89 protein-coding genes and 6 pseudogenes (1 of these 95 only partly in view) are annotated in these 115,343 nt (G+C 43.0%); 51 read left to right on the top strand and 44 right to left on the bottom strand.

The window, feature by feature from the left end:
• Positions 1-1,961, bottom strand: partial view of a glycoside hydrolase family 3 protein gene (locus QF117_RS05150; protein ID WP_282385133.1) — the 5' portion only. The gene continues 640 nt to the left of window position 1, outside the view; 1,961 of the gene's 2,601 nt are visible here — the first part of the coding sequence; its start codon is at positions 1,959-1,961; its stop codon lies off the left edge, out of view.
• Between the two features lie 207 nt (positions 1,962-2,168).
• Here QF117_RS05150 and QF117_RS05155 point away from each other — a divergent pair, with 207 nt between their 5' ends.
• The 6 genes from QF117_RS05155 to QF117_RS05180 all read left to right on the top strand — a co-directional run bounded on the left by QF117_RS05155 (position 2,169) and on the right by QF117_RS05180 (position 8,083).
• The gene (locus QF117_RS05155) at positions 2,169-3,050 is read left to right on the top strand and encodes a helix-turn-helix domain-containing protein (RefSeq protein WP_282385135.1); all 882 of its coding nucleotides are present in this window, start codon (positions 2,169-2,171) and stop codon (positions 3,048-3,050) included.
• Between the two features lie 181 nt (positions 3,051-3,231).
• A complete protein-coding gene (locus QF117_RS05160; RefSeq protein WP_282385137.1) occupies positions 3,232-3,591 on the top strand; it encodes a glutathione S-transferase N-terminal domain-containing protein in 360 nt (119 codons plus the stop codon).
• Positions 3,592-4,092: 501 nt separating this feature from the next.
• A complete protein-coding gene (locus tag QF117_RS05165) occupies positions 4,093-5,520 on the top strand; it encodes a methyl-accepting chemotaxis protein (protein WP_282385138.1) in 1,428 nt (475 codons plus the stop codon).
• 453 nt (positions 5,521-5,973) lie between these two features.
• Positions 5,974-6,624 (top strand): Qnr family pentapeptide repeat protein, encoded by a 651-nt coding sequence (locus tag QF117_RS05170; RefSeq protein WP_282385140.1) that lies wholly within the window; start codon positions 5,974-5,976, stop codon positions 6,622-6,624.
• Positions 6,625-6,766: 142 nt separating this feature from the next.
• Positions 6,767-7,099 carry a PBPRA1643 family SWIM/SEC-C metal-binding motif protein gene (locus tag QF117_RS05175; RefSeq protein ID WP_282385141.1) on the top strand — a complete coding sequence of 111 codons (333 nt, stop codon included), beginning with the start codon at positions 6,767-6,769 and terminating at the stop codon, positions 7,097-7,099.
• 90 nt (positions 7,100-7,189) lie between these two features.
• On the top strand, positions 7,190-8,083 hold the full coding sequence (locus tag QF117_RS05180) for a homocysteine S-methyltransferase family protein (RefSeq protein ID WP_282385143.1): 894 nt from the start codon (positions 7,190-7,192) through the stop codon (positions 8,081-8,083).
• Between the two features lie 13 nt (positions 8,084-8,096).
• On the opposite strand, the gene QF117_RS05185 is transcribed toward QF117_RS05180, so the two are convergent.
• A complete protein-coding gene (locus tag QF117_RS05185; RefSeq protein ID WP_282385145.1) occupies positions 8,097-10,691 on the bottom strand; it encodes a DUF294 nucleotidyltransferase-like domain-containing protein in 2,595 nt (864 codons plus the stop codon).
• A gap of 371 nt (positions 10,692-11,062) precedes the next feature.
• Here QF117_RS05185 and QF117_RS05190 point away from each other — a divergent pair, with 371 nt between their 5' ends.
• The 6 genes from QF117_RS05190 (at position 11,063) to QF117_RS05215 (ending at position 18,678) form a co-directional block, all read left to right on the top strand.
• Positions 11,063-12,523, top strand: coding sequence for a DUF3360 family protein (locus tag QF117_RS05190; protein ID WP_282385147.1), 1,461 nt, complete (start codon positions 11,063-11,065; stop codon positions 12,521-12,523).
• 208 nt (positions 12,524-12,731) lie between these two features.
• Positions 12,732-13,493 carry a hypothetical protein gene (locus QF117_RS05195; protein ID WP_282385148.1) on the top strand — a complete coding sequence of 254 codons (762 nt, stop codon included), beginning with the start codon at positions 12,732-12,734 and terminating at the stop codon, positions 13,491-13,493.
• A gap of 304 nt (positions 13,494-13,797) precedes the next feature.
• On the top strand, positions 13,798-14,478 hold the full coding sequence (locus tag QF117_RS05200) for a cupin domain-containing protein (protein ID WP_282385149.1): 681 nt from the start codon (positions 13,798-13,800) through the stop codon (positions 14,476-14,478).
• Positions 14,479-14,754: 276 nt separating this feature from the next.
• The gene (locus tag QF117_RS05205; RefSeq protein WP_282385150.1) at positions 14,755-15,498 is read left to right on the top strand and encodes an ABC transporter substrate-binding protein; all 744 of its coding nucleotides are present in this window, start codon (positions 14,755-14,757) and stop codon (positions 15,496-15,498) included.
• Between the two features lie 171 nt (positions 15,499-15,669).
• Complete coding sequence (locus tag QF117_RS05210) at positions 15,670-17,577, top strand: methyl-accepting chemotaxis protein (RefSeq protein ID WP_282385151.1); 1,908 nt, start codon at positions 15,670-15,672, stop codon at positions 17,575-17,577.
• A 789-nt stretch (positions 17,578-18,366) separates the two neighbouring features.
• Complete coding sequence (locus QF117_RS05215) at positions 18,367-18,678, top strand: hypothetical protein (RefSeq protein ID WP_282385152.1); 312 nt, start codon at positions 18,367-18,369, stop codon at positions 18,676-18,678.
• 170 nt (positions 18,679-18,848) lie between these two features.
• On the opposite strand, the gene QF117_RS05220 is transcribed toward QF117_RS05215, so the two are convergent.
• The 10 genes from QF117_RS05220 to QF117_RS05265 form a co-directional block, all read right to left on the bottom strand.
• Complete coding sequence (locus QF117_RS05220; protein ID WP_282385154.1) at positions 18,849-19,382, bottom strand: Dabb family protein; 534 nt, start codon at positions 19,380-19,382, stop codon at positions 18,849-18,851.
• A 225-nt stretch (positions 19,383-19,607) separates the two neighbouring features.
• A complete protein-coding gene (locus tag QF117_RS05225) occupies positions 19,608-19,967 on the bottom strand; it encodes a hypothetical protein (RefSeq protein WP_282385155.1) in 360 nt (119 codons plus the stop codon).
• A 322-nt stretch (positions 19,968-20,289) separates the two neighbouring features.
• Entirely contained in the window at positions 20,290-20,721 is a 432-nt protein-coding gene (locus tag QF117_RS05230) for a GNAT family N-acetyltransferase (RefSeq protein WP_282385156.1), read from the bottom strand.
• Positions 20,722-20,785: 64 nt separating this feature from the next.
• On the bottom strand, positions 20,786-21,712 hold the full coding sequence (locus QF117_RS05235) for a LysR family transcriptional regulator (RefSeq protein WP_282385157.1): 927 nt from the start codon (positions 21,710-21,712) through the stop codon (positions 20,786-20,788).
• Positions 21,713-22,206: 494 nt separating this feature from the next.
• Positions 22,207-23,037, bottom strand: a complete 831-nt coding sequence (locus QF117_RS05240) for a transposase (RefSeq protein WP_282385159.1) — start codon at positions 23,035-23,037, stop codon at positions 22,207-22,209.
• A gap of 58 nt (positions 23,038-23,095) precedes the next feature.
• A complete protein-coding gene (locus QF117_RS05245) occupies positions 23,096-23,428 on the bottom strand; it encodes a transposase (RefSeq protein WP_282385161.1) in 333 nt (110 codons plus the stop codon).
• Positions 23,429-23,486: 58 nt separating this feature from the next.
• Positions 23,487-23,783: a transposase gene (locus tag QF117_RS05250; RefSeq protein ID WP_282385163.1), complete on the bottom strand. Its 297-nt coding sequence runs from the start codon at positions 23,781-23,783 to the stop codon at positions 23,487-23,489.
• A gap of 91 nt (positions 23,784-23,874) precedes the next feature.
• Entirely contained in the window at positions 23,875-24,180 is a 306-nt protein-coding gene (locus tag QF117_RS05255) for a transposase (RefSeq protein ID WP_282385165.1), read from the bottom strand.
• A gap of 249 nt (positions 24,181-24,429) precedes the next feature.
• Positions 24,430-26,616, bottom strand: coding sequence for a thrombospondin type 3 repeat-containing protein (locus tag QF117_RS05260; RefSeq protein ID WP_282385166.1), 2,187 nt, complete (start codon positions 26,614-26,616; stop codon positions 24,430-24,432).
• A 12-nt stretch (positions 26,617-26,628) separates the two neighbouring features.
• Complete coding sequence (locus QF117_RS05265) at positions 26,629-27,780, bottom strand: outer membrane beta-barrel protein (protein WP_282385167.1); 1,152 nt, start codon at positions 27,778-27,780, stop codon at positions 26,629-26,631.
• Positions 27,781-28,460: 680 nt separating this feature from the next.
• On the opposite strand from QF117_RS05265, the gene katG reads away from it, so the two are divergent.
• Positions 28,461-30,875 (top strand): catalase/peroxidase HPI, encoded by a 2,415-nt coding sequence (gene katG / locus QF117_RS05270; protein ID WP_282385168.1) that lies wholly within the window; start codon positions 28,461-28,463, stop codon positions 30,873-30,875.
• Between the two features lie 217 nt (positions 30,876-31,092).
• Here the strand turns inward: katG and QF117_RS05275 are convergent, their stop codons facing one another.
• The 4 genes from QF117_RS05275 to QF117_RS05290 form a co-directional block, all read right to left on the bottom strand.
• A complete protein-coding gene (locus QF117_RS05275) occupies positions 31,093-32,004 on the bottom strand; it encodes a LysR family transcriptional regulator (RefSeq protein ID WP_282385169.1) in 912 nt (303 codons plus the stop codon).
• A 169-nt stretch (positions 32,005-32,173) separates the two neighbouring features.
• Positions 32,174-35,692, bottom strand: coding sequence for a hypothetical protein (locus tag QF117_RS05280; RefSeq protein WP_282385170.1), 3,519 nt, complete (start codon positions 35,690-35,692; stop codon positions 32,174-32,176).
• Positions 35,693-35,932: 240 nt separating this feature from the next.
• The gene (locus QF117_RS05285; RefSeq protein WP_282385171.1) at positions 35,933-37,153 is read right to left on the bottom strand and encodes a DUF1552 domain-containing protein; all 1,221 of its coding nucleotides are present in this window, start codon (positions 37,151-37,153) and stop codon (positions 35,933-35,935) included.
• Between the two features lie 4 nt (positions 37,154-37,157).
• Positions 37,158-42,518: a PKD domain-containing protein gene (locus tag QF117_RS05290; protein WP_282385172.1), complete on the bottom strand. Its 5,361-nt coding sequence runs from the start codon at positions 42,516-42,518 to the stop codon at positions 37,158-37,160.
• A gap of 329 nt (positions 42,519-42,847) precedes the next feature.
• Here QF117_RS05290 and QF117_RS05295 point away from each other — a divergent pair, with 329 nt between their 5' ends.
• Complete coding sequence (locus QF117_RS05295) at positions 42,848-44,833, top strand: immunoglobulin-like domain-containing protein (RefSeq protein WP_282385173.1); 1,986 nt, start codon at positions 42,848-42,850, stop codon at positions 44,831-44,833.
• A gap of 162 nt (positions 44,834-44,995) precedes the next feature.
• Here QF117_RS05295 and QF117_RS05300 read toward each other — a convergent pair whose 3' ends face one another.
• The 6 genes from QF117_RS05300 to QF117_RS05325 form a co-directional block, all read right to left on the bottom strand.
• Positions 44,996-45,784, bottom strand: a complete 789-nt coding sequence (locus QF117_RS05300; protein WP_282385175.1) for an NPP1 family protein — start codon at positions 45,782-45,784, stop codon at positions 44,996-44,998.
• A gap of 204 nt (positions 45,785-45,988) precedes the next feature.
• Positions 45,989-47,530, bottom strand: coding sequence for an RHS repeat-associated core domain-containing protein (locus QF117_RS05305; RefSeq protein ID WP_282385176.1), 1,542 nt, complete (start codon positions 47,528-47,530; stop codon positions 45,989-45,991).
• Positions 47,531-47,552: 22 nt separating this feature from the next.
• Positions 47,553-51,344, bottom strand: a complete 3,792-nt coding sequence (locus QF117_RS05310; protein WP_282385177.1) for an RHS repeat protein — start codon at positions 51,342-51,344, stop codon at positions 47,553-47,555.
• Between the two features lie 199 nt (positions 51,345-51,543).
• A complete protein-coding gene (locus QF117_RS05315; RefSeq protein ID WP_282385178.1) occupies positions 51,544-52,713 on the bottom strand; it encodes a hypothetical protein in 1,170 nt (389 codons plus the stop codon).
• 76 nt (positions 52,714-52,789) lie between these two features.
• Positions 52,790-53,239 (bottom strand): hypothetical protein, encoded by a 450-nt coding sequence (locus QF117_RS05320; RefSeq protein ID WP_282385179.1) that lies wholly within the window; start codon positions 53,237-53,239, stop codon positions 52,790-52,792.
• A 464-nt stretch (positions 53,240-53,703) separates the two neighbouring features.
• On the bottom strand, positions 53,704-55,467 hold the full coding sequence (locus tag QF117_RS05325) for a transporter (protein WP_282385180.1): 1,764 nt from the start codon (positions 55,465-55,467) through the stop codon (positions 53,704-53,706).
• Positions 55,468-55,990: 523 nt separating this feature from the next.
• Here QF117_RS05325 and QF117_RS05330 point away from each other — a divergent pair.
• Positions 55,991-56,683: an oligogalacturonate-specific porin KdgM family protein gene (locus tag QF117_RS05330; protein ID WP_282385181.1), complete on the top strand. Its 693-nt coding sequence runs from the start codon at positions 55,991-55,993 to the stop codon at positions 56,681-56,683.
• 121 nt (positions 56,684-56,804) lie between these two features.
• On the opposite strand, the gene QF117_RS05335 is transcribed toward QF117_RS05330, so the two are convergent.
• The 7 genes from QF117_RS05335 to QF117_RS05365 all read right to left on the bottom strand — a co-directional run bounded on the left by QF117_RS05335 (position 56,805) and on the right by QF117_RS05365 (position 68,733).
• A complete protein-coding gene (locus QF117_RS05335) occupies positions 56,805-58,091 on the bottom strand; it encodes an RHS repeat-associated core domain-containing protein (RefSeq protein ID WP_282385182.1) in 1,287 nt (428 codons plus the stop codon).
• 3 nt (positions 58,092-58,094) lie between these two features.
• Positions 58,095-61,886 (bottom strand): RHS repeat protein, encoded by a 3,792-nt coding sequence (locus tag QF117_RS05340; RefSeq protein WP_282385184.1) that lies wholly within the window; start codon positions 61,884-61,886, stop codon positions 58,095-58,097.
• Between the two features lie 147 nt (positions 61,887-62,033).
• Positions 62,034-63,068 (bottom strand): hypothetical protein, encoded by a 1,035-nt coding sequence (locus QF117_RS05345; protein WP_282385185.1) that lies wholly within the window; start codon positions 63,066-63,068, stop codon positions 62,034-62,036.
• A 692-nt stretch (positions 63,069-63,760) separates the two neighbouring features.
• Entirely contained in the window at positions 63,761-64,642 is an 882-nt protein-coding gene (locus QF117_RS05350; protein ID WP_282385186.1) for an NAD(P)-dependent oxidoreductase, read from the bottom strand.
• Between the two features lie 510 nt (positions 64,643-65,152).
• Positions 65,153-65,884: a 3'-5' exonuclease gene (locus QF117_RS05355; RefSeq protein ID WP_282385187.1), complete on the bottom strand. Its 732-nt coding sequence runs from the start codon at positions 65,882-65,884 to the stop codon at positions 65,153-65,155.
• Positions 65,884-67,749: a DUF294 nucleotidyltransferase-like domain-containing protein gene (locus tag QF117_RS05360; RefSeq protein ID WP_282385188.1), complete on the bottom strand. Its 1,866-nt coding sequence runs from the start codon at positions 67,747-67,749 to the stop codon at positions 65,884-65,886. Before QF117_RS05360 ends, QF117_RS05355 begins: the two co-directional genes overlap by 1 nt.
• Positions 67,750-68,013: 264 nt before the next feature.
• The gene (locus tag QF117_RS05365) at positions 68,014-68,733 is read right to left on the bottom strand and encodes a FadR/GntR family transcriptional regulator (protein WP_282385189.1); all 720 of its coding nucleotides are present in this window, start codon (positions 68,731-68,733) and stop codon (positions 68,014-68,016) included.
• A gap of 389 nt (positions 68,734-69,122) precedes the next feature.
• Between QF117_RS05365 and QF117_RS05370 the strand changes: the two genes are divergently transcribed.
• Both QF117_RS05370 and QF117_RS05375 read left to right on the top strand, forming a co-directional pair.
• A complete protein-coding gene (locus tag QF117_RS05370) occupies positions 69,123-69,839 on the top strand; it encodes a FadR/GntR family transcriptional regulator (protein WP_282385191.1) in 717 nt (238 codons plus the stop codon).
• Positions 69,840-69,979: 140 nt separating this feature from the next.
• The gene (locus QF117_RS05375; RefSeq protein ID WP_282385193.1) at positions 69,980-71,269 is read left to right on the top strand and encodes an MATE family efflux transporter; all 1,290 of its coding nucleotides are present in this window, start codon (positions 69,980-69,982) and stop codon (positions 71,267-71,269) included.
• Positions 71,270-71,404: 135 nt separating this feature from the next.
• On the opposite strand, the gene QF117_RS05380 is transcribed toward QF117_RS05375, so the two are convergent.
• Complete coding sequence (locus QF117_RS05380; RefSeq protein WP_282385195.1) at positions 71,405-71,956, bottom strand: TetR/AcrR family transcriptional regulator; 552 nt, start codon at positions 71,954-71,956, stop codon at positions 71,405-71,407.
• A 214-nt stretch (positions 71,957-72,170) separates the two neighbouring features.
• Here QF117_RS05380 and QF117_RS05385 point away from each other — a divergent pair, with 214 nt between their 5' ends.
• From QF117_RS05385 to QF117_RS05410, 6 genes are all read left to right on the top strand, one after another.
• Positions 72,171-72,824, top strand: coding sequence for a hypothetical protein (locus QF117_RS05385; protein ID WP_282385196.1), 654 nt, complete (start codon positions 72,171-72,173; stop codon positions 72,822-72,824).
• 31 nt (positions 72,825-72,855) lie between these two features.
• Positions 72,856-73,722, top strand: a complete 867-nt coding sequence (locus QF117_RS05390) for an SDR family oxidoreductase (protein ID WP_282385197.1) — start codon at positions 72,856-72,858, stop codon at positions 73,720-73,722.
• Between the two features lie 377 nt (positions 73,723-74,099).
• A complete protein-coding gene (locus QF117_RS05395) occupies positions 74,100-74,810 on the top strand; it encodes a hypothetical protein (protein WP_282385199.1) in 711 nt (236 codons plus the stop codon).
• Positions 74,803-75,525, top strand: coding sequence for an SDR family NAD(P)-dependent oxidoreductase (locus QF117_RS05400; protein ID WP_348984829.1), 723 nt, complete (start codon positions 74,803-74,805; stop codon positions 75,523-75,525). Before QF117_RS05395 ends, QF117_RS05400 begins: the two co-directional genes overlap by 8 nt.
• 10 nt (positions 75,526-75,535) lie before the next feature.
• Positions 75,536-76,120 (top strand): hypothetical protein, encoded by a 585-nt coding sequence (locus tag QF117_RS05405; protein ID WP_282385202.1) that lies wholly within the window; start codon positions 75,536-75,538, stop codon positions 76,118-76,120.
• A gap of 1 nt (position 76,121) precedes the next feature.
• Positions 76,122-77,165, top strand: a complete 1,044-nt coding sequence (locus tag QF117_RS05410) for a helix-turn-helix transcriptional regulator (RefSeq protein ID WP_282385203.1) — start codon at positions 76,122-76,124, stop codon at positions 77,163-77,165.
• 216 nt (positions 77,166-77,381) lie between these two features.
• Here QF117_RS05410 and QF117_RS05415 read toward each other — a convergent pair whose 3' ends face one another.
• The 3 genes from QF117_RS05415 to QF117_RS05425 all read right to left on the bottom strand — a co-directional run bounded on the left by QF117_RS05415 (position 77,382) and on the right by QF117_RS05425 (position 80,075).
• On the bottom strand, positions 77,382-78,074 hold the full coding sequence (locus tag QF117_RS05415) for a hypothetical protein (protein ID WP_282385204.1): 693 nt from the start codon (positions 78,072-78,074) through the stop codon (positions 77,382-77,384).
• Between the two features lie 129 nt (positions 78,075-78,203).
• Complete coding sequence (locus QF117_RS05420) at positions 78,204-78,875, bottom strand: PilZ domain-containing protein (protein WP_282385205.1); 672 nt, start codon at positions 78,873-78,875, stop codon at positions 78,204-78,206.
• Complete coding sequence (locus QF117_RS05425) at positions 78,876-80,075, bottom strand: HDOD domain-containing protein (protein WP_282385207.1); 1,200 nt, start codon at positions 80,073-80,075, stop codon at positions 78,876-78,878.
• A 198-nt stretch (positions 80,076-80,273) separates the two neighbouring features.
• Between QF117_RS05425 and QF117_RS05430 the strand changes: the two genes are divergently transcribed.
• From QF117_RS05430 to QF117_RS05460, 7 genes are all read left to right on the top strand, one after another.
• Positions 80,274-81,236, top strand: coding sequence for a helix-turn-helix domain-containing protein (locus QF117_RS05430; protein WP_282385208.1), 963 nt, complete (start codon positions 80,274-80,276; stop codon positions 81,234-81,236).
• Between the two features lie 268 nt (positions 81,237-81,504).
• Positions 81,505-82,614 carry an ABC transporter substrate-binding protein gene (locus QF117_RS05435; protein WP_282385209.1) on the top strand — a complete coding sequence of 370 codons (1,110 nt, stop codon included), beginning with the start codon at positions 81,505-81,507 and terminating at the stop codon, positions 82,612-82,614.
• Entirely contained in the window at positions 82,614-83,678 is a 1,065-nt protein-coding gene (locus QF117_RS05440; RefSeq protein ID WP_282385210.1) for an iron ABC transporter permease, read from the top strand. Before QF117_RS05435 ends, QF117_RS05440 begins: the two co-directional genes overlap by 1 nt.
• Entirely contained in the window at positions 83,678-84,463 is a 786-nt protein-coding gene (locus QF117_RS05445; protein ID WP_282385211.1) for an ABC transporter ATP-binding protein, read from the top strand. The genes QF117_RS05440 and QF117_RS05445 overlap by 1 nt, the downstream gene beginning before the upstream one ends.
• Positions 84,464-84,557: 94 nt before the next feature.
• Positions 84,558-85,436 (top strand): DMT family transporter, encoded by an 879-nt coding sequence (locus tag QF117_RS05450; RefSeq protein WP_282385213.1) that lies wholly within the window; start codon positions 84,558-84,560, stop codon positions 85,434-85,436.
• 175 nt (positions 85,437-85,611) lie between these two features.
• Entirely contained in the window at positions 85,612-86,160 is a 549-nt protein-coding gene (locus QF117_RS05455; protein ID WP_282386160.1) for an MSHA biogenesis protein MshA, read from the top strand.
• A gap of 260 nt (positions 86,161-86,420) precedes the next feature.
• Positions 86,421-87,965: a PAS domain-containing methyl-accepting chemotaxis protein gene (locus tag QF117_RS05460; RefSeq protein WP_282385215.1), complete on the top strand. Its 1,545-nt coding sequence runs from the start codon at positions 86,421-86,423 to the stop codon at positions 87,963-87,965.
• Between the two features lie 499 nt (positions 87,966-88,464).
• Here QF117_RS05460 and QF117_RS05465 read toward each other — a convergent pair whose 3' ends face one another.
• The 3 genes and pseudogenes from QF117_RS05465 to QF117_RS05475 form a co-directional block, all read right to left on the bottom strand.
• The gene (locus tag QF117_RS05465; protein ID WP_348984832.1) at positions 88,465-88,881 is read right to left on the bottom strand and encodes a CZB domain-containing protein; all 417 of its coding nucleotides are present in this window, start codon (positions 88,879-88,881) and stop codon (positions 88,465-88,467) included.
• Between the two features lie 39 nt (positions 88,882-88,920).
• A pseudogene (locus QF117_RS05470) lies at positions 88,921-89,178 on the bottom strand (methyl-accepting chemotaxis protein); the annotation flags it as partial.
• Positions 89,179-90,170: 992 nt separating this feature from the next.
• Complete coding sequence (locus QF117_RS05475) at positions 90,171-91,094, bottom strand: LysR family transcriptional regulator (protein ID WP_282385217.1); 924 nt, start codon at positions 91,092-91,094, stop codon at positions 90,171-90,173.
• Positions 91,095-91,215: 121 nt separating this feature from the next.
• Here QF117_RS05475 and QF117_RS05480 point away from each other — a divergent pair, with 121 nt between their 5' ends.
• Positions 91,216-92,772, top strand: coding sequence for a carboxylesterase family protein (locus QF117_RS05480; RefSeq protein WP_282385219.1), 1,557 nt, complete (start codon positions 91,216-91,218; stop codon positions 92,770-92,772).
• A 308-nt stretch (positions 92,773-93,080) separates the two neighbouring features.
• On the opposite strand, the gene QF117_RS05485 is transcribed toward QF117_RS05480, so the two are convergent.
• The 3 genes from QF117_RS05485 to QF117_RS05495 form a co-directional block, all read right to left on the bottom strand.
• A complete protein-coding gene (locus tag QF117_RS05485) occupies positions 93,081-93,359 on the bottom strand; it encodes a type II toxin-antitoxin system RelE/ParE family toxin (RefSeq protein WP_282385220.1) in 279 nt (92 codons plus the stop codon).
• Positions 93,356-93,640, bottom strand: coding sequence for a type II toxin-antitoxin system RelB/DinJ family antitoxin (locus tag QF117_RS05490; protein WP_248007030.1), 285 nt, complete (start codon positions 93,638-93,640; stop codon positions 93,356-93,358). The genes QF117_RS05485 and QF117_RS05490 overlap by 4 nt, the downstream gene beginning before the upstream one ends.
• Before the next feature lie 299 nt (positions 93,641-93,939).
• Entirely contained in the window at positions 93,940-94,821 is an 882-nt protein-coding gene (locus QF117_RS05495; RefSeq protein WP_282385223.1) for a LysR family transcriptional regulator, read from the bottom strand.
• Positions 94,822-95,012: 191 nt separating this feature from the next.
• Between QF117_RS05495 and QF117_RS05500 the strand changes: the two genes are divergently transcribed.
• Positions 95,013-96,218, top strand: a complete 1,206-nt coding sequence (locus QF117_RS05500; RefSeq protein WP_282385224.1) for an MFS transporter — start codon at positions 95,013-95,015, stop codon at positions 96,216-96,218.
• Positions 96,219-96,292: 74 nt separating this feature from the next.
• Positions 96,293-96,985, top strand: coding sequence for an SDR family oxidoreductase (locus QF117_RS05505; RefSeq protein ID WP_282385225.1), 693 nt, complete (start codon positions 96,293-96,295; stop codon positions 96,983-96,985).
• 348 nt (positions 96,986-97,333) lie between these two features.
• Here QF117_RS05505 and QF117_RS05510 read toward each other — a convergent pair whose 3' ends face one another.
• On the bottom strand, positions 97,334-98,527 hold the full coding sequence (locus tag QF117_RS05510) for an acetate/propionate family kinase (protein WP_282385226.1): 1,194 nt from the start codon (positions 98,525-98,527) through the stop codon (positions 97,334-97,336).
• Positions 98,528-98,992: 465 nt separating this feature from the next.
• Between QF117_RS05510 and cueR the strand changes: the two genes are divergently transcribed.
• The 8 genes and pseudogenes from cueR (at position 98,993) to QF117_RS05550 (ending at position 102,667) form a co-directional block, all read left to right on the top strand.
• The gene (cueR, locus tag QF117_RS05515) at positions 98,993-99,379 is read left to right on the top strand and encodes a Cu(I)-responsive transcriptional regulator (RefSeq protein WP_282385228.1); all 387 of its coding nucleotides are present in this window, start codon (positions 98,993-98,995) and stop codon (positions 99,377-99,379) included.
• A gap of 53 nt (positions 99,380-99,432) precedes the next feature.
• Positions 99,433-99,561: pseudogene (gene miaE, locus QF117_RS05520) on the top strand (tRNA isopentenyl-2-thiomethyl-A-37 hydroxylase MiaE); the annotation flags it as partial.
• A gap of 143 nt (positions 99,562-99,704) precedes the next feature.
• A pseudogene (locus tag QF117_RS05525) lies at positions 99,705-100,235 on the top strand (recombinase family protein); the annotation flags it as partial.
• On the top strand, positions 100,232-100,573 hold the full coding sequence (mobC, locus tag QF117_RS05530) for a plasmid mobilization relaxosome protein MobC (RefSeq protein ID WP_282385230.1): 342 nt from the start codon (positions 100,232-100,234) through the stop codon (positions 100,571-100,573). The pseudogene QF117_RS05525 and the gene mobC, both read left to right, overlap by 4 nt.
• 16 nt (positions 100,574-100,589) lie before the next feature.
• A complete protein-coding gene (locus QF117_RS05535) occupies positions 100,590-100,862 on the top strand; it encodes a hypothetical protein (protein WP_282385232.1) in 273 nt (90 codons plus the stop codon).
• Positions 100,859-101,458: a hypothetical protein gene (locus tag QF117_RS05540; RefSeq protein ID WP_282385234.1), complete on the top strand. Its 600-nt coding sequence runs from the start codon at positions 100,859-100,861 to the stop codon at positions 101,456-101,458. The genes QF117_RS05535 and QF117_RS05540 overlap by 4 nt, the downstream gene beginning before the upstream one ends.
• A gap of 66 nt (positions 101,459-101,524) precedes the next feature.
• A complete protein-coding gene (locus QF117_RS05545) occupies positions 101,525-102,052 on the top strand; it encodes a hypothetical protein (RefSeq protein ID WP_282385236.1) in 528 nt (175 codons plus the stop codon).
• A gap of 342 nt (positions 102,053-102,394) precedes the next feature.
• Entirely contained in the window at positions 102,395-102,667 is a 273-nt protein-coding gene (locus QF117_RS05550; RefSeq protein WP_282385238.1) for a hypothetical protein, read from the top strand.
• Between the two features lie 325 nt (positions 102,668-102,992).
• Here QF117_RS05550 and QF117_RS05555 read toward each other — a convergent pair whose 3' ends face one another.
• The 3 genes from QF117_RS05555 to QF117_RS05565 form a co-directional block, all read right to left on the bottom strand.
• The gene (locus QF117_RS05555) at positions 102,993-103,217 is read right to left on the bottom strand and encodes a hypothetical protein (protein WP_282385239.1); all 225 of its coding nucleotides are present in this window, start codon (positions 103,215-103,217) and stop codon (positions 102,993-102,995) included.
• Between the two features lie 306 nt (positions 103,218-103,523).
• The gene (locus tag QF117_RS05560; protein ID WP_282385240.1) at positions 103,524-103,949 is read right to left on the bottom strand and encodes a divergent PAP2 family protein; all 426 of its coding nucleotides are present in this window, start codon (positions 103,947-103,949) and stop codon (positions 103,524-103,526) included.
• Positions 103,950-103,962: 13 nt separating this feature from the next.
• On the bottom strand, positions 103,963-104,805 hold the full coding sequence (locus QF117_RS05565) for a decaprenyl-phosphate phosphoribosyltransferase (RefSeq protein ID WP_282385241.1): 843 nt from the start codon (positions 104,803-104,805) through the stop codon (positions 103,963-103,965).
• A gap of 397 nt (positions 104,806-105,202) precedes the next feature.
• On the opposite strand from QF117_RS05565, the gene QF117_RS05570 reads away from it, so the two are divergent.
• From QF117_RS05570 to QF117_RS05605, 8 genes and pseudogenes are all read left to right on the top strand, one after another.
• Positions 105,203-105,481 (top strand): hypothetical protein, encoded by a 279-nt coding sequence (locus QF117_RS05570; protein ID WP_282385243.1) that lies wholly within the window; start codon positions 105,203-105,205, stop codon positions 105,479-105,481.
• 1,223 nt (positions 105,482-106,704) lie between these two features.
• Positions 106,705-106,857: pseudogene (locus QF117_RS05575) on the top strand (transposase); the annotation flags it as partial.
• Between the two features lie 207 nt (positions 106,858-107,064).
• On the top strand, positions 107,065-108,519 hold the full coding sequence (istA, locus tag QF117_RS05580; protein WP_282385245.1) for an IS21 family transposase: 1,455 nt from the start codon (positions 107,065-107,067) through the stop codon (positions 108,517-108,519).
• A gap of 10 nt (positions 108,520-108,529) precedes the next feature.
• Positions 108,530-109,270 (top strand): annotated as a pseudogene (gene istB / locus QF117_RS05585) (IS21-like element ISVch3 family helper ATPase IstB).
• Between the two features lie 57 nt (positions 109,271-109,327).
• Positions 109,328-110,264 (top strand): annotated as a pseudogene (locus QF117_RS05590) (IS3 family transposase).
• Between the two features lie 223 nt (positions 110,265-110,487).
• Entirely contained in the window at positions 110,488-111,252 is a 765-nt protein-coding gene (gene miaE / locus QF117_RS05595; protein WP_282385247.1) for a tRNA isopentenyl-2-thiomethyl-A-37 hydroxylase MiaE, read from the top strand.
• A gap of 51 nt (positions 111,253-111,303) precedes the next feature.
• Complete coding sequence (locus QF117_RS05600; RefSeq protein WP_017035625.1) at positions 111,304-111,555, top strand: DUF2999 family protein; 252 nt, start codon at positions 111,304-111,306, stop codon at positions 111,553-111,555.
• 252 nt (positions 111,556-111,807) lie between these two features.
• On the top strand, positions 111,808-113,040 hold the full coding sequence (locus tag QF117_RS05605) for an HD-GYP domain-containing protein (RefSeq protein WP_282385254.1): 1,233 nt from the start codon (positions 111,808-111,810) through the stop codon (positions 113,038-113,040).
• A gap of 177 nt (positions 113,041-113,217) precedes the next feature.
• Here QF117_RS05605 and QF117_RS05610 read toward each other — a convergent pair whose 3' ends face one another.
• Positions 113,218-113,772, bottom strand: a complete 555-nt coding sequence (locus QF117_RS05610) for a carboxymuconolactone decarboxylase family protein (RefSeq protein WP_282385256.1) — start codon at positions 113,770-113,772, stop codon at positions 113,218-113,220.
• A 297-nt stretch (positions 113,773-114,069) separates the two neighbouring features.
• Here QF117_RS05610 and QF117_RS05615 point away from each other — a divergent pair, with 297 nt between their 5' ends.
• Both QF117_RS05615 and QF117_RS05620 read left to right on the top strand, forming a co-directional pair.
• Positions 114,070-114,654: a TetR/AcrR family transcriptional regulator gene (locus tag QF117_RS05615; RefSeq protein ID WP_282385258.1), complete on the top strand. Its 585-nt coding sequence runs from the start codon at positions 114,070-114,072 to the stop codon at positions 114,652-114,654.
• Positions 114,655-114,911: 257 nt separating this feature from the next.
• A complete protein-coding gene (locus tag QF117_RS05620; protein WP_282385260.1) occupies positions 114,912-115,145 on the top strand; it encodes a hypothetical protein in 234 nt (77 codons plus the stop codon).
• Positions 115,146-115,343 lie beyond the last annotated feature (198 nt).

Consider the following 115,343-nt stretch of genomic DNA (forward strand, 5'->3'; position numbering starts at 1 on the left):
TGCTCACCTTGAGGATCTTGTTCGTTTTCCGGTAACTCGTACTGGCCAATGTGCGGTGGAATTCGATTCACTGTGTAGCTTGACTTTTTATTTGGCCAACTAAAGGAAAGCACACCATGAAAATCAAACTTGGGCTGATGGTTATCATCCGCCACCAACAAATCGATGATGCCTTTACCTTCGCTTCCTGGTAAAAATGCCGCCACAAACGCATCCGAACGAGCGATTTCTTTATTCACATAAAGAGGCCGCCCGCTGAAAAATATCGAGACTACCTTGACCCCTGCCGAATGCAACTTTGCTATTTTGGCGCAATCTGAGGCGTAACTGCGTTTCAACTTAGCAAATTCTAGGCTTTGCCACGCTTTAATATCGCCCATCATTTCGGCATAGGGATCTTCCCCAAAAACGACGATAGCCGTATCCCCCGAAACCAATGTACCGGTCAGATCCGGATCATAAATAACGTTCTCTTTGCCAAGCTCAGCTTCTAGCCCCATTTTCACCGTTGTTGCGCCAGGAAAATCGCCCAGGGCATTTTCATCACCTTGCCAAGTCAGGTTCCATCCACCAGATTGTTTTTGTAAATCATTGGCTGCGCTGCCGGTTAAAATAACGCACTGTTTTGATTTAAGCGGCAATATTTCATTTTTGTTCTTCAATAGAACCAGTGATTTACGAACCGCTTCTCTTGCTACGCTGCGATGTTCAGGTGCGCCTAGAATCGTTTGGTCACCGGCCAGAGCACGCATTGAAGGCTTCGGTTTATTCCACAAACCCGCTCGCATCTTAACCCGAAGAATTCGTGTTACGGCATCGTCAATCCGGCTCATTGGGATGCTACCCCGTTGAATATCAGCAACGGTGTTGTGGTAGACCGCTTGCCAATGTTGGCGAACAGGAATCATTAATACATCGTTACCCGCGTTAATTGCGTACCGTGCGTCTTCATTTGAACACTTACTGATCTCGGCGTGACCATTCCAGTCGGTGACAACCAGCCCGTCAAAGCCCATTTGCTCTTTAAGTACGTCGGTTAACAGATATTGACTGCCATGAATTTTCTTGTTGTATGGCTCATTGATGCTCAGATCATGGTCATAATTGCTTTCGTTGTCCCAACTGTTGAACGAAGACATCACGACTTGCGCCCCCGCTTCTAAACCACTGAAATAACCCATAGCGTGAATATTACGCAGTAGGTCTTCACTGTAACGGTTAATTCCACGATCAATACCGATCATTGTTCCGCCATCGCCGACCCAGTGTTTTACATTTGAAATGACATGATGGTCATCTTTCAGCTCTGCCATATTGCCTTGCAAACCCTTTACCATTTCGCCTGCATACGCATACGTGATCTCAGGATCTTCTGAATAGCCTTCATACACACGGCCCCAACGCAAATCGCGAGGCGTAGCAACCGTCGGTGCAAATGTCCAATCCAACCCGGTTGCAGCGACTTCTAGGGCGGTAATTCGGCCGATTTTTCGGATCATTTCAGGGTCACGAGCGCAACCTAAACCAATATTGTGTGGAAAAACCGTCGATGAAAACACGTTGTTATGACCATGGACTGCGTCCGTCGCCCACATAAATGGAATACGGAAAGGGCGATGAGAAAAGGCTTGCTCAGTCGCCGCCCAGTACATATCCGCTTTCTTTGTCCATTCCGCCGCACTGGCTCGTTTATTACCGTCAGGCCAGGAACCGCCTCCGTTGAGAATGGACCCTATTTTGTATTCAATCATCTCTTCCGCAGTTATTTCTCGAAGCTCAGGTTGGATCATTTGCCCTACTTTTTCTTCGACCGTCATTTCTTCAATAATCGAAGCAATGTCCGCTTCCAACCCACTGTCAGGTTTAAATTCTGACTGAATCTTGGGCCAGTTTGAAAAGTAAGGAGTAGAGAAAGAAGTCGTCATAATTTGCATTCCAGACACTAAGGCATTAAAAACCATGAAACCATCTATAGCTCATGCATCTATAGCTCATACATCGATAAACCAATGTTGTCGATAAATCTATGTTATCGATAAACCAATGTATCTATAAACCAATGTATCTATAAACCACTACATCTATAAATGGCGCTTGATGAATTCATACTAGAGCTCTAGAATCTTACTTTCTACCAATATTCCGACAAGTATGGGTAATATAGCGACATGACGACAACATATCAGCTTAAGTCACATCTGAAACACAACCATGTTAGGTTTGCCTATGTCGATGGCTACCATAGCCATGACTTTGCCACCCATAAACACGACTATTCTGAGCTGTTCATTGTTATTGCTGGGACAGGGAAGCACCAAGTTGCGGGGCACAGTTACCCTCTCAGTATTGGGGATGTGTTTGTTATCAATGGCGACGTTGAGCATGGATTCAACGATGTGAATGATCTCCGAATCATTAATTTAATGTTCGATTCCAATCTTCCTTTTTTCGATTCCCCACAGGTTAGGCTACTGCCTGGCTATCAAGCGTTATTTACCGTCGAACCCATCGCAAGGCAAAATAACGAATACCCTGCGAAGCTTACGTTAAACCCAGAACAACTGACTCGCCTCAGTAACCTGTTGGTGTTGATTGAAACTGAGTACAATGATGCGCCCATCGGCTTTGAAAGTATGCTCGCTTCATTAATGCAGCAGTTGGTTATCACGCTTTCTAGAGCCTACCAAGGCGATTCAACAGAAAGTAACCAACCCACTTTGGCGTTAAGTCGCGCGCTGGTTTACATCGAAAGACACTATGCTAGCGCCCAGTTAAACAGTAATGAAATCGCCAAAGCCTCCTTCGTAAGCCAACGACAAATGGAACGTTTGTTTCGCCAGTTTTTACAGACATCCCCTAATCAATACATCAGAAACATCCAGCAAAACCAAGCCGCTTTGCTACTCAAAGAGCAACACGAACTTTCGATTCAATCTATATCGGAATCCTGTGGGTTCTCAGACAGCAACTACTTTTCCAAGTGCTTTAAAAAACACTTCGGGGTCAGCCCAAGGCAGTATCGAAAGGAATCACTGCTTCAAAGAGAATGATTGCAGTCAGTTTAGCCGCCATAAACGAGAAAGAGAGAAAGAGAAAGGCACAGAACAAAGTTATAAAACAAGTTACCTATAAAAAATCACCTTTAAAAATGCGGTCATTCAGGTCTATTTCCACGCTGCCATCGCTGTTACACTATTGTGAAATTTATGCCGTAGATAAAGAAGAGAAGTTATGAAGTTAATTCGTTGGTTTTTAGGGAAAGTCATTTTGACATTGAATTTTGTTTTTGCCCCAAAAGGCATTAAACGTACCCCTGAGATGCAGGCCGATGTTGATAATAAGGCCAGTGCGTTAGCATTGTATCAATTCGAAGCGTGTCCTTTTTGTGTTAAGGTTCGCCGAGCAATGAAACGTCAATCGGTTAGCTTTGAGCTCCGAGATGCGAAAAATGATCCAACCCACAGAGACACCTTACTCACTCAAGGTGGCGCACTTAAAGTTCCATGCCTGCGTATCGAAAAAGACGGCCAAACGACCTGGATGTACGAATCATCAGATATCGTCACCTATCTAGAAAAAGAATTCGCGTAACCGATTGAACGCTTTAAGTGATTCCGTAACCCCAACTTAACTAAACAACGGTTTTCATCGTTGTTAACTCAGTTGTCATGTCTATTTAGCGATTGTTTTTACTCGATATAAATTGTTTTTACACGCTATTAATAGAAAGACTGAAAGTTGGGTTTACTTATTGCTTATTTCTCGGTCCCTGCCGCCAGCAGCAATAGTAATAGCAACAGCAACAGCAACAGCAACACAGATTGGCACACCATTGACCATATAATCCCCTGCTAATGACTTTCCTTAATACAAACGACTTGAGATCAGCGTTTACCCCCTTTCTCCCAGTTGCACTATGATTAGCGAGTGACTGAATACTTAAATAACAAGTGAATCATCAATAAAACCACTTGGCATCACTAAAGCGATGTAACAGAAGTAACAGATAGCTTTCAATTTGCGACACGTAACTCAATAATAATGAAATTTAAGTAGTAAAATACGCGATTACTACGATGGATGGAGCCATTTATGAAAGAAGTAGATTTTCGAACGATTGATCGTTTGTTTATTAAAATGTCAATCAACGACAAAATGTGGGTGATTTTTTTCCTGTTTCTCACAACATTAACTTGCATCAGTGGCGCTCGCTATTTTGGTACTATTGAACAATTTGAACAGCAATCGATCATGGCCGCAGAATACAAACTTTCAGGCCTTCTCTCTTCTGAAAAAGTAGACGTTCAAGCGATACAAGGGCTTTCTAATGCTTCTTCATTACGAGACCCTGTTTATAAAGAAGGCCTTGTTACTGTCAGCAAACAGCATCAATCTGGATCCCTTTACCAGCTCACTGAAAACTTTTCGACCCGATACAATGCAATGCTAAGTGACGCAAAAACAACGTTCGCACTCAGTTACCTTTGGGCACTGCCCTTTGCTATTTTTGTCTACTGGGTTGCCACCTTTATCGGCGGGGCGTTGTGGGTTCTCTATTCGACGACGGAAAAAATATCAAAAGGTGATCTGACTTCTCGTTTAGGCTTTCACGCTGGGCGTGATGAATTTGGCACCATCGGCTGCGCACTTGATAATGCAATGGATACATTATCGACACTGGTTAACACCGTGAAAGATAACTCGACCAAGCTTGGCGAAACATCCAGTTCATTCGAGCGTGAAATGAAAGAGAGTGAAGCACAAATTAATAACCAGTATTCCTCCCTCGATTCTGTCGCAACCGCCATGGAACAAATGACCGCATCAGCACAAGAAGTTGCCTCAATTGCTAACCAGGCCACCACTCAAACCGAGCAAGACCGCGCTCAGGTGAATGAAAGCCGTGCTCGCGTAGAAAAAGCCATTCAACAAATCGTTCAGCTGTCGGATTCTATCTCCCAAGCTTCAAACTCAGCCGCAACGTTAAACGACAACACGGCTAAAATCAGTGACGTGGTGACAACCATTAACGGTATTTCAGAGCAGACCAATTTACTTGCGCTTAATGCGGCTATCGAAGCAGCTCGTGCGGGTGAGCAAGGCCGTGGATTTGCCGTTGTTGCCGATGAAGTAAGAACACTTGCGAGCCGAACTCAAGCTGCAACGGTTGAAATTCAAACCATGATTGAACAACTTCAAAATGAAAGTCAAAGCATTGCTGGCATCACGGAGCAAACGGTAGGGCAAGCACAACATAGCCAAGAAGTGATCACCAGCATCGGGGAAGACATCAATTTTATCGCCGATTCAGCCAACCACATCAATGACATGAGTGTGCAAATCTCGACGTCTGCACAAGAGCAAAGCGCGGTTGCAAATGACATAGCAAGTGAACTGTCAGATATTCGAACTCAGTCGAATACACTGAAAAGCGTCTCAGAGAAGTCTCTTGCAGGCGTGGCTAGCCTCACTGAATCTTCACGTGAACTGGGTGAAGTGTTAAAACGCTACGAAACTTAATCACTAGTACCCCTGAAGACTAGTGCCCCGGAAAACTAGCACCCCAGAAGACTAGTCCCCAGCAAATTATCTGCCAAAAATAAGAGGAGAAACGACTCGGGTCGCATCTCCTCTTATACTTCTAGTCCAACTTCAACTTCAACTTCAACTTCAACTTCAACTTCAACTTCAATTTTGACTGCAATTCAGAAATGGAAACATCGCTTTTATACTCTTTGCTAATTCCTATCGACCTAATACCTCAACGCCTCCTAGTCGTGCGAAACTATTTTCTCCATTGTGGCAACCATTTGAATAGAATCAAGACCATCAGAGGCTCTGTTTTACCCCTTAAATCTGACATTTTTGGGGTTCGTAATGTGTTGATATTGTTGAGTTTATTTTCCTAAGTTTTTATTCATAACGGTGTTAGGCTTAACACAGATTTCCTCTTATACAATGAAAGAAGACAACATGACCAACTCTGATCTGACCTATCAGCACCACGATTTTTCTCGCCAGGACTTGCAAGGACACGTTTATCACAGGTGTACCTTTTTTAATTGCAACTTTGACCGCGCGGATCTCAGTGACGCGAAATTTACCGACTGTCGATTTATTGAACCTAAAGCGCTTGAGGGGTGTACTTTCCGCTACACCAACCTAAAAGATTCGAGCTTTACCCATTGCATGTTGACCATGTGCCAGTTTAATGGGGCTGATTGCTTCGGTATCGAACTGCGCAAATGTGATTTAAAAGGCGCTAATTTCCAACAGGCCAATTTTTCCAACCGAATCAGTAATGCGGTGTTTTTCTCATCGGCCTACATTACCGGATGCAACTTAACCTACAGCAACTTCGAGCGAGCCTTGCTTGAAAAATGCGAGCTATTTGAAAACCGTTGGAATGGCGCTAACTTGTCTGGCGCAAGTTTAAAAGGGTCCGATTTATCACGCGGAGAATTTAGCCCAGAACAATGGGGAACATTTGGCATGGAACAGTGCGACCTCACTCATGTGGAACTCGAAGGGCTGGATATCCGTCGGGTCTCCATGTTTGGTGTTAAAGTCTGCGACTGGCAACAAGCGCAACTTCTAGAGCCCTTTGGCCTTATCGTTCTTTAGTTCTCTTATGGCTGGGGTGCTTGGCAGACGTTAGCGGATCGCCTTGCGCCGTTTGGCTTTTACGATTTTGCCTTTCACAATCGGCATAACTGCGTATAATCCCCCGCTTCATCACGTCATACCCATTGTCAGCGAGATACCCATGTCAAAAATGTTTTTTAAGGGCCGAATCGAAACGCGCCAGAACCACGTTAAATCCGGCTATAACGTAGATCGCGATGTAAAATTAGGCACACCAGAAGCCCCGGTTTCCGTACTAGTCAACAGTGAAGCGAGAAAAGCAGAAATAGAAGCCTTAATCATAGAGCAAGGCGTTGTTGCCGATATTGTTGTTGATGCTGCTCAAGAAGAAAATACATTAGAGCTTGAAACCTTGCTCAATAAGCCAAAACCAACCACATTTGAAAAAACACCCAACCGCAACGATCCTTGTTCTTGTGGAAGCGGTAAAAAATACAAAAAGTGCTGCGGTTAATGACTCACACACATCGCGATTGATCATCGCACGATGTATCTTGGCAGTAACAAAACTTGGTCAGAGACAAAATAAGTGAGGGAGATATCAATGTTTACTCTTTTTGATGGTGGCATGGGACGCGAGCTAAAACGCATGGGCGCGCCTTTTTCTCAACCACTATGGAGTGCTCAAGCACTGATAGAATCTCCACAGCATGTGCAACAGGCCCACCAGCGCTTTATCGATGCGGGCTGCGATGCCATTACTGTTAATAGTTACGCTTGTGTCCCCTTTCACCTTGGGGTAGAACTGTATCACTCGCAGGGGCGTGAATTGGCAAGAAGCGCAGCTCAATTAGCCAGAAACGTTGCTGACCAGAACCAAAATATCACCGTGGCAGGTGCGTTACCGCCTGCACTTGGCTCCTACCGCCCAGATCTTTTTAACGTTGAGCAAGCTAAGCCCATATTAGAAACGCTCATAGAGGCTCAAGCGCCTTTTGTTGATATCTGGATGGTCGAAACGATCAGTTCACTGGCTGAGTTTCTACTTGTCAGTGATCTGTTAGCGCAATCGGATAAACCAGTTTATTACGCCTTTACCCTAAAAGATGACCTAGACCATTCTTCAAAATTGCGCTCAGGGGAAAATGTTGAACAAGTCATGAAATCCGTCTCTCAATCTAACGCTCAGGCCGTGCTATTTAACTGCTCGCGTCCGGAAGTGATGAATGAAGCGATACGGGTCAGCAAACGAGTACTTAACGAGAATGGAAAAAAAGCGCAATTGGGGGCTTACGCGAATGGCTTTACCCCTATTCAGGATGATCACCTTGCCAATGACGGTTTATCGGCCATTCGTGATGACCTTTCACCCGTACAATATTTGGAATTTGCACAACAGTGGCTTGGTTCAGGTGCTTCTATCATTGGCGGCTGTTGCGGTATCCACCCAGAGCATATACAAGCCCTTGATCACTTCAGACAGACTAAGTTGCGTTGAAGGTCTTCTTGACTCATAGATAATCACGCGTCACTTTATCGTGAAACAAAGAGATCCGGCTCAGTACATTCTTCAAATTATCTTTTTCGAGGGCCGTCAGGTCATTGATCGCTAGCACATCGTTCACTTTGCGTAAGTCGGTGTATTCGACCAACTGATTCATAAACCTCAATTGCCAAATATGATCGAAAATATAAATCATTTCGCGGCAGGTTTCAGCGTCCAGTTCCTTGTAAAACAGCATGCTTTTAAGTCGCGTCATGGTATTCACGGCCCGAATATCATGCTTTAACGCGTAGATTCGACAAAAGATCTCCATCGGACGTAGACAATCTTTCAAGTTCAATGACTCTTTACCGTCGTAGGATTCTGTCTCGATTTCCTGAGCAGCATTTAGCGGGCGTTCATAAGACAAACAGTGTTTCGCATAAATAGGGAAGAACTCTGGATGCTTGTTGAGCACATGCTGAATATGAGATTGAATACCATCCACTAGCCCTTCACTGCCGTACGTTGAGCGGATATCAAAAAATACGTTCAGTTCAAGAATGGATTCTGGAGAGGCTTGTGTAATCCATCGACTAAAATTATCGTTCCACTCTTTTTGACTCAAGCACCATTGATGATTCGAGGCCATGATGAATCCATCGCAATAGCTGTAACCTGCCTGGTTGAGCATGCCACAGACCTTTTCTGCTAGATGGAGAAAATAACGCCGGATAGATTTCAGATCCGCATCGTCTGGGGTTTCAAAAACAATTGCGTTGTCTTGATCGGAAAACAGCGTCATATCATGTCGAGCGTTACTGCCAAACGAAATGAACGAAAACGGCACCGGAGGCGGGCCAATATCGTCTATGGTTAGATCAATAAAACGGCATATTGCGGCATCATAAGTGCTGCCAATGAGGCGACGAAGATAATCAGGCCGCGAGCCCACCTCTATCATCTCTCGAATAAGGTCGGGCAGTTGATTGAGCGACTCAACCACTTGTCCATGACTGATCCCCTGTTCGATTTCCGACACGATGTTACTGCTCACTTTTTGGTAATCGGTAATTTGGTTTACCGGACCAAAACTGGTGCCATAGATTTTACGGACAATCGGTCTAAATGAGATCACGTGACCCAATTTTTCAGACAGAAATATCTTAGACGTACTCAGCAAAATATCGATAGGCTTACCACTTTTGGTCAATATCTGCGCTTCGTATTCCCCGGGCTCGGCGACGTCATTAAAAAGCAGCAGTAAATGTTGCAAGACTTCGGTGTTTTGAGGGCTAGCGGAAAAGAGTTTTTTCCAGATAGAATGCGCTCTGAGCTCGGTATCCGTATAGCCAAGCAGTTGATGAAGACGAGTGTTTGAAAAGACGATATGCCCATCAGCTTCCAGAATGTAGCCTTCGTTTGACGATTCAACCAGCGCACGATAACGATCTTTGGCTTCATACAACGCCAATTCCGCTCTCCTTTTTCTGATATCCATGGCTTTAGACTGAGAAATGACGTACCCCATGATACCGATAAGCCCTAAGGTAATGACTAAGAACACCCGATACAGGGTACTTTCCAGCTTTTGAATGTCCTGTTGAACGTCTTCCAGGTAAACACCCGTTCCTATTACCCACTGCCACTGCTCTACCCCTTCAACATAAGTCATCTTAGGCGCTGTGATATCCGGATCATCATGCCACTGCCACTGGTATTCGATGAAGCCCTGCTGAGAAGCGTTAACCAACTTGGTGATCTCGACAAACACCGATGTAATACCTGCGCTTTCTTGCTCTGACAACGTCGATTTATCGTTGGCTGTGGCGTTGTCTGAATAATGCGTTAAATCTTGCCCTTTTAGGTCACTGCGATAGGGGTGCATGATCATTCTAGGATGCATATCGGTGATGAAGAAATAGTCTTTGTTATCGGTGCCATAGCGCATGGTTTTGATGTCAGCCGCGGCCCGATTTTGCGCCTCCTCAAGCGTGAGTACCCCTTGTTGTTCAAGGGCAACATAACTATCGACAATACTGACCGCCGATGACGTAAGCTCTTGCAACATCTGGCGTTTTTGATTCATCAACGAATGTTCGACTAAAGGAAGAATCACGTAAAAAATAGACGTCACAAACAAAACAATCGCGGCAACGGTGGGCAGAACAATGCGAAAGTTAAACTTACTAAGCGGTTGGGAATGATCGTCTTTTGATGCGCGTAGCCCCTCAAAGTACTCGGCAAACTCGGTGGTATCCAACACCTCGTTCAACGCGCCTGAATGTGTCGCTTCATGGTATTTTGCGGTAAAGGTGCCATTTTGAAAATCCGCTCTTGAAGGCAAATACCCTTCGTAGTCATCTCGGATATGGGTTTCAAACACATTTTTAATTTGGGTATGAGTGTATCTGTCACCAAACTCCAAGCACGCCTCTGCCAATGCTTCTTTACAGTGGCGGAATCGGCGATGATCGTACGGGTCAAAATCAACATTTTTCGCCATTCGGTGCGAGTGTTCAACACCGTTGTGGTCAAAAAAACCGTCGATCCACTGGTGGATATCTTCACCACGAATACCAAAAAGTTGCTCAGTACGAGCTGCATGATCCGCTGTTTTCATCTATTTACCACCAACTGCTAGTCTAAAAATGCGTACATTCAAGAATAAAACTGTGCACTAGTTAACATGCCCGCCTAAAAGTTCCACTTTAAACCAATCTTCGTTTCTTAAACTAATCCAAATCAATTTGTGGAATGAAACATCAACCTAGTATTGCCTTGACGAATAAATGGTATTCATTCGAGAAGGCTTTGGCCCTCTCATTTTCACCACAGAGTAAAGCCAACCACTGTTCGTCCTCTTAATTTATACCATTAAGGAGCAAGGTAGCGTCTGGGATGTCGCCTCGTACTAACCGAAGGTTGGTATACCTGCATAAGTGACGTGCGGTCGGAATTGGCAAGCCTCAATTCCCAATAAGGATATACATTATGTCTAAGAAAAATAAGACATTTTATAGAGATATGCGTCGTAAGGCGAAAGAATTTAAAAGCCGTGAAGATTTTCTAAATCACGACTTAAGTATCATGAGTTTCAAGCGCTGGGGGATACACCTACCCTCTCGTGATTACAGTATCGAGATTGAAGATTGGGTGCCAGCACTCGCGGCCACCATAGGTAAGGTCGTGATGGTCACGGCCATGGTCGCTGCTTTTGCGGCGCAATTTGGCCTATCACCTGAATTTGTTGCAGAAAACGTACGTTATGAGTTGCTCATTGCCGGTGGCCTATTCGTTATTCTTTTTTCGGCTGTATTGAACCCAAATGCCAACCTAGCTGGAACGCACGGGCCAATGATCCCGCTCATCCCCTTAATTGCCGCCGCGGGTGGGCACCCCTTAGCCTTGGGGTTGATGGTGTGTGTCTTCGGTCTAATTTTGGCGTACACCAAAGGGGGATCCAAATTAATGACCTTAACCGGCGTCGGCGTTCGGGGCGGGTTACTTATCTATTTGGGTGCTGTCGGGTTAATCGGTCAAATCAATCGAACCGAAGCGTGGGCCAGTAGTACTGACCAAGGGTATATCTCGTTTGCGGTCATTGGTGTGACAGTATTGGTGTATGCCTACCTAGCGAAAATCAACAAACGTTGGTTAGCCATTCCATTGTGCTCTGCACTGGCGGGGATCGTTGCTTACGCTTTGGGCGCTGATTTTGCGTTTACCACTGAACCGGGCCTGCCAAACTTTAGTCCGTTTTACTGGTGGGGTGAAGACACTGGCTGGAAAATGGGCTGGCCGAATTTGCAGCACTTTATTGCGGTTATTCCTTTCGCGCTGTTAGCCGTTGCTATGTGGTCACCTGATTACCTTGGTCACCGAGTATTCCAAGAGCTCAACTACCCGAAAGAAGCAAAAGGTGTATTGATGGATGTTGATGACACCATGGTTGTTGCGTCTGTTCGACAAGGTGTGGGTGCGATTTTAGGTGGTGGTAACCTAGCGTCGTCTTGGGGGACGTACATGATCCCAGCGGCCATCGCAAAACGCCCTATCCCTGGTGGCGCTGTGCTTACCGGTATCATGTGTGTGCTTGCTTCTGTTATCGGTTACCCGATGGATCTCGCCATGTGGGAACCAGTTTTGCGTGTTGCACTGATTGTGGGGGTTTTCCTTCCTCTATTAGAGGCGGGTATGCAAATGGTTCATAAACATAAAGATTCTTTAAGTGCGGGGATATGTATCTTTGCCTGTGCTTTTGTAAATCCAGTGTTTGGTTGGGCAACCACCATGCTGCTCGATAACATGGGTCTTATTGGCGATCATGAACGTGCAAAAACGCTATCAAAGAAAGACAAGTACATCATTCCTGGAGTGGCCTTTGTTATTTGTGTTGGTTCACTCGCGGCCGTTGGGCAACTGCCGGGTATTCCAGCACTGATCGGTAACTAGTTTTTTACTCCTCTTTTTTAAACTTTCTTTTTTAACAATCTCAGCGACAACGGAATGGCTATTCGGTTGTCGTTAGGATTGCCTGTTTAGATAAAAGAGTAATGATAAAAACATCAGAAACTTACTGATTCTATTTTCAGGGCAAAGCGCTTTATTCAATGCGTTAAACACGTTCTTATCGAGTGCTTTGCCCAATATGAATTACGAAATGCTAGAGGACGAATCTATCTTATTTCCGACACTTTCATTCATCGCGGCTTCTGTTTTAGTCATTATCGGTGCTCAGGTTGTTAGTTTCAGTGGCAACCAACTGTCGATACTGGCTTTAATCATTCCCGCATTGTGGGTACTTCCTCAGCGAGGCATTGCTGGCGTTCTTCTACTCACCGCTTTAACCCTTTACGGGCTCACTTTACCTTACCAATCGATTGCACTATCGATCTCCTCTTGGGTGATATTTCCACTCATGATGGTGGCATTTTCAAGACGTTCAGGAACCATCTCGAAAGTCACAAGCTTACTCATACTTGTGTCGCTACAAACAGGGCTCATGATCACTCAAATAAGTGGTGCTCTCGATGGCAACGCAGCCATGACCGTCATTCAAACATTCGCGGTTATGCTAGCGTGGTTTGCAACCAAACACAGTAAGATGTCACAGCAATTTCCCTGGTGGAGCCTCGGTATCTTCGCTCCTTTATGGGTTGCTCAACTGCCTTACGCGATAGCACTCACATTTTGCTTTTCTATCGCAATAGCGGTCATTGGACACCTGTTTGGGATTAAGAAGTATCAGTGGGGTACGCTCCTCGGCTGGGCACTTCCCACCGTTGCATTTTGCGCCTTAATGCTCACCCCAACAGCAAACGTGCCCCATTCGGTTTTTGTCGTTTGGCTCTGTTTGTTAGGAACGGCGTGGAGTACCGATTACATATTAAGAGTGATCGAGAGCAAGAAACAAAGGCAATGAACGGATAACCGGGCAGGAATAGCTAGAAAATGGATAAATAGAGACCAGACAAGTAGAAGTAGACAAGTAAAAGCAGGTAAGAAAAAAGCGGATAAGTTCTTAGGGCGTGTTACTCATTAACTGACGACTTATTGTGATACTAGTGATCTCTTATAGTGATTCCTTGTAATGATGGTGATGTGATGGGTAGACTCACTGTTACTGAACTATCATTACTAGCAATCTATCATTACTAGCGATCTGTCATTGCCACTGATCTATGATTATTATAAAGCCGTCGCTTTACCCAATGCATGAGGCATACATGACCACTTACCTGAACGCCGATTTCCAGCAACGAATCATTATTCGACCTGAAGACTACCAATGGGTCGATTCACCTATGCCCGGTGTTGAGCGAATGATGTTAGATAGAATTGGGGACGAAGTTGCAAGAGCCACTTCCATTGTACGTTATGCGCCTTTTAGTGAGTTTTCACCCCACCTACATTCTGGTGGTGAAGAGTTTTTAGTATTAGACGGTGTCTTTTCCGATGAGCATCAGGACTACGGGCAAGGTTGCTATGTACGCAATCCCATCGGTACTTCCCACCAACCGCGCATTGGCAAAGAGGGGGCAACGATTTTCGTCAAACTTCACCAATTTGACCAAGCAGACGCAGAGCAAAAAGTGATAGATACGCATGCTCAGCCGTGGCGGCAAGGCCTTGTTGATGGGCTCACTGTGATGCCATTGCATGAGTTTGAAGGAGAGCACGTTGCCCTTGTAAAATGGGCACCGAATACACAATTTAACGGCCACAAGCATTGGGGAGGCGAAGAAATATTCGTCCTCGAAGGTACATTCTACGATGAACATGGCACTTACCCCAAAGGCACTTGGCTACGCAGCCCCCACCTAAGTCAGCACCAGCCTTTTACACAAAAAGATGGTGCATTGATCTACGTTAAAACCGGCCATTTATTCAATATAAGTGCTCCATAAGTATCGATATTCTGACTGTTTCTGAGGTGAGAGCAGATGACAAACATCGTATTTACTGTTCGTTTTATCATCAAAACTGTGTCATTGTTAATGATAAGTTACATTTTAATTATTGCTGTCCCATCATTATTTGCGGGTGATTGTTTGCGAGTGATTGGCTGCGAGTGATTGTTGGCAATTGATTATTTGCGAGTAATGGATGGCGAGTAATGTCTAGTGAATGAGCGTTTATTGATAAACAGCAGATATGGATAAACAGCAGACTGGATCGATAGGATGAATACCATCAGAACCTATTTCGTGTTTTTTTTATGCGTATGGATAGCCCCTTTCGCGGTTGCAGGGGAAGAAAAAGTGGTGCGTTTAGCCTCTGGCGATTGGTTCCCGTACACCTCTAGCCAATATCAAGGCGGCCTTCTTGAGAAAGTCGTCCAACACGCATTTCACTCTCAAGGTTACGACGTTAAAATCGATTACATGCCCTGGATTCGTAGTGCCAAACTGGTCGAGTACGCAAAGTACGATGGCACTTTCCCCTGGTATTCAAACAACGAGCGTCGAGCTAAGTTTATCTACCCAACCATCCCCCTCATGCACGCAGATACCGTGATGTTCTACCACAAAGATGTCGACTTTCATTGGGACACGATTTCTGATCTGTCTCAATACAAGATTGGTGGTGTTGCTGGGTTTGCTGCCACAGAATTACTCGTCAAGAATGGCGTAGAGACCATCAATTCAGTTGATCTTGATGAGAACATCCTAAAACTACTCAGACACAGAGTAGACGTTGTACCGATCGAGCGACAAGTTGGATTAACGATGGTGTCGTCTGTAGCCAAGGCTGACCAGGTGCTGATTCAAATCGACGAGAAACCGTTGATCAGCAATCCTATGTACATGATGTTCTCTAAAAATGAACGAGGACAAAAGCTGAGCCATATTTTTGATCGAGGGCTAACCCAGATCAAAGACAATGGCTGTTACGATCAACTTATGTTGGGGAATCCTTGCGAGTAGACATTCAAACTAGCCGCCCTGCCACACTTTTTTCTTTCTCTCACAAGTGCGTGTTCCTCACAAATGCTTGCTTAAAACAGTTATTTTCAAAAATAGTCCTCATAAAATCTACCTAACGAACAATTACCTTCTATTATTTACAAAAGAATCAATAAATAGGCAGATGCAACCATGAAACAACTTGGTTTTAAAAACTTACTCCTTATTTCAATCATTGCATTAGTTGCCGTGTCTGTTTCAACATCCAGCTACGTCTCTTATGTAAAGCAAGAAAAAACACTCATCGAGATCATTACTGCCGCTAATGAAGACTATGTTGCAAAGCAAGCCCAGTTAATTGAGAACCAGTTAGGTGAAAAAGTCTCTGGTTTGAATAAAATCGCTAAAAAATATCAATCAGAACAAATGACGGGTACGGCTGAGAGTTTTATCGAATTTACCAAAATAATGGCCGGAGCGATGAACCTGAACAGTTCAGTGGTTGGCTTTGAAAACGGCGATGGCTATTGGAATCAAACCGCAGACACCTGGCCTAATCACAAGTTGGATGGCGACATTACCGAGCGATCTTGGTATCAACTCGCTCGAACGAGCAGCGGAACCGCCATCACCGATCCGTACCTAGGGAGTGGCTCTGATATTTACTGGGTAAGTATCGTGGAGAAGATCAAAGAAGGGATGATATCCGTCGATATGCAGCTTGGATTTCTCAATGAAATGGTCAAAGGTGCAACAGAAATTCCAGGGGCCATTGCCATCATCATGAATCAGGACTCGACCATTTTGGCCTCATCTACCGACTTATTAAAAGCCAGTGACAAAGCCACCAACTACCCATGGTTCAAAGGCGTCGTCAATAATGCCGTGACCAATGTCAGTAGTGTTCAACATTACGAACATAATGGCAGCGACAAGCTTCTCTTTTCACACAAAATTAATATCGCCGATAAGAGCTGGTATTTTGCGATAGGTGTAGACAAAGAGGTCGCATTCGCCAGCTTAGCCGCCGCAAAATACTCGGCAATCATCAGCACGTTGATCGCCACGATCGTTAGTATCATCATTGCAGTCTTAGTCTTGCAGGTGCTGTATCGCCCTATTTTAGCGCTAAGACAAACCATTGATGGGTTGTCTCAAGGTAATGGCGATTTAACCCAACGTCTCGACGTCAAAACCAAAGATGATCTCGGTGAAATCGCGAATGGGGTCAATAAATTTATCGAAAATCTGCAAAACATGATGCTTGAGATTAAAGGCGCAACGGGTGACTTAAATGAGAACATCGATAAACTCAAAGATCAGTCTCAACGTAACTCTGTGATTCTTCAAAATCACGTTTCTGAAACAGAGCAGGTTGTCACTGCCATTGAGGAAATGAATTCAACCGCCGAGTCGATGGCGACAGATGCCGCCAATACGGCACAACTTACCCATAATGCCAACGAAGCGGGCAACAACTCAAAACAAACCGCCATGAACGCGCAATCTAATGTCTCTGAATTGGTGTCCGATGTTGAAAATTCCGCCGAACAAGTGCAGAAAATGAGTAACGAAACCGACAGCATCACGACGATATTGGGGGTGATTGGGGCCATTGCCGAGCAAACCAACTTACTGGCCTTGAATGCAGCCATAGAAGCGGCGCGTGCAGGTGAACAAGGGCGCGGCTTTGCGGTTGTTGCCGATGAAGTACGCAACCTAGCCAGTCGAACCAAAACAAGCACCGAAGAAATAGAAACCGCATTAGGCAGTTTGTTGAAAGGCAGCCAGAGTGTGGTTGAATCGATGGATGTCACTAAAAACCGATGCGAGCACACGGCAGAAGGGGCTGGCGAAGTGGTGCACAGCCTAGAAACCATGAGCCAATTTGTTAACGACATTAATGATCTCAGCACTCAGATAGCCACCGCAGCCGAAGAACAAAGCAGCGTCACCCGTGAACTCAGCCGAAATATGTCTGCAATCAACGACATTGTTGTTGAACTAGACAGCAACGGTAAACAGGCATTAAATGAAGCAAGCGACATTGATAACGTCAACCGACAATTAATTGAAATCGTTGGACGCTTCAAGTTGTGAGAATCGATTTAACGGTGAAGAATCAAAAATGAATCGCAATGGATTCGCTGTAGAGCGTCGCAGTAACCCCCAAAAGGCACTCTACAGAACTCTGCCCCTATCTATTCATGCGGCTTAGTGCTCTTGACAACAGTATTTTGATCGTCGATAAACTGGGGGATACATCGATTAATCACAACTCTTTTAGAAAATAATAACTACCTTAGAAAATATCACCGCAACATCGGCACTCTCATATTCTGTCGCACTACAGTCGCGCAACAAGAACTTAAAACTTTAAGTGTCAAATATCGATTCACACTACCTGTGCGATAAAACCACCTGTGCGATAAAACAGCCTGTGCAATAAATATGTGACTTAAACAGAGTGTCTGATCGTCTTCTATATGGGTAAATGATAGGTTGAATATTACAGAGTGAGAGGTTGTTGCAATGGATCTGTAACGTACTCTGTTTTATACCTGCGCTACTCACGCAAGTGTATTGTGTCCTGTATTTTCGCCCGCATACCGTACCCCTTGCGGGCTTTTTTTTTCTACTTTTCCTTTATATTCAAAGCACTTGAGATTTGGTATTCGCATTAAATCACTCTCCAGCGTCAATGACACTCTATAACAACCGCCTAGTAAACACGCTGTTTCATTTCCATCAAAACCAAGCTTTGCCAATATTGCACTACCTTCTGAGCACAATGAATAGCAAAACGGTTTGCTCCTACTCATTAAGGTGAACGTTCGTTGAGGCGAACGACTATCAAGCAATTTACTAAACGTTTTGTTGGAGAAAACAATGCCAATCCCAAGAGATACCAAAGCACAATTTATCGCAAAATCCCGCCGCCTATGGGGTGACCGTTTTGGTTATAATGACGTTCATTACGTGAACAGCCGCACGCCAGTTTCACTGTGGTGCAAAGAGCACAATGCGTCTTTTTCGCAAACTCCAAAAGCACATTTTTCCGCTAAACATGCTTGTTGTCCACTGTGCTACAAAGAGCTAGCGGGTACGTTTCAGAATGCTTGGCGTCAACAGCGCCAAGAAACACCCTCTGGGCAGAACATGAGATTCTACTCACTCATGAATCAAGTATTTAAACAGTAATCACAGCCAGTTTTTGGTGTCTTCTGTCTGCTTCAAAATTTACACGCACAACACAGTGGGCTATTAACACATAATGCCCACTGTGTTGAAAAAACAGAGCGGGCATGTCTAAAACGAATCATTCAATCGAGACCACTCGTTACAATGTATATTGTAAGCCAACTGTATAATCAAAAACCAACAGTGTAATCAAAAACCAATACCCCTACCTTGTCTTTACCTCCTGGATTTTTTTCGACCTTCAAGTAAGGTCCTACGAATTCTTTAAATTTTTGATGATTTTTGTCATAGAATTGAGCAGAGCTGATCGCAGGTGTTCCAACGTAGTAATTGAGATCGCTTTGAGACAAAAAGCTAACCATAAAAGCGAGATCATAACCCTTGCCTTGCCCTTCTCGACTGCTATTCTGACTACCCGCTTCAATATTGTGTATGTATTGCTTGCCATCACGAGTAGATTTTCTCAACGCGAGAAACCTGTTTACAATCTCTTGTTTCTCAACATCGGTAACATCATCTTTTAAGTCGAAGAGAACAATATGACGAATCAGACCTTTTTCAAAATTGGGCGTTGTGACTTTCGCATAATCTTTTACAGGGATAGGCTTTGCGGTGCTCGAATACTCATTCTCGTTGCCATTTAAATGTGCAACGGCTGGCATCGATAAAGTGGCAGTTAAAGCTATCGCTCGTACCATTTTCATTTAATCTACCTTTCTTATTAGCTAAATAATTACATAACAATAATTACATAACAATAATTAGGTAATAAAAAACGAACAATTAAACACAGTGTTTATTAATAGGGAAGCACTCGAAAGTCACTGCCATTGATGTCGAGTTGAACATTGGTTTAAATATCTGTTTGGGATAAGTAACCACATTGGCATTGATACTATTCACTTACTCACTTACTGCACCATAATATTTTATTCAAACTTAGCATCAATTCGATACTTCCCCCCATCAAAAGAGAATTCACTCCCCAAAGCGATAGTTTGATCAATCGCTACCGTATTGACACCATTCAATTTAAAGCGACTTGACATATGATAGTGTTCGTTATCCGCTTCTATTTTAGACACTGTCGTTATAATTTCTATCACCTTGTCTTCAATAGCACCGTGCTCAAAAATCGCCTCCTCTTCTAATTGGACGATAAGTTTAGGGGAGACGAGTAATTTGTTATCTTCAAAAACCTGGTAAGAAACCCTATGATTCTGTGTGGCATACGAATAGGCCACACCCGAAATCGATAGTAACATGGTTAAAATAATTTTCTTTTTCATAGTGTTAACAACCTAAAATACTGGATATTATATTGGGCATTAATTAATGATATGGAACAGTTCTAAAGTACGATTTAAACTATTTACACCGAACTAAATAAAATCTGTATGTCCTCCACTCCAACCTCTAGAGTATTTATTTACAACATTCATTAATTTTTCTTATTTATAACGCGTATAAAATCATCAAAACAAACTAACGTGAATCAAAAAACAGTACAATTAAACACTTTGTTTAGCTAAAGATACCTCATCTCGTGAATAAGAGGTGAGTTCAAGGTAAGATTACGAAGCCCCTTTTCTTGAAAGGACTTGCGAAAGGTTAACTATTTACCTTTCGCCAAACACTCATAAACAGCACCTCTTCTGATTGAAGTTTGAAATCGAACTTTTCATAAAACGGAGCAACGTCTTTACCACTCATTAAACCAATAAACGCACCTGATCGTTCTTTTGCCAGCTTATTGACATTAGACATAATATGTTCAATTATCTTTCGTCCTACACCTTGATTCTGGTATTTTGGGTTGACAATGATATCTTGAATATAAAAGTATAAAGCACCATCGCCAACGACTCTGCCTATACCAATAAGCTCATCTTCATATAGGGCACAAATGGAAAATAGTGAGTTTTTAAGCGCTAAATTAGCTCTATATTTCTCTATCGATTCCCACCCGACAGATTGTCTCAATAAATTGTACTGATTAACGGTGGGGTCTCTCAGTACGATTCTAAATTGATTTTCATTCATAATTCTTTCCGGTTATAGAATACAGCCAATGCTCACCTAAGTTAATGTATGCAAATTATTCTCATTAAACAGATAAGCACTTTAGGTCAAAATCTTCTTCTTTCAACAGGTTCTGGTATGTTTCAGACACCATATTAATTAATTTCTTTTTGGGGTTCATTTTATGGTAGGAAATATAAACTGGGAGTTCTAACGTACCTATTTTATTCATCTTTTTTAAATCAACACCCGAATTAACAAACCTTCTAATCGACGCTTTGTTTAAAAGGACAATGAGCGGTAATTCTTTTGCTACTTTCAGTAGGCTATCAATATCGGGAAGAATTAACCTGGGCAGAGATTTCACTATACATTCACTATCACAGCACTGGTCAATAAAATCGGCAATGAAATTATCATTACTCGTATTTCCTAGATCAAGCATGGCCAAGTATTCTATTTTGTTATTGTCATTGTTGATTTGATAAAACGAATATTCATCAATATACAGTTGCTTATTTTCTACAGCAATAGAGTCAAATTTGTAATACGACAACACAATGTCTAGATCACACGCTCGAAGTTGACTGTACATTTCCCGTTCATTAAAATACTCACTCGTTATCGTTACCGACAGGACTTTCCCTGAATCTTTTCTGTAGTGATAATAATTCGAGATGATTTCGCCACTTAAATTCATTTTTATTTGAGGTAATACACAGGCTTTGATGCTTTCATAGTTCATATATTCATTCAATTGATGAGATAAATTAATGAGCATCGAATTCGTGTCAACCTCATGATATAGTCGTCCGCCTTCTCTAGTCGGTTTAAATTCGTTCTTATCAGAATAAAACAGTTTCTTTTTAACAATGGCCTCAAGATCATTCAATGAGCGAGACAGTCTGCACAATGGTATTCCCGTCTTAAGTGCAGCGGCTCGCAGGCCATCGTAACGGTAGATCGCTTCAAAGTGGATTAATAATTCCGATAAACTCGAGATATTCTTCATAAGGTTGCCATCCTAATTTGACACGATATATTTACACTAATTTGACATTGCTTCCAAAATAGTTTTTATTTGTATTAGTATTCGTTCCCTCAGGTATATTGACCAAAAAAACAATAGCCACAAGTAAACATGATGTTTCATCATCAAACCTTTCTAATTTGGCATTTTCTATATTATTTAATAATTAAGTGTTTATAATTTAATAATTTTACCTAATTTATCAGGTCATACTTTTCTATTCACTTGTGTTATAAGTTATAATCATTCTCTCGATTAAGATGGCGATATTTCTTTCAGACAGTGATTTATAAAGCATGTGTCTGGCGTTCTTTTGTCGTGTACTCACTGCCATGGGGAATGAGGAAGAACACAGGGCAAAAGAGCTTGTGCTGGGCATCAAGCCGGTGTGTGAATGGGATGTGAGGTAAGGATAGATCGGAAAGATAAAGGGGCGGGATATTCGGAGTCAGATTCTGATTTTTGCCACTATGCGACTAATTCGAGACTATGCGGCTAATTCGAGAATAGTGCAGCCCAAAGTACTCACCAATCTGCTTTTGTGTATAACCACCGCTCGAAAATGCCGCAACAATAGCATTGTTCCTGCTGGTTTCATTCGCTTCATATTCCTTCAAAGAGAGTGGTTTGGCTTTGCGCTGTTTCGCCGGAATTTCATTCATATCCCCTTCCTCAAAATCTGCATTGGGAAGGTGTTTATTCACAAACTCATCGCTGCCTAGGTAAACTTGCTGCTTTAAATCTGCCCATAGTGGCTTTCCAATCCCTGCGAAAACGAATTGCTTGTATTTCTCTACGGCCCTATTTCGCTGCCTCCCAAATTGCAACAACGTTTGATCTACCGCTAACCATTCCGGCGCTTGTTGTTGATTCGTAATAAAAGGCCAACTGCTCCATTCATATTCATGAGGGGCATCAACCATATGAGCACGAACCGGGTTGAGGAGAATATAGCGCCCAACCTCAAGTAGATAAGACTCTTTATCAACCAATATCGCCTTGTATCTACCTTGGTATAAATGACCGACACGGTGGTGCTTTCGATTGAATCTTTGCGTATACACACCGTTTAGCTGCCTCATCCCTTTGCTCAAATTTCCTTCGGGGGTTTCAATCAACAAGTGGTAATGATTGGTCATTAGGCAATAGTTGTGTATTACCCAATTAAACCGCTCACAAGTCTCAGCAAGCACCTCCAGAAACAACGTGAAGTCGGCTTCATCAAGGTAAATGGGCTGGCGAGCATTACCTCGTGAGGTGACATGGTACAGCGCCCCTGCATATTCAATCCGTAGTGGTCTACTCATCTTCTTCCCTCATCTTCTAAACAAAAAAATGGCCTAGTTAAAAACTAGACCATTCTCATCATAAAGGCAAAAGGCAAGACCTGACCCCTACATTACCTTTTAAATGACCGACACGGTGGTGCTTTCGATTGAATCTTTGCGTATACACACCGTTTAGCTGCCTCATCCCTTTGCTCAAATTTCCTTCGGGGGTTTCAATCAACAAGTGGTAATGATTGGTCATTAGGCAATAGTTGTGTATTACCCAATTAAACCGCTCACAAGTCTCAGCAAGCACCTCCAGAAACAACGTGAAGTCGGCTTCATCAAGGTAAATGGGCTGGCGAGCATTACCTCGTGAGGTGACATGGTACAGCGCCCCTGCATATTCAATCCGTAGTGGTCTACTCATCTTCTTCCCTCATCTTCTAAACAAAAAAATGGCCTAGTTAAAAACTAGACCATTCTCATCATAAAGGCAAAAGGCAAGACCTGACCCCTACATTACCTTTTTGCGTATACACACCGTTTAGCTGCCTCATCCCTTTGCTCAAATTTCCTTCGGGGGTTTCAATCAACAAGTGGTAATGATTGGTCATCAGGCAATAGCTGTGTATTACCCAATTGAACCGCTCACAAGTCTCAGCAAGCACCTCCAGAAACAACGTGAAGTCGGCTTCATCAAGGTAAATGGGCTGGCGAGCATTACCTCGTGAGGTGACATGGTACAGCGCCCCTGCATATTCAATCCGTAGTGGTCTACTCATCTTCTTCCCTCATCTTCTAAACAAAAAAATGGCCTAGTTAAAAACTAGACCATTCTCATCATAAAGGCAAAAGGCAAGACCTGACCCCTTGTTATCTACCTTGGTATAAATGACCGACACGGTGGTGCTTTCGATTGAATCTTTGCGTATACACGCCGTTTAGCTGCCTCATCCCTTTGCTCAAATTTCCTTCGGGGGTTTCAATCAACAAGTGGTAATGATTGGTCATCAGGCAATAGCTGTGTATTACCCAATTGAACCGCTCACAAGTTTCAGCAAGCACCTCCAGAAACAACGTGAAGTCGGCTTCATCAAGGTAAATGGGCTGGCGTGCATTGCCTCGTGAGGTAACATGGTACAGCGCCCCTGCATATTCAATCCGTAGTGGTCTACTCATCTTCTTCCCTCATCTTTTCCCCCTAAACAAAAAAATGGCCTAGTTAAAAACTAGACCATTCTCATCATAAAGGCAAAAGGCAAGACCTGACCCTACATTACCCTCACAAGACCTGACCCCTACATTACCTTTCTTCCCTCATCTTTTCCCCCTAAACAAAAAAATGGCCTAGTTAAAAACTAGACCATTCTCATCATAAAGGCAAAAGGCAAGACCTGACCCCTACATTACCCCTACGACCCGCGTGAATCACATGGTGCAAACGAACGGATACCAAAACCTGGTGGTCAAAGTTCCAGCTCCCCACTCCCTACTGCGGCTCACACTGTGTATTTCTGTTGGGCTGCTTAGTCCTACCATCACATATTGGTATATCGTATTCTCGACATTGTCATAATCGACATTGTACGTGCCGTATACTTTGCCCTGGTATTGCTCTCGGAAACCGTCGTTTAACCATGCTCCGAACGCGTCCCTTTCAACCCCGTCCATCATTCCGCCGCCTATATTTTGACAATACGTGGCCGCTGTCTCCCCATTTGTGTATACGTATCCATTGATCATTTTCACGTTCCCGCTGCCGTCACCGCCTCCTTCTATGTACATAGCCTCAGTGACTATAGGTCCTACCGACAGACTATCATTTATGAATGCTATTCCCTCATCAGCATTCAAAGTAACTCTCAAATCGTCCTCTCCACCGGCTAAACTTCCGACACCTGTCCAACTCAATGTGATACTCACACCCTCTTCACCCAGCGCATTGTTATCCACCCCACTGGTATCCAGCTCCCCCGTCACCGGATCTATCGTCACCCCTAGGTCGGTGGCTGCCTGGTCGACACTCCACGTTCCCAGGGACGCATCCGCTGGCACCACAATACTGCTGCCATCGGCCAATTGCACCGTCGTTTGGCCTGTGATAGTGTCGCCAACATTAATCTCGCTACCCTCTAATGGCGCTCCGTCTTTTAACAGCGCCACCTTGCTGCTCGACACATCTGCCAAGGTCACCGTGAACGTCTGCTCCTGCGACGGCTGACCATCAAACCAACCTCCCTCAACAAAAATCGCCTGCATCGTCAGTGGCTCATCCGCGAACGGCAGCGCCGTTTTCGAGTCAGGAATCGTGACATGACCTTCGCTGGTCGGCGTTAAACCCGCCACAGGGCTGTCGTTGCCATCCAACACCTGCCACGTCACATGGTTGGCGTCCGGCGCCTCTAGGGTCGAGAACGTGCCTGACTCACCTTGTACCGTAAACTCAATACGCGCCTGCAAACCCATGCCCGGCGTCACCGTGGTGTTGTCCAACGTCAGCGTCGGATTTTGTACATTGTCGGCCGCTATCGGGTTGTTCGGGTCATTATCATTCCAACCTTCTAGCCACTCTTTACCCGCTTTGAAACCATCCGCATCGTTATCCGCGTCACCGTTCTCAACTGGGCTGTTCGGGTCGTTCGGGCCCCAACCTTCATGCCACTCTCTCGCGTTCGTAATGCCATCGCCGTCATCGTCGCCGCTGCCATTCTCAACCGGATTGTCCGGGTCATTATCATCCCAACCTTCTACGGTTTCCAGACCATTAGGAAGACCATCGCCGTCCTTATCCTCTGCACCATTCGGCACTGGGTCGTTCGCGTTGTTCGGATTGGTGCCATCCACCACTTCTTTACCGTTCTTAATGCCATCGCCGTCGTCGTCGCCGCCGCCATTCGGCACCGGATTATTCGGGTCGTTGTCGTCCCAACCTTCTACGGTTTCCAGGCCATTAGGGATACCATCTTTATCCTTATCCTCGGCACCATTGGGCACCGGGTCATTCGGGTTGTTCGGGGCGGTACCATCCACCACTTCTTTACCGTTCTTAATGCCATCGCCGTCATCGTCTTTGTCACCATTTTCTACCGGGTCGTTCGGGTTGTTTTTGTCCCAACCTTCGACTTCTTCCTTACCATTTTTGATGCCATCGCCATCATCGTCTTTGTCACCATTTTCTACCGGGTCGTTCGGGTCGTTCGGATTGCTACCATCCACCACTTCTTTACCGTTCTTAATGCCATCGCCGTCATCGTCTTTGTCACCATTTTCTACCGGGTCGTCGGGGTCGTTCGGATTGCTACCATCCACCACTTCTTTACCGTTCTTAATGCCATCGCCGTCATCGTCTTTGTCACCGTTTTCTACCGGGTCGTTCGGGTCGTTCGGGTTTGTGCCCGCAGCCCTTTCGTCGTCGTCCGATATGCCATCTTTATCGCTGTCGCATCGCGCTGAAACACCGCCAATGCTTTCACACACTTGCCCCTGAGCATCTGAAGACAAGTTACCTTGTGAGGGCAGCCCTTTTGTATCGTCGCCCCCACAGGCGCTCAGTAGTAGCGCAGCCATTAACGGGGCCACCAGTTTCATTCGTTGTTTATTGGTTATTCTCATCATTATAATGTTCCTTTATTGTTCTTGTTTTTCAATGGTCGTGCTTTGCGTTGTCACTGCTGGCGACACGATTTCGACCCGGCGGTTGTGCGCTCGACCACTCGCGGTTTCATTCGACGCGATCGGGTTTAACTCACCCACGCCTTTCACCGTCATGCGATCACGAGATACCCCCTGAGACGCTAGGTAATCCGCCACTTTTTGTGCGCGCACTTCTGAGAGCGACAGGTTGTAATTGGCGTCGCCCAGGCTGTCGGTGTGACCAATGAGCTGCACCGTTGTTTCTGGGTAGTGTTGTAAACGCTCGAGTACAGGCTGTAGTTGTACTTTCAGCGCTGCGGACATCTCGGTACTGTTGCTTTCAAACAAGGCTTCCTTGTTTGACCCACTCAGCAACTGTGTAAACGTTTCAATCACTACGGGGGTCACTAGGACTGCTGCGACTTTTTCTTGCATCACGTCTTTGGGCTTTTCTTCCATATCCGTCTTTTCATCCATATCCGTCATTGGCTCGCTCGCTCGGGCTTCAACAGGGGATGGCGACGTTGAATGGTTCGACGCGCCTCCAAAACGGTAATCCAGCCCCAAGCTAACAACATGCACATCAGATGAGCCGGTTGAATCATCCCCCACGCTTTCGATGTATTGGTATTCCAAGCGGGTGCTCAAACTGGGTGACAAACGGTATTCCAACCCGGTGCCCAGCATCAGCGATGCTCCAGAGCCGCTCTCACTGATTGACCCCTTTATCGGCTCGTTAGCGTCGTTGTCTACCTGCCACAGCATTGTTCCGCCTTTACCAAATAAGGCGAGTCGCTCTGTTAGGGCGTAATCCGCTTTTAGGCCCAATTCAAACCCCTGCACGGTGCTTTCATAATCAACCTGGCTGTTAGGCTGGTCTATCGCTGGGTAGGTTGCGGTTGGCCCACCGAGGTAGTCATAACCGCCTTCTAACGCCAGCCATTTGTTGATCTGGTAACCGCCATACAAACCCAGGGCTTCAGTGGCGTCTTCACAATCGACACTGTTGCCGTCGCATGGCTCACCAAAAATAGAGCCCCCTGCTTTACCGCCCAGGTAAAACTCGCCCTCTTCATGAATGCCCCCTGCTGAGGCCCCTGTAGACAGCAGTAAACTGATGATTACTGCGATTTTTTGTATCTTCATCGTTAAAAACTCCTAGTCATGAACCATGACATTCCGTTTGGTATTCCGTTTAGTTAGTGGTTACGTTTTCAATGGTTACTTTTTTATAGATGGCCAAGTTAATCTTTTATAGATGACCAAGGGAGCGCACCAAGGCCGTTCGTGTTTCTCGTTCATTTGAACTTTGAACAGTGAGCGCTGACTTCAAGAGAGGCTGTTTTTGTCGTGTTGACACTAGACCTTGAAACTAGACCTTTAAATCATGCCTTGAAATCACGCCCGCTCTCACTGAGTTGGAGCGATTCTTACAGCCGAGGCACAGCGAGACAATGAAACGGCTCGTTTCATGACTAAAAAGGGAACTTGGGGATGGATTTGTATCTAATTGAGCGAAAAAATGGATGGGAAATATCGCAAAAATGACAATTAAACACTTATAAAACAACAAATTAAAATAATAACAGGTTAATGTCAGAAATATCACCAACCTAATTTACAAAAACAACATTAGCGGTGTTTCAGCACACATCACTGTCAATAAAGTGCCTATCTTTTATGAATCATAGTGATTAGGTTATAGGTAGAAAAATTGGGGTACAGTTCCGAATATGCAGTCTGATGACCACGCACTGTAGATAACTCAATAACACGTTTTACACGTTCATAGTCCATAACCTCTGATATCCAGGAGAAAGTGCTTCATGATTACTTCAAAAAAGTTTACCCGTTCCAGTTTCCCCGTACTTAGCCCTTTAACCATTTTGATCAATTTGGTCGCTGTTTTTTTATGGCCGACGGTACTGTTTGCCGCGCCTCAAGTAGTGTTTGACGAAACTCAACAAGAAACAAGTGATTCTGATTCCGCAAGCTATCACCATGAAGATAAAGCAGGTATGTATCCGCAAGGCAGCCACGCGAACAGAAATCACGCAAAACCCAACCAATTTTGGTGGCCAGATCAGCTTGATCTATCGTCACTTCGTGACCATGATTCACGTTCCAACCCGTTAGGAGAAGATTTCAATTATAGGCAAGCCTTTAGCGACATTGATTTGGTTGCTTTGAAAAAGGATATCAATGCAACGCTGACCGATTCTCAGCAATGGTGGCCCGCAGACTGGGGGAACTATGGCCCGTTTTTTATCCGCATGGCCTGGCATTCCGCAGGCACGTACCGCACGCTTGACGGACGAGGCGGCGCAAGTGGCGCACAGCAACGGTTTGCGCCCCTGAACAGTTGGCCTGACAATGCCAGCCTAGATAAAGCAAGGCGCTTGTTGTGGCCAGTGAAGAAAAAGTACGGTGAAAGTATTTCGTGGGGGGATTTGATTGTACTTGCAGGCAATGTCTCACTTGAAAATATGGGCTTTACCCCATACGGTTTTGCCGCAGGGCGTGCCGATGATTGGGAGCCCGATACTGTTTACTGGGGGCCTGAATTAGAAATGCTCGCAAACAATAGGCGCGATGAAAAAGGCGAGTTAATAAAACCGTTAGCCGCCGCCCATATGGGGTTGATTTATGTGAATCCTGAGGGCCCTAATGGGGTTCCCGATCCTCTCGCTTCCGCTAAAAGCATACGTGAGGCTTTTGGACGTATGTCGATGAATGATGAGGAAACCATGGCGCTTGTGGCGGGCGGACATACTTTTGGTAAGATGCACGGCGCTCACAAAGCATCGGAGTGTTTGGGCGCGGAACCCGAAGCCGCCCCCATAGAACAGCAAGGGCTAGGTTGGCAAAATAAATGCGGTAAAGGCCACTCGGAAGACACGATCACCAGTGGTTTAGAAGGCGCTTGGACTCAAGCCCCAACACGCTGGACATCACTGTACCTTCAAAATCTGCTTAACTTTGAGTGGAAGCAGGTGCATAGCCCAGCAGGGGCAATTCAGTGGGTGCCGACTGAAGAATCTTTGCATCAATCGGTTCCTGATGCGCACATTAAGGGGAAGTTTAATCCCCCAGTTATGACGACGGCTGATTTGGCGTTTAAGTTCGACCCTGAGTACAAAAAGATTGCAGAGCACTTTTTAGCCGACCCAGATGCGTATCGCCTTTCATTCGCTAAAGCCTGGTACAAACTGACCCACCGAGACATGGGGCCACGCAGCTACTATTTGGGTGATGATTTTCCAGATGAAGCCTTTGTTTGGCAAGACCCTATTACTGCACCCGATCACCCGCAGATAAGCGACAACGATATTGCGCTTTTAAAGCGTAAAGTACTCGATTCTGGGTTGGCGATTTCTGAATTGGTGAGTGTTGCCTGGGGAGCGGCTTCGTCTTACCGCGATTCCGATAAACGAGGCGGTGCTAACGGTGCTCGTATTGCGCTTGAGCCGCAACGGAATTGGCCGGTGAACAATCCAGACCAACTTAAACGCGTGCTGAACCAACTGAAAAAGATTCAGTCAACGTTTAATGATTCAGCTATGGGCAATAAACAGGTGTCACTTGCCGATTTAATTGTTTTAAGTGGCGCTGCCGCTATCGAGAAAGCCGCCGAAGAGGCTGGCGTGAAGATCACAGTGCCTTTTACCCCAGGGCGAGGCGATGCGACACAACAAGACACGGATGTGGCTTCTTTTGCCGTGCTTGAACCCCACGCTGATGGCTTCCGCAATTTTTATCAGGAAGATTTTTATCAGGAAAGCTTTTACAAACAAAATGATAACCAGAGTGGCTATTCCCTGTCTCCGGTTGAGGCATTAATCGACAAAGCGGATCAGCTGACGTTAACTGTCCCAGAAATGACGGTGCTTATCGGAGGAATGCGTGCACTGAGTACCAATACAGATCGTAGCGCTCATGGTGTGTTTACCGACCAGCCGGGCACGCTCAATAATGATTATTTTGTGCATTTGTTAGATATGTCCATTCAGTGGAGGAAAGCGAAATCAGAAGGCATATATGAGGGGGTGGTGCGAAAAACAGGTGAGGTTAAATACACCGCAACACCTGTTGATTTGATCTTTGGGTCAAATGCTGAGCTTAGAGCCGTTGCGGAAGTGTATGCATTCGATAATGCAAAAGCCCGTTTTGTTGAAGACTTTACCAACGCGTGGGTGAAAGTGATGCAGCTCGATCGCCCTGAGATTAAATCATTTAAATAACTTGAATGGAATGTACAGTAGACCGTTCAAGTTATATGAATTAAGCGATAAAGACTAAGACTATTGTATTGTATTGTATTGTATAAAATTATCGAATAGACGGGGGAGCGCTACCTCGTTTATTCTATCAAGGGTCACCTAAATTCTAGCCTTGGTGTTTGCTCCATAACTTCTAGCCTTATCTCATGCCTCTTATCTTCTCTCTTCTTCTAACTTCTTAGCTTAGAGCGTCTTGTGTATCGGATAAGTGTCGGCTTGGCGTAATTCTATTGGATCGCTTGAAGTTCTCGTGAAACCATTTCACCACGGGCTTGTTGTACAAGGCCGCTTTTGTGGTAATGAAGTACATATTGACGGTCATGAACGAATCGTCGTCGTAAACAAAATACTCTTCTACGCTAGGCAGAACATCCGCAGAGCAGATGCCGATAAATCGTGTTTCTTTGATCACGCGAAAGTAATTCGATACGTTTTGTGTGACAAATCCAACCTGCTTGTCCGGCGCGACCCCAAAGTGCTGGTGAAAATAGGGGCCTGTTTGGCCTAACCAGGTGTATTTAGCGAACTGGGTGTTTTCATTTATGTCAGCCATTGCAATAGAGTCGTAGTATTTTTTTGACGCAATAAGTGACACGTTGTACTGGCCGATTTTTTCTGACACAAAACTATTGGCGTTGTTGGGTTTATCATCCAGCATAAAATCGATTTCGCCATTCACCAATGCAGAATAGGCATCATCTTGATGGTTGAATGTGAACCCTTCATTCATCACCAGTTCTACATCAAACTCTTGATTAAAATCGACCAATTTGTCAACCAGGTTATGCGAGGAGAAGTGCGGAGGGATCAAGACGTTCACGAAACGACTGTTGGATTTGAACTGGTTATAGGTATTCACCAGTTTACCGTTGGTGACCTCGAGTCGGTCGTAAAGAGAATGGGCATAAACGGTGGGTCGAAACTCACCTTTAACATTGATAAACAATTGAACGGCGCTGTCTTCTTCGAGATCTTTAATGGCCCGAGAAATCGTGGCGATCGACATACCCAGGTTGGCCGATGCGTCACGATAGTTCCCCTGCGAGTATACTTCACTAAATATTATGATATTTTTTAACTGCTTACTCATGTCGCCCTACCTAATTGTTAAATAGATCAACAAGAGTATAGCGTAGAAAAATAAAAAGGGATTATTCGGTAAGTCAATATTTTATATTGTTCATACTATAGTTTAGGGATTCCCTTCCCAGAATAACCAGCCTATAGCAACGTATGACTCAGTAACGAAAACAACGTCATTACGGGGCCGATTCGTTCTCGACCTTAATGTTCCCTGCCAACGTTGGGCCTGTTATATTGGCATTGTTTGATGGCGTAACCAACAGAGTGTAGGTGCCAATGTTGTTCAAAACATGACTTGGAATCCCCCCTCCGCTCGTCTCTCCTTCTAGCAATATTGTCCCTTTTGGGGTTTGCCATTGGTACAACACTTTTTCACCTGGAGCACCCTGGTTTTGCGCCCAGGTATAGGTTGCCCCGACGCTATCGCCTGGCTTAATTGTTGCTTTTGATACATCAAATTGCGTTAGTAACGGTACGTTTTGAACCAATGGGTCACTGCCTTGGTTATGTTCATCAAGGTTAGATACGCCATCGCCATCGGCATCGCCATTTGGATTCAAATCTGCATCAGCACCATTGGGAATACTGTCACCATCGTAATCTTGGTCGCCTTGGTTAATTGGGCTGTTGGGGTTCGCAGGGTCGCTGCCTTGGTGGTACTCGGCCCCATTTTGAATGCCATCGCCATCAAAGTCGTCTGAGCCGTTGTAGTCAGGATCAATGCCATTAACGCTTCCGTCGCCATCAACATCTAAATCACCACCGATAGTAGGGTCGTTGGGATCTAAAGGATCACTACCCGTTTGGTATTCGATTTGGTTCCCTAAACCATCACCGTCGGCATCACCGCCGGGTTTGTAATCGCTGTCGATGCCGTTAGGCACGCCGTCGTTATCCAAATCTTCGTTGCCGGCGAATATTGGGTTGTTGGCGTCTGTAGGGTCGGAGCCTGCGCCGTATTCCTCGCCATTGCTAAACCCATCGCCGTCGTGGTCGTCGTCAGGGAGGTAGTCTTCATCGACGCCATTGACAAGACCGTCTGCATCAAGATCATCATCCCCAGCATAGACGGGATCGTTCGGGTTGGTTGGGTCACTGCCTTCGATGTATTCCTGCTCATTCGTGAGGCCATCACCATCTTGATCGGCATTCGGATCGTAATGTTCATCAACACCGTTGGGGATTCTATTGCCGTCTACATCGCTATTACCCGCGTAAATCGGGGAGTTGCCGTCCAGTGGATCACTGCCCGCGGTGGTTTCCTCGCCATTGGTTAAACCGTCGCCATCTGCGTCGGCACTGGCACTGTAATCTGGGTCAACCCCATTTGGAATGCCGTCATTGTCGTTATCTTCACTTCCGCCTACCACTGGGTCATTACCATTTAATGGATCCGTTCCATCGGTGTATTCGGCTTCGTTGGTTAGGCCATCCCCATCGCCATCGTGTGATGGTCTGTAGTCTGGATCAACGCCATTAGGCTCTCCATCATTGTCTAAATCTTGTGCCCCACCTGTCACTGGTTCGTTGGGATCGGCAGGGTTGCTGCCTGACTGATATTCCTCTTCGTTCGTTAGGCCATCACCATCGAAATCACCACTGGCTTGGTAATCTTCATCAATACCATTGACGGTGCCATCGCCGTCGAGATCTCGGTCACCCGCATAGAGGGGGTCGTTTGCGTCTGAAGGATCTGAGCCCGATATATATTCGTCTTCGTTATTTAGACCATCGCCATCACTGTCGTTGCCCGGTGCGTAATCTGGGTCGGTTCCGTTAACAGCCCCATCACCATCTAGGTCTTGATCGCCAAAGGGGACCGGATCGTTCGGGTCTGTTGGGTTGGTACCCTGGCCGTATTCTTGTTCATTGCTGAGTCCATCGTCATCGTTATCACCTTTGGCGTTGTAGTCAGGATCTACGCCATTAACAGTGCCATCGCCATCAAGATCTTGGTCTCCACCCACTAACGGGTTATTCGGGTTGCTTGGGTTGTTGCCTGCACCGTATTCTGTTTCGTTACTGTGTCCATCGCTATCTTCGTCAGCATTGGCGCTATAGTCAGGATCGACACCATTAGCGATCCCATCTCCATCGATATCATGAGCACCACCCATAACGGGATCATTTGGGTTAGCAGGATCCGTGCCCGATACGTTTTCCGCGCCATTGGTTTGCCCGTCACCATCACTGTCGGCAGCGGGGTTGTAATCTGGGTCGGCGCCATTTGGGGTACCATCGTTGTCGTCATCTTGTGCGCCACCCGCGACAGGGCTGTTTGGATCGGTAGGATCAGATCCGTTGCGATATTCGGTTTCGTTGGAATAGCCATCACCGTCAAAATCGTGATCGCCGTGATAATCGGCATCGGTGCCATTTACGGCACCGTCGCTGTCAATATCTTGATCGCCTGCAAATACGGGATGGTTGGGGTTAACGGGGTCCAATCCATCTCGGTATTCGACCCAATTACTAAGACCATCACCATCGTGATCGGCATTGGCGTCGTAATCGACATCTACGCCATTAACGACACCATTACCATCTAAGTCTTGATCACCGGCCAGAACGGGGACATTGGGGTTTAGTGGATTATTCGCCTCAATATATTCCAGCTCGTTGCTATGCCCGTCGCCATCAGCATCCCCCGCGGGTTCATAATCACTGTCGGCACCATTTGGAGTACCATCACCGTCGAGATCGCTGTCGCCTCCTGCCACAGGGTCGTTAGCGTCGTTCGGATCTGTATTGTTTTGATATTCAGAGCCATTGGTAAGGCCATCTCTATCGGCATCTCCCAGCTCAGAATACTCAGGATCTCTACCGTTTTTAATACCATCTCCATCTAAATCTCCATGTCCACCCATCACTGGGTTATGTGAATCGTTGGCATCAAATCCATTTTCTACTTCTTCGTTGTTTGTCCAGCCATCCCCATCAGTATCGACCTGTAAGTTGTAATCGGGATCAGCGCCATTCGGTGTGCCATCGTTATCATGGTCCATATTGCCACCCGCGATAGGGCTGTTCTCATCAAGAGGGTCACTTCCCTGAGCATATTCTGTTTCGTTGGTGAGGCCGTCGCCATCTGCATCACCGTGCGGATTGTAATCTGAGTCGTTGCCATTAGTGATTTCGTCACCGTCTAAGTCGTGCCCACCGCCAACAAGGGGGTCGTTAGGGTTAAGTGGGTCGGTGCCATGTTCATATTCATGGCCATTAGATACCCCATCGTTATCTTCATCGTTACCTGGCAAGTAGTCGGCGTCACTGCCATTGGGTATGTCATCGCCATCATGATCTTCTCCGCCGCCTGGTAACGGATCGTTGGAATCGAGCGGGTTAGACCCGTTTTCGTATTCACTGCCGTCAGTCACACCATCGTTATCACTGTCGAGTTCTGGTGAGTAGTCTGGATCAACGCCATTCTGGTCTCCGTCTCCATCATGATCAGAGTCTCCGCCTTGAATAGGGTCATTGGCGTCGTTTGGGTTTGTTCCGTTTGAAACTTCATTTGAATTACTTTCGCCATCACCATCGCTGTCTGAATAAGCGTCATTTTCTGAATATGCATCATTGTCTGAATATGCATCAAAGGCACTTTGTTGCTGGGTCGGTAGCCCTTTAGTGCTTTCTGTGCCACAGGCGGTTAGTAGCAACAATGCCATCAGTGGAGAAAGTAATCGTGGTCGCATTCTTTGTGTTTCCTTCATTTTTATTCGGTGGGATTTTCGCAGGCGGATCACGCTAACGCCATGAAACAACGCGTTACTTTGAATAGCTGTGATCCGAATGTGAGGTAAAAAAGTGGGCATGTCGTTATGACATGCCCACTTTATTACTGGTTATTTGGAGCTAGGTTTTTCAGAGATAGCCTTTAAATTGTAGCTTTTTAAGTTCTACGCTTTAGTCCTCCCTTATTCACCTTATTCATTTCAAACAAACAAATCATTGATCACAGGACTTCGATAAGGAGTAGACACCCCATAGGCAGAAGCCATTGATGATAATATCTGCCCTATCGGGCCAACGTTACGGATAATCCGCCCGCCGTTTTGGGTGGCTAGTTTGGAGTTTTTTCCACCAATCAACATGCAAGGTAAGTCGTTAGAGCTATGCGCTTGTCCATCATCCATTTCGGAGGTGACATAGATAATGCAATCATCATAAACACCCATAAGTTTTAAATGTTCAATCAACCGAGTCACTTTACTTACATACCACTGCCTATGAGCAATGTAGGTTTGCTTCAAGCTAGCGGAACCATAATGGGATGCGGAATGTGGTGGCGTAGTACTGACGGTTTCCACCACTTTAGAATCATTCGATGTCCCCAACTGCAACGACACGATATTGGTTTTACCACACGATAAGGCCATAGCTGCGTTGGCAACCTGTAAATCTGCGGTTTTATCTCGGCCATAACTGTCACTCATGTACAAACTGGTCGAGCACTGCCCAGTGTCCATTAGGGCATTTTCTAACTCTTGTTTAGTTTGTGTTGTCGCTTGACTGTAGGTGTCTAGCTTACGTTGCTCAAGCCCCCCTAGGTTGTCGCTTAAATGAGCCACGTCTTCTAAATAACTGCTCAATAAAGCAAGCTTACGTTGTTCGACTGGGTCTTGATTTCCTTCCTGTGAGCCATAAAGCTCTGAAAATATGGCATTAGGATCATCGTTATGCACTAAGCCACTGCCATTAACGGAACGGCTGGTCACTAACCCACCATGCCCCCAGTATTTGGTGTCGACACCCAGGCGCAGTGCTCGTTTAGGCATTCCTTGTGCGTAAACCGATTCAAAATGCACATCAATCGAACCTTGGCCGCTTTCTTCTTGCCATACGCCATTGTAACCACTGTGCCCTGTGCCACCTTCGCTTCGGCAACCGGCTAGAAACACAATATCGTTTTTATACGCTTCCAATCCTTCTGTACAAGCGTTCATCGTGAGAGCACCGGAATCGCCAGTCGGATGCCAGGTGCCCTTTGGGTAGCCATCGGAAAAATTGACAAAGATGAACTTACTTGCGCTGCCATTCGTTCGGGCCTCTGACGCAACGGATTGAGTGGAGAATTTCGCTAACCCCACCCCCATTCCAGCAAAAACGGAAGCTTTGAGGAATGAACGTCTTGATACCGTTGTTAATTTAGTCATTTTATTACTCCTCACGTTCAATAACGGTGGTCGACATTAGTAAATCCTTCATTAGCTGTTTAAATTGTTCAAACGAAGCATATTCAGGGTATAGGGGGGAGAATCTTGCGGATACTTCACCCAATGTGTAAGACAAGTAGTTTTTAACAAAGGCTTGCTTAGCCTGTTCGCTGTTTGCCAAATAGAGTGAGATATCTTCTAGATCGTCGAACTGCGTGTCGGTTCCATCTACATCGATCAGTGTTCCTTGTGTTTCGAGCGCAACATTGTTGAACACTTCCCCATGTAGAGACGTATAATCTTCGTAGGCACGGTAACGACCTGTTTTATCCAGTACGTCGTAGGCAAAACCCACGTCATTCATTTTCTCGTGACACACCCAACATTCCGTAGATGGCCCTGTCGCTTGTGTCCAGAAATCTTTGGTAGAGGTGTCATTCACTATGTCGTCTGGGGCTGCGCCAGAAGGTATGGCTTGCTCCCAACCTAGCAACGAATGCTGGACCATTTTTCCACGTGGAATGAGGCGTGTTTGTTCATCGGTACTGTATGCCACAGCAATCGCCCCTAAGCTCAGTAGGCCAGTACCACGCTCGGCGGGTATTGCGGCTTGTTTGAATCCGGAATTGAAGCTACCGTTGAATCCGTAGTGGTTAGCCAGTACCTGATTGACGTAGGTATTCTCGTAAGCCATCAGGTCTGAGAAACGCCCCATTTCTTCGCCAAATACGGTTTCGCGAATGTACGTTGTAAACTCATCCAGCATGGCTTCACCCACATCCGAAGACATCCCATCTCGATCAACGACAACGCGTTCTTCGTCAAACTCTAGAGTCTGCATCATAAAGTTGGCAAACTGCTCATAAGCTTGTGGGGTTGATAGCAAGCGATCAATTTGCTGCGCCATGACGTCTGAACGGATCAAGCTATCGTCTTTTGCGGCTGACCACAATTCTTCATCAGGCACAGATCCGACTACGGTATAAGAAATAACGTTCGCTAACTCATACGCATTGAGGTGATAATTACCCTCATCATTAAGATTCCCACCTTCTCTTCGGTAAAGGAAGTGCGGTGACACAAGGATCTTAGCTAAACTCAGCTCAATATCGCTGGCTGGATACAAAGCTTTATCTGTGTCAGTAAGCGGACGCTTGAACATTCTCTCAGCGGTTTCCCAGTACCAGTTTTCCAAGCAGTCAGGGTCGCCAGCCTCATAATCTTCGACATAGGTCCACGGTTGGCCATAAGGCGCTGAGTTTTCTTTCGGCGGATTACCTTGTGTCCACCAGTTTGCTCGATACACTTCGCCTCCATCAACCACCTTGTCGTCGGCTACGTATACTTGGCTTGCTTGCCATTCAGGCACGCTACCACCGCCGCTTTTACACTGACTTAGTGCATAGATGTCCATATTGTCTTGTATATACACTGCCGCGTTTAAGTAGCTGTTCATTTTGTCGCTCGATAGATACCCCAACTGGCCTGCGTTGCCATAGAGCGACCCCTCTTTTTCTTTGTCATCTAACGGCAATAAGGACTTTTCTACCTCGACGTTAAACAGGTCGTTTACCGTATTGATGTATTCAGATTGACCAAGCAAGCGTAAGTGACGACTGCCGTAGACTTCTGCACTATCAACAATATTAGGTAGCGCATCCCCCCAAAGGTCATCTTCAAGATAACGAGTCAATGTTTCTTGACAAGTGGAATCACAGGTGACGCCTGGCATGTCTGTCATTTCTGCAATTTTATCGGCAATAATATTCGGGTTGTCGTAATAGTTTTCAATCAGACCTGTTGACGGACCTTCAGATAGGTCAGGTGCGAAGTTACCTCCGTTGTGACACCCTGAACATTCTCCTTCCATGACGGCATTAAAATAGTCTTCATCATTGTCATATTCGGTGTACGTCCAGTTCAACGTAGCACCTGACGCCGACAAATTGACGTCTTGTTGTTTTGGTGAAGGAATCGCCGTTCCGGTGTATGGGAAATCAACGGTGTATTGACCAATGTTCATCTCTGCTGTGGTCGTTTCTCCCCATTCTGAATCGATGTATACCGTGCCCCCTTCTGCTGCTTCCATTTCTAACAAAATGGTCGGTGCTGAATTACTTGGCGCACCAGGTGCATTGACAGTCACTGTGCCTAGCGGTTTTTCGTCACCGGAATCATCTTCATAGCTCCAGCTTACTTCACCGAGTGGTTGCTGTTCATTCACGGTAATCTGGTAAACAGATTCGGTGGGTTCTAGCCCTTCATGAGTTGGAATAACTAGGGTGTAGTCGCCGTATTCCAGGTGATCAATCGTGTAACCACCTGACGATAACGACATGAATAAACGTCTTGATACGCCATCACTGTCGGTCAATGTGGCTTCAACCAAAGTATCGGTGTCGGTAATCTCACCTTTTGTCGGTGAAAGCTCAATTCGGCCTTCTGACGTTGGATTATATTGAAGGCGGTAGAGCGTATTGCCTGCATCGTCAGACACGAGCAAGCTGTTGTCTGGCATTACTAGCATTTCTACTGGCTTACCTGAAATGCCCTCAGGTTGTTTCCACCCGGTGATCAATGAGCGATCGAAAATGGGTTTCCCTTCAGAATCCAATGTCATAATACGCAGTTCATAACCGGCTCTTTTTCCATCGCCTGGCCCATGTGTCGCGTACACGAAAGAACTTTGTCCGTTGGTTGGCGTGATTCCATCTGGCTGCCAGAACGTCAACCCTAATGGTGCCGAGCCTGCTTCCAGTTCAAACTCTGGCGCTTGGTAATGAGCAGGATCGATGTCCTCGATTAGGATGTCTGAGTAAATCGCCCCTGGTGGTAGATAATCATAACCACCGGTATAGACGGACGTTCCATTTTCTTGCTCTTCGGTAATGGATAGAGTGTCGACACCAGAGACATAAGGGAAGCCAAAGTGTGGCATCTCTTTATCTGCTAACTGTGATGCGGATATTTTGTTGATTTCACCTGGGAAATAGGTGTTATGCCCATCGGTGTTCTGGGGGTTATTGTCGGTGAACCATAAGTCGCCCAATCTAGGATCCCAGTCAAATCCGACGGTATTTCGAATACCATCTGCAATTTGTTTTACATCGAGGGTCTGTAAATCGATCGCGAGTATTGATCCGTATTTGACCTCTTCTTCGATCACACAGATGTTGCACGGAGAGCCAATAGAAACGTATAGGTTCTCATCATTATTATCAAAAGTGTTAAACTTGAGCGTATGCTTCTGGTGCCAATATAATCCCACTGGCTCTAGCGGGAAGTTGTCGTCACCCGCGGGTAAATCCATCAGCTTTTCAGGCTCTGACGGTTGACCTAGATTAGACGCGACGTTTTTGATGCGAAACAGTTCGGCTGACGTAGCAAAATAGAGGTCGCCGTTTTTGAACGCAACACCATGAGGTTCAACTAAGCCACTGGCGACAATGACCGGATCCCCAGCTAAACCGGTACGATAGTCGTAAGGAATAGCGTAAATTTTGTTACCTCTTGCGCCATTCTCTTCGGATATAGCCGATGACCCAACGTACAAATAGCCGTCACCCCAGGTCATTTGACGCGCTTGAAATACGCCATCAATGATAGTGCTAACTTCGACGCCATCAATAGTCGAGAGTTTTTCTAAGTCAACACTTGGTTTAACGCGAAATGCCAGTGTCATTGGGCCTTCGTCTGTCACCGCTATCACTCGCGGTACGTTTATTGGTTGGTAGTCATCTTCAAATTCTACCCAAACTTGGTACTCATCTGGCGCCAAATCTATAATTTGTTGGTCACCCTGAGCTGTCATCTCAAAGCGTTGACTCTCTCCAGTTGTTAGAGAGGTTAGTACAACCTCGTAGGTAGAGGTACTCGGAATACCGAGGCCACCTTGATCCATCTCGATGACGATAGAACCTGGTTCTTGTTGCTCTAACTCTGCAAGTGCATAAACTTGAACGGTATCCTTTGATGTTGTTTCGCCGTCGCTCACGGCTAATTCAAATGAATAATGGGATTCTTGTGATAAACCCGGGATAGAGAAGGTGGCCACCGCTGAATCTGCATTGTTCAATGATACTTCATCACCGGATAGCTGACGCCATTGGTAAGTGAGTTCGTCACCCTCTGCATCTTGTGAACCCGCGCCATCAAGACGCACGGTAGAAGCTGGGGATTGAACTTCTTGGTCGGTTCCTGCATCCGCAGTTGGTGGGGTATTTTCTACCACCGCAGCTAAGCCTGTTACTGTTATTTGATCTTGAGACGATGCCTCACCATCATCAACAGTCAGTTGGAAGGCATAGTCGGTATCCTCCGTCAGTTCAGGTAACGCAAAGGTCGCTTTTGGTTGTTTCGGGTTTTGCAACGTCACCGAAGGGCCCGACACTTGCTGCCAGTGGTAACTCAGAACATCACCGTCCTCATCTTGCGAACCCGCGCCATCAAGACTTACCGAAGAATGTGGAGACTGAACTTTTAGGTCAGCGCCTGCGTTCGCAGTGGGTGGCGTATTCTCAACCACTACGGCTAACCCTTTGACCGTTACCTGATCTTTGGACGATGCCTCACCATCGTCTACGGTCAGTTGGAAGGTATAGTCGGTATCCTTAGCTAGTTCAGGCATCACGAATGTTGCTTGGGCTTGCTGTGAATTTTTTAGCGACACCGTTGGGCCAGACACTTGCTGCCAGCGATAAACGAGTGGGTCGCCATCTGCATCTTGTGAACCAGAGCCATCAAGACTGACCGAGGAACGCGGAGACTGAATATTTAGATCAGCGCCTGCGTTCGCAGTAGGTGGCGTATTCTCAACCACTACGGCTAACCCTTTGACCGTTACCTGATCTTTGGACGATGCCTCACCATCGTCTACGGTCAGTTGGAAGGTATAATCGGTATCCTTGGCTAGTTCAGGCATAACGAATGTTGCTTGGGCTTGCTGTGAATTTTTTAGCGACACCGTTGGGCCAGACACTTGCTGCCAGCGATAAATGAGTGGGTCGCCATCTGCATCCTGTGAACCAGAGCCATCAAGACTGACCGAGGAACGCGGAGACTGAATATTTAGATCAGCGCCTGCATTTGCAATCGGAGCCTGGTTGTCTTGTTCCGCCCCACACTCACTAGAATCCGGAATGGGCAACCAGGGGTCATTTCCCCATCCCGCCTGACTTGAATTCAACGCTCCTAATGGATTGGGCTCGTTGTACGACCCAGCCCACCATTTTGATTTAAATAACATTTGCTCATGACACACCTGAACGCCACCTGAGTAACTTTTCTTTTCCCACTCAGGTGCGGCGGTGGCCAATGTGGAATACGTACCTGCTATCAGTACACATATTGGAACAATTCGCTTCACTTAGACTACTCCATTGCTTGGTTGCCGTTGTTTGACTCACTAATTAATGAATGGATTATGAGAGAGAGTGACTTACTTCTGAATGAAACGACTCGTTTCATTGGTTGTTGGCTTTTCTTAACTCAACATAACTTGGCTTTTGAAATCACCTTGTTTGTTGTCCATCAACACAGACCTTAGCGTTAAGGCCACACAACGAACGGTTACCATTCAGATTTCAGGCGAAAATTCCGTTACACAAACCTTATCTAATGAGTTTTATTACCTTGAAAGATAAGCCGTGAGCAGAAATGTACAGCTGCTTATTTGGTTAAATCAGGAGAATTTATATGTTCAATATCAAGTCATTACCTATGGCAATTTGTCTGGGTTTAGCGGCGCTATCGGGTTCAGCCGCGTCTGCTTCAGCCATGGCCGGTGAAATGGTCAACCCAGACGGTAACGTTGTTGTAGGGTACTGGCACAACTGGTGCGATGGTGCCGGGTATAAAGGAGGCAATTCACCATGCATGTCACTGGATGACATTAACCCTATGTATAATGTCGTCGACATTTCTTTTATGAAGGTGTACGACACCGCGGAAGGACGAATTCCCACGTTTAAATTGGACCCAACGGTTGGGTTGTCTGAGCAAGAATTTATTAACCAGATTGAGCAACTCAATCAGCAAGGCCGTTCTGTGTTACTTGCGTTAGGCGGCGCTGATGCCCACGTCGAGCTACAAAAAGGCGATGAACAAGCGTTTGCAGAAGAAATCATTCGTCTTACAGAGCAATACGGCTTTGATGGACTGGACATTGACCTTGAACAAGCCGCGGTGACCGCCGCAGACAACCAAATCGTTATTCCTGCTGCGCTTAAAATGGTCAAGGATCACTATGCTGCCGAGGGTAAGAACTTTTTAATTACGATGGCACCGGAGTTCCCTTACCTGACACAAGGCGGGAAATACGTCCCTTATATTGATAATCTGGCGGGCTATTACGACTGGATCAACCCGCAATTTTACAATCAGGGCGGTGATGGAATCTGGGTAGATAGTGTAGGTTGGATTGCTCAGAACAATGACGCACTCAAGCAAGAGTTTATTTACTACATTGCCGATTCGTTATCGAACGGAACGCGTGGATTTCATCAGATCCCGCACAACAAATTGGTGTTTGGGATTCCTGCCAACAATGATGCGGCAGCAACAGGTTATGTACAAAACCCACAGGATCTTTATGATGCGTTTGAACAGCTCAATCAACAAGGTCAGCCACTGCGTGGCGTAATGACCTGGTCTGTCAACTGGGACATGGGTACCGATGCTGGCGGTCGCGCTTACAATGAGCAATTTATTCGTGACTATGGCCCTTATATTCATGGTCAAACGCCACCACCAGTCACTAGCAATGACCCTGTTCTAAAAGGCATTGATGATGCTCGTGTCGCGCATCAATCGTATTTTGACCCGATGTCTGGTGTGACCGCAATGGACGATGAAGATGGTGACCTAACCCACCACATCACCGTTGAAGGCCAAGTTAATACTTCAAGTGTGGGTACCTATGCGTTGACTTATCTGGTTGGAGACAGTGATGGCAACCAAACATCGAAAGTGCGTTCGGTTGAAGTGTACAGCTCGAAGCCTATCTTCAAGGGCGTGACCGATACTAATTTGAAGTTAGGTAGTGAGTTTGACTCGTTAGCTGGGGTGAGCGCCTCTGATGAAGAAGATGGTGATCTCTCTGATGTTATTGAAATTTATGGAGACGTAGAGGCAAACCGTTTGGGTTCGCAGACGCTGGTATACAGTGTTACAGACAGCGCAAATCAAACCACTACAGTAGAGCGTACGATACGCGTAGTCGATGAAAGCAGTTGCGCCGCTCCGTGGCAAACCAATAATGTTTATGAAGGCGGAGACCGTGTTTTACACGATGGCACAGTGTATGAGGCGGCATGGTGGACACGCGGTGAACAACCGGGAAGCACAGGACAATGGGGCGTTTGGCGCGAAGTGACTGACGCAGGATGTGATGGCACCAATAATGGTGACAATGGCGCCGGTGATGACAATAGCAGTGGTGATGACAATAACAGTGGTGACACGGATAACGGCAGCGATACGGGTAATGAAAATGGTGACAGTAACGGTGGCAACGGCAATACAGACAACGTCACCGAATGGATTCCTGGTCAAACACAAGCAAGCAATGGCGATATGGTTAGTTACCAAGGCTCTTGTTTTGTCGCGAAAAACAACCCAGGAGTTTGGGAAACGCCAACTCAAAGTGCAACCTGGTTTTGGGATGAAGTGTCTTGCCCATAATCTAACGTGTCTTAGTACCTAACAAACGTTATTAGCTAACAAACGTTAATTTCAAATTGCGCATTTGTTAGGTAACACACAAAAGACAGCACACTAGAGGCAACAGCATTACGTTGCCTCTTGATTCCTTCCTTTTATTACGCTTTGTCCGTTTTATTGAGTTTATCTTGAAGCTTCAATACTGGCCTGAGTAAACGCAGGATAACCAGAAGGCCGAGCTTTGTTCAAATTGACTCGGAAATTGCTGTCTTTCAGCGGAATGGTCGCAGAGCCATAGTTAAAGCTGTTGAGCCTTTTCCTCATTGATTGATTAGATATTCCCTCTCCTGTTAATTGATACCAACTGGTGATCGTCGGCGTTACCCAATAGCGGTAATAGTTTTCAGCAAGTTCTGTAGATTTGGCGAACCGAAAGGCGTGTGTTAGGAGCCCTTCTTTATGGTAAACAAACTTGATGTGATCACCTTGCATTGGCAACTGCCCAAGCGGTTTGGTCGTTAAGTTGCCGTGAGCGCTATAACTGCCGTGAGTAATAGCGCCATTTTTAGTCCACACAGCAACATACTCCCAATCATGGCGATGGCCAATACCATCCAACCAACGAAGTGCTTGATCTTTTTCAAAGTACAGAGAATAAAAATGCCCACAATACGAGTCCCCCTGACTTTCTATGCAAGCATAGCGATGCAATGTATTAGAAGTATCGAGGAAGCCTACATCTCGGCAGTTTTTATCCAATGGCCCAGAATTATCTAGCCCTGAGTTTTGTTCTCCGCTGCGGCTTACACCAGCTGCCGGATAACAGCCATCCTCGTCAAAATCAAATACGGGCTCTTGGCCCAGAATCGTTATATCTGACGGTAAAGCTTCAGCCAATCTGCTAAAACCTTCTGCATTCACGTCAAAAGCCACTGAAATTATGGCTAAAGTACATAGAATCTCATTTTTCATTGGTTCACCAATATTTTAAATAGTGATTTTCAAAATAAAATAAAGATCTATGTGGTACAAGAAATCAGAGTGTTTAATAAGTATATGATTCATTACCAGTCGTATTTTAATTAGTAAAAATCATTTAATATGAACAGTAAAAAACTCTATCGGCTTATTTATTCGGTACTAAGTGTCATAAACGATACAAAGTGGATATATTTTTTATTCTTCTCTTCCGTAGAATGCTTCTTCATGTAAGGGAAGATGTGCATTAAGCGCCCAACTGCCCTTATAACCTATACGAACAGTTCTCAACCCCTCTTTTAAAAACTCTAGTTTTGTTCCTTTATTCGCCAATTGCTTACGATTCAGGCTGGCCATGGTGCCATGATTAAATACGGTCATCGTCATCGACGCTTTATTCATTGTCGAATCTTGGCCGTAGTAACCGGCTACGGCCAAGTTAGTTGCTGTGCTTTCTAAGGCATTAACGCCTATCGAACTTAACCGCTCGACGGTATTAGATAAACTTTGCTTTTTATTACTGTTTGTTTTGAGCTTAACCCTATATGTGTAGCTCGTTTTCATCGATTCAAGATTATATTTCCCTCTTGATTTCGCAACTTTTAAACTGGCTAATGGAGAACTTGCGAGAACAAGGGTATCTGCTATAGCCCCTAGCCAAAGAGCTGCTTGGGTTAGCTTAGATGCCGTTAAACTGTTGGATGAACCGATCCCACCGCCGGTTGCCGATACGATTTGTGAAGTCACCCCTAAAGACCCCGCAGCACGACCAAGCTGCCCAGCAACCTTAACAGCGGTTGTTGCGGTCGATGAAATTGGAAGCAGAGCGGCGGTGAAAAAAAATGCCGCGGCAAAAATGTTGTACGTAATGTTTTCAGCCAGTTGAGCGGTTTCATCACTGGCGCCTGAAGCCAGTGCTATCGCGCCAGCACTGGCCCTAAAACCCTCGGTTAAGCCTGAAGCCACCCCAGTATAAATGATTGCCTTGGTCGCAATGGCTGTAAACGAACCCACACTGGCCGCAGTGGCACCTGTCGCACCCGCTAAGTAACTAGCAGACGCTGCATAAGCACCCGCAATGCTGCCTGCATAAGACACTGCGCCTGTTACCGCCCCTGCTGCCGTAGAAATCGCCGAACTCACCGATGCTATTACTGAAGAAATGAACGCGATGATAGCGGCGATAATGCCGTGCCCCGATGGATCCGTGATTCCGATGGGATTATTCATCGCAAAAGCATAGCCATTCCCCCCACCGACTCCGAACGGCGAAGCATTACGATCGTATTGGCAAAATCGCCGTAATACGGGATTGTACCAGCGATACCCTTGGCCTAATGGATATAACCCCGTAGATGGATCCATACGTTCCCCATGAAAACCCAGCATATTCCTTTGCAAAATATTGGATTCGAATAACATCGATTGTTCGCTCGCTAGAGCGCTATTACCAGGTATAGGAAGCAGAGAACCACACATCAAAAGAATGCTATTGTGCAAGAAATCCCGTCGTGATATTTCTGAAGGTCGGCTGCCCAAATTCTTAATGTCGGTAACAACCCATTTATCCTGTTCAGAACGAGTGATGATCGCATCCTTCTGTTGTTGACACTTTTTTAGTGGTTGACCATGCCGATCAACCAGACCATGGTCATTATTCGACATCCTGACTCCATTCTTATCCACTACTTTAGGCTTGAGAATATGTCGAACAAGAGTATTTAGGTTATCTTCCATCATGTTATTACCCTCTATATAAAAACTAATTGATCGTTTTATAGCCAAATGGCAAGTAAATATAGTTTTTGTCTTCATATTCCCCGAAACTAATTTCTGAGAGTACGCTACCATTTTTATCAAGTGCGAAAAATTGATGAAGCATAGAATTGTTACCATTGTACAAACGAAGTATGGGTTTATTTAAATAGCGAAGGTAGCTAGTACTTCCTTCTTGGCTGACTTCATTAATAAGTTGATCGCCTCGATATAGGTATGAGATTACACTCCCGTCACCTTCTTTACTGATTAGTTGCCCTTCTGCATTATAAGAATAGTTTGATATTACTTCATCTAATTCATCTTTCACTGATACTAGATGATCATCGTCATCATAAATATAAGATCGATTTTTTTCATCTACTATAATGTTTCCTCGTTCATCATATTCAACACTGATTGTATTCATCTCTGGGTGGCTGTGTTCTATACTGGTTAATTGTGTAGGATCAGATAAATTATCGTAATGGTAGACTTCTATATCTTCACTTTCATCATTAAAAATAGAGACAACAGTACTGATATTGTCAAAGCCGTCATAGGTGAAAGTTTGACTCTCAACTTCAAACCCATTAATGTTATTAGGGCGTTCCGACCCCGATATACTATAGCGTAAGAGGCGACTTTTTTCGTCGTAGCTGAATTCTTCTTTCTGTAAAACCACACCTTCTTTTGATTTTTCTTTTGAGATTATTCTATCCGCTAGATCAAATTCTGTTTTTAGGGAAAATAGGATATTTCCTGATTTTGTTATTATTCTATTTGTTTCTCTAGTGAAACAATCCCAATAGATATGGTGATCCACTCGGTTAGTTACTCTTTCATCTAAGTCATGGCAAGACTGAGTGATTAACCTATTATATTTATCGTATTCAAAGTTAGTGACATGAATTTTATTTTTACTATTTTTTTCTATTTCAATCAGGTTTTTTTTACTATCATAAGTGTAGCGTTCGATATTACCTAGGTAATCGGTATACGACAGTAAAACACCTAAAATAGAATAAGTATATATTGATTCATAATGCGCACCATTTACTGTTCTTATTTCTTTAATAAGCCTTCCTTGCGAGTCATATTCATAGCTGTTTCTGCTATTTTCATTCTCACTAGAAATGAGTTTACCTGTCACAGAGTCATACTCAAATTTGAGATGACTCAAGTTTGTGGATGCACTGGTATTTTTTTTCAGTAATGGATCATAATCAAATGACCATATTTTTTGTTGCGCTGTAATGAGTTCGCTTGGATTGGTCTGACTGCCTGAGTATGAATAATGCGTTGTATTTCCTCCCTGTGTCTCAGAGGTGATCCTTTGTAACCCATCATAAACTCGCTCACCGACTACGGTATTGGACACACATATTTCAGTAATCAATGAATCTGTCGAATGCAAAGCGTATTTTAATGTTTTGACCGAGTTAGTTGGATCTTTAACCGAAAGGCTTCGCCCCAAATAATCGTAAGAATAATAGGAAGAATGCCCAAAAGGATCGGTTGCTTTGACGGTTTGGCCGTGACTATCGTAGAATCGTTGGCTAATCGAATCGAATTGACCGTCAGAGGTAAACCTCGATTCATTAACCGGTTTACCGTTGATATCATATTGAATAATATCGTAAGACAGACCCTCTATTCCCGTTTTTGTCGTTAGTTGTACAGGATCGAACTTACTGAGTAATACGTTTCCATTAGGCATTACCGTGTGATCCAGTTCCCCAAATATATTGTAATAATATCGCGTGGTATATTCTATTGGCTCACTGTCATGCCAATCACGTTCAATTGAATATAAGACTCGACTTTCTACATCATAATGAGTTTCGCCAATGGTTCTGAAATTACCTGATTCATCCTCAGACAAATGGTAAACTTCTCGGCCCATGCCGTCATAAATAAATTTCTGTTGGTGCCCTTTGGAACCGGTGATCAAGAGACTGTTATTACCTTGCGTATAATCGTAATCAAACTTTTTAATGGCGCAGCGATCGGTCTCGGGTGCAACCTCTATCATCGTATATTGACCATTTTCGTTGTAAGTATAACGAGTGGCCAAACCTTCGTGATCAACCTTGCTTATTAGGTTTCCAGAATAAATGTCTTGCGTTTCCATCCGTGTTGCTGACTTTCCATCGAACCCTTTCATGGTAATGTAAGAAATGCGCTCATGATTTATAAATTGGTAATCAAAAGAGATAGAACCACAAGCGTTACCTTGCAGTGACACCAGTATGTTTGACACAAGCCCACATGAACCAGGAATAGATAAATCTTGAAAATATGAACTTGCCGTTGTTTCACCATAAGAGGTACGAACTTCAGTTTCAACGATACATTCTTTGTCATTTAGGCTTGTGATCAATGCATATCGATACCTTTTCCAGACACTCTCTTCACCATATTCGGTACTGGCCGGTTGTGTTTCTGTTTTTTCTAAATAACAAATAAAACCATAAGGGTGTGGTGGGCAGTCACCACTTTTCCCTTCAACCGGGTAATAGTCTAATACGGTTTCGGTCCCATCTTTATCGCGCTCAAAAATACAGTTCCCGTAATCGTCGAATTTGTATTCCAAAACTTCAGAGCGTTGCTCTCCGTTATTGTAATACGTTGTTTTTTCCTTCTGTATATAAGAATAGTTATCAGGTTGTTCCTCTATACTTTTGTTGAGGTCGGCGAAATACTCGAGGTCAACTTCTTTATAAAGTGCGCTATCTCTAGTGTATGTTTCCGATTCAAGTAAATGATATTTATTATATGTCCTTTCAATGAGTAATGAACCATCGACGGTTTCCTTACTAGAATACCTGTAATCTGATTCCGTTTTAAAAAGCATATCGACACCATCTTCCCATTTAAGATTACTTCCTCGACCAAGATAGTTCGTTAAAGAATATTCGTACTGACTCACTATATGAGGCTGATTCAAACCTGGTACAAGTGTATGAATTTTAACGAATGGAACTGATTTTATGCCTTTACTTCCCTTCGGAAGAAGGTGCCCTTTATAAGAGTAATCTACCCGCTCAATAAGTCCTGAGTGGTGTTCAACTTTTTTAATTAAATAATTGTTTAATTCATCAATATATTGATATTCAATCTTTGTGTTTAACTGACTGTTATTAACCATAGACATACTACTGAGTAATACACCATGGCCATGTGATCTCTTACTCAGTAAATAAGTTCGAGAATATCCTCCACTCACATTTTCACTATTTATGACTGAATAATATTTATGACTCCAATGATCGATTGAAATTGAATGACCATATGAATCACTCACTTTGCTTAAAGAGTAGTTACCATTAAAATATTGATAAGAATAATGTATTTCATGCCCTAGATTTGAAACAGTCTTAATCAATTTACCAGAGTCATAATCTATATAATCTATACTACTATTTTTATAGACTACTTTTATCGTAGTATTCTTATTTACCAAGTATGCTCTAACATCTTTTGTTTTACGATGTGGCATAAAAAACTCGTTGGAATTATTGCTAAGTATAGTTTCAAAGCTTTTACCAGAGCCTAACGTTAGCCTTCGATTAATCTTGTTGTAACCAGGCATACTTAATGACCAACCTAAACCAAAACCTTCATCATTGTGATTAAGGCAATTATGGCTAATAGATAGTTGAAAATTTGGCCCAGAAAGTCGATTTGAAAGCAATTCTCCCAGAGTAAAACTTATAGAATAACTTCCTGTGCGAGGGTCTACACCAGAATTAACAAATTCTGAAAAATTAAATGCATTACTGACTATATCACTCATGGTAGAACCACCCATTACATTTTATTATTGAAAGTTATAATAACATCGACATTATCACTGTTATTGTATATTAAAGTCACTATCAGATAGATAGCCTTTTATTATTATATATCCTTGACGTTTTCATATTGGTGATCTCTATTGGTTTTAATACTGTATTACTTTACAGGCTAGATATTTTTAAGACTGCATTATTTTTTCAAATTATTCTTCCAACAGAAATTCGATGTTCCGTTCCCCACCTGTCGACTATGACTAATTCTGGATGCCGGTTTTTAATTTCTTCAAGTAATTTCTCAGATATTTTTTTTGAACAAGAGTCTGAATTGGCACTTATGTAGACCCTTTCTGGGGGTAAGTAGCACCCATTATAAGAAGATTTGTATACACCTCCGTTTTCAACCCATATCGTGTCGTAGGTTGGCCCTTGCTTGTTATACGGGATAGATAAAACATTCAGAATGTGAGTTGAACCATTCACTAGCGCATTTAATTCTTCAGTTACAGATTTAATATTAATCTCCAGAAGTCGACCCAAAGTTAAATAATTAAAATATTGCGATTCAGGCATAGAGAAATGATATGTTTTATTATCCGACCAATAGACCGAAGTATCCAATCCGGCAAATTTTACTTGAGCACTGTTGTAAATTAATACTTGACGATTTTCCGGCGAGCTATCGATATAAATTGAATGGATTGTTCCTTCTAATCGAGCGGGTCCCACTAACGCTTTTAGGTTAGTGAAGTGCCGCAGATCATTTTTTTCTTCTAAGTCCTCCTCGTCTATAACCTGGGTGGATGAAAATTGGTTGCTAGGGATAGTATTAGGTGCAATTGCTTCCACCGTAATAGTTGGCTCACTGTATTCGCAACTTGTCTCGATGTATCCGCTTTTCAGCGTAACTTCAGCACATATATCAATCGTTTGAATCACTTCTGACGATAAATAAATAGTTTGTGTATGTTTATGAGTGGAAGTGACATTAATATTCGACATAATCCGATGTGATTGGTATGTATAACTCGAACCAAAGGGATTCCCTTGCGTTGTTTTTAAAAATTCATTGGACTGAACGTACTTTCCCTGACTGATATAATACTCGTCTGTTTCTCCCAAGGGGGATCGGTATAGCCAGCCTAGATCCTGAATATCAGTTTCATCTTGTTCACGGATTAATTTAATCCAATCAACTTCCTCTCCTTCTTCAAGCTCAACCGATATAAATATTTCTATCTGATTTTTTCCATTGGAAAATATTTGACCCTGGTCAGAACCAGATAGACTGATGGCAATTTCTTTCACTGAATAATCTGTGGAAAAAGCCTGTGGAGACAAAAATATGACTAATAAAATTAAAGATTTCATATAAGAGCCTTGTGGTTAAAGGTGCCTATAATTAATATCATCTATAGACACTGGTAAAGAAACTTATCGATAGGGACTAGTCCACTTCTGGGACCACTATTCGGACCGAAGACACTTTTCCATTTAACCCGTTGTCTTCATAATAAGTGACGCTCACTGATTCATCTGAGTAACTCTGTTCAAAACTCCCTATGATATAGTCGGTAAAAATATCTTCCTTCACCTTAATAACTATGTAGTCATCATTTGTTGATAGTTTTGGGTCATCATAGATTCGGATGCTAGTCCCTTCTGGTACATCTCTTAGTGTTAACGACCTCGCTTCATCATTGTCGCAACCGTAATCATCCTTTTTAAAATTGACCGTTTCATGAACGCCAGGAAGAACAACTAAATTACAAACTGTATGTTGCGTTGCTTGACTCCCTTCATAAAAAACAAATTCAGGGACTATGGAAGCATTGGCATTAAGCGTCAATATTGTTGAACACGTGATCAGCATTACTTGTTTAGAGATATATTTCATTTTTATTACCCTTATGTTATTTTTATTTAAATGACCCGTAACAACCGGGACAAAATAACGTTACTACTCATTAATATGAATGTACATGCACTGCGAAAGTGTTAAACACAGTGCTTAATTCTTATTTTTGTAAATAAAATGAGATAATACTCTAAATTTTTAGATTTATATCTATATGATATTTTAAAATTCTCTCTTAAAGTAATATCTTCATCCGAATGGGATTTAATCTAAACACTGTGTTTAATCTAGACTCCGGCTAATATTAGAGTTGACATCTCAGTGCATTTATTAAACGAAGACATTTTTATATGCTTGGGGTGAGTTTTTATAGGGGATGTAAATAACCAAATATTAGATTATTTGCTTTCGTAGTTAATAAAAAAACGGCCAAACATGTTGGCCGCTAGTATTAAAATGTTGCGATTAGATTGTATGAATTAGTTATTTTCTGCATTCACTGTTTATGCTGGCTGCTCTATTTTATCGTCAACAGCTTTAACAAGCAGTAATCCAACACCACCCACTATCACCCCACATAAGATGAAAACAAAACGTCCCCACATTGGATTGGTTAGTAACGCCATGCACATAATACCGACACCCGCTACTGCGATTAGTTTACCTAGCATTTGACGTTGTTTGTTATCTAACTTTTGTTGTTCTACTGATTCAGCCACTAACGGAGTAGATAGATTGCCAAAGAACTTGTCTACATCGGCTTGACGCTTTTCTGTTAGCGGCTTGTAGAACAAGGTTGATAGCATGAAGAAACCACCGGTTAGCGTGATGTGAGCAATGAGACCAATCGCTACTTTAACATCAGACCATTCGCGTCCTGTTAGAGCATCAATACCAAACACCGCTGCTACCATCTCTGCGTTAATAATAAAACCAACGACATAAGAGACAATACCACCAACAACTAGCGTACCCCAACCAGCCCAGTCTGGCGTCTTCTTGATGAAGAAACCAAGGAAAGCAGGAATCGTCATCGGGAAGCCAATTAACGCACCAACGTACATCATTGTATCGAACAGGCTCAGGCCTTTTAGTGAGTTGATGAACTGTGCGATAAGGATGATTGCAAAACCAAACACGGCAGATGTAATCTTAGATACTGTTACCAGTTCTTTTTCCGTTGCGTTCCCTTTACGAACGATGGGTTCGTAGAAATTCTTAACGAAGATACCAGAGTTACGGTTAAGACCTGAATCCATTGAAGACATGGTTGCCGCAAACATCGCAGCAACAAGAAGGCCAACCATACCTGCTGGCATATACTCTTGCACAAAGTATAGGTAAGCAAAATCACCGGCCTTTTTTCCTGCTTCTGGGTAGGCGGCTGCAAGATCAACACCTTGACCCGCAATAAACCAAGAAGGCATAAACCAGATGAACACGCCACCCAACATTAACACACAAGCAAGCAGTGCTGCTTTCTTAGCGTTCTTCGAGTCTTTTGCCGCTAAGTAACGGTATGAGTTAAGCATGTTGTTCGTAATAGAGAACTGCTTAACAAAGATGAAGAATGCCCAGATGCTAAAGATGCTTAGGTAGTTAATATTGTTGCCCCAAAGGAACGAACCACCATCCTGAACTGGGAAGTTATTTACAATTTCACCAACACCGCCACCTTGAACCACTGCGACAACCGCACACGTTACGGTCACTGCCATGATAATAACCATTTGCATAAAGTCAGAAGCGATAACCGCCCATGACCCGCCCGTTACTGACATTGCTAATACGACTAAACCTGTCACCCAAATAGTCATGTTCATGTCAAAACCGAAGATGCCAGAAGCGATGATCGCCAGTGCGTTTAACCATACACCTGCTGAAACCACCGAATTAGGCATTGATGACCAGGTAAATACTTGTTCGTTCGTTGTACCAAAGCGCATACGAATCGCTTCAATGACTGTGACAACGCGAAGTTGACGGAATTTTGGCGCAAAATAGGCGTAGTTCATGAAGTAACCAAAAGCGTTGGCTAAGAAAATCACGGCGACAGCAAAACCATCGTTATACGCTTTACCTGCTGCTCCGGTGAATGTCCATGCACTAAACTGCGTCATAAAAGCGGTTGCACCAACCATCCACCACAGCATGTTACCGCCCCCGCGGAAGTAATCACTGGTTGTACTTGTAAATGTTCTAAACATCCAACCTATCGCAATAAGAAATAGGAAATAGATGCCAACAATCAGGGTATTGAGTTCCATTTTGTAACCTTAATGTGTCATTTCGTTGCGCCAACTATAATAAGGCCAGGGAATATTTGTAGTACAATAATTCAAGTGCGTGATGTAGATCCCCAAGTTAACTATTTTAATAATAATACAAGTGATCGAGTTCAAAGTTGTATTCCCATAAGAAAAAACCACTAACCAAGTCAAAAGTTCAGATTGCCTGTCGACAAATACAAGGGTTAATTAGGGTGTTATTCAATAACATTCTGCTCCGTTGCCCATTTAAAATAGCCTAACTGACCATTGATAACTCGAATATGGACAACAATATGAGCGTGGACAACTGAATTCGGAAGCTTCCCACTATCATTCGATTTTGTTTGATTTTGTTTGATTTTTTTAAGTGACTTTTTCACAACAATCCGATCAAATTCACAGACAGGCATTCAAATTACCTATACCATTTGTATTACATTAAGACATTAAGACAGTGTCTTTACCCTGTGTACTGTCTCCTGTTCCGAGCAGTGTTAAATATAAAGATGGAATCAATACCATGACTCAAATGAAAACCCTTGTTATCGCCTTAGCTTCTGTAATGGCGGCGGGCGCGGCCTCTGCGGCTTCCTTCGACGTTCGTCACGAATACAAAAACAGCTCTGAGCAACATGCGACGCGTGTAAAGCTTGGCGATAGCATTGGTAATTTCTTAGTTGACATAGAAGCCAAGTTCAAAGGAAAAAACGGCGAATTCTTAAAAGACCTACAAAATAATGGCTGGGAGCTAGGTTTAAACTATCGTCAAAAACTAAACGATAACTGGACACTGACCTACGGTATGCCAATTGAAGGTCGTAGCTCAGGCATGACCTATAAGCCACAGCTTCGTGCAACATATTCACTAGAAAGCATTGAAGGCCTAAGCTTAAGTGCTCGTTATCGTTATGATATTCGCCAAAACAACACCTCTGATAACGAACGTCGTCACCGCTTAACTGGTAATATAAACTACAGTGTTGATAACTGGCGCTTTGGTTTAGAGGCAAACTACTACAAAGCGGACGACTATATTTTGTATAAGGATAAAGAAACGAATACCGAATATAATTCAACCGTCCGTTACATCATCGGCCAATGGGCGCCGTACGCTGAGTTCGGTTACTCTTCTTACACGAAAGATGACTCTTTTTCCGGTTACAACAATGACTTCGAATTACGTAGCCGTATCGGTGTGACTTATAGCTTCTAAACTTTTCCACCCTAACCAATTGAACTAGATCAAAAAGCCAGCGTAATTGCTGGCTTTTTCGTTGTAACAACAGCGTTATACGGGTAAACGCGGGATATTTCCGTTTTCAAGCCTCGCACCATTAAAAGCCGAGCAAATGACTGTCTAGATCGTGATACCGCTTTACATTGTTCCACACCCGTTCTGATACACCATATTGCTCCCATAGTGGCTGCTTATTAAAGTGCTTCAGGTGATTTTGAGCATTCAAAGTATAGACTGAGGTAATACCCGTTAAAAATGACACGGTATTCCATTGTCTATTTTCATCACTTCCAGGTTCGGTAAATAATACCGCTACAAGGCCTGTCACATGAGAAAGGTCAGTAAATCGCCCCGAGATATAGCCCCCTGGATCAGATTTCAAATTTTTTATCGGATTTAAACTTTTTCCACTTAAAGCGCCAGAAATAGAGCTACCATAATGGAAGAATCGCATGGCTAAATCACTGTTGTAACTGTTCTTTCCTAGATGCCCCTTGGTATTAAAAGCAATACCGGCGGATGCACTTGAAATACCACTAGCAATTCCTCCACCCGTAAACACAGCTTCCCTTAAAGTGATGCACTTATCATTAAATTTTTGATTCCTTTCCCAATGTGACATTTTTCTAAAAACTCTACCTTTGGAGATTGTTTTTCCTAATTGTGCCGCATTTTTCAAACCATACCCTACGCCTGCAATCGCCAAAGAAAAACCCAGCACCTTGCCAAATATTTGTAAGCCCTTTGAGGCGTCGGGCTGCATTGACAACGCGGTTACCGTGGAAATAGGTACAGAAACCAACTCGGCCACTGACGATTTAACGATAGCTAAACCCAACTGTGCACCAGCTTTCGGCGCAGAAGCCGCTATCCCAATCCCACCAGTAATAAAACCAATCGCAGCTCCAATCGCCACCTGTTTCCAGTCAAATTTATGATCAGGGTTGATGGCCATCTGAATGCCCTCGGCCGCAACAGAAACTGCAGCGCCGACTACAGCACCGACGATGGCACCGATTAAGATGCTTAGTAGGGCAAAGTGACCACTTGGATCACGCTGATTAACAGGGTCGCCGAGGCAATAAGCATAACCATTAGTCCCCCCTTTCCCAAAAGGACTCATGGAGTCATACCCATGGAACCGCATCAGTTTAGGGTTGTAAACACGACACCCTTTGCCCAAGTGATAGTTACCCGTAACAGGGTCTTGGCGTTCACCATTAAACCCTAACGGATTGTGTTTAATCGCCAAATGGTCAGATGAAGGCGTTGCAGACAAGGCAACCCCTGGTATTGTCATACCGGATACGGCCAACGTGGATATTCCCCCTGCCTGTTTGAGTAATCGCCTACGATTTGGATTGAAAATAGTTTTAGGTTGCATAATTCAGCCCTCTCCATAAGGTGTGTATTTTCGCGAGGTTTTCTCTCTAGATTGCCCGTCGGTACTCGTGAAAGTTTCCAGTACGCTATCTTGACTGTTACCCAGACTAAACTGGTGTATCTCTTCATCTGGTGACGAGACGCTACGAGACGACAAGCCTGAGGCGATATTGTGAAAGCTGCTATGGGTTGCCCCACTTTTTTCATTCACTAATTGACCGTTGAGGTAAAATAAGTGAATCAGATTCTCTTCAACACTTTGAGCGACTACTCGTCCGCCCGCATCATATCGATACTGAGATAGCACGTCTCCGTCTTCTTCCACCGAGGTCATCTGATTTAACGCGTTATAGTTGAAGCTTCGTCCTTGCTCATCATTAAGCAGATTTCCAGCTGCATCATAAGAAAAACTGACACTGCTTGGGTAGCTTACGTGCGTGTTGGTGAGGCTTTCTAAACGCTGTGGATTCAATGTCGCATAGTAAAAGCCAGCAACATTAGACGTACCATCATCAAAGACACTGCGTGCTTTCGTTATATTGCCAAAAACATCATGCACAAAACGTTGTTTGCGGATCGTATTACCGTAATCATCTACAGGCGCGTTGGGGCCAGTCACTTTGTAACGCTCTAAACGCGCTAAATCATCGTAGAAAAAGGTCTCGTGCGTTGAATCGCTCCCCTGTGTGAAGGTACGAGAATCAAGTAACATCCGCGGATTAAACACCTGCTCGATAGAAAAGACCACACTTTTATTAAAAGTCGCCTTTCGCCAAATCTCCATACCAAAACCATTGAACTCAAGTTCAACCTCAGCCTTATCTTCTCCTCGTAACGTCGTGTATTTATAGGGCCGGCTAAACGCATCGTATTCAAATGTAGTCACTGTACTTGTGTCTAAAAAAACTTCTTCAGAGCGAGCAAGTCGGCCAAGATTATCGAAATGATACGTGCTGGTATTACCAAAAAAATCGCTTTTCTCGAGTAGCTTACCTTGCTGTGAATACCGAAAGCTCGCCTGGCGCTCCATGCCGTCAATATCCACAGTTTCAGTTAGCACTCTTCCTTGAGAATCTCGAGTGACGCCCCTCTTGCCAGAGTAATTTTGGTTAGAAAGCGGTAGCGCGGACTTCGTATCATACGTATGCGCACTTCCTAGCTGGCTTTCGCCTTCGACTGAAATAGTGGTGGGCACTCGCAAGTATTTATTGTTACTAAAATTCACTTGGTCACCGCTGGCGGTGTTAATTGACTTAGCCATTGACGATGTGCCCGAATAGGAATAATCCACCGTTCCACTGTTTAAGGAGGTTTGATGTTTTAAACGCATTAGGCCATCAAACTCTTGCTGCCCTTGAAGAACATTATTAACAAAAACCTGACAGGGAATATCGGCGGTAGTGAATTCTGGGTACGTATAACTTTCGCAAATACTTTGCCCATCAATGGTACGTGTTACCTCGACAAGCCTGTCGATATTATCATAACGGTAGTCAATGACCCGCCCTTCGGTATCCGTCACGCTGAGCAGATTACCGTACCCATCGTAGCGATAATCGGTACTGGCAATCAAAGAGCCATCGGCATCATAAGTTTGCTTATTTAGCTCACGTCCTGAAATATCGAACGTCGTGTTTTCGACCATCAAAGGCCTTTCCCCTTGGCCTGACTGATGTTCATAGCGAGTCGTTAGCCTCACCGGGTTCTGAGTAATCAGCTCAAGTCGCCCATCTGGGTGAGTAACCTGAGAGACGTCACCATTAATGTCATATTGATAAACCGTCGTCAGTGGTAATGCGATACCATCAAGCCAATCTGTTTCTGTCTTTAACGTCATCATGCCAAAATGATCATACTTACAAGACACAACGACTTTCGGAACTTTACCGGGCTGCCCTTGAACCACCTCTAATAACTTACCGGCATTATCAAACCGCTTCTCCACCGTATTGCCCTTAGCATCGACCTGTTTCGTGCTATTAACCCCATCCCCAACGCTGTAGCTATACGTTTGAATCACTTCAAAATCAGTGTCTGGCGCCGTCACTGCAGCCACTTTTCGACCCAAGGAATCATAACTAAATTGGCTCACAACGCCTTCTTCATCAACAAGCTCGATAGCTTGCCCCCAAAAGTAGTCAACGGTTGCCGATTCGGTGACCGTAAGATTGTCGTGGCTCGTAAACGATGTTGTGGTCTTTAACCCATCATTTAAGAACTGATACTCAACGTCCGTCTTTATCTCATAACCATTAAACATGTTTTTCTGGCGTCGAACTTGGCCATAAGTCAAAGGATTTTCTGGGTTTTGGTAATAATCAAACGTCGTTGACTGGAATTCATCAGTTTGTGTGCTAAGGACAACAAAAACCTCATTGCTATTATCTAAGCGTTTTAACGATCGGTAAGTCATCGTCATAGTTCGAGTTGTTGCGGTGTCATTAGGTACCAAGGTTTCACTTTTTACAAAGGCTACCATTCCAAATGGATGAGCTGGGCAAGCCCCCTTTGCACCCTGGGATGGATAGTAACGTCTTATCACCTTAGAGCCATCAGCATCTTGTTCAAAAATTGGGTTAGCGAAATCATCATAGTCGTAATGTTTGCTGAAAGTTCGAGATTGATCCTCATGGTAATGAGTCGTTGCTTGCGACTTTACCAGGCTATAGATAGCAGGCTGAACTTCAATGTTGGCATTTAAATCTGCAAAGTACTCGAACGATTCTTTTCGATACAATTCACCGTCATCATAATATTTAGCCTCATCTTGCAAGTGGTACTTGTTGTATTTACGTACTACTTTTTTTAAGCCGTTAACTATCTCTGTGGTGGTATATGAGTAATTTGCAGAAGATTTAAACAGCGTATCTTCTCCTGCGATCCAAACTTTTTCACTGGCAAAACCAAGATAGTTTTTATCTGAATACTCGTATTCTACCTGTGTAACAGGCAAGCTCCCATCTGTTGAAGGGATAATAGTATGAGTTTGAATAAATGGAATTGTTGAAAAAGGGGCTCCTGAGGGAAGGGAATGGCCATTATCAAGATAAACCATCTCTTCAATTAGCCCAGAGGAGTGAGTGACCGTCTCAACCACATCATAATTTGAGCTCGCTATATAACGATAGCTAAATTCAATGGGAGGTAAATTCTCATTAAGCTTTATGCTAGATAGACGGCGATATATTCCATTGCCACTTTTCTTTAATCTCATCGACTGAAATATCGTATCATTGAGCTTGTGAACGATATCGACTTTAGTTCTCTCTTTACTCCAGTCAAAAAGCATCTTACGACCATCTTTGTCATAAATTCGACGTATCCTTCCCGTCCAAGTATCATAGTCGAAATAAATCGATTTCCCTTGCTGTGATACTACCTTATTTAATCGACCAGAAGACTCATCCAAATACTCACAGAGGCCCTCTTTATTCATCACCTTTAATTCTTTACTGTCATTTAAGTATGTTATTTTTATATCTTTAACCCTTCTATAGGGTATTTCGTATTCATTTCCACCCCAGGGTTTATATATTCGAAAAGATTGACCCGTTGAAAGCGATATTTTTCCTGAGGCTTTATCGTATTGACTAAGAGAAATAGACCAACCTCGACCAAACCCCATATCTTCTGAGCTTCCCGCACTATATGACAAAAAAACCGGAAAATTAGGCCCTACATTTTTGTGCGAGAAAAATTCCCCCAGAGAAACCCGAATAGAATACATTCCAGTTCTCACATCAACAGCTGAACTTAGGCCTTCAACAAAATTAATTGCATTAGATTCGATACTCATAATTACTCCTTTTTTATAATATAAAAAATAATTAATAAACATTAATCTAGGATAATAAAGTATTAGGGCATAGGATAATTGATATATAAACCTAGACCCTAGAGTTGATTTTTTAGAAAGACTTATTTATCCCGAGGTAAGATTAATTTAGTCAAACCCATAATAAATATTACCCCACCCATCTTTCCATGGGTTTACTCGTTTTATGTTTATAGTGCCACTGTTACCATAGTTATCTCTAAATGTGACAGTCCGACAATATTTTATTTTATCTTTAGGGTTTGTTATAACTTCAGTACCAAAGGAAGGATAACCATTAAACCATGCAAAAGTGATAGACTCTGTTGTATTAATCTTTGCCTTTTTCCATCTTATAGACTCCCAATTTCTACTATTTTCACGCTTGTACTGGAAGTTTTGATCAGCTATACCTTGATTTGGCTCATATAAAAAAAGGGCGGAATGCGCAAGTAATCCAGGATTACTGTCTTTTTCTGAAGCGTAAGATGCAATTAAATTTCTTGGCCGTTGTTTAAGAGAACAACCATTTACATCATGAATTCCTCTGTTATTTTTCAGTGTAAATCTTTCTTCATATATAATTAACTTAGGGTGTGAAAATTGAGAAAATACTTCCGTAGTCTCTCGATCAAGGTCATCAAATGTGTAATGCATTTCCGGTATAGTAGTAACATGGACAAGTCCATTATTTTTGTCTCCATTGCAAGTCGATTCAGTGTATTCATCTCCGTTAACGTTTGAAAAATTTAACTCTACACATAATAAAATATCTGCATTACTGCTGTTCGTAGATAAGTAAAACTGTTCAGTCGTAACATCTTGATTATCGTTACGTAGAGTAGCAGAAGATTGGTATTTCCTATAAGTTTCTATATTACCGTCATACCCATTGTAAATTTGGCTCACTTTCCAATCTTGTGGTAAAAAATTATTTGTATAAGCTTGTTTTATCACGATTTGAGTAACTTCATATCCAGATGGAACATCTCTGTATAAAACATTTAATCTCACCTGCATATTTCCATTCGCGTAGATAGTTGCAGAAGACGAACCAGATTCCGTTATAAATATTATGGAAGGATCGGCGGCGTGTGATATCGAAGATATCAAGGATATAACTATAAATAACGTTATAATCTTAAGTTTTTTTAAAAACGACATAAATTACTCCGTAAAAATATGATATTATTATAAATGAGTTAATATAGCGGATAGTTATCCACTGCTTAAACATGTCAGCTTAAATTTATAAACCGAGCTGATAATAAAAACCCAGCAATGGAATTGTAACATTCTTGCAACAGTTAACAAATCAAACACAATGTTTATTTACCAAAAAAATATATTTTATTTCATATATCTTTTTAAAATTTTAATATTAATTCTCTAAATCAACAGTATCGAGGGGGAGTTTTACGCCTTTAAAATCCTTAGCATTCGTTAGTTTAGTATTTTATAACACCTAGCCACTCTATCGCGATTCATTATTGAAACTACACAGAACGCTGCTAAAAGACGCACTTGCAATTAATTATGACTACGCATAATTTATGAATAATAATGTAAATCTCTGGGGCTTATCTCGTTAAGTAATCCCGCACTAAAGCACAAAAATTACCAAGCGCGGATATATAAAAATATGTGATTACATAAAGAAAAAATAGGGCTAAGCGTCTGTTGCTGCTACAAATAAATGATGCAACGAATCAAGCTCATTATGGGCATTTAATACGATGAAAACGATAGATGAAATGGGCGAGTAAGGTCAGGGGGAGTTGTTACTTTTTAATCGGGTTTACTAAGAAAAAATACTGCCACAACCGCATAAGTCATGGCAATAAATCAATGTAGAATTACTTTTTAAGTTCTGAGAAGTAATCAAAAATTACCGGTACGTCATTTTGCCCAAGGCCCGCATCAACACCCGCTTGAAGTGCTTTAGAAGTACCTTCAGCGATTGGCGATTCAGTACCTAAATCAGAAACCATTTGCAGGAAGTAACCCAGATCTTTGTTTGCATTGGCAACAGAGAAACCTAATTTCTCTTCACCATCGACAGCATAGAACTTAGTGAACTGCATGAATGGTGAGTTAGATGGGCCAGCAGACATGATGTCGAATAATTGCTGACCATCAACACCTGCCGCTTTAGCAACAGCAAACGCTTGAGACATTGCTGTCACAGTTGTCATACCGATGAAGTTATTGATTAACTTAGTCGTGTGACCTGCGCCTAGTGCACCTAGGTGGAATACGTTTTCGCCTTGCTCTTCTAGAACAGGCTTAACTTTGTTGAATGTTTCAACATCGCCAGCTGCCATGATGTTTAGTAGACCATCTTTAGCGTGTGCAGGCGTACGACCTAAAGGAGCGTCAATCATGCTCGCGCCTTTTTCTGCTAGTGCTGCACCGATTTTTTGAGTAGAAGCTGGGATAGAAGTACCGAAGTCTACAAGTACTGCGCCTTCTTTAATTCCAGCTAGAACGCCATCTTCACCGTAGACAATCTTTTCAACAACAGCTGAAGTGGTAAGACAGAACTGCACGATGTCACTCGCTGCAGCTAACTCTTTAGCCGAAGTAAATGCGGTCGCATTGCCACGATCAATAACACGAGCAACAGCTTCTGCATTAAGATCCATCACGTTTACGTGGTAACCGCGTGTTTGTAGGTTTTCAACCATGTTGCCGCCCATAAGACCAAGGCCGATGAAACCAATGACAGGTTTAGTCATGTCTAACTCCAAATATACTATTGTATGATTAATTAATATGAAGCATATACGGCTATTCACATTTAATCAATCGTAAATTTATCAAAGTCGTCCAGAAGTAACATTTTTTTGATCGAAGTACCGTTCGACGGCAGAAGACGCGCCCAAGCACATAGGATAATCACCCAAAAACGCACATTGAATTAGGCTGGTCCGTGGGTAAGTTTGCCCTCACTGCTTATAGAGATGGCAGGCATCCTTTCTATAAGAAGCACTTCGAAATAGAACACAACTTGGAAAACCAAAGACGTCACAAAGCAAGGGCGTCTTACTGACGTTAGCGTAGTGATAAAACAACCATTATGGTTGAATGATGGCGCCAAACGATGGTTATTCTAGACCATTATTCACTCTAACGCTGATTAACCTATGGTCACCCAACGGCTATTAGTATGATTTAATAATAGATGAATCGATAGAAACCAACGAATCATTTGAAGACTATGTAGCGATAAACAGCACTGGTATCACTCAGCGACTCAACCGATACAGAGAGGCAATGGTGACGTCTTTGCGGCTGACGAGTCGTTTATGCTGAGCCAGAAACAGTTCGGCGGTAGAAACCGCATCGGCCAACGCATTATGGCTGTTGTATTCTGGTAATCCATATCGAGATCGTGTGCTTCCCAGCGTTAAATCAAGATCTTCATGCTGATTGATCGCTTTCTCCATGCTTTTCTCTAAGCACAAGGTATCGAGCCAGATCAGAGGAAGATCTTGAATGTGATAATGGTTGATGAGGTACTGTTTCATGAAGTTTTCTTCAACGATACAGCCGTGAGCCACAAGGTATTTCCCTTTCGCCGCTTCAAAAAATGTCATCATCGCATCGTGAATCGACACGCCAGCCGCTAACATTTGTGGGGTAATATGGTTAATGATCGCTGTTTCTGGGTTGATTTGAGAATCATCGTTAATGTAGAGGTGATGCGCGGATGCGAGATCAACTCGCCCTCCTGATATTTCGACCCAACCCATCGATAGAATAATGTCCTTTTCACTGTCTAAACCTGTGGTTTCTATATCCAGTACAATGTATTCGCCACCTTTAGCCAGATCCTCAAACGTTGGTAAAGGCTCTTTGAGTAGTTGTTCAACAACCGAGGGCAGCTTCATCGTCGCCAAACAGTGCTTACGTTTTCGTTTTAATCGCTCGAGTGGGTGAAAGTAGTGTAATGGTGAAAAGTGTAATCGTGCTTTCATTAGCGATTCCCAAAGCGCACTTTAGCGGCATCTTGCAAATCTGCGATGATTCTAAATGCATCTTTCAAATGCTTTCGTTCAAAACTGCCAAAGCTATTCGGGTTGATGTTGTTATCCGGTATTTGGCCACTTTTTAAGGCTTCAAGCTGGTGATTGAATCGGAAGGATAAAATGAACTGATACGCACCTAGGATATTTTTAAGGGCATCTTCACTGAGCAGCCCTTTCTCGTGGGCAGCGGCAAAACGTTCTTCGGTTGCCGACACATCGCTTTCTACCGCTAAGCCGTAAATTCGCGCTAGATCGATGATAAGGTTAATGGCGTATTTTTTTACATTCAGTGTTTTCTTATTTTCCCCTGACTTTTCCAACACGAGGCTGTTGAAAATACCCAAAGGCGGATTGGTATTTATCGCATCTTTCACCAGCGTACCCAAGAACTCTCGATTATTCTTGATGTTCGAATGAAGTTCATCACGTAATACCGTTTCAAACTCTTTATTACCATAAATCGTGCGAATTTCTAGGAAAACGCTGATATTAAGCAAACGCTCGTATTCTGGGTTAGACACCCATTTTTTATAGTAGTGCTTCCACACGTTTAACGGCTGGCACCATTTTGGTGTCGCGGCCATGTATTTACCTGGACACAATGGATAATCACAACTCGCGAGGCCATTTGTCACGATCTGCGCAAAATGCTGGAAATAAACCCGATCATTGTCGGTTGCAGAATCATCAAGAACAATGGCGCTGTCTTGATCTGACAGCATGTGAACTTCGTTTCGCGCATGCGACCCAGCCACAATCCACGAAAAGTCACACGGTGGCGGCCCTAGCTTGTCAATCGCGAATTGAATGAACCTTCGCGTGTAAGCATCCATGATCATGGTCATGACTTTACCTACAGTTTCAGGGGCCACTTTCCCTTCGACCAACGCTTCAAAGATGGCTTGTCTTTCGGCAGTGAAACTCGCGAGTGCACTTGGTTCCGTGGCATATTTGATTTTTTCAATCAAGAAAATCGCTTGTACACGGTGATTCTGAACCAGGTGAGAAGTGGTTAATAAGCCGATCACCTTATTGTCTTTTACTACGGGCAGGTTACGAATGTTGAACTGCATCATAACGGAAGCCGCATGAAGGACTAGATCATCTGGCTTGATGGTCAGAGGTGAATGTGTCATCACGTCAGATATTGGGCGATCTACATCCACTCGGTGAGCAATAACGCGTTTTGTCATATCTCGATCGGTGATTAAGCCAACAATGTTATCGTTCTCATAAATGACGGCGCACGATGTACGATGAACAATACGCATTTCATGGGCAACTTGTTGGATCGTCTGATCGGCAGTAACAACGGCCACTTTTCCACTGGCTACGTCTTCCACTTTGCGAATGAAAAGACCTTTCTCTTTATTCGACCAAACAACATCCAAGGCAGACTTTAGGCGAACTTGCGCTTGTGAGGCAAAATGCTCCGCGCAGCTCGGAAAGCTTTTGAACAGGGCTTGAAGTGCAGAATGAGGAATAAGATAAAGAAGCGTATTCTCGATGGCCGTTGCCCGGTAACTTTTGTCGGAATCAATATTGGTATCAAAGAAGGTGAAGCCAAACAAGTCTTCAGAGCCTAATCTTGCTCTGAGTACACCATCGGATTTTCGTTGTTCCATCGAACCTGTTCTCACGATGTATAAGAACTTCTCTTTACCTTCATCATCCAGTTCAACCACTTCTCCTTTACTTAGATAAGTAATTTGTACCGTGAAGGCCAGTTCTCGAAGTGCCTCTTTCGGTATTTTGTCGAAGGGGTCTATTTGACCAATGAACTGAATGATGTTTGGGAGAAGAGATTGAGGCATAGGATGGTCACCACGGATTTATTTAGTAGTATTATATAACCAAAAGGGATTGTTTCCAGCACTATCAATTAGAACTGTGCAGCAAAGTTGAATATCACGATGCCAAACGATGCCAAGCAGAGGAAACACAGAAGCACGTATGGTTTGGAAGAGCGACAGCAGATAAATTGAAGGGGTAGAAAAAGAAGGATTATGAATAGAAGGAGAGCTAAAAAAAGCATGCGGATGCATGCTTCTTAGAATAAAAATAACGAACTTAACATGTTAACTTGCGACAGGAAGCCTGTGGTTCGCCTCTTGTAAATGATTGGCAGAAGCCTCACGTGCTTTCGCACTGTTTCCAGCCATTATTGCATCATAAATCTGGCGGTGTTCATTGATACAAGTACTTCCCTCTTCTGAAGAGTGGACAATAAAGTTCACAAACATCGTCGTCAGTATATGACCAAAAGGCAGGTAAAAATCGTTCCCTGTTGCGTTAAAAATAAGGCTATGGAACTTCATATCGATATCGGTCCAGAGATCTTGATCAAACACCTCGGCTTCCGACACTTCGACCATTTTCTGAAAAATTCCAGACAGTTCGATTCGCTGCTCAGCGGTCGCATGGGTCGCGGCAAGAGCACAAGCTTCAGGCTCGATCGCTCGGCGCAGACCAAGAAATTGTAAGCAGAATTGGTCGATATCGGCCAGTCCATCCATCCACTCAATCAATTGAGGATCAAGAAAATTCCAATACGCACGGTTTACTACACGGGTACCCACTTTAGGCTTAGACTCTAATAAGCCCTTAGAAGTCAGCAGTTTCACGGCTTCTCGCAACGCAGTACGGCTAATACCAAACTGTTCACACAGCACCATTTCACCCGGAATGATTGAGCCCTGAGGAAGATCTCCAGACAAAATACCCCGTGCTATCTCTCGGGCTACTTGCACGTGTAGGCTACGTTTTGAACCAGATATTGAGTTAAAAGAACCTGACATATGTTCACAATTCGCTTTTAATGTATTATTTAACCTCAATTGTAACACTTTACTTTACCGACTCCAAACGAGGAAATCGGATAACGTGAGCGCAGAGACAATAAGAGGTTCAAAGCCTTTTCCCATTTTCATCCATTCATATTTCTTATTGATTCCTCTTATTTATTCATACAAAACCGCCCAGTAGCCACTGTTAAATTGAGAAAAATCACGATATCGGCTTTTTCTTCGATATTTTTGTGTCTGAAGACGCATTTATGCCTTGCTCACTTTGATTAAATATTATCTTATTGTATTATTTATTGATTCATTTTTAGCATGCTATATGTAACAACAGCAGTAATCATCGCAAATAGACGCTCTTGTTTACTTGCCTCTAAGGTGGCTTCATGACAATTTTTTCATTGGTGAGTAATTCAAGTCGTAGGATTCATGTGCAAGTCGCTCGGCAAATCGCACGAAGCATTCTTTCGGGGGAGCTTAAAGAGCATCAAAAGTTACCCAATGAAATCGAACTGTGTGAGATTTTTGGTGTGAGTAGAACTGCGCTACGTGAATCGACCAAGCTTTTGTCGGCAAAAGGGTTGATATCATCCAAACCCAAGGTAGGGACACATATCTTACCGAGAAATCAGTGGCATTTTCTGGACCCTCAGCTTTTGGAATGGATCCAAGACCTAGAAGATACTCAGCCATTTTTATCGCAATTTTTGGGATTGAGAAAAGCAATTGAGCCTGAAGCCTGTGCGCTTGCCGCCATCAACGCGACGGTAGAGCAAAGGAAAACCTTGTCAGTCTTGTTTCAAAAAATGACCATCGCAGCCAATCGTTTTGATTATGATGAATGGACAATCTACGACCACTTGTTTCACCAGGCGATATTCGTATCAACCCAAAATCAGTTCTATATCCCTTTTGGAAATATTCTATCTACGATTTTTAAGCAATTTATCGACCATTCCGCCGAAGGAGGACGCTTTTGCCTTGCAGAACACAATGCGATTTATGAAGCCATTATGTCGGGAGAACCAGACCGAGCACGAACGTCTTCTATCGTTCTGCTCAACGATGAGAACCAAAAACTCGCTCAAGTTCCAATTCAATGAGTTAACGGATAGTCAATCCATCTCATTTCTCCATTAGTTGATAGAATAACTGCAATTAATAAGGCCCAATCGTGTCGTCGCAATCTTACATTAAAAAGAATTTCTCATTAGCCTGGCCACTCGCACTGAATGGACTGCTTATGCAGTCTATGCTAATGATTGATACTTATTTGGTTTCCTCTTTAGGTGAAATACCCTTAGCGGCTATGGGTATTTCAACGACCGTAGTTGCCTTTATTCTCGGCATCCAGATGGCGCTGGCGAACGGTACTCAACTTGTTCTAAGTCGCGCTTTTGGTTCTGGTCTCAAGCAATCTCTTTCAAAAGCTTTTTGGGCAGGGCTAACACTAAACCTTTCAGCCGCGCTTATTTTCTGGGTGTTGCTTACTTATTTCAATCAGCCATTAATCGACATCCTCACCAAGGATTCATCACTTCACCAACAGATATCAAGTTACCTCAACATCACCAAGTATTTAGTGCTTTACACCGCGCTAACGCAAGTGATGATTGCTTTGTTCAACAGTTTAGGAAAAACCAAGATCCCATTTAAAGGGTACCTGATTGAATTACCGGTGAATGCAATTTTGTCTTACTTCCTGATTCATGGCATTCATGATTTTGATGGCCTAGGTGTACAAGGAGCAGCGTTGGGCAGCGTGATCGCAATGACTTTGCGTCTAATATACTTAACCCTCTGCGTTCATTACGATCCCAATATCACCCTGTCGCTTTCTGTCACCAGGCAAGAGTTTCAGACAAACATTAAAAGGCACTTGATTGAAATCTTTCCCGTTGCTGCTAATGTCACGATTTTGTTGATTGGGGCAACGCTATATCAGTTGCTTTATTCGCAGCTTAACATCAATGCTTATGTTGCCATTACGTTGGTCATGCCTTGGATTAGAGCGGGCACTCAGTTTATGGCGGCATGGGCTCATTCTTCGGCGATCAGTATTAGTCAGGCCATTGGCTCTAAAAAAATGGATGATTTAGCCCAGAATGTTAATACCAGTATTGATGTCACGGTTGGAATATCGGTGGTATGTGCCGCAGGCTTTGCCGCTCTGTCATTTGTTATTGGTGACATTTACCCTGATCTTGACGAGTCAACCTACATTGCGTTGTCTGCCATTGCCCCGCTCTACATTTTTTTGCCCATTGTTCGGGGCTATAACACGGTGCATGGAAACGTGCTCCGCGCACTAGGAAAAACAACTGCGGTCTTTAAAATCAACTTTACTGGGCAGTGGGTTATTTCGATCCCCTTATGTGCCATGATCATATTGGGCTTCGATGGTTCGATTTTCTGGGCCTTTGCCGTTCAGCCTTTTGAGGAAATAGTTAAAGCTTTGCCGTTTAGACAACTGGCAAGAAAATCGCTTAATGAATTTGATATGCAAAAAGCGGAAAAGCTCATGTACGATTAAACGCCCGCTACCGGCTCTTGCGAAGGTGTGCCTTAAAATAATAAAGGGACGGTGTTTTTAACCGTCCCTTTATTAGCCAAAATTAGATGAACACGCTTTACAATCAATTGAAATCAGAAAAACAAAAAGCAGTGATTATTTCTCAGTGACACCACAAGGCAAATTTAAGATCCATCCTGCAATCTCTTCTACCTGAGTCTGATTTCCATTCAATAAGCGGGTCATTAGCCCTCCTAGTAATAGCGCATAGGCTTGAGTGGCATTCGCCTCACCAACAAGTTTGCTCAGCTCTGCGAGAAATTTGGTATCCGCCATCTTTAGCAGATGATCATTGGCGATATCTTGGCTGTCTCGATTCTTTACGTAATCCAACAGCACCGTCATTTCACCTTTAAAGCGGCTATCAAGCGCAGTAATCAGTTGGTTAATAGCTTGTTCTTTGTTTTCAGGTAGAGGGCTGCCCTCTTCGATACCATAGAGTGTATGAGGCTCTAGCACTAATTCAGTACATGCTGCAAATAACGCTTCTTTACTCGGAAAGTAGTGGTAAAGCGCACTCTTAGAGACACCCAACGCCTCAGCGATGCCTCTCATACCCAGACCATTCAATCCATGCTCAGAAAAAATCTCAACCGCTTTGGTTGCAAGCTCCTTGCGGTAAGCATCACGATCTACAACTTTTGGCATTCACTTATCACCCTTTTTAAATGTCCAGTTGGACTCTATTCACTTCAACTTTAAAAGTCCACTGGTCGATAAAAATAATTTATAGACCGATCGGACTATAAAATCATTGACAACACCTTAATGCGTTCGCTATTCTTTTTTAGACCGAATGGACTAAAAATATCTTCTTCACATACTTCAGCGATTTTTCAATGGCTGTATTAAGGGAATCACAATGTCAGAAGCTACGCCGGTAAAAGAGTCAAAAACAACATCAAAAAATCAAACTACGCGACAAAACGCCCCGATCAACTGGGAATGTACCGGGCAATTCAATTTCACGACAGGTTATGGGGCAACGAAAGCAGAAGCCGCCATTGCGCACTATGCCACATTTATTGCCCCTATCGTTTTGTATTTTATCTCTTGGAAAACACTCGATTGGAGTGTTTTCCAACTGGTTGTCGCCAGCTTCTTAACCTTGGATATGATTGGAGGTGTCATCACCAATTCGTTAGGATCAATGAAACGATTTCTTCACTCGGATCAAAAGATCGAGGTCAATTGGGTTGGTCAGCTCGTCGGCAGCAAGTTTCTATTTCCAGCGACTCACTTCCAATTATTTGCGATACCTTTGTGTTTCGACATCGCGTGGTCGTATGCGTTTATTTGGTATGCCGTGATGATGATCTCTATTGTGGTCATTCACTGGCTGCCTATGTACCTGCACCGTCCTATCGCTTTGTTTGTTGTGATGCATTCCATCATCCTTAGTCAATTGATGCCAGCCCCTGAAGGACTTGAGTGGCTTGCCCCTATTTTCATCATGAAGTTGGTGCTGTCTCATGGAGTAAGAGAAGAGCCCTACCGCCCAACACTGACGAGCTAAAATACGGCGACAACCATAAAGGAAAAATAACATGACACATTCTTCGAGAATACTCGTCGTAGGTGCCACAGGCTACCTGGGGCTGCATATGGTAAGACAGCTACAAACCCATAATCTTAGTTTCAAAGCGATCGCTAGAAACAAGAAAAAGCTTGTAGAGATGGGGGTTTCCAGCGACCAAATTATCGAAGCGCAGGTCACAGACCCTAAGAGCCTTTTGGGAGAGCTTAATGAGATTGATGTGGTCATCTCATGCTTAGGGATTACCCGTCAGAAAGACGGATTGAAGTATATGGATGTGGATTATCAGGCCAATCTGAATGTGCTTATTGAAGCAGAGCGTTCTGGTGTAAGTCGATTTATCTACATTTCCGCATTCAACGCCCAAAAGTACCGAAACATTCGTCTATTACAAGCAAAGGAGCAATTTGCTCAACGATTACTGAACTCAAAGATACTTGCGCCTTGTGTCATTAGACCCAATGGTTTTTTCTCCGATTTAGAAGAAATCTACCACATGGCAGCGAGTGGACGAGTGTATCTTTTTGGCTCCAGAACCATCCGCTTAAATCCAATCCATGGCTCGGACCTGGCGACGTTTTGTATAGATGCAGTACGCAGCACAGATCGAGAACTAGAGGTTGGTGGACCCGAAACACTAACGACAGTAGACATTGCTCAGCAAGCATTTAAAGCACAGAACAAAGAAGCCAATATCGTTTTAATTCCAGATACCATAAGGCGCATAGCTTTGTGGCTAATGAAAAAATTACCTGAAAAATGGGGAGGGTCTGGTGAGTTTTTTCTAACAGCCTTAGGCGGTGATGCCATCGCGCCCCAATACGGAACGCACAAACTCAGCAACCATTATGTACAGATGTTCACCAATAAAGATTAGTGTTCGTTATTGCCATCACTTTAGTTATTGCCGTAACTTTAATTATTGCCGTAGCTATGGCGAATCGTTATAACGAACAACTGATCTACGAAAAAACGCCTCTGGCTTCTGCTTACTTTCAACCTTATTACAACCTGCTTTATTTCAACCTCCTTTCAGCCTCATTCCAACCTCGTTTCACCTCAATATCCTTCCTGCTTCGATTCACTTTCCGCACGCTAACTGGGCTTCTCCTTCACACAACATCATCACAAAACGCCATCAGATCCCGTGAACAACGTTACAATATGCTGACACTCAATTTGGCGTAAATATTCAATAGATCATGATGTCTTCTGGTTATCTTAGGCACTAGACAAGCTAATGAGGACATAATTTTGAGTAGAGTAAATAGCCAACTAAGCGTTGCGTCAAAAGCAAAGGTATTTGACCAGAAACACCAAAGCGAACGAGCAATGTTCGAATACAGTCTCTCCGTAGAGGCAAAAGAAAATGGCACATTTGAAGCGAATCGAACCTGGCTAGGGTTAACCTCTCCCTACATTGCGAAAGAAACCGTTATTTGGTGCCCAAAACACGGCCTAAAGCGGGTTGAAATGCATCAACCTCATCTGAATGAATCGGGATCGTTGATCGTGACGGCGCAGCAAGGCCGCTCGGACCTCAACAGTAAAAACACTCAGTATAAACAAAAAAGCAAGACCCTAAGTTTTTCTAAGCGCCCGTGTACTTTGTTGAGTATTCCGTTTGAGATTGTTCATCATTGGGACGAGTTAGCATCAGGAAACGCTCTCTATTTCGATTATACCGTCCTTAAAGTTCAGGCCCACACTGGGGTGAAATTCACCATGCGCGATGAAGGCGAGTTTAAGGTCGTCAGTGTTACGCCAGAAAAATGGTTTTGGCGCTTATTATTTGGTTCGACTGAATATTTCTTTGAAGGTGATGCACCCAAGCTCACAAAAATAGTGGGGTTGCTAGAACCTAGAGATAGAAATCTTCGTGGTAAATACGTGGAATATTTAGGTCGCGCAATTTTCGATCGTACGGTGGATTTTTCAATGATCAAGGAATCAAATCATGCATAAAACGGTGTTAATTACTGGCGGAACGCGAGGCATCGGTCAAGCTTTAGTCAAACAATATTTGAATCACGGCTACACAGTGATCGCAACAGGGAGTTCGGAAAAAAGCGTTGTCAGCTGTAAAAAGACACACCCGGAAGTACGTTGGTACGAATGTAATTTAAAATCGGCCCAAAGCATTGAACAATTTGCTAAGGCTTTAAATGGTGAGCCGCTGTCCTTGGTGATTCACAATGCAGGCGTACAACAAGCTAGAGATCTATTTGTTGACACTGATGAAGCCATTAGCGTTGAAGATGAGACGATGATTAACTTTACCGCGCCAATCTTGCTTACGCGCCTCCTGTTTGACAATGTTCAGCGTGCAACTGGCACCTGGGTTTTTGCAACGTCAGGGTTAGCGATTGCGCCTAAACAAAGCTCACCGGTTTACTGTGCAAACAAAGCCGGACTGAGGACATTTTGTAAATCTTTTAATGGCCAAATTAGGCGACACAACAGCGATATTAAAGTGTGTGAAGCCATCTTACCCTTGGTGGATACCGAGATGACACACGGGCGTGGCAAAGGGAAAATTTCACCAGCTCAAGCTGCGCTGGAAATTTTTGAGGGCGCGGAAAAAGGAAAAAAAGAAATTCATATTGGTAAAATCAAACTCGTAATGAAGTTACGTGCGTTGTTTCCAAATCTTATCGAAAATATCATGTTAAAAGAATGAGGAAGATACGATGAAAAAGAAATCTTCTATTGCTCAGCGGGTATTGGCGTGGATCGGTAACAATGGCGCGAAAGAGAAAGCTATTCCAATCTTGGCTGGCGTTTCAATCGGTGACTTTTTTGTTCCAGCGTTACCCACACAAACGTCGGTTATGCTGTTGGCCTGGTTGCAGCCCAAACGAGCAATATGGATTGTGTTCGCTTTTGCCACCGCGGCGGCGGCGGGTGCGGGAATATTAACGTTACTGGCCACATTGCTTGAGCACTACTTACAAATGGCCACACCAACGGCAGAATCGAAGGTATACCAACAGTGGTTAACACTACAAGGATACATTCAAGAGTACGGATTTCTTGCCTTAGCGGTGATGTCACTGTTTCCAACGCCACCGCGGACAATGGTGGTGCTGAGCTTACTCTCAGGCTTGGCCTGGTTTGGCATTTTATTAACGGTTTTTGTCGGTAAATTTGTATGGTTTTCTGTCGTTGTTACTCTAATCACGATTGCTCCCAAATGGTTGATAAAATTGCCAGTGGTTGGCACTAGGGTACAGACACTATTAGCGCAAAAATCAACGTATGAACAGGTAAGGTAATATGGCTAAAATCGCCAACAAAAGCAGTGAGTCAAAAGCGTTTGCAAGTAAAACTATGTTGAATATTCTTAATGCAGGGTTACATACCTTGCTTGATGACTCTCTGCACCTGAAAACGCATCCTATACAAACCGATCATTTCCTAAACGATCAGCTACAAAACGGTCAGTTACAAAGAAAGGCATTGAAGACCAAGCCGTTGCAAAGCAAACAATCGCACGCGCATATTCCACTAGAAACCAAGCGCGACTTTATTAATGAGGTAAGCCAACGATACGGGGCCAGTGCATTATTGTGCATTGGCATCGGCGTGAAGCAATTTATAGATTCGCCTGTAGGCCGTGCCCTTTTAAACGGAAGTGATCCATTCTTGCTACTTAAAAAGTGGCAAAGGCTGGAACGCTACGTACATAGTCAGCACTTTGTTGATTTTGAATATCACGATGATTGCGTCAAGGTGACACACAAATCCAGTACCACAGAGCCTCCAAGCATAGAAGAGGATTTAGCCGTTCTTGGGGTGTTGTGTGCCCTTCTCTATGAATCATCCGCTAGAAAGATCGTGATTAGCCATAGTTTAAAAGCTTCTGAAGGTTTTTTCTCTTATCCCAGTTTGCAGTGTAATGCGTCACAGCTTCACCGCGATGCACCATGGTATATCCACTTTCAAGTCAGCGAAAACACGAACCCAAGAATTAAAAACGCCGAACAATCGGTAACAAATAACACGCTAAGTGTGGTGAACATGGCTAAACAAGCCATCATGGATTTAGGGTTACTTGAAGTCGATTTACAACAGGTATCTAGGTGCTTAGCACTCTCTCCGCGCTCTTTACAACGTAAGCTAAGCGATGAAGGCCATAGTTTTGCCAAATTATTACAAGATGTACGCGTACATTTTGCCAGTCAATCGTTACTCAATGAAGCGTCATGCATTGCCGAGGTAGGCTTTGTGAGTGGCTTTGCCGATCAAGCCCATTTCACTCGTGTCTTTAAGCAATGGACTGGCATGTCACCGAAGCAATATACGCAGTTTAAAAGCTAAGGAGCCACAGTAATAGAAAGAAAAGGAAGGCAAAGGAAAAAGGAAAATATAAAGAAGAAATACAAACAGGCTTATAGCCTGTTTAAAATTTTATGATGAGCATATAAACCGACCTTGATACACCAGGTGCGGTAAGCCATTCGTGATAAACGCGGTTACATTCATATGTTCATATAGTTTATCCGTATAGCTTACCCATTTAGCTTAACCATTTACTTACCAGAGAATAGACGTTTTCAATTCGGCAACATCAAGTGGTTCGGCTAGTACCGTCGAAATATTCAGGTAAGCCATTTCACCTTCGAGGGTTATGGGCGCTGGTGAAACACCACGATACGACAATATTTGTGTGGCATCGGTATTCATACTGATAGAAACCTCATCCATAAAAAACCACATCCCAATAGACCCAGGGCCAACTTTGAACAGCAATGCGTTGTCGGTTTGTTTTTCAAGATAGATTTTAAATGGCGCTAATTTTTTTGCCTTGATGATGGGGCCAACACATGAGATCGATTGACCTTGTTTTAGCGCCTCTAAATGGGCGCGAATAAATTCGCCAAACAGTTCAGGCAAACAGACCTTTTGATCGACTCGACTGTCTTCCCATAATAACTGATTTTGCAGATTAAACGCCTGCACTGACGCGCCATTAATCACGATTTCGCCTCGCTGCTTTTCATGGCCTGTTTTGACCACGAGTGAAAATTGTTCCGGGTTCCACTGCGCTTTTGCCGCATATAACGTCGTGCCAGCTTGGGCTATTTCTAAAGACTGACTGTTTTTCGTAGACGAAGCGCTCATAGTAATTGGCTCATTCGCCAATACACTAGAACTAACACCTGAACTTAAAGCTGATAAAATAGCCAGGTTAATGACCTTTAAATACGATTTTTTTGTTGGTTGCATAACATCTCCTTTTTACTTGAGCTTACGCAAAATCATTGAGCAGTAATTGAACATTTACGCCAATAAAAGAGACTTTCTCACTGGTTCAGTCAGAGTGAAAAGCATACACACAACGCGGTTTGGGGATCGTTAGAGTAGCCAGTTACCTCCCATTAACTTAAGATTATCTTCAATGCTGATGACTTTATCGAAACGCACTCCTAACACAGTGTAACCATCACGCTCACGTACATTAGCTACGCTGCACTGTGGGCAAGAGTCAGCAATAGTGGCCTTGTCGAACACAATTCTAATTTCTTCGCCGAGTGCGATGTTGACGGGAGAATCTGACAATTTTATGGCACAACCTGACACTGAAATATCAATGACACGTGCGTGATAACGCTGTTCACTGATTGCAACTAACACCGCTAAGTCAACTTTAAACCTTTTGCTAGACCTTAAAGGCTTTTGCTCTATCACTGTTGGGTAATCGATAAACAACATCCAGGAACTCAGTGTTTTTATGCTCGATATCGTGCTTCTGAACGCAATCACATGCCTTTCAAGATCGCGGCATACCCCTCTAACCACCACTTCACTGCCGATTAAGTTTTTATAAATCATGTCATTCGACGGTTTGCCATTTAACTCAAATATCAAGTAATGGTTTTTTTTCATTCCAATGAAGGTCACCGCTGACTCGATTTGGTCATCGTGCCCTATATAAATGGTCAAAAAGGACTTCATTTCAAAGCTCATCAACTCTGTTAAATCGCCTTTCAGTCTACTAGAAGCGATAGAGGCTGCTAATGCATCCATTTAGTTGACCTCCCATGACAAAGCATCGTAATGACACTCATTAGAGATCATCGGATCCATATTTAGCTTACTATTCAACTGAGACACAGTACGCCAATCGGCCTTTTCATAAGCTTGGGCCAATTCAAGAAACAAACCGAGTTGCCCGCTCCCATTTTCAAGCGCTTTCTCAATATGTGGCTCGAGTGAAATAGAAGAAAAAATGGTCTCGAATGGCGTGATCAGCATGACATCTAGTAGGGATAACATTCCTGCTAGATAAGCTTCATTTGAGTTCATTCCGCTATTATGACGTAAGGCAAGTAATTGGCAAAAACGCCCTCTTGCCACGGAGGTTTGGTAAAGAACTTCTGGCTTATCTTTCGAGACGTTTGCCAAAGCCACCAAAGAGATAAACTTTCTTAACTTCACATCACCAAGAAAAGTGAATGCTTGTTTAATTGACTTGATAGAGTTGGCAACATTGGCGGAATTAACACATCTTAGAAGGTTAAATGACAACCCAACATCCGACGAGAATATTTTTTCCAGTTCTTGAAGATCTAAGTCGCTTTTAGATATCTCTTTAAAAAGCTTTATCGATGCAAGATCCCCAGTTGTTAGCACTGAGTTTTTTAACATTTCTGGCTTGGCAAAAAAGTAGCCCTGGAACAACTCAAAACCGATACTCAACGATTTTTGATACTCCTGTTCAGTTTCTACTTTTTCAGCCAAAAACTGTATTTTGCTGCCTTTCACCTTCCTGATGAAATGTTCAACCTGTTCAAAACGAATAGCTTGAATATCAAATTTAATCACATCAATAAAGGGCAAGAATACCCGCCAGGCCGGTGATGGTACAAAGTCATCAAGAGCGATTTTGTACCCTCTTTTCTTCAGCTTTTTGATAGCAAACAATAAATCACTCGTTGGCTCACAGGTTTCCAAAATTTCAACGACTAGGTGTTCACTTGGCAATAAGCTGGGTACCAAGTTGACCAAGCTTTGATGAGAGAAATTAATAAACGCCATTTTGTCATCAAGTAACGATCTATTGTCACTGGTTGTGAAAAAGTTATCGTATATCAATCTATTAGTGGCTTCTTCATCACTTACGCTTGGGAACGAATTGTCCTCTCCATCACGAAAAAGTAACTCATAACCGTAGATATTTTTGTTGCTATCTAAAATAGGCTGACGGGCGACAAATGATGTTTTCATTTCAAATATTAACCTTTCGTTACACTTTAGTGTTGAACATTAATGCGTTTATTATCAATAATTCATAGCGTAAATTAACTGCGGGTGAATCATAGCTACTGATAATAACACTCATTATTTTTTAGCAATATGCAGAAAACGAAGACACCGCTTTTTAGCGGCTTTTCACCTCAAACTCTATCTATGTAGTTGTGTAATATGACCTCAAGCTTTAAAGCGCTATACCGAAAAATTTCTACCGAAAACATTGATGAACTCTCTCAGTTTATTGCGTCAAGGAATAGAGAATACATTCAAACCAAGCCTGGAAATCTAAAGATTTGCTATCGCGAATTGAACTTAGGTTGCGTACAAATTGTAAGAGAAAAGGTTAGTCGAGGAGCACTTATATCTGCCTGCCCACCTGCTTCCTTTCTCCCATTTCCTGCACTCATCTCCAATGATACGGAAGGTAAATTCCACGGTAAGAAAATGCTTCCAAACATGATTTATTCTGCATCAGGTGGTGATTGGGACGTCAATTATTCAAACCACATTGACTACATTGGAGCGAACTTTAACAAAGCGATTTTTTTGAGTGCCTATACTGACCTTCGAGGTAAAGAACCCCCAAAGCTGTGGAGCACAACGACAGCAACAGTCACAGATGAACGAGCCTTAAACCGCTATAAGAGTGGGTTAGCGCGTATATTGTTGCTCATAGAGAGACAGCCTGACTTACAACAACACGCTATGGTCATGAAAGCGCTAGGAGAAAGCATATTCAACCTCACTCTCAATATGCTTGAGCCAGCTCCATTTGTTGACACTAACATGAAACAACCAAATCGAATCGCTGGAGTACGCCGAGCGATCGACTATTTAAAGCAATATGCTAATGAGCTACCAAGCATGCATGAATTATGCACGGTATCTCAACTTTCTGAGCGAAACTTACAGTATGGTTTTAAAGACTATACGGGTGTGTCCCCTATGCAATATCGGAAACTGCTTCGACTCAACAACGTACGAAAGGAGCTACTTCGCTCATCCAGAAATAACACTCAGGTGATGGATATTGCCTTGAAATGGGGCTTCTTTGAATTGGGCCGTTTCTCGCGCGACTACAAACTCCTGTTTGAAGAACTGCCTTCCGAAACGCTAAAGCGGTATGTGAATTAGGAAATAACGTCCTGAATTCTTTCCTATTTTTCAACACAAAAAAGCGAGCTACTACAATTAAGTTCGAATAATTCTCTCATTCTCTACAGCCACACAATAAAAAGACAAATCTATCAAGACGATGTCCCCTTTTTTACGGATGGGCTTCAAACTCTAGATTAGCGACAAAATAACATTTGATATTAATTCTCATTTGGGTTAATTTTTTCGCGCTAGTGTTGTGTTATAACGTATCGTTATTTATTTTAATCAATGGTAGAGAAAATCGATGAAAGGATTGAGCAAATTACTCTTATCCATGGCAATGACGTGTGGCGTTCTCGCGGCACCAGTTCAAGCGGATATTGAATTCAAAGATGTGATAGGTAGGGAAATCACCTTAGATAAGCCAGCTGAGCGGGTGTTTCTTGGTTTTTATTTTGAGGATTTTCTTGCCATAGCTGGGCCAGATGCTTACACCAAGGTGGCGATTTTTCCTAAAGCTTCTTGGAAAGATTATCGTCAATCCCAGTGGACAACGTACACAAAAATCATACCTGAGTTAAATACAATCGAAGATTCTGGTTCTATTTATACCGGAACGTTTAATCTAGAGAAATTGCTCACCGTTAAACCCGATGTCGCATTATTGGCGGCTTGGCAATATAAATCCCTAGGGGAAAAAGTCGATTTATTAGAAAGCACAGGGATCACAGTGGTCGTGGTTGATTTCAATGCTCAAACCGTCGAGAAGCATTTAGCCAGTACTCGAGTGATCGGCAAGGTAATGGGCACGGACAGCAGAGCAGAGATAATTGCCAATGAATATGAATCGACGGTGATCGATGTTCAACGCCGCGTTACTGACTATTTGACAAAAAATCCAGCTCGCCGAGTGTATGTAGAAATCGGCACCGGTGGTGCCGATGAATATGGTAAGAGCTATTCCACCTCGATGTGGGGGAAATTGCTCGATCTCGCAGGAGCAAACAATATTGCGGCGGGCAAGTTTGAAGGTTCTGCCCACCTAACGCCTGAATATGTCCTAAGCCAAGATCCAGAAGTGATTTTTGTCTCTGGTGCTCATTGGTCTAAATATGACGACAGCGCATTACTAGGATTCGGCACAAGTGAAGAACAAGCCCAAGCTCGCTACATGCCTTACTTGAAGCGTCAAGGTTGGGATCAGCTCAGTGCGATAAAGAACCACGAATTTTATGGGATGTATCACTCTGGTACGCGTACTATTTATGACCATGTGTTTTTGCAATATCTCGCTAAATCTATTTACCCTGAAGCTTTTAAAGACATTGATCCAAAGAAAACTCACCAAGCCTTTTTTGAGCAATTCATGCCTCAAAAACTCGACGGTACTTTCATGATTAAGGTTGATGGCTAATGAAAACGGTTGTTGACACTTCTATTTCAGAGATCTCTCCATCTAGCGGCATTTATGCAGCACTGAATCGATCGCGATTGCGCTTTATTTGGTTGACGACAGTTGCATTGTGCTTGGTGGTCATTGCTGACCTTGGTATTGGATCTTCCTGGATGGGTGTCAGCGATATAATGAATACCATATGGCTTGGGCCTAATGGAGACTCTCTTCACTCAACCATTATTTGGCAGTTAAGGCTGCCATTAACGCTGACATGTTTGGTGGTTGGCGCTTCCTTAGGTCTTGCTGGAGGGTTAATGCAAACCTTGTTGGCAAATCCGTTAGCAAGCCCATACACCTTAGGCGTTTCGGCGGCAGCGGGGTTTGGAGCGGCGGTCGCGATGTTGTCTGGCCTCACTATTTTTGGGCACGCATGGCTAGGCGTTCCAGTGTCTGCCTTTATTGCTTCTGCACTCTCTAGTTTCACCATTTTTTCTATCGGAAAGGGGCGCAACATGGACGCAAAAGTGCTGATCCTTGCTGGTATCGTCGTGCTGTTTTTCTTTCAAGCATTGCAATCCCTGGTTCAGTACATGGCCTCACCAGAAGTCTTGCAGCAGATTGTTTTTTGGCTGTTTGGCAGTTTACTAAAAGCCAGTTGGACGTCCGTCTGGGTGGCCGGGGTCATTTTAGTCTTTACACTTGTGTATGTTGCGCCACAAATATGGGCATTGACGGCTTTGTCGACGGGAGATGAACGGGCTCAAAGCCTAGGAATTCAAACCGATAAACTCAGGCTACGGATATTTCTTCTTTGTTCAATGTTAACGGCTGGTGCGGTGTCTTTTGTCGGAACAATCGGGTTTGTTGGATTGGTGGCTCCGCACCTGTCACGCATGTTGGTGGGGGAAGATCAGCGATTTTACTTACCCATGGCCACCATGATGGGCGCACTTGTCTTAACTCTTGCCTCACTCGTATCCAAATTAGTCGTGCCTGGAACGATCATTCCTATTGGCATTGTCACATCGCTAGTGGGCGTGCCGTTTCTTCTCTATTTGCTGGTCAGTAAAAGGTTTGCATAATGAATTATCTTTGTGTTGAACAACTTTGCGTTTCGTTAGGTGGAAAACCTATTCTTAGTGACCTATCTGCCCAGTTTCAAGGTGGGCAATTCACCGCTGTTTTAGGCCCCAATGGCACCGGAAAAACGACTTTGTTGAAGGCCATAATAGGCACCATTCCTTATCACGGTACTGTGTTGAGTCGCAGTGGCTCAGAGCCGATCCCTATCAGTCGTTTTTCTTATTTATGTCAATTGAACAAATCCCCTAGCCAGCTCACGGTGATCGAAATGGTGCTGCTGGGATTGGTGAATCAACTGACATGGCAGATTAGTGAACAGCAACAATTACTTGCCGAAAATATGCTGAAATCCTTAGGTATTTTACCCATTGCGACACGGCGATTCAGTGCACTTAGCGGTGGCCAGCAACAAATGGTGGCGATGGCACAAGCACTGATATCGAAACCCAAAATACTGTTGCTCGATGAACCCACCAGCGCGTTGGATTTACGCCACCAGGTTCAAGTGTTAGACCTGGCTAAGCAATACACCCGTGAAAGTGGCGCTGTGACTGTAGCGGTATTGCATGATTTATCGTTGGCAGCACGCTACAGCGACCAACTTTTATTGCTTAATAAAGGCAACGTGGTCGCATCCGGTGAGCCTAAGGACGTACTCAAACCGGATTTACTTGAACAAGTTTACCAGGTTGAAGTGGATGTAGGGTGTTGCAACCAAGGCCATTGGCATGTCACGCCGACTCGCCCCACTCGATCCCATAGTCAATACCTAGCGGCTGTTTAGCCTGATGTTTTTATAAATCTAGATTAAGTGATCGCTTAAATACGACGTGATTGTCAGGTATTCGACCAATTTAAAAATTATAAAAGAAATCATAATGAATAAAGGTGTTTTGTTGGCGATTGCATCCGCACTCGTTTTTAGTGCGATGAACGCACTGATTAAAGCGGCAAGCTTGACGATTCCAAGTGCAGAAATTGTTTTCTTTCGCAGTATTATTGGTACCTGTTTGGTGCTTTTTTTGATGTTCCAAGCACGAGTTACGTTCTCAAGCCAAGGAGTACCATTATTGGTACTGCGGGGCGTATTTGGCGCGTTATACCTGCTTGCCTTTGTGTATACCATTGCGCATATTCCACTGGCTGATGCGGCTATTCTGGCCTATTTATCCCCCTTCTTTGTTATCGTGCTTTCTAACCTTGTGCTAGGAGAACGCTTACCTAACAAAGCCAAGTTATTATTACCCATGATTTTAGTGGGCGTTGCGCTGGTGATTGATCCGTTTGGATTCAGTGCATTTAATATTTATGCCCTCGCTGGTATTGCGAGCGCGATATTTGCAGCGGGCGCCTCAATAACCATTAAGCAGCTCAGCAAAAACCACCATACATATGAAATTGTATTCTACTTTTTAGCAACCGCGACCGTAATATCAGCAGTGTTAATGAAAGGTACGTTTGTCATGCCACAAGGCATCACATGGTTGTACTTGGTTGCGATTGGTGTGGTTTCGTTACTTGGGCAAATATTCTTAACCAAGGCCTTTACGCATGAAAATGCTGGGGTTGTGGCGGTGACACGCTACATCGGACTCGCATTTAATATTTTATGGGGTGTCATTTTTTGGAACGAAATTCCTGATTGGTTAACCGCTTTAGGGGGAACGGTTATTGTAATCTCATGCATTTTACTGTCGTGGCCAAGCAAGGATCGCAAGCAAACGAACAATGTCGCACAACGAGAGAATGTTGCATAACGAAAGAATGTGCATAACGAAAGAATGCATTGATCACCTAATTCAGCCGCTTCATCAATCAAATATACACATTGCATGTGATTTCTGTATAGAAGCATGTTAAAAAGTGACAGCTTTAATAAAATGTATTTTATCAATTACCGAGAGCGTGATGAAAAAGAGTGGTTTTACATTAATTGAATTAGTGGCTGTTATTGTCATTCTTGGTGTACTCGCTGTCGTTGCTGCACCACGGTTTCTCAACTTACAAGAGTCTGCGAGAAGTTCGGTACTCGAAGGTGTGGCTGGTGCGATGGAAGGAGTGATCACTCAAGTTAATGCCAAAGCAGCTATTGCTGGATTAACGCCGAGTAACTCCAACCCCACGGCGGGCTCTGGTAGTAGCGCACAAGATGATTATGTGATCGATTTTGGTATCGGTACAGTCGAAGTTGACTGGGCCACACTGTGTCCTGAGAGTGTCGGAGAATCAGGGGGTAAGCTTACCATGCTCCACTTTCTAACATTAGGAACCACTGATGATTTTACTACCGCAGTTGGTAATCGCCACACTGTCGTTGGTTTTGAGCACAATTTCTCTGACCAAGACCTAGGCAGCAACAATATTGAAGTCCTTCCTGAAGGTTGCTACGTCATTTATGACTCATTTGGTGGTAGATCAGGCGCGACCTGCCCGGCTGAAGGTTGTGAATGTACCGTGAGAATTGAAAATACTGGCTGTTAGAGCCTCGCCTTTCTATTATTTCCAGCCGTTGAGACTACAGAAGTACTACCGACGGCTGAGCAATCACAAATTCTTCGTTGGTAGGCAACCCATTAGTAGAACTTGTGCTAGTAAGTGTTAGAACTATTCAACTAAAAACAGATTCATTGTCTTTAATTATCGTACCGCCCAACCAATTCCCTCTAAATGAACTAAAATATTAGCGTTAGTGGTTGTATCCATAGAATAACGAATCTATTTAGGCTAGGTAGGATAATAATATGGGAAGACGAAACCAAGATACTATCGACGAGGAGGTCAACTTTGCATCCTCTGAAGAGCTTGTTTCTACAACAGACCCCAGAGGGGTGATTACCTACGCTAATGACGCGTTTTGCTCAATTTCGGGATACTCACGTGACGAGTTAATCGGCAAAAACCATAATATGGTTCGACACCCAGATATGCCAAAAGAGGCTTTTTTTGATCTTTGGGAGCACCTTAAACAAGGGCAGCCCTGGCGAGGCGCAGTAAAAAACCGATGTAAAGATGGTCGCTACTATTGGGTAGATGCTTTTGTTACTCCTATATACAGCAACGGAGAAATCGTTGGCTATCAATCGGTGAGAAGAAACTTAGACCCTAAGTATAAAAGTGCTGCGGCTAAGATGTACAAAAGAGTTAAGCAAGGAAAGCCTATTCGTCCGACGTCGGTTGACCTATTTGAGAAATACAAATTATTGCTATTTTTGGTGTGCGGTATACCCATTATATATTTGACGTCTTATTCTTACCTATTCTCTATCTTATTGCTTCCTATGCCACTTCTTCTGTTCAGAAACGAAATATTCCGAATGGCTAGTTATACTAAAGAACAGCAAGATAAATACGATAGTGTCTCAAGATACGTCTACTCTGGCGATAAACCTAACAGCGTATGCGACTTCCATATAAAACTACTGGAAGGTCAAGTCCGAACGATTATCGGGCGTGTTATCGACTCTAGCCACATACTTGCGGATGGCTCAACATCGCTTAACAATACCGTCACTCAATTGAAAAACTCGACAGAGCAAGGTGTGGGAGAGCTATTGCAAATTTCAACCGCATCGGAAGAGATGACTCAAACAATCGATGAAGTTGCACAGAATACCATGAGTTCAAGTCACAAAATGGAACAAGCTCATAGTGACTGTGAAGCCGCCACAAAGGCAATGCGACACACGATGGACGAAGTCAATGCTTTAGCCAAAGAAGTCGAAGAATCCGCGACGTCAGCCATTGAACTCTCCACTGAAGTAGAAAAAATTAGCGATATTATGCACGAAATAAAGGGAATATCGGAGCAGACCAACTTACTCGCGCTCAACGCGGCCATTGAAGCCGCTAGAGCAGGAGAACATGGCAGAGGATTCGCTGTTGTAGCCGATGAAGTGCGGGCTTTATCAACCAGAACACAATCTGCGACCGAGCAAATACACTCATCGGTCTCTGAAATTCATACGACTCTCATTTCGTGGTCAAAAAAAATGGAATCTGGGAAAGAAGCCGCTGAAAATTGTGCTACCGAGGCCCAAGAAACAGAACTTCTCGTGGCAAAAGTTTACGATACTATTTCAGATATTTCAGACTTAACTATGCAAATATCCACTGCGACCGAGCAGCAAAGTATGGTTTCACAAGAAGTAACCCGAAATATTTCTAATCTCAGAGATGCATCAACAATGAACCTAGAGCAAACTGAGGGAGTAAATGATCAAGCAGGTATGATCAACCGTCTGTCACATTCACTGGCATCACTTGCTTTATCTTTTCGAGTTAATTGAATACAGCCTGTCTCTAATAGGCAATACAGAGCTATATGAGTGACTGAGTCAACTAGAGGTGGAAAGAATTTTCGGTGTCCAGCCGGAATGACTTAAAAACTACTGTAGCCTCAGCATACAAAACCAAAAAAGCGAGCCATCATAGCTCGCTTTTCAATATTCTGTATTTTGGAAAAAATTACAACAGTTCGACCGACTGCTGCGCAATCACGAATTCTTCATTGGTTGGCTAGGTATTAGTACAGCAGACACATTACAGCTTCCTCCTACAAATTTTTGGACAGAAGATTGTTGCATTTTTACTAATTTAGCAAAACGCGAATTAATTAAGGTAATGTAAAAAATCGCTTAACTGTATGTCCTGTAATTCTGGAACAGAACTATATTATGGAAACCACTTAACATTATATGTCCTCCTGCTGGCTACAGAACACCATAATCAGCTGTAATAATCAGCTATATTCTACATCTGTAACTATATTCCTATTAACAATACCGCTTAGAATAATTCAACTTCTGTTTCCTGTACCGAAACTGTATTGCTTATTTCAGCCGAGAGCGAGGTAAGTAAGTCAACAACTTCAAAGCTGGCTTTTTCCATAAGACTTAGCTCTTTAGCTGCAGATTGATGGTCACCTTTTGCGCTTAATAGCATTGCAGCAACACCATGCTTGTGAACTTCTTGGTGTGGCAGCTCAATCCTTTTGAAGGTTTGAAATGAATTATATTTTTCTACGCCTTCACCTTCGTAATACCACTTTCCTAATCGACACATAGTGTGGTCTGCAAAATCATCAGGGCTTTTATCTGAAGTTCCCAACATTACTTTATAAACATCCAACTTCCATACTACATGGTCCATTTTTACTGTTTGCAAAAATGCATCAGCAGCTGAAGCGGTTATCACGTTTAACATATTATGAGATATAGTAACGATACGGTCAGCTGTGCCTTCAATAGAAGTAGTACTCGCAGTAATCTCATCTCCCTTTTTGCCAACATCCAGGATTCCCGTTACTACATGGTCCATTTGACCATTCACTTGTTCAATAAGAGAGGAGATTTCATTAGATGCTTCTGCTGATCTTTGTGCAAGGCTTCTCACCTCATCCGCAACAACTGCAAACCCTCGTCCTTGCTCACCAGCTCTGGCTGCTTCAATTGCCGCATTAAGGGCAAGCAAATTAGTTTGGTCAGATATACCTTTGATAATATCCACAAACTCATTGATTCCAGACATTATTTTCTGGAGATCGTAGATAGAAGTGGTTGTTTGTTCTGTTCCTGATGATATGTTTTTAGTTGAACTGGAAGTCGTAGATAACATATCCATTACTTGATCAAACAATTGCTCCGAGCCACTAAACTGATCTCTGTGCCCTAGGAGTGATGCTGATGAATTAGCTAACTGCTCTCTAATCGAGTTAAGCAGCTCGGATGAACCTATCCATAACTCATTGATTTCATTAAGCTCAATACGAAGAGTCTTTTCATATTGAAGTTCTTCTGAGAGCTTCTGCTTTTCTATTTGAGTTCTTTTAAGTTCTTTCCGCAGTTCAAAAATCTCAGATTCATACTTTGAAATTTCAGAATCTGGTTGTTTTTTGCTTTTGTTGAAAAATAGCATCATACCCTCGTTATCAAAATTCTATTGTCGCCCTAAGCTTATGAAAAAAGTAATTTTCATGTTGAAAAATCAAACCTCACCATTGCATACTTGTCCGAAAAATATCGCATTTAGATATAGTTACTATTCTGTTCAATTACAAAACCAATAGATAAATGGTGAAGGTTAAACTTTCAATACATCCACCCATAATATTAACACTCTGTAATTAACATTTTTCAAAAAAAAGTGCTTACGGCAAGTGCTTACAAGGTTAGGTCTTGCCTTTTTCCTCTCATTACTTTTTGTATAAGCAACTTTGTTCTAACTTCTAGGCGCAACCCATTTCGGGGCACTTTCGTGTTTGAAAGTGCTGACTGGATCGGTTCTGGACAATTCTGAGTTACGAACCATCAGACACGCTGAACTTTCACATAACTTCTAGTGTCGCAACTCTACGGGCAGCAATTATGCAGCAGTCCAAATTCATTCATTCATTCATTCATTCATTCATTACATGTTGATATTACGAAAACTTTAGAAGTAACTAACCGGTTAGGTAGGATACATTATTGCTTGGTTTCATTACCCACATGGCTTCATGAATCAATATTTCGCATATGATCATGCTTAATTGATAAATCTTCTTGCAAAAAGTCCAACAAGTGTCGATGTAGTTTGGGTTGATATTGCCTTGAAGGATACAGAGCCCATATGCCAATTGGATTGACTTCAAAGTCTTTCAACAAGATAGTCAAAGTCCCTGCTTGTATGTCGATTGCAATAAAGGGCAACGGTAAACACGCGATACCTTTGCCATTAATCGCTGCATTAAGAAGTATGGAACTATCATTTACAGAGTAGTTACTTGTGACCGTCACATTAATAGGCTGAGCAGATTTAGAACCGGCTTTAGGAACAAACAGCCAATCATTGCCTATTCGTTTGTGGATCAAGCAATTGTGATCGAGTAAATCTTCGGGAGATAAAGGAGCCCCATGTTCTGCTAGATATTGAGGGGAAGCGCAAACCACCGATGGACAATCAGCCAATTTCTTTCCAATTAAAGATTCGGGCAGGTCATTACTCAACTCGATTGCCATATCAACCCCATGTTTTATCAAATCCAGTGACTGATTCGACAGCGTGAGATCGACTTCTATGTCAGGGTACTTAAGCATGAATTGTTCAATAGCTTGGGCAAGATAACCCTGACCAAACGAAATGCTGGTAACCAGTGAAATTCTTCCTTTAGGTTGAGAGTGCTGCTCTTGGGCTAAGCTATATAGTTGGGCATTCTGCTCTAAAATATTCTGACAGAAAGGCAATAAATCACGACCGGCGTTAGTGATACCTAAGCTTCTTGTTGAGCGATACAGTAAACATACACCTAAAGACTTTTCCAACGCGGTTATATGCCTAGTCGCCATGGAGCGTGACATTCCTAAAGCCTCAGATGCTGCCGTCAGGCTTCCTAGATCGACAGTAGAAACGAAAACTTCCATTGAAATAATTCTATCCATACACCCTCAATAGTTCGATTTATGCAACAATCTATTGACGTATAGCATATATATCAACTTCAAACTAGGTTTTATACTGACCTTCTATTCCAATACCGAGCCGAATGAAATGAAAAAAACAATGATGCTAGTCGCATGCCTAAGTGCAGGTTTAATTCAAAGTAATACACTATTTGCCCACACTCAAAATGCTGAAAACTCAACGGTGGCCATCATTGAGTCTGGTAAACTTATGGGAAGCAACCATGATGGTGTGACTGCATTTTATGACGTTCCATATGCGCAAAACCCTTTTACGGCAGATCGCCGATTTCAAGCTCCGCAAGCCTACGAAACTTGGAATGGAATATTAGATGCAACAAAAGCAGGTCAACCCGTTCCACAACCAAGTCGAGGTAAAAACATCACCTTGGTGGGGGCTCCCGGACACCTTACTCTGAACATATGGACACCGACTAACGCCATTGCTGCCAACAACAAGGCATCAAATGAAAAGCTGCCTGTCATGGTGTGGATCCCAGGCGGTGCTTTTATCCGAGAAGACGCTGCAGAGTTGGCTTATGACGGTACAAGCTTTGCGAAGAACAACGTGATCGTTGTAACGATCAATTATCGCGTAGGCGTTGATGGCTTCATGCACCTTGAAGGCACACCGGATAATCGCGGCATTCTTGATCAAATCATGGCTCTTAAATGGGTACAAAAGAACATCGAAGATTTTGGTGGAGACCCTAGCCAAGTGACGGTCGCAGGTCAATCTGCTGGGGCAGAAAGTGTTGCCATTTTATTGGGTACCGAAAAAGCCGAAGGCCTATTCCAAAAAGCCATTATGCAAAGCCCTCCAATGGCATTTTTAACCCAAAAAGAAGCTGATAGAATCACACAAAGCTATACTGATAAACTGAATATCCCAGCCACCGTTGAAGGTTTATCGACGGTTCCATTTCCTGAATTAGTTAAGAACGTTATTGATATGGGCTATACCATACAAGATCGTGACAAATGGGGAATGCTGTCGTGGGGAGGCACCGCATTTTTGCCTGTTGTTGATGGGGATATCATTGTCGAGTCTCCAATGAAAGATCTCACCAAAGCTTCACCTTCTATTCCAGTGATCGTTGGTAGCACCGATCAAGAATCACGACTGTACATGGTGCCAAGTGGTGCCGTTAACAATACGACCGAAGAAACGAAGTCACTATTATTATCTGACTTGTCATTGGAAGGTTGGCCTGCGGATGTGTATTCAACAGAAGACAATGGAAAATCCATTGGAGACACGTTTGCCGACATTCAATCTGATTTTACGTTTAGAATGCCAGCACTGCACATTGCTCAACAGTTAACTAAAAACGACAACAATGTTTGGCATTATAATTTTTCTTGGATGTCACCTGCGTTTGATGGTCACTTAGGAGCCGCGCACTTTGTTGACGTACCGTTTGTGTTTAATACCACTGACAACGGACAAGCAAAAACATTTGTCGGCTCACAGCCTCCAGTTGAACTTATTAATACCATGCACAAGCAATGGCTAACATTCATCAAGACAAGTAAAGCTGATTGGTCTCCTTACAACTTATCGGAACGACCAACAATGCAATTTGATGTTAAATCGAAACAGATCAATGACCCTTATAGCTCGGTTCGAAAATTGTGGGAAGATTTTGAATTCTAAGTGAAACGATTCAAATATTGGATGATGGTTGCTGACATAATTCAGATTAGAAAAACTAGGTCATCACGTGGCTTGGTTTTTTCTGTTGATAGATTTAACTAAAAGATAACGAGGCAAAATCGGCTTCATCAAGATAAATTGGTTGGCGCGCATTACCTCTAAAAGTGACATGGTACAAGTGCCCCCGCATACTCTATCCGTAGTGGTCTACTCATTGTTTTCTCTAAATAAAAATGGCCTAGTTAAAAACTATACCACTGCATCAAAAAGGCAAAAGGCAAGACTTTTTTAGTTGCCTAGTGATAACGTTAATCTGTCGGGAATTTTTGTTTCTGATGTAGAACACGCATAATGCGAATAATGTCGCCTTCAACCCAATATGAGACGATCATTGAAATCTCAGGAATGATAAGTAGCCTGCCTCTAACCCCATCACGTCTGACTCCCATAAGAGGCTGAATCGCCAAGTTTTCAACTTTAGTTTCTATTAGTTCGTCGGTTTTTTCAGCAGCTTCAGGGTTGAAATCGTATAGAAACTCAAATATTTTCTCTCGATCGTTAAGGGATTCTTCCTCCCACAAAATCATAGCTTGCCTCGATTGCGGATTTTAGCCTTGCGCTCAGCCATTAGTGACTTGGCTGATGCGTGATCAACAAAAACCGCTTTTCCTGTATCAAACTTCTCAAAAGCTAAGTTAACTTGTTCAGTTAACCAAACATCATGGGATAGTGTTTTTCTCTGCTGTTCGGCTAGTTGTTCAGTAAGTTCTCGGCAAGCGTCACTTAACGTTCGACCTTGGCTTTCAGCCATTTGCTGAGCTAGGCGTTTAGTTTCTTCATCTACACGAAACTGAATTCTTGTGTCCATAAGCTACTCCTTACTATCTGTATGTACAAATGTTAGCACCACACTTAAGTTCGAACAACTAATGAAAAAATGGCCAAGCTAAAAAACTAGACAACTCTCATCAAAAAGGCAAAATGACCCTGTTAGTTTGTTAACAAACTCATCGCATTACATTGATAGTAACAAAGACAAATGATATTTGTTAAAAATGCAATAATATAAGCGTTCTCCAGCAATGATCTTGTTGGATGTCGATGTATCATCGACTTTTATAGGTATCTGTTTTGTCTAAGGTACGAAGTTACCTCGCTTGGAACGATTTACAGACCCAGCTTCGGTTGAATAAAATCGATAAAAGCAGAAATCCGCTTGGCAACGGAAGAGGACTTATAGTAAACCGCATTAATTTGCTCTCGGCTAGTATGACTGATTTTTTCTCCTTCTAATAATGGAATTAATCTCCCTTCCGCAATATCTTTTTTCACCATAAAGGCCGATAGACAGGCTATTCCATTTCCCATCAACGCGAGCTGTCTCACCGTTTCACCATTACTTGAGGTCAGAGTTGGCGTCAGTCCTGAAAACCCTTTCAGAGGCCATTCATTGAGGGTTTTTGGTGTTGAAAATCCGATGGTATCGTGATGTTCCAAATCACTACTCTTACTCGGAAAGCCGCGCTTTGATAAATAATCAGGTGAAGCAACAATGTAAAGTAAACTTCTGCCAAGAAGCCTAGCATGTAAGGTTGAATCATTTAATGCACCAATACGAATAGCGATATCGGTTTTCTTTTCTAGCAAATCAACAAAACCTTCATTGGAAGTCAACTCCAATTCAATATCAGGATAGGCTTGATTAAATGGCTGGACGAGTGGGACTAACTGATGAAACACAAACGGACTAGCGGCATCAACACGTAGTCGCCCTTTGGGTAACTCCCCACGGGATATGATCTCGTCTTCCGCTTGCTGTAACTGCATCAGCCCTATTCGCACCGACTCAACGAATTGCCGTCCCTCATCCGTTAATTCAATCCGTCTTGTGGTTCGGTTTAATATCGTCACGCCAAGCTGGCTTTCTACCTTACTCACCGCTCGTGATACGCGTGCAACCTGTATATCTAGACTTTCTGCTGCCGCAGTAAACCCGCCAGTATCAACGACAGTAAGTAGAATTTCTAAATCGTCCGATTTTGTGCGCATAACTCCTTACCACCTTTCTATCCGCTTACGTTTAATTATTGCATTTATAACAAATATCATTTGTTAAATAACCTATTTTTTGCAAAGTACTTCCCATGCAGAATACTCCCAACAAATCACAACACAGCAACACCTTGGTAAGCACATTCGCTGCTGTGTACTTTAGCCTAACAAACAAGAGAGTAAATGATATGCCATTAGCACTTCTCGCATTGACGCTCAGCGCCTTTGCTATCGGAACAACAGAGTTTGTGATCGTGGGGCTACTCCCGACCATGGCTTCTGACCTAAACGTCTCGCTACCATCCGCAGGACTGCTGGTGAGTCTTTATGCACTCGGTGTTGCGATTGGCGCGCCTGTTTTAACCGCGCTAACGGGAAAATGGAACCGTAAACATGTACTCATTACTGTTATGTCACTGTTTGTGGTTGGCAACTTATTGGCATGGCAAGCACCTGGTTACAACACCCTTATCGTTGCTCGCATTTTGACTGGTTTAGCCCATGGTGTGTTTTTCTCTATAGGCTCTACGATTGCGACAGGCCTGGTACCTAAAGAAAAAGCAGCAAGTGCGATTGCGATTATGTTCACAGGATTAACAGTGGCATTAGTAACAGGTGTGCCGCTCGGTACTTACATCGGCCAAACCTTTGGTTGGCAATCGACTTTTCTGATTGTTGCGTTGTTGGGACTTATTGCGTTGGTTGGCAGTGCTTTCTTGGTGCCAAGCAACCTGAAACAACCAGCCGCAGCTAAACTGTCATCGCAGCTAAAAGTGCTCACTCAACCAAGGTTACTACTGGTGTATGCAATTACAGCTCTCGGCTACGGTGGTACCTTTACCGCTTTCACTTTCCTTGCGCCGATTTTGCAACAGGAAACAGGGTTCAGCGCCAATGCAATCAGCCTAATCATGTTGGTATACGGTGTATCCGTGGCGATTGGGAATATTTGGGGTGGAAAAATGGCCGATAAGATGGGGCCAATTAAAGCGCTGACGATTATTTTTGCGGGACTCGCCACCATACTCGTTGTATTTAACTTTACTGCCGTTAACCCTATCGCTGCGGTAGCAACCATTTTAGTTTGGGGTGCTTTTGCATTCGGTAATGTTCCTGGCTTGCAAGTTTATGTCGTGAAACTAGCTGAAAAATACACCCCTGATGCTGTGGATGTTGCATCTGGTTTAAACATTGCGGCGTTTAACGTGGGTATTGCTCTTGGCTCTTGGGGAGGCGGTATAATTGTGTCCGAAATGGGCTTAATGCATACCCCTTGGATTGGTGCCGTAATAGTGATCGTTGCGCTCTTTCTTACTCGAATGAGTGGACGCCTGGATAAACGCACAGGAAATCGGTGGGAACAAGAAAGCGTACTTATAAAGGAAGCCTCATAATTTCCATTAACAACTGGTCAATGTCCTGATTTGACCAGTTCATTCTTACTTAGAATCAACTTAGGTACCACACAATGAAAACGGTTTTCATTACTGGAGCAAATCGTGGCTTAGGCTTAGAGCTAGTCAAGCAATACGCTCAGCGCAGATGGCATGTGATTGCATGCTGTCGTGACATTAACTCAGCTCAGGCGTTGACTCTCTTGACACAAACTTATCCAACCATTTGTATTCATACGCTGGACGTGAGTAATGAATCCCATATTCTCGCTTTGACAGAAAAATTTGCGGGCATTGCCATTGATGTACTAATTCACAACGCGGGAGTGAGTGGCGATGAATGTGAAAGCCTAGGCAACATGGGGCAAAAAGAATGGATAAATGTATTAAAGGTCAACACCATTGCGCCTATGTTAATCACACAGGCTTTACTTAATAACACTCTTGCTGGCGAAGATAAAACCATCATTGGGATGACATCGATACTTGCCAGTATCGATGACAATCGCTCAGGAGGACGATACAGCTATCGAGCATCAAAAGCGGCTCTCAACCAAATAATTAAATCTCTAGCCTGTGAATTATCCGAAGCGGGAATGAAGACCATGGCAATTCATCCTGGTTGGGTAAAAACTGATATGGGCGGAAAGGAAGGCAAGGTAACAGCAGAAGATAGTGTTAAAGGCATGCTTAATGTTATCGACAATTTAAAACTTAAGCATTCAGGTTCATTTTTTGTCTACGATGGCACTCAATTACCATGGTAAGCCTAGTAGTCACGTCACATACAAGATCTAAGGGTATGACATGCTTTTAACCTTGTAGTTTTAGTTCTTTCTATTGTCGCTTTGCTCGGATGGTATTTACACAAAGCCTCCCGTGATATTGCCTGCATCTATGGCTAATCACAGTACATATTCGAGGGAAAACTGCGAGTTTTTCCTGATACTTGGTAAATCATTTAACGTGAAATGGGGTAGAAATAAGTCAGCTCTAGCCTCGTTAACTCGAAGATCGACTAGACGAAGAACGTATCGTTCGTGATAGTTCAATCAACATATAAACCCAAAAAGCGAGCCACTGGGCTCGCTTCTATCTATCTGATTTAATATCTATTACAGAAGTTCCACCGACTGCTGAGCAATCACGAATTCTTCATTAGTTGGGATAACCATCGCTACAGCATTCAGCAGTTCAGATTTTGCAACGATACCGGATGCACCAAAGCGTGCCGCTTCATTTCCTTCTTCATCTTCAACAAAACCCAGAAGCTTTAAGTTGCTCATGATTTCACGACGAATAGGTAATGAATTCTCACCAATACCACCGGTAAAAATAATCGCATCTAAATGGCTAAGCGGAATCAGATATGACCCGATGTACTTTGCAACACGGTAAGTGAACACCTCAAACGCCAGTTTCGCACCTTCGTGCCCCCCTTCCATCGCTTCTAAGATGCCACGTGCATCTGACGTTAGCCCAGAAACTCCTAAGAAACCAGATTTCTTGTTCAGGGTGTCGAAGACCTTCTCTTGGCTCCAGCCTTTTTTCATCAAAAACTCGATGATACCTGGGTCTAAATCGCCAGAACGAGTCCCCATCATAAGGCCAGCAAGTGGAGTAAAGCCCATTGACGTATCAACAGATTCACCGTTTTCAATTGCGCAAACAGAGGCGCCGTTACCAAGATGGACAGAAATAAAGCTCGCTTCTTCCACTGGCTTATTCAGCATTTTGGCTGCTTCACGACTCACAAAATAATGGCTCGTGCCGTGGAAACCATAACGACGGATACCATATTCTTTATAGAGTTCGTTAGAAATTGCCCCCGTGAATGCTTTTTGAGGCATGGTTTGGTGAAAGGCGGTATCGAAGACGGCGAATTGTGGAAGACTTGGGAAAGCCTTCATCGCCGCTTCAATGCCTATAGCACCCGCAGGGTTGTGGAGCGGAGCAAGATCAGACAAGCTCTCAATTTCAGCGAGTACTTCTTCATCAATGCGAATTGTTGAAGTAAATTTCTCTCCGCCGTGTACGATACGGTGCCCAACCGCCACTAAATCTTGATTAAAACCGAGTGTCTCAATAAGCGTTACAATACGGTCAATAGCGTGCTGATGGTGGTTGTCAGGTGCTGTAATCGCTTCTTCTGTTTTTTTGCCGTTGTGTTTCCAGCTGATCACAGCTTCTGGCATTCCAAAACACTCACCAAGTCCAGTGACGATGTCATCACCGCTATTTGCGTCAATAACAGCAAACTTTAACGATGAACTTCCAGAATTGATGACTAAAACAAACGAGTTCGACATTTAATATGCATCCTGTTTAGGTCTGAGAGATGAAGCAACTGCTTCAATTTTTGTGTATCTCTATTATTCAATAATTTTTTAATCTTTCAACTTTCTTTTAAAAGTTATTGTCATACAAACAGATTTATTTTGATCTGGCTCAACAATGCTTTTTATTTTAGTCTCAAAATATATATCAAATGTGTCCTTCCTCCCCACATAATCTCGCTTCACCGTCTATTTAGATCTGTATTGGGCCTAACAGCACGATGCGAAGTAATGTATAAGATACTCAAAAATTGTTGAGTACCTCATACCTACCTGATGAATTATTCACCAGAAAGCCAACACATTGTCACTGGATCCACCTGCATGGTGGTGTTGCCGCAAAGAAAACAGTTTATCGCGAGCAAAAAAACATTGATTAGTAGCAAAGCATAGATAAGTATCTAACCAGCAGTAGACAATGAACCACTGGGGTACCACATGAACATAGGCACAGTTTCTAAACTCACCGGGCTATCGAGTAAGTCTATCCGCTTATATGAAGACAAAGGCATCATTACCCCACCGGTTCGGAGCCTCGCCGGCTATCGAGAATATTCTGCAAAGAACATTCAAGAGCTCAGCCTGATTGCCAGAGCCAAGAACGCTGGGTTTTCACTTATCGAGTGTAAAGAGCTGGTCCAGTTAGCTCAAAACCCGAATAGAAAAAGCAGTGAAGTCAAGGAAAAAACCAAAGAGAAACTTGAAGAAATAGAGCTAAAAATCAGCGAATTAAACGAAATTAAAAATCAATTAGAAAGCTGGGTTTCTGCATGCCCAGGGGATAATAATAGCCAATGCCCTATCATTGAAGATTTAACTAAATAGCGTTTGTCACTTCATGATAAAATCGCGGCAATATCATCGAAAAGAACAACACCATGTACGAAGAACTCTTAGCCCCGATTAAATCCTTCCTAAAATGCCCAACCCCTATTGAGTGGGTTGAGCAAGCCAAGAAAAGCACCAATTTGCCAGTCATCCTCCGAGATCATTTGTTGTGTGAGCTGTAGGAATAGGTGTGCAAATTGGTTATAAATAGCTCAAGCCCCCTATGGAAGCTAAGATATGACCGAAGAAAAAAAAACGATTTGCCGTTACCTATCAGCGATTTAGTAGTGAAAGACAGGTCGGAAACAGCTCATTAGATCGCCAAACTGATTCACAAAAAGAATGGCTAAAGCAAAACCCTGATGTAACGGTCATTGATAGCTTTGCCTATGAAGCTATGTCAGGTTGGAGCGGCAAACACCTTCAAGATGGTTCACTTGGGCAATTAATGAAGGCGATAGAAGACGGAATTATTCAGCCTGACACATTAATCCTTGTAGAGCACTTCTCTCGTCTTACTAGACAAAATATCGACAATGCTGAAGAACTAATAAAGCGTATCTGGAAAGCAGGTATCACGGTTGTAACGGTTCGAGACAATACAGAATATACTCCAAGTGCTGTAAATGATATAGCGCTCCGAATTAGACTTATCGTTGAAATGGAACAGGCATTCAAAGAATCCGAATGGCGATCTGCAAAAGTTAAAGTCTGTTACAAGCGTAGAGAGAAGCTTGCTCGTGAGGAAGGAAAAGTTCCTAAAATCAGAAAACCATTTTGGTTAAATCCTGATGGGACACTTAACCACGGTCTTAAAACTCATTGTATTTGTTCAGCAAGGAGGAAGTTATGACGCAAAGGAGCAGCAATACAAAAATAGTCATTCGATGTAGTGAAGAGGAAAAATCAGCTCTATTATTGGCTAAATCCCATCTCAAGGCTCGAACGTGGCTTGAGATGTTTGAAAAGCTATTACACCGTAAGAAAATCGAACAACCTAAGACCATCATTCAAGATAGTGTTTACATTTTAGAGTTCCTCACCGAGTTAAAGCGTTGTGGAAATAATCTCAATCAAATCACGAGAATTGCTAACAGCAGCAAAACCATTACCCCACAAGAAACCGCTCAACTCAAAAAATTGGCAGTGCCGATCTCCTCACTTAAAAACAAAGTGCTTAATCCTTTGTAGTTGAAGGAGGTAAATAATGGCGATAGCGAAACTTTTACACGAAGGGGAAACCGTCAAGCAGATTAAAAATATTATTCGCTACAACACGGTTGCCAAGGAATACCTTAATTCACCTGACAATCCACGATTGCTCCAAGCCCTATCTAACCTTAGCATTATCGACATATCAGACCCAGAAGCATATCAAAGCTTTATGGATGGATTTATCGAAGAGATAAAGCTCAATAAAAGCCAATCAACAAACAAGCGACAAACAAGCGACAAACAAAACTTTACGCTCACGAGATGATTTCGTTTGAAGATGAAGATAACGCCCGTTTCACGCAAGATGAACTAGCCCGAATCAGCGTGGAGCTTTTGGAAAATCCATACGATATGGAAAACACGCCTTACATTATCTATCCTCAGCGAGACAATAGGAGGCTACATTTCCACTTTATACGAGGGCAGTATAATAGTAATGGTGAGTATCAGAGAATAAAAAACGCCAAAAGGAAAATGCGCCAAGCGTGCGAAAAAATTGAACGTAAATACAACCTGACGCTAACGGGCAACAATGTGTCTGATGAAATCCGACCTACTAACGACCCTATGGCTAAAGTGATGAAAAACCGCAAACTTGAAGCGGATTATAAACACCAGAAAAACCTCAGTGCAACGAAAGAGCAAGACACTCCACTCACCAAGCTCAAACGAAAATCTTATGATCTGCTAATGGATGAGTCTTATCAAAGTGAAGCTGAAATGGCGGAGAACAACGCTTATGAACAAATTCAGCAGAACCTAGCCGAAAAGACACAGGTAAACCAAAAGCTCGAAGCGGTAAAACAGACCATTTTTAACCTCTATAAATCTGCCAATGATGAGGCTGACTTTATTGAATAGTTAGAAGAGCAAGGAGTAACCGTAGAGATACTCAAACACGCTAAATCAGGTAAGAATAAAGGCATCGTGTTCCACTACCAAGACGAGACAATTTCTGGCGGTAAAATCTCTAGCTCTATGACGCTAGGCAAGATCAAAAAACGCTTCCCTAACTTCATTCACTCGTTAGAAAAGCCGCCTTCTCTACATTCAACGTTTGCCTTACAGCGTAAAATGCTGGATTTTCACATCGAAAACATCAACCGATGCTACAAACAACAAAGGAACAACGCCAATGGCGATATTTTGATCTACTTCGGCAAAAAGAACATCACTGCCCGTCCTTACAACTACAACATAGTTTTAGCTAGTGATAGAAGCTCAGTCAAGTTTGGCTCATCAACGAACACTTACGACTTAACCTTATCAATCAACGTTGCACTAGAGAATAATTGGAAACGCGCAACACTTAATAATTCAAGCCCAGGGTTTTTGAAACGATTGATGAAAGCCGCTTATGACAAAGATCCAAAGCTTTTGTTTTTTGTTCAATCAGACACACCTAATCAACTCAGTTATGCTGACCTGAAAGAGATAAATCCCCCCTCACCATAGATGAGTTAGGAAAGAAAACGTCAGAGGAGCTAAAACAGTTTTATCAGCACAATACCTTTCCAGCACAAAGCAAGAAAACGACTGACACAACAAAAAATCCAGCCAGTTTAACCAATGGTATTGATAGTCGTGCTGAATATTTAGAAGCACTTAAGGCTGAAACAGCAATCCATCCGCAAGATCTACTAAACAATAGTTTAGACGAGATAAAACAGCACAGGCATCACCTCAAACATAATTGACCAAGCAAGACACACATCACGACTAAGAAACAACCTCTTTACTCGTTGAAACTGATTATGCGTTGTGATGCATTAATTGTATTTGTTAAAAGGATAATCTATGTCGTTTGACTTAGAAAAACTCCCACCTTTAGCAAGAGAAGGTCATAAGAGAGGACAAAACACTCCCAATCTTACCCTGAGTGTGAATAGTGTCATACAAGACGAATTGAGCGAAAAGGGATTTTTGGGCAACATTTTTAACTTAGTATTTCATCTTATCCCTGACCGAGAAGTTCAATATGTAGTTCTTGAAGAACTTGAATGTAGAGATGACTTTCTGCGTGTAGGATTAATAATCGAAACGGCTGAAGGGTGCGAAAACAAAGGCTAATCCTGTTAACATTGCAGGCCATAGAGTTAGCATTCTGGTTATGAGTGAAGTGATAATCGCAATATCGCTGTTAACGCCAACCTGAGTCAAAAGCCAAATCATTCCAACCTCCGTTACTGCGATACCGCTGGGGATAAGTGACGCTGCTCCTATCAACAAGCTTAGACAATAAATACTTACCGCCATTGCTATGCTGATTTTAACATCGAAATTGATCAACATTAGCCCTTGAGCTGTCCACGCTATAAGTGTGAAGAGTTGACTCTTTAGAACCACTGGTAGTCGCCATAAATCCCGCAGCATCTTTATTGGCTCAAGCCACTGTTTATTTTAAAGCCAAATTAAGCAATGCGTTTAGCGCTGGCACAACAATAAAAGGTAAGAGGAGCATTGCAACCGATAACAAACTAAACGCAATATTGAAACATTCAATAAGAAAATAAGTGCCTAGTAGTAAAACGACAAGAACATCAAGTAATAGCTCTGACACAAAGCTTAAATACGTGTATCGAAATGGAACACCTAACTCATCAAGGTGTGTCCCTCTCATTAACTCCCCAGCTTTAGCGGGGGATGCTGTAAAAGCAAAGCCTGAAAGATAAATGATGATATGCCGACTTATCTAAGCCTCTTGCTCTGTGAGGCGCATATAGCCTAACCAGCGAAGAGAGCGGCAAGAATTGTTCAACCCAGCAACTAAGCACAGTATCACCAATCCGACTGAGAGCGACTGTAAAGAGTCTATCGCAACACCAAAATCTGATGAGTAAATCCACGCAATATGAATAGAGCTAGCCATAAATATAGGCGTTTCAATCGCTGAATATAAACGTTGCTGCTCATAAGCCGTATTGAATTATCCTACGCAAAAGGTAAACACATAATGCACACACAATGCTGAAGCAATACCAGTGACGATACCTGCTAAAATCTCAAGGCGAGTATGCCCCATTCTTTCTCTTAAAGGTTTTTCAACTTTATCTTTATTCAACACATTAATAGCTTTAGCATGTTTACCCACTTGCTGTCTTAAACTACTCGCATCAAGTATGACAATAAATGCAAGTGCTAAAGCAACAACTAAAGCAGGTTCTTGAAGCCCTTCATTAAAAGCAATAATCGCGGCGGCACTGCTCACAATACTACTATGATTGCTTGGCATACCACCGTAGCCAATCAAATCAAAAGTTAAACGTTTTGCTCGAATGGTATTAATGGCAAACTTTGCACAGCCTGCCACTAACCACGCAAAAAAAGGCGTAATAAGGTAACTCAGATCCATAACATTCTCCTTTTTAAACCGCTAATGAATGCAAACAAGCGACAACCCATCCGAGAATGGTTAATTGGAGCCAACGGTCGGCAAACAAGGCATCCGTTGGTGATTCACCTGAATCTTTTGCCTCTACAATAAACCAGTAACGGTATAAGCCAAATAAAACGAATGGAATGGTATACACCATATCTGGTCTATCTGAAATAACAAATAAGCTATAGAATAAGATGGCACAAGTTGCTGACATTTCTGCATATTTATCAACTAGCTCTATGGTGTAAAACTGCAATACACTTCGTGCTTTGTTACCGCTTTTCATCAGCTCTTGTCGTCTCTTAATTGCTGCAAGGAAAAGTGCTAGAGAAAGTGTGGTGATAAACATCCAAGAAGAAAGTGGGACATCTAAAGAAACCGCACCTGCATACACTCGCAAAACAAAACCTGTCGCTATCGTAAAAATATCTAATACAGGTTGATGTTTAAGGTAAAAAGTATACGCCACATTTAGTAGCAAGTACGCTGCAACTACCGCTACTACCTTGGGGTAAACCAAAGCTGATAGCGCTACGACACCATACAAAACAACCATCAAAATGCGAGCTTGTGGTTTGTTCACTTCACCTGATGCTAGCGGTCTAGTTTTAGATTTAACAGGGTGCTTTCTGTCATTTTCAATGTCGTTATAGTCATTTAACACATAAGTTACTGATGACGCTAAACAAAAAATAATAAAGGCAGATAGAGTATGCTGAACTGACAACATATCAGCGAATAACCCTGAGAAAAGCAAAGGCGCAAAAACAAAAGCATTTTTGACCCACTGCTTTGGTCGCATAAGGCGTAGAATTGGTAAGAAAAACATGTTGATCGTTGAATTTATAAGTACATCAGTGTATTTTACGGAAAAAAGGCAAAAAAAGATATGCTTAATGACAATCGGATCCAAACATTTACTATAATTTTATTTTCTACTTTGTATGCAGTTGCATTCAATCAAAGCATTAAATTGAGTGGGGATGAAGACTACTATTTTAGTTTATTTAAAAAGATGAAGCTTAGCATCCCCCAAGGTAACATTAATTACTATTTTTTTGAGGGTTCAATACGCCATGGATACTTTGACCCCGGTACATCTTTCATACTTACTTTTTTTTCTTATCTCCTTGACTCCCTTGGATTGAGTGGCATATCAACCCATCAATCAGTTCGATTTATCATAACAATATTTAACTCATTTATATTCACGGCAATATGCTTTAATGCAAAAAAAAATTACTGGTAAGTTTAACGCATTGACTTTTTTATGTTTATTTATTCCATATTACTCCTTCTATAGTGGTGCTTTGTGGGGAGAAGCTTTAGCAACCAACCTAGCCATCCTCTCCATCGTGTTATTTGAAAACATCATTAGAAAAAATAAAGTATTAAAAGTGAAATTTATTTTTAGCACTATTATTATTGGGGGTTTGTTATCATTAACAGCTCTTATTAGACCTCAATATAGCGCATTGATATTAGTTTTTTTCTTAGGTGGTTAATGAGCACAGAGAAAAAAGAGTTAAAACTTCATGTTCTTTTAATTCCACTTTTTGGATTAATTTGTGTTTTTTCATGGCGCTCAAGTCTAAGTGATAAATTCGGCTCATTTTTCATGAATATTAGCCCAAGTCATTATCAATTTGTTATTGATAATGACTACTCTAAGGAAGCAAAGGAGTCAACAGGACATACCAATAGGTGGTATAGCGTGGATAGGTACCTAAAGGGAAATGCCAAAGATTACAAACTAGATTTAAAAGAAACTATAGAAAAACAGAAACAGAAACAGAAACAGAAACAAAATAAACGCACATTCACTGAAAAGGTACAACATCAAGTAGAACAACTAGAAAATTTTTATCTTCGTGAGTCAGATTTCTTGAACAGATTTATAAATATAGGTACTAGTACCTATATTTATAAAAAATTTGAATGGCTATTAAAAACAAACAAATACCTAAGTCATACCTTGTTTTTATTATCGTCGGTATTGTTTATAATTCCATTCAAAAGTAATATCATGATGTCTTTTTACTATAAGTCAATGTTCTTTTTCATAACATTACAGTCTGAATTTTATTTTTCGCATGGAAGATACTACATATCCTTGAACATCTTAACAATGGTATTCCTAATTTTCCTATCTAATAAAAGGAATATTGTGAAAGACAGTGAATACAATATATGGAAAATCAATACAGTTAAGATCGGATATATTATATTCTGGGTCTACGATTTATATCATTTTTATACTGTCATCATTTTTTATTTTAAGCGATAATTAACATGAAAGAAATCAATATACTCAATAACAAATTCACTCGATTTATATTTGTTGGTTTTTGTAATTTCACCATTACAATAATCGTCTATAGTTTAATGAAAAACATTACTCCATATCTAGTCGCTTCAAGCTTGGCGTTTTCAATATCTGCAGTTAACAGTTATTTAATGAACAAACATTTTGTTTTCAAATCAGCATCAGGTAGTTTCTTATACTTCCTAATAGCAAACATACCTGGTCTTATCATTAACAACTTTTGTATGTTCCTGCTAATACAAAATAATTTCAATGATGTTCTATCTCAAATATTTTCAATAGGCGCAGTTATGGTAATAAACTTTAGCTTATTTAATATATTATTTAAAAAATAATATATTTATCCGCACCAAAAGTTTTGGACACTGAGTTAAGTGAGTACAATCACTAACGAGGTGAACAATGACAACTAAGAAAACACGAATCAAACATGCTCCTTAATTTAAAGCCGAAGCACTTAAGTTAGCAGAGAAAGTCGGTGTCGCTGCTGCCGCACGACAGCTATCGTTGTATGAATCTCAAATTTATGAGTGGCGTAAAACCGTCAAAAAAGATGCGAAAATCAGCAATAGAGAAATGCATATTTCGGAGCATTCCGGTCACCCATTTCAGTTTAAACCGATCACTGATTCCGCGATTATCCGATCACTTTTAGCCTAACTCCGAAATCGGTGATCGGAATAGCGAAAACCTTCCTTTTTCTCTTTTAAATCAATAGCTCGCTATTCTTTACTTCTTAAACAAGCAAGTAAGGAAGCGACAATGCCCAAAAAGAGAAATCCAATGAACAAAATCAAAGAGTTATTAAGCCATAAATACGACTGCGGTCTCTCAAATCGTGGTATCGCTTCTTGCCTTAAACTCGGCCCGTCCACCATATCGGAACTCCTTACTCGCTTTAAACAAAGCCAACTTGGTTGGCCTCTACCCGACAGTTGCAGCGATGCAGAACTCAGACGTAAAGGTATGACTAAAATCTTGCTCTGGCAGGAGTATCATGAGCAATATCAAGAACAAGCTTACGCTGACACTCAGTTCTGTGAGCACTTCACTCGCTGGTTCAAAACCCAAAAACGCAGTATGCGTCAGCTCCATGTGGCGGGTGATAAGCTGTTTATCGATTACTGTGGGCCTCGCCTTCAGGTAGTTAACCCTGACACAGGTGAAGTACGCGAAGCGGAAGTGTTCGTGGCGACTTTAGGTGCATCGAATTACACCTATGTTGAAGCCTTCCCCAGCCAAGGGAAGCCCTACTGGTTAGAGGCGCATGCGAATACGTTCGAACACTTCGATGGCGTACCACAACTCTTAGTTCCCGATAACCTACGCAGCGCAGTCACCAAAGCCAATCGTTATGAGCCGAGGCTGAACGACAGCTATCAAAAACTGGCGAATCACTATCAAACCGCTGTGATGCCAGCTCGCCCCTACAAACCGAAAGACAAAGCCAAGGCAGAGAATGCCTTGCTCATAGTAGAGCGCTGGATCATGATGCGGCTGCGACACCAAACCTTCCATACCTTCAAAGGGTTGAATCTCGCCATCCGCGAACTTATGAATGAGTTAAATCAGCGTCAAATGAAACAGTATGGCGCCAGCCGCCAAGCGCTGTTCGATAAACTCGACAAACCTGCATTAAAGCCATTGCCTAAGCAGCGTTACCTGTATACCGAAACGAAGCGAGCCCAAGTGGGCCCTGACTATCACATCGAACATCGCCGTCACTACTACTCGGTTCCCCATCAACTTGTTGGCCGCCATGTCGAGTTGGAAGCCTGTAATCGTCTGGCGCAGATCTACCATCAAGGTAACTTGGTGGCCCAGCATCCAAGTAGCTCAAGAGAGCGAGGAAACAGCACCCAACCAGAGCACATGCCAAGCAACCATCAACATCAGAAGTGGTCGCCAGGGCGCTTGCTTAGCTGGGGAGCCAATATTGGCCCAGCGACACGAGAGGTCGTCAATAAGATACTGAACTCTAAGCCTCATCCAGAGCAGTCTTATCGTTCCTGTCTTGGCTTGCTCAGCCTCAGTAAAACCTATGGCGAATCGCGCCTAGAGCAAGCCTGTAAAGATGCGCTGATGCTGACAAAATCCAATTACACCTTCATCAGCAATTTGCTGAAAAACAATCGTGAAGGACAACTGAGTAAAGACAATACGAGTATGCCAAACCTTGTTCATAGTAATGTTCTTGGCCCGAACAGTTATCACTAGGAGAAAGGATATGAATGCACTGAACGACCAACTCAAAACCCTACTCCTGAGTCATGCAGCGAAAGCATTAGAGCAGCAGCAAGAGCAACTGACCACCTACGCAGAACTTGACTTCGAGGAAAGGCTAAGCCTACTTCTGGAAAGCTAAATCTTGAATCGCAATCAGAGCAAAATCCAACGCTTAAAACGACAAGCCAAGCTGAGAGTAGATGCGCAGCCCATCCAACTCATCTATAAGGAGGGACGAAACCTCAATCGTAAACAGATGAGCGAACTTCTGACGGGCAGTTATCTAAATAAACACCAGAACATATTGGTTACAGGCCCAACAGGCGCAGGAAAAACGTTTCTTGCCTGCGCACTGGCAACCAGCGCCTGTGACCAACAACAAACGGTTAGGTACTACCGATTAACTCGTTTGCTTGACGACCTGACCGCTGGTCGTATGGATGGTAGCTATCAAAAGCAACTCCAATCACTGGCTAAGAAAGCCTTACTTATCCTCGACAACTGGGGGATGGAAAAACTGACACAAGAGCATGCGGGTCACTTATTAGAAGTGCTTGAAGATCGTTATCAAAACAGCAGTACAATCGTCATCAGTCAGTTACCTGTAAAGGAGTGGTACAACATGATCGGCAACGCGACCGTTACAGACGCGCTAATGGATCGGCTAGTACACAATAGTCATCGACTAGAACTGGGAGGTGAATCAATGAGAAAACTGGCGCAATCCGATCAATTAGAGTAAAAATAAGAAGAGAGAAAAACGGTAGGATCAGGTGATCGGAATAAACCGAAACGAGCGATCGCAATCACCGAAATACGCACTGAAGAGCTAGATATCGTAAAAAAGGCCGCCACCTACTTCGCGAAAAATCTAAAGTAGATTGCTATGAGTTTATACTCGAACACCTGATGCAGTATAGGATTGTCCGTATGTCTAAGGTGTTTGGGGTTTCTCGAAGTGGGTTATATTATTGGATTGATAATCGCCATAGAGTCACTCAACACAACGAGCACCGCAAGCAACTTGATAGCAAAGTTCATGAAGTTTTTGATGATAAAAAGGAACGTGATGGTGCAAGGCGCATTCAAAAAGAACTTGAAGAAAATCATGATGTAAAAACCATCGCCGCTAGCATGAAGCGTCAGGGATTAGTTGCGAAGGCCGCCCGTAAGTTCAAATGTACGACAGACAGTAAGCATAAGCTTCCTATTGCACGGAACTTGCTTGAGCAAGACTTTAATGCGACAGCACCAAACCAAAAATGGGCTGGAGATATCACCTATCTAGCGACAAGCGAAGGTTGGATGTATTTAGCCGTTATTATCGACTTGTATTCACGGCAAGTAATTGGTTGGTCAATGAGTACCAGAATGACCTCAACTCTTGTCTGTGATGCACTATCGATGGCATTGTTCCGCAGAGGCAGGCAGAAGAGGTTATTATCCATAGTGATAGAGGTAGCCAATATTGCTCAAAAGACTACCGAGACTTAATCGCGGCCCATAATCTAAAACAAAGTATGAGTAGGAAGGGAAATTGTTGGGATAACGCCTGTGTTGAGAGCTTCTTCCACTCTGTGAAAGTAGAAGCCGTCCAATACGAGCCGATAATGACACGAGAAGAGATGCGTCAAGCACTCTTTGAATACATCGAAGTTGATTATAATCGAACAAGAAGGCACAGTGCTCTTGGGTATCTAAGCCCAGTTAACTTTGAAAAACAATATGTCGCTTAATGCGGTTTCCAGTCTAACTGGAGCAGATCAATATTCTCAAAACTAAAAAACTCGCCAATAGAGTGCTTTTTTCCACCCTTACCTTTTAGTCAATTTGACGTTTATTCGATTTACGGCTCACTGACTCAGTGTTTAAACAACACTTTTAAACCTAAGCAACCTCAGAAACACCAACTTACGTGATAAAATCACACTCAATGTTCAAATCAATAGCATAAGAATTATGTATCAAGAACTCTTAGCACCAATCAACTCATTTTTGAGATGCTCAACACCTGAAAAATGGATTGATGAAGCAACAAAAGAAGAGAACCTATCCGTTATCTTGCGGGACCATCTCCTATGCGAGCTCAAAGCCGCTCAAAGTGCCATGTTCTTATTGAAACGATACGCGGTTGACGAAGAAGGCAAACACCAACTGACCGAGCTACTCAAACCCTATGAAGAGTTTGCATACAAGCGAATCGGTAATCTCAGCACGTTAAAAGGAAAGAGCAATGTCTCGAAGATGATTCAGCCTAAGCCCAATTGTAACTATGGGTTAGACATGATCGATAAGCTCATCATGTTGATTCGAGAAGAGCTACACCATTTCTACCAAGTGCTCGAAATTATGGAAAAAGAAAACATTCCTTACGAACCTATATCAGCCTCTCGATATGCCAAAGGGATGATGAAGCAGGTAAGAACCTACGAGCCCGAAGCACTCGTTGACAAGCTCATTATAGGTGCCTTTATCGAAGCACGTTCTTGCGAACGGTTTGCGATGCTAGCGCCTTACTTAGACGATGAATTGGGCAAGTTTTATATTTCTTTGTTGCGATCAGAAGCAAGGCACTACCAAGACTACCTCAAACTGGCTCAAAGTATTTCTAGCACGGACATTACCGATAGAATAGCCGTTTTTGCTCAAGCCGAAGCGGAACTGATCTCTAGTGTAGATGAGGATTTTAAGTTTCATTCAGGTAAACCCATTCACTCAGTTTAAGGCAAATGATAGACTGTTCACCTAATTGATTGAGTATTCAAAGGTAATGTAATGAACCCGATTCTTGCGATGTTACGAGAAAATAATATAGACGATGCACAGATCAGTGCGCTGTTTGAAGTGCTGACTCAAAACCCTTTAGCAGCGATGACAACCATCAGCCAACTGGGTTTACCTCAAGAAAAACTTCAGGCATTAATGGGGCAAGTCATGCAAAATCCGGCGCTGATTAAAGAAGCCGTGACTGAGCTTGGGTTAGACTTTTCAAAAGTAGAAGCCGCTAAAGAGCAGCTAAACAAATAAACAAAGTCGAATGGCCGTTTGAGATGCTACCCTCCAAGCGGCCTATTTCCCCTCAGAATCGTTCGCCACGATTGGAAACATGCCCATCGACACCGCTCAGTGCTTTCTAATAGCCTATACGCCTATCGTGAACGTGTGATTGTTCGAATTTAACTATTAATAGTTGTAACAAATGTAACCAGAATTTTTATCGGTTATCCATATTGCTGTTACACTGTAAGAGGACCACATAAAAATATAGATAACCCCAGAATGCAGTATAAGATTCAAGATTCCATTAAAATTTCTATCGACACATTGACTGTTGGCATGTTTGTAACAGCGATAGAGCATACCGAACGTGTCAATTTAGCGCACGCGGGCCGTGTCTCCTCACCATCTGCCATTGATCAGCTTAAAAAAAGCGAAGTAAAGTTCGTTTGGGTGGATTCAAAACTGTCCGCAAAAAACTGCATTTTTAAGCCAATAAAACCAGAGGCTGAATCAACCGAAGAAGTTGCGTCCACGCCTAAACCTGTAGCGCTCGCTTCCAATGCACATAAAACGGCTAAAAAACCAACCAGTCGACATGCAAACCAACAAAAAGCCAAAAAGCTGATCGCGGAAGCAAAAGGGTTAGCCAATCGCCTCATGTCCCACACCTTTGAAGGCAAAATCATCGAGCTTGACGAAATCGATGACTGGGCTGATAACATGATCGAATCAGTATTAATTGATTCTGATGCGTTGCGGTGTGTATCGGCATTGAGGAAAAAAGACGCCTACCTATTAGAACACTCGGTCAATGTTGCCTGCTTACTGGTGACGTTTGGTAAACACTTAGGTTTAGACAAAAACACACTCAAGCAAATGGCTGTCGGTGGAATCATTCATGACATTGGCAAAACCAAAGTGAAAGATGAGGTGTTACACAAACCCGCTAAGTTAACCCCTGAAGAGTTTGAACATATGAAACTTCATCAGGTGTTTGCAGACCAGATGATTTTACACATCGAAGGTCTGAGTGATATAAGCCGAGACGTTTGTTTAATGCACCATGAAAAGCTGGATGGAAACGGCTATCCTCACGGCTTAAAAGGTGACGAGATACCGTTACATGCTCGAATGGTTTGTATTATTGATATTTATGACGCCTTAACCGCCGATCGTTGTTACAAAAAAGGCATGAGTTCGTCGGAAGCATTTAAGATCATACTGAAATTGACGCCGTTCCACCTTGACCCAGATTTAGTGTATAAATTCATCAACTGCATCGGCGTCTACCCTGTCGGTTCTTTGGTGGAGCTTTCTGATGGCCGAGTCGGGATTGTATGGACATCAAACCCGACTCAACCGCTCAAGCCAGAAGTAAAATGCTTTTATTCCAATAAATACAAACGCTTTTGCGATGTGGGCTTTATCGACCTAAAAAGCAGTAAACTGGTGATTGAAAAAGCGATATCCCCGTCTTCTATCGATGTTGATACCGCGCCTTTTTACGATTAGTTGGATTGGAGATTGAACGAGTGTTCATGGGGTATTCACGTTAGCCCCTGAATTCCAATCAATGACTCTCTGGATTCTCTGTCCGATACAAAAATATGACTCGCCTGTTATAGCCATCATAGTCAATAACAGGCTCTTTAATGTCGATGCTAAATTCGGCTCACTGCGTAATTTGAATTACACCTTTTTGGTCCAAGCAAACTTCTCAAACACGTCATCAACTGGCGTACCCGCAATATGGTTGACGTAATTGCTGATCACTTTTTGAGATAAACCAAGAATGACTTCAAGCACTTGTGTCTGTTCATACCCAGCGCTAAAAAATGCGTCTAGATCGCTCTCAGTTACGTTTCCTCGGCTTCTAACCATGCTCAGTGTAAAGTCCCTAAGCGCCTGAAGTTTGGCCGTAGGTAACGGTTCTTCATTTCTTAACGCTTCAATAAGCTCTGGGTTAACATTCATTGAATGTGCAATCCCTGTATGTGCTGGAACACAGTAGTGACATTCATGCTCCACATTGATCGTTTGCCATACAACAGTTAACTCCTCAGCATCAAACGACGTATTCATGAAATGCTGATGCAGTTGGCTATAGGCTTGTAATGTCTCTGGTGACTCGGCCATGACGGACCATAATCCAGGAATTCTACCCATATTTTTGATCGCCCCTTCCAATACAGGCTTTGCACCTTGTGGCGCGGTCTCGAGTGTATGTTTTGTAAAATTGGTCATTGTTGTGTCCCTTTCGTTTATGTGTTGTCGCCAGTTATAAAACAAAGTTATAAAAATAAGTGCGTTCGTTATGCGCTCAGTTTTTATGAGGTATGACGAAACTCTAAACCTATTAGAACGATCGTTCAAGTAAATAATTGAACGACCGCTCAATTATTTACAGTGTTAGTTTTTATTCATTGATTATTAAAGAAAATATCATTTCTGGTTTGACGAGGTGGAGATTCTTCTTTACCTCAATTCAGATCAAACCTATAATTTGAACCATCGTTCAATTAATATTTTTAGTCCTCTCCTATGGCAAAGACCGCAAAATTTGATCGCCAAGACGTCGTGCATAAAGCGATGGCCCTCTATTGGGAAAAAGGTTTTCACGCGACTTCTATGCGTAATTTGCAAGATGTTATTGATATGCGCCCTGGTAGCATTTACGCGGCTTTCGGTAGCAAAGACGAACTGTTTAAAGAAGCATTACGTCATTACAAACAGAATGGTTTAGCGCGATTAGCACAATGCCGAGAAGAGAGTGAATCCCCTATCGCAGCGCTTAAGTTATTCATGCGTCAACTCATTCTAGATACGCTGAGCGGCTCACCAAGTAGCCTTTGTATGCTCGCCAAAACAGTGGCTGAACTCACAGATGAAAACAAAGAGCTGTTAGACGAAGCGAGAAAATCGGTCATTGAAATGGAAAAAGCGATAGAAAAGCTCATTATTGAAGCTCAAGAAATCGGTGAAGTTGACGCACAAAAAAGTACAGCCCAATTAGCACGTCATGTACAAATTCAAATCACTGGGCTACGGACCTACGCGAAAACGCATAACGGCCAGGCACCACTCGATGAGATGATTGAAGATGTGTTCAATCACTATCCTTTTTAACACTCTCGCTCATCCTTTTTAAAGGTATCCTGCTATTCCATTCCTTCGTATCGATGTTCCGGTTTGTTCTTGTGCTGAAAAACGACGAATCTTGAAATACACCAATAAAACTTCATAAGAAAAGTGAGCACAGTCAATCCTACATTTCGTGATGAACGTTAGGTTACCAGGCTCCCAATACACTGATTTTCATATGGAAATGATTTAGTATAGTGATATTCCGACGCAAAAACATCGACCTCTTGGATGGAAATAATATGTCTCATAAAGTAGAAACACATCACTGCGCCAATTGCAGTGCGGATACCGATCATGTCGTTGTTCTGGTCAGAAAGCAGAGTGCATTTAAAGGCCAGAAAAACAGAAAAATTAAAGAATTTTTCGCCGGTTTTATTAAAGGCAGTGCTCTAGGTGCATTTGTGGCTTCTATGGATGAATTTGAACGTCATCTTGTATGTAAAATCTGCGGTGAGAAGAGGGTTGAAGATTAACTGAATGCTGTCTTCACGCTAGTCAAAGACAGAACTTTTAGAAACAGCATGTTATGAGAAAGTGAGGGGGAATAAAACAGGCAATCGCGTTTTCACTTCACTTTTGCATCACTGACACATCAGCTATACAGTATAGAAACCTAGCATTATAAATGTGATTATCATCTATCAACCCAATGGGTTTTTCATTTCAGATAA

Origin of the sequence: Vibrio sp. YMD68 (genome assembly GCF_029958905.1) — a bacterium.
In the GTDB taxonomy this organism is placed as follows: domain Bacteria; phylum Pseudomonadota; class Gammaproteobacteria; order Enterobacterales; family Vibrionaceae; genus Vibrio.

Bases quoted from the DNA above. Each gene is read 5' to 3' on its own strand.
- QF117_RS05340 (WP_282385184.1), bottom strand. From the start codon at position 61,886: ATGAGTATCGAATCTAATGCAATTAATTTTGTTGAAGGCCTAAGTTCA.
- QF117_RS05465 (WP_348984832.1), bottom strand. From the start codon at position 88,881: ATGTTAAACGTGATAACCGCTTCAGCTGCTGATGCATTTTTGCAAACA.
- QF117_RS05250 (WP_282385163.1), bottom strand. From the start codon at position 23,783: ATGAGTAGACCACTACGGATTGAATATGCAGGGGCGCTGTACCATGTC.
- QF117_RS05445 (WP_282385211.1), top strand. From the start codon at position 83,678: ATGAATTATCTTTGTGTTGAACAACTTTGCGTTTCGTTAGGTGGAAAA.
- QF117_RS05420 (WP_282385205.1), bottom strand. From the start codon at position 78,875: ATGGATGCATTAGCAGCCTCTATCGCTTCTAGTAGACTGAAAGGCGAT.
- QF117_RS05195 (WP_282385148.1), top strand. From the start codon at position 12,732: ATGCTAGAGGACGAATCTATCTTATTTCCGACACTTTCATTCATCGCG.
- QF117_RS05295 (WP_282385173.1), top strand. From the start codon at position 42,848: ATGTTCAATATCAAGTCATTACCTATGGCAATTTGTCTGGGTTTAGCG.
- QF117_RS05300 (WP_282385175.1), bottom strand. From the start codon at position 45,784: ATGAAAAATGAGATTCTATGTACTTTAGCCATAATTTCAGTGGCTTTT.
- QF117_RS05385 (WP_282385196.1), top strand. From the start codon at position 72,171: ATGTCAGAAGCTACGCCGGTAAAAGAGTCAAAAACAACATCAAAAAAT.
- QF117_RS05205 (WP_282385150.1), top strand. From the start codon at position 14,755: ATGAATACCATCAGAACCTATTTCGTGTTTTTTTTATGCGTATGGATA.
- QF117_RS05600 (WP_017035625.1), top strand. From the start codon at position 111,304: ATGAACCCGATTCTTGCGATGTTACGAGAAAATAATATAGACGATGCA.
- QF117_RS05490 (WP_248007030.1), bottom strand. From the start codon at position 93,640: ATGGACACAAGAATTCAGTTTCGTGTAGATGAAGAAACTAAACGCCTA.
- QF117_RS05305 (WP_282385176.1), bottom strand. From the start codon at position 47,530: ATGATGGAAGATAACCTAAATACTCTTGTTCGACATATTCTCAAGCCT.
- QF117_RS05245 (WP_282385161.1), bottom strand. From the start codon at position 23,428: ATGAGTAGACCACTACGGATTGAATATGCAGGGGCGCTGTACCATGTC.
- QF117_RS05410 (WP_282385203.1), top strand. From the start codon at position 76,122: ATGGCTAAAATCGCCAACAAAAGCAGTGAGTCAAAAGCGTTTGCAAGT.
- QF117_RS05550 (WP_282385238.1), top strand. From the start codon at position 102,395: ATGTCGTTTGACTTAGAAAAACTCCCACCTTTAGCAAGAGAAGGTCAT.
- QF117_RS05375 (WP_282385193.1), top strand. From the start codon at position 69,980: ATGCAGTCTATGCTAATGATTGATACTTATTTGGTTTCCTCTTTAGGT.
- QF117_RS05615 (WP_282385258.1), top strand. From the start codon at position 114,070: ATGGCAAAGACCGCAAAATTTGATCGCCAAGACGTCGTGCATAAAGCG.
- QF117_RS05610 (WP_282385256.1), bottom strand. From the start codon at position 113,772: ATGACCAATTTTACAAAACATACACTCGAGACCGCGCCACAAGGTGCA.
- QF117_RS05450 (WP_282385213.1), top strand. From the start codon at position 84,558: ATGAATAAAGGTGTTTTGTTGGCGATTGCATCCGCACTCGTTTTTAGT.
- QF117_RS05215 (WP_282385152.1), top strand. From the start codon at position 18,367: ATGCCAATCCCAAGAGATACCAAAGCACAATTTATCGCAAAATCCCGC.
- istA (WP_282385245.1), top strand. From the start codon at position 107,065: ATGCCCAAAAAGAGAAATCCAATGAACAAAATCAAAGAGTTATTAAGC.
- QF117_RS05315 (WP_282385178.1), bottom strand. From the start codon at position 52,713: ATGAAATCTTTAATTTTATTAGTCATATTTTTGTCTCCACAGGCTTTT.
- QF117_RS05430 (WP_282385208.1), top strand. From the start codon at position 80,274: ATGACCTCAAGCTTTAAAGCGCTATACCGAAAAATTTCTACCGAAAAC.
- QF117_RS05405 (WP_282385202.1), top strand. From the start codon at position 75,536: ATGAAAAAGAAATCTTCTATTGCTCAGCGGGTATTGGCGTGGATCGGT.
- QF117_RS05155 (WP_282385135.1), top strand. From the start codon at position 2,169: ATGACGACAACATATCAGCTTAAGTCACATCTGAAACACAACCATGTT.
- QF117_RS05400 (WP_348984829.1), top strand. From the start codon at position 74,803: ATGCATAAAACGGTGTTAATTACTGGCGGAACGCGAGGCATCGGTCAA.
- QF117_RS05225 (WP_282385155.1), bottom strand. From the start codon at position 19,967: ATGAAAAAGAAAATTATTTTAACCATGTTACTATCGATTTCGGGTGTG.
- QF117_RS05360 (WP_282385188.1), bottom strand. From the start codon at position 67,749: ATGCCTCAATCTCTTCTCCCAAACATCATTCAGTTCATTGGTCAAATA.
- QF117_RS05175 (WP_282385141.1), top strand. From the start codon at position 6,767: ATGTCAAAAATGTTTTTTAAGGGCCGAATCGAAACGCGCCAGAACCAC.
- QF117_RS05280 (WP_282385170.1), bottom strand. From the start codon at position 35,692: ATGCGACCACGATTACTTTCTCCACTGATGGCATTGTTGCTACTAACC.
- QF117_RS05555 (WP_282385239.1), bottom strand. From the start codon at position 103,217: ATGAGAGGGACACACCTTGATGAGTTAGGTGTTCCATTTCGATACACG.
- QF117_RS05255 (WP_282385165.1), bottom strand. From the start codon at position 24,180: ATGAGTAGACCACTACGGATTGAATATGCAGGGGCGCTGTACCATGTT.
- QF117_RS05510 (WP_282385226.1), bottom strand. From the start codon at position 98,527: ATGTCGAACTCGTTTGTTTTAGTCATCAATTCTGGAAGTTCATCGTTA.
- QF117_RS05220 (WP_282385154.1), bottom strand. From the start codon at position 19,382: ATGAAAATGGTACGAGCGATAGCTTTAACTGCCACTTTATCGATGCCA.
- QF117_RS05185 (WP_282385145.1), bottom strand. From the start codon at position 10,691: ATGAAAACAGCGGATCATGCAGCTCGTACTGAGCAACTTTTTGGTATT.
- QF117_RS05200 (WP_282385149.1), top strand. From the start codon at position 13,798: ATGACCACTTACCTGAACGCCGATTTCCAGCAACGAATCATTATTCGA.
- QF117_RS05440 (WP_282385210.1), top strand. From the start codon at position 82,614: ATGAAAACGGTTGTTGACACTTCTATTTCAGAGATCTCTCCATCTAGC.
- QF117_RS05495 (WP_282385223.1), bottom strand. From the start codon at position 94,821: ATGCGCACAAAATCGGACGATTTAGAAATTCTACTTACTGTCGTTGAT.
- QF117_RS05570 (WP_282385243.1), top strand. From the start codon at position 105,203: ATGCAAAAAAAAATTACTGGTAAGTTTAACGCATTGACTTTTTTATGT.
- QF117_RS05485 (WP_282385220.1), bottom strand. From the start codon at position 93,359: ATGATTTTGTGGGAGGAAGAATCCCTTAACGATCGAGAGAAAATATTT.
- QF117_RS05480 (WP_282385219.1), top strand. From the start codon at position 91,216: ATGATGCTAGTCGCATGCCTAAGTGCAGGTTTAATTCAAAGTAATACA.
- QF117_RS05435 (WP_282385209.1), top strand. From the start codon at position 81,505: ATGAAAGGATTGAGCAAATTACTCTTATCCATGGCAATGACGTGTGGC.
- katG (WP_282385168.1), top strand. From the start codon at position 28,461: ATGATTACTTCAAAAAAGTTTACCCGTTCCAGTTTCCCCGTACTTAGC.
- QF117_RS05165 (WP_282385138.1), top strand. From the start codon at position 4,093: ATGAAAGAAGTAGATTTTCGAACGATTGATCGTTTGTTTATTAAAATG.
- QF117_RS05605 (WP_282385254.1), top strand. From the start codon at position 111,808: ATGCAGTATAAGATTCAAGATTCCATTAAAATTTCTATCGACACATTG.
- QF117_RS05535 (WP_282385232.1), top strand. From the start codon at position 100,590: ATGGCGATAGCGAAACTTTTACACGAAGGGGAAACCGTCAAGCAGATT.
- QF117_RS05560 (WP_282385240.1), bottom strand. From the start codon at position 103,949: ATGGATCTGAGTTACCTTATTACGCCTTTTTTTGCGTGGTTAGTGGCA.
- QF117_RS05190 (WP_282385147.1), top strand. From the start codon at position 11,063: ATGTCTAAGAAAAATAAGACATTTTATAGAGATATGCGTCGTAAGGCG.
- QF117_RS05475 (WP_282385217.1), bottom strand. From the start codon at position 91,094: ATGGATAGAATTATTTCAATGGAAGTTTTCGTTTCTACTGTCGATCTA.
- QF117_RS05460 (WP_282385215.1), top strand. From the start codon at position 86,421: ATGGGAAGACGAAACCAAGATACTATCGACGAGGAGGTCAACTTTGCA.
- QF117_RS05370 (WP_282385191.1), top strand. From the start codon at position 69,123: ATGACAATTTTTTCATTGGTGAGTAATTCAAGTCGTAGGATTCATGTG.
- QF117_RS05380 (WP_282385195.1), bottom strand. From the start codon at position 71,956: ATGCCAAAAGTTGTAGATCGTGATGCTTACCGCAAGGAGCTTGCAACC.
- QF117_RS05210 (WP_282385151.1), top strand. From the start codon at position 15,670: ATGAAACAACTTGGTTTTAAAAACTTACTCCTTATTTCAATCATTGCA.
- QF117_RS05565 (WP_282385241.1), bottom strand. From the start codon at position 104,805: ATGTTTTTCTTACCAATTCTACGCCTTATGCGACCAAAGCAGTGGGTC.
- QF117_RS05320 (WP_282385179.1), bottom strand. From the start codon at position 53,239: ATGAAATATATCTCTAAACAAGTAATGCTGATCACGTGTTCAACAATA.
- QF117_RS05310 (WP_282385177.1), bottom strand. From the start codon at position 51,344: ATGAGTGATATAGTCAGTAATGCATTTAATTTTTCAGAATTTGTTAAT.
- cueR (WP_282385228.1), top strand. From the start codon at position 98,993: ATGAACATAGGCACAGTTTCTAAACTCACCGGGCTATCGAGTAAGTCT.
- QF117_RS05415 (WP_282385204.1), bottom strand. From the start codon at position 78,074: ATGCAACCAACAAAAAAATCGTATTTAAAGGTCATTAACCTGGCTATT.
- QF117_RS05160 (WP_282385137.1), top strand. From the start codon at position 3,232: ATGAAGTTAATTCGTTGGTTTTTAGGGAAAGTCATTTTGACATTGAAT.
- QF117_RS05230 (WP_282385156.1), bottom strand. From the start codon at position 20,721: ATGAATGAAAATCAATTTAGAATCGTACTGAGAGACCCCACCGTTAAT.
- QF117_RS05240 (WP_282385159.1), bottom strand. From the start codon at position 23,037: ATGAGTAGACCACTACGGATTGAATATGCAGGGGCGCTGTACCATGTC.
- QF117_RS05345 (WP_282385185.1), bottom strand. From the start codon at position 63,068: ATGTCGTTTTTAAAAAAACTTAAGATTATAACGTTATTTATAGTTATA.
- QF117_RS05365 (WP_282385189.1), bottom strand. From the start codon at position 68,733: ATGTCAGGTTCTTTTAACTCAATATCTGGTTCAAAACGTAGCCTACAC.
- QF117_RS05335 (WP_282385182.1), bottom strand. From the start codon at position 58,091: ATGCAACCTAAAACTATTTTCAATCCAAATCGTAGGCGATTACTCAAA.
- QF117_RS05235 (WP_282385157.1), bottom strand. From the start codon at position 21,712: ATGAAGAATATCTCGAGTTTATCGGAATTATTAATCCACTTTGAAGCG.
- QF117_RS05265 (WP_282385167.1), bottom strand. From the start codon at position 27,780: ATGAAGATACAAAAAATCGCAGTAATCATCAGTTTACTGCTGTCTACA.
- QF117_RS05350 (WP_282385186.1), bottom strand. From the start codon at position 64,642: ATGACTAAACCTGTCATTGGTTTCATCGGCCTTGGTCTTATGGGCGGC.
- QF117_RS05330 (WP_282385181.1), top strand. From the start codon at position 55,991: ATGACTCAAATGAAAACCCTTGTTATCGCCTTAGCTTCTGTAATGGCG.
- QF117_RS05260 (WP_282385166.1), bottom strand. From the start codon at position 26,616: ATGATGAGAATAACCAATAAACAACGAATGAAACTGGTGGCCCCGTTA.
- QF117_RS05540 (WP_282385234.1), top strand. From the start codon at position 100,859: ATGATTTCGTTTGAAGATGAAGATAACGCCCGTTTCACGCAAGATGAA.
- miaE (WP_282385247.1), top strand. From the start codon at position 110,488: ATGTATCAAGAACTCTTAGCACCAATCAACTCATTTTTGAGATGCTCA.
- QF117_RS05500 (WP_282385224.1), top strand. From the start codon at position 95,013: ATGCCATTAGCACTTCTCGCATTGACGCTCAGCGCCTTTGCTATCGGA.
- QF117_RS05170 (WP_282385140.1), top strand. From the start codon at position 5,974: ATGACCAACTCTGATCTGACCTATCAGCACCACGATTTTTCTCGCCAG.
- mobC (WP_282385230.1), top strand. From the start codon at position 100,232: ATGACGCAAAGGAGCAGCAATACAAAAATAGTCATTCGATGTAGTGAA.
- QF117_RS05325 (WP_282385180.1), bottom strand. From the start codon at position 55,467: ATGGAACTCAATACCCTGATTGTTGGCATCTATTTCCTATTTCTTATT.
- QF117_RS05180 (WP_282385143.1), top strand. From the start codon at position 7,190: ATGTTTACTCTTTTTGATGGTGGCATGGGACGCGAGCTAAAACGCATG.
- QF117_RS05505 (WP_282385225.1), top strand. From the start codon at position 96,293: ATGAAAACGGTTTTCATTACTGGAGCAAATCGTGGCTTAGGCTTAGAG.
- QF117_RS05620 (WP_282385260.1), top strand. From the start codon at position 114,912: ATGTCTCATAAAGTAGAAACACATCACTGCGCCAATTGCAGTGCGGAT.
- QF117_RS05355 (WP_282385187.1), bottom strand. From the start codon at position 65,884: ATGAAAGCACGATTACACTTTTCACCATTACACTACTTTCACCCACTC.
- QF117_RS05425 (WP_282385207.1), bottom strand. From the start codon at position 80,075: ATGAAAACATCATTTGTCGCCCGTCAGCCTATTTTAGATAGCAACAAA.
- QF117_RS05275 (WP_282385169.1), bottom strand. From the start codon at position 32,004: ATGAGTAAGCAGTTAAAAAATATCATAATATTTAGTGAAGTATACTCG.
- QF117_RS05390 (WP_282385197.1), top strand. From the start codon at position 72,856: ATGACACATTCTTCGAGAATACTCGTCGTAGGTGCCACAGGCTACCTG.
- QF117_RS05285 (WP_282385171.1), bottom strand. From the start codon at position 37,153: ATGACTAAATTAACAACGGTATCAAGACGTTCATTCCTCAAAGCTTCC.